Source organism: Rhodococcus sp. WWJCD1, assembly GCF_002258735.1.
In the GTDB taxonomy this organism is placed as follows: domain Bacteria; phylum Actinomycetota; class Actinomycetes; order Mycobacteriales; family Mycobacteriaceae; genus Rhodococcoides.
The window spans coordinates 1-115343 of sequence record NZ_NOXY01000003.1 but is presented as its reverse complement, the minus strand read 5'-3'; the positions used below and the strand labels follow the sequence as shown (position 1 = coordinate 115343).

Here is a 115343-nt window from a genome sequence, read left to right as displayed (position 1 = left end):
GCAAGCTCAGCGATTACATCAACGAGTCCCTCAAGGTCGAGGGCGACCTGCGCCGCGAGGTTCAGGCCGACATCCGTCGCAAGATCGAAATCGGCTGCTACCAGGGTCTTCGCCACCGTCGTGGTCTGCCCGTCCGTGGACAGCGCACCAAGACCAATGCGCGTACCCGTAAGGGACCCAAGCGCACCATTGCCGGCAAGAAGAAGGCGAAGTAATGCCCCCCAAAGCACGCGGTACCGGTCCGAAGAAGGCGCAGAAGACGCGTCGCAGGGACAAGAAGAACGTCCCGCACGGATCTGCGCACATCAAGAGCACGTTCAACAACACGATCGTGTCGATCACCGACCCCGCCGGAAACGTCATCTCATGGGCGTCCTCGGGACACGTGGGCTTCAAGGGCTCGCGCAAGTCGACTCCGTTCGCCGCACAGCTCGCAGCCGAGAACGCTGCGCGCAAGGCACAGGAGCACGGCGTCAAGAAGGTCGACGTGTTCGTCAAGGGTCCCGGCTCCGGCCGTGAGACCGCTATCCGCTCGCTTCAGGCCGCTGGCCTCGAAGTCGGCACCATCTCCGATGTCACCCCTCAGCCGCACAACGGCTGCCGTCCGCCCAAGCGGCGTCGGGTCTAGCGGGAAGGAAAGGTTTAGAAAATGGCACGTTATACCGGTCCTATCACCCGCAAGTCGCGTCGTCTGCGCGTCGACCTCGTCGGAGGCGACCAGGCATTCGAGCGTCGTCCCTACCCGCCGGGCCAGCACGGCCGCGCGCGGATCAAGGAGAGCGAGTACCTGCTCCAGCTGCAGGAGAAGCAGAAGGCTCGCTTCACCTACGGCGTCATGGAGAAGCAGTTCCGTCTGTACTACAAGGAAGCCAACAGGGCCGCCGGCAAGACCGGTGAGAACCTGCTGACCATCCTCGAGACTCGTCTCGACAACGTCGTCTACCGTGCAGGTCTCGCACGCACGCGTCGTCAGGCACGCCAGCTGGTCACCCACGGCCACTTCCTCGTGAACAACAAGCGAGTGGACATCCCCAGCTACCGCGTCTCGCAGTACGACATCATCGATGTCCGCGAGAAGTCCGCACAGACACTGCCGATCCAGATCGCCCGCGAGAGCTACGGCGATCGTCCGGTCGCACCGTGGCTGCAGGTCGTTCCCAACCGTCTTCGCATCCTGGTTCACCGGGTGCCGGAGCGCGCACAGATCGACGTGCCGCTCCAGGAGCAGCTCATCGTCGAGTACTACTCGAAGTAAGGCGCAGCACGCATGTGAGTCTCCTCGCGAGGCTCGCATGCGTCTTCGCCTCCACACGTGGGCGTCAAATAGCGGACGCCCGTACAGGAGGAACACACAATGCTCATTTCACAGCGCCCGACGCTGACCGAAGAGGTCATCGCCGACAACCGCTCGAAATTCGTCATCGAGCCGCTCGAGCCCGGCTTCGGTTACACACTCGGCAACTCGCTCCGCCGCACCCTGCTCTCGTCGATCCCCGGCGCTGCTGTCACCAGCATCCGTATCGACGGTGTTCTCCACGAATTCACCACGGTCCCCGGTGTGAAGGAAGATGTCACCGACATCATCCTGAACCTCAAGGGTCTCGTCGTGAGCTCCGAAGAAGACGAACCGGTCACCATGTACGTCCGCAAGCAGGGCCCCGGCGCTGTCACCGCAGGCGACATCGTTCCCCCGGCCGGCGTGACGGTGAACAACCCTGATCTGCACATTGCGACCCTGAACGACAAGGGCAAGTTGGAGATCGAGCTCGTCGTCGAGCGCGGTCGCGGCTACGTCCCCGCCGTTCAGAACAAGGCATCGGGTGCCGAGATCGGCCGTATTCCGGTCGACTCGATCTACTCGCCCGTGCTCAAGGTCACCTACAAGGTGGAGGCCACCCGCGTCGAACAGCGCACCGACTTCGATCGGCTCGTTCTCGACGTGGAAACCAAGAATTCCATCACCGCGCGGGACGCGCTCGCTTCGGCGGGCAAGACCCTGGTTGAGCTCTTCGGCCTCGCCCGTGAGCTGAACGTCGAAGCAGAAGGCATCGAGATCGGACCCTCGCCCGCCGAGGCCGATCACATCGCTTCCTTCGGACTCCCCATCGAGGATCTGGACCTCACCGTCCGTTCCTACAACTGCCTCAAGCGCGAAGGTGTTCACACCGTCGGTGAGCTGGTTGGTCGTACCGAGTCCGATCTGCTCGACATCCGTAACTTCGGGCAGAAGTCCATCGACGAGGTGAAGGTCAAGCTGCATTCGCTCGGCCTCTCCCTCAAGGACAGCCCCGCGTCGTTCGATCCGACCACCGTGCCTGGCTACGACGCCACCACGGGTACGTGGAGTGACACCGACGCCGGCTCCTTCAGCGACACCGAAGGTGCCGAGCAGGACTACGCCGAGACAGAACAGCTGTAATCAGCTCGCTGGAGCTCTTACTAGGAGATTCATCATGCCCAAGCCCACCAAGGGCCGCCGTCTCGGCGGGTCGGCGTCGCACCAGAAGGCCATCCTGGCCAACCTGGCGACGTCACTCTTCGAGCACGGCCGCATCACCACCACCGAGTCGAAGGCCAAGCGCCTTCGTCCCCACGCCGAGAAGCTCGTCACTCATGCCAAAAAGGGTGATCTGGCCCATCGTCGTGAGGTTCTCAAGACGATCAACAACAAAGATGTCGTGCACAAGCTCTTCGCCGAGATCGGGCCTTTCTTCGCCGATCGCGACGGTGGCTACACACGCATCATCAAGACCGTCCCCCGCAAGGGTGACAACTCGCCGATGGCCATCATCGAGCTCGTCAACGAGCAGACGGTGTCCAACGAAGCCGACCGCGCGCGCCGCGTGAAGGCATCGAAGGCTGCTCCCGCCGCAACCGAGGCTCCGGCCGAGGAAGCGACCGAAGAGAACGTCGTCGAGGCTGTCGAAGCCGACGCAACGGACTCCGAGGTAGCGAACGCCGACGCAGTCATCGATGGCATCGAGGACAACGACGCTCACGCGTCGGACGCCCCCGAGGCCGAGGAAGCAAAGAAGGACTAGTCCTTTTGAGCTCCGCGCACGATCGAAGCGGGCCCGCCATTCCCCCAGGGGAAGGCGGGCCCGCTTTGTCGGTACCCAGCAGAATTCGGCTCGACATCTCCTACGACGGCACGAACTTTTCCGGATGGGCGCGTCAACCGGGTATCCGCACGGTTTGCGGCGTGCTCGAACAAGCCTTTTCCACCGTGCTGCGGCAACCGATCGAGCTGACCGTCGCCGGCCGAACCGACGCTGGAGTACACGCAACCGGTCAGGTGGCACACTTCGATGCCGTCGACGTTCCGGATGATCACGACCGACTGATCCGGCGTATGGCCCGGTTTCTGCCCACCGACGTTCGGGTACGGGCAATCAGCACCGTCTCCCGCGATTTCGACGCCCGATTCTCGGCGTATCGCCGACATTACGAGTACCGATTCAGCACCGCGCTGTATGGAGTCGACCCCCTCGACGTCGCCGGCGTCGTGTCCTGGCCACGGCCCATCGATCTGGACGCAGTACGCGAAGCGTCGCAGGCATTGATCGGACTGCACGATTTCGCAGCGTTCTGCAAGAGGCGAGACGGTGCCACCACGGTGCGAGAACTGCAGCGCTTCGACTGGGAACGCGACGGTGATCGGCTCACCGCGTACGTCAGCGCCGACGCGTTCTGCTGGTCGATGGTGCGGAGCCTCGTCGGTGCAATGCAGGCTGTGGGGGAAGGACGTCGCAGTCCGGATTGGGCGCGGTCACTGCTGACGCGTCGCGAACGGTCCAGTGAGGTGACAGTGGCTCCGGCACATGGACTCTCGTTGGTCCGCGTCGACTATCCGCCGTCCGACATGCTCGCTGCACGAAACGCGGCCACCCGAGAGGTGCGAACTGCGATCTCGGCCGACGGATGCTGTGGGGGAGAGGGCTGACGAACCGCCGCCGGGGCTACTGTCGGAACGATGCAGCCGATACAACTAGCCATCGTCGTCGGTAGTGTCCGCGCCGGGCGCATCGGACCCACGGTCGCGGCCTGGGTCCGCAGCGTTGCCGCCGAGCGCGCGAGCATCGAGGTGGTCGACGTGGACCTGGCCGACTTCGAACTGCCCGGAAACTTGGTCCCGAACGACGACACCGAGCGTTTCACCGCAACGATCGGGGCATGCGATGCGTTCGTGTTCGTCACGCCCGAGTACAACCACGGCGTTCCCGGATCGTTGAAGACGGCGCTCGACACCGTGAAGTACGAGTGGCGCGCCAAGCCGGTCGGATTCGTGTCCTACGGAGGCCTCGGCGGCGGAATCAGAGCTACCGAACAACTACGACAGATCACTGCGGAACTGCACATGGTGTCCGTTCGAGACGCCGTATCGGTGCACCGTGTGCGCAAGCGGTTCGACGACGAGGGTGGTATCGACGACGCCGCTGCCGTCGATGCCCTGGGTCGACTGCTCGATCAAGTCGAATGGTGGGCCAGTGCGGTGGCCGGCGGACGGAAGCGAATCGACTATCCCGGCTGAGAATTGGTCAAGCACGCACGGCTGAGCGCAGACTTCGTGGCCGACCGATGAACGCCGTCTCCTGCGGGATCGTCACCAGTGTCAGTTCGACGTCTAGCGGTCCCGAGAGCACCCTGATCCGGTCGCCCGAGGCGTGCGGTTGAACTATCGACACGTCCCACTCCGGCCGTGGCAGTCCGCGCGCATGTTCGGTGCCGTCGTTGCGCGGTACGTGCTCGGTCAACGACATCACGGTCACACCCGAAAGTCGTTGCTGGTCAGTCGGTTCGGATCCGTCCGCGAAGTCGTTCAGGATCACGTCGTACGACGTCCGAGATCGGATGGTGTGGCCGTCGACAGACAGGCGGTCGAGGGCGCCTATCGCGTCGAGGAGCGATCGCCATGCGTGTGGGCGGTCGCTCCGAACGAGAACTCTGGCTCCCGTAGCGATGGCGCGGAACAGCAGTTGCTGAGCGAGGTAGAGTTCCCCGGCGATCCGCACTCGGGCCAGGCCCGGCCCGAACAATCGCACCGCGACACCGTGTCCGGCGGCGTCGGAACCCAGGAGCTGGCCACAACCGCTCACCGGAAGGTCCAAGTCGTCGAGGCTCGACATCTCGAGAGTTCTATTGGGGGACAAGGACTTCAGCCCGGGTACTGCCAGCGGTAGCTGTGCGAAGATTCCGTCTCGTTGACTTCCGCTCATCGAGGTCAATCCGCGGACCGACGGTTTCGCGACTCGGGCGCGGGCGGCGAATCTGCACGATCCACGGATGCGAAGCTTTCCGATGTCGCGGGTCGGCTGCAGGTGGAAGGTCATCGTCGTCCCCAGGGACGGCGTCGACCACAGAGTGGCGATGTCTTCGGCAGTGATTGCGCTGCAGTCCATTCCGAAGCCGACGCTGGACACACCCGGCAAGGGTGCCGTCGACCACGTCTGTGTCAGATCGTCGGTACTCACTCCCCGACAGAGGTGCAACACAGCCGATCGAAGTTCTGCGCTCGTGAGCAGGCGCGAGGACAGGCCATCGGCCTGAAGAGCACGCAGGACGCGCGTGGTCGCCACGACGGCGGTGCGCGCTGCCCCGGCCCGGCTTCCGCCTCTGACCTCGATAGCCCGAGCGTTGGACCGCACGTCGAGAGTGACTGCTACCCATACCGTCCGCATCGCCACAGCGGGTAGCGGACCGATGAGTCCCTCGTACACCTCGGTGGCAGAAGAACCGGGTGAGCTGCGAAATCCGAGTGCAGCGATGTCGATCGACGAGACGGCGATGTCGTGTTGCCGAAGACACGACGCCAGCGTCTCGATGGGGAGGGTGTACCGCGTGTCCGCGCTCGCCCTGCCGAGAACCGTCGTCGTGTGCGCGGGCGGGAGAATCTCGATGATGCAGCTGACCGTGTTGCGCTGCCAGTGGACACCGACAGCCTGGCCCGTCGTGTCGTGATGGGCGGTGGTCACACCCACCTCGGGAAAACGGTTCGCGAGGAACCGCCAGAGGACCCGGAACCAGTCGACGATCGGTCTGCGGCGAATGGTCACGAACGGAACGAGTGCCACCGCCGCAGCGGCGACCAGTGCCCACAATGGCCGCACCTGCCCTGCGAGCAACGCAAGACTTGTTGCCACTGCAGCGATCTCGGCCGTGATCACGCGTCGGAGCGTAGGCGCGGCGAAAGGCATCGCGGTTCGCCCGAGCCCGATCGAACCCGTACGTGCCATCCGAACCCTCCCCCCGAAGGTTGCCGTACCCATCGATCGCCGCCGAAGCGGTCGCCGAGGTGTGCGGACGAACTGTACTGTGTCGCGTGACTCGAATGGGGATCGGGTCCGATCGAATCCTGGGGAGGAACTGTGGCGTCGACGCCCACAACGAAGTGGCAGGTTGGCGGCTACCGCTTTCTGGTTCGCCGAATGGAACACGCGCTGATCAGGCGTGATGCCCGAATGTTGCACGATCCGATGAAGTCGCAGTCCCGTGCACTGCTGGTGGGCGTCGTGATCGCCTGTATCGGTTTGGCGGGATGCGCCGCGCTGGCTCTGTTTCGGCCGCAGGACAAGATCGGCGATGCGTCGATCGTGGTCGGTAAGGATTCGGCCGCCATGTTCGTGAAAGTGAACGACGTGTTCCACCCGGTGCTCAATCTCGCGTCGGCCAGACTGGTGGTCGGCAAGCCCGACGACCCGTTGACGGTCAAGGAATCCGAACTCGCCTCGAGGCCTCGCGGAGCGCTGGTGGGGATTCCTGGCGCTCCCTCGGCACTGCCGCACGACCCCGATGGTCGCGCCGAAGCATGGACTGTGTGCGACACACTCGATCCGATCGCAGGGGTCACCTCGACCACGGTCGTCGCGGGTGATCTCCGGTACGACGACAGCGCAGCGCCACTTGCCGATACCGAGGCATTCCTGTGGACTTCGAACGGAACGGCGTACCTCGTGCACGACGGAACGAAGTCGCCGGTCGATCTGGCCGACCGGGCAGTGATCCGTGCACTCGGGCTCGAGGATGCCACACCGTCACCGGTGAGTGCCGGTCTACTCAATTCGGTGCCGCAGTCGCCCGCTGTCGCGGCACCGTTCATTCCCCGCGCGGGAGAGGCTCCGCAGTTTCCGTTCGACGGTCGACCGATCGGTTCGGTCGTCAAGGTGGCCGGTCGCGACGTCCAGTACTACGTCGTACTCGAGGACGGTATTCAAGCGATCAGCGAAACGGCTGCCCTGCTCATCAAGTTCACCGACTCGCAAGGCAGTCCCGACATCGCAGCGGTCAACCCCGACGTTCTCCGAGATGCGCCGAAAACCTCGGTGGGGCTTTCGGTCTCGACGTTTCCGGCGACGACCCCCGTGATCGTCGACGCCGGTGAGCGACCTGTCAACTGTCTCACCTGGGAACCGCTCGAGGTGGCCGACGGTGGGCCGACGGCTCGGCTCGTGGAGTCCGCCGGTCGCGGGTTACCGCTCGAGTCCGGCGCACAACCGGTCACGCTGGCTCAGGCCGATGGTGGAGGTGACGCCGTGGATCAGGTCTATCTGGCACCCGGCAGTGGCGGGTTCGTCCGCGGCACGGGAATCTCGACGTCGAGTACCCGTCAGGACAGCGTCTTCTTCGTGGCAGACACCGGGGTTCGCTACGGCGTCGAGGGCAGTGAAGCCGCGTCGGCGCTGGGGTTCGGGCCACCCGCACCGGCGCCGTGGGCGATCCTGCACTTGCTCGGCAGCGGTCCCACTCTCGGGCGCGGTCAGGCTCTGACGATGCACGACGGGGTTGCTCCCGACCCACAGGCCGCCGCGCTACCGACGAAGTAGCGCAACTCGTTACGGCCGGCCCCGCCGACGCAAAGGTATCGACAGTGCGAGACCGAGCGCCAGAATCACCGCGACCAGTACCGAACCTGTCACCGCTGCATTTCGCGGACGATGATCCGGTGCAGGCGGTGGAAGCGGAGCGCGCATCGCGACGCTGTCCGCAAGCGCGGCACGAGGTGCAGGCGTCAGGAGATCGGTCACCGCGGCGAGTGGATCGACGACGCCGTGACCGACGAACGGGTTCCATCCCTCGGCCGGTGCGTGCGCCGTTCTCTCGATTCGGTCCACCACTTCCAGCGCCGTCAGCTCGGGCCGGTGGGCGCGCACCAGTGCTGCGACAGCAGCCACCAGCGGTGCCGCGAAACTGGTTCCCGTCATGGGGTTCACACCGTCGTTGCCCCGAGTGCCGTTCGCCAGTCCGCTGCCCGAAGGCGACAGTGAGGTCATGTTCGAGCCCGGCGCGGCGACGTCGACCCACGGACCCGCAAGACTGAACGAGGACGGCGTGCCATCCGACTCGACCGAACCGACGGTCAACACGTCTTCGAACCAGGCCGGGGTTGCGATGGTCGCGAAGCCGTCCCACGGATCTGCATCGGGCCGAAGCGGATCCGCGTGCGGATTCTGCACCTGGCAGGCCGTGCTGCCCAGATTTCCCGCTGCGGCAACGACGACGACATTTTTCTCACGGACGGCGTAGTGCACCGCGGCACCGAGGGGGCCGTCCGGCACACCGCCTCCCGCGGGTACGCAGGCCACCTCCGAGATGTTGATGACCGACGCGCCGGAGTCGACCGCGGTCCTGATGGCCATGGCCATCGTGCGCACGTTCCCGTACCCCGCGGCGTTCTCCGGCTCGGCGGCTTTGTCCTCCTCGGGTCGGTTGTCGACAATCTGAAAAACATTGCTGGACTGGCGGATCGAGAGTATGCGTGCATCCGGGGCGCCGCCGGCGAATCCACTGCCCGGCGCGGTGTTCGCGGCGATCAAACCGGCGACCATGGTGCCGTGCGCATCGCAATCGAACAATCCGTCACCTGCACTGACGTAATCGCCGCCCGGGCCCAGACCCGATAAACGCGGATGAGCGGTGACACCGGTATCGATGACAGCGACCACCTGACCGGCTCCGCGAGTGATGGGCCAAACCGACGCGAAGTCCAGCGCTTTCTGCGCGGTCGGAGCCTCCTGCGGGTCGGGTGTCTCGGACGGAAGAGCGCACGCATTCTTCTGTTCCGTGGGCTCGAGAGGAGCAGGGGGACTCGGTGCAGGTAACTGGGCGGGATCGATCAGCGGACGTTCGGCACGAGCGGGAGAGACCCCGAGAACGGCATTCGACAACACGGCGAGAGCAGTGAGCACCGCAACGACGATTGTGTGCCGCCTACCCGGCGTCACAGCCCGCGGACGACGCTGTACAACCCGCACACCCACACGGCGACCGGGATGACCAGGGCAATGACGGCATACTCGAGGAGCTCGGCCGATCGTCGCATCACCGGCGAGTACGTGCGTGTCGGCACGAATGCGCCGAAGATCGATGCCGTCACGGCTCCGGCCATTGCCACGCCGAACAAAGCGAGGGAGTATTCGGGCAACGCGATCACGGCACCGACGAGGAGCGATAACAAAATCGTCGTTCCGCCTGCGACAAGCGGAACAGCATGTACCACAACGGCATAGGTGCGACCTCGCAGTAGGAGAACGAGAGCGCACAGCGCCGCGAGCGCTACCGCAGGCCACTCGCCGCCGCCCCCTGTATCGTCGGCCGCCGCAGCGAGAACTCCTGCCACCACGGCGACCGTGAACGCCAGCAGCAGACCGGTCAGGTAACTCCGCGCTCGTGCTGCGGCTGCCTGCAGATCCTCGAACGACATCGCGTCGAGTTCGGCTTCCTCGACCGTGTCCAGCGGTGCGCCTGCCGTGGGAACCGGCGGAAGCGGCAACTTGGCCTGCATCATCGACACGCGCGCGGAGAGAGCAATTCCCGTGAGACCCGCCAGAGCCGCAGCGGTGCCGATCGCCGGTTGCGACATCGTCGTGAACAGCGTGCACACAGCCGCGAGGAACGTGAGCAACGCCAGCACGATCGCGGCGGTGAACAACGCGAAGCCGGTTCCACCGATCCGCAGGGACAACAGGGCCGTCGCGCCGGCCATGGCCGAGCCCAACATCAGCTGCGCCGCACCGAATTGTCCTGGCACCAGCAGAGTTCCGCCGGTGAACATCAGCGTGACGGCACACCCGCCGAACAGCACCGCGACCGCGTCCTGCCGATACAGCCGCCCCAGAATCACCCCCGCGATCGCGAAGAGGATCGAGGCAGTCACCGCAGCGACTCCCCCCACGATATCGCCCACATTCTCGGCTCCGTCGCGAATCGGCCCACGCAACACCGTCGCGCACGCCAACAACACCAACGATGCGGTGACGACCGAGCCCACGGTTCGCGCAGTGCGTGCAGTCCAGTGTGGGACGTCGTCACTGCCCGCTCTCGCAACGGAATACATGAGGTCGTCGAAGAGTGGAACCGGTGCAGGCCGCTCGGCGACGCCCAAGACGAGCAACTCGCCGTCGCGAACCGACAGTTCGGCGAAGGTCGCCGTCGGCGACAGCGGAGGCAACCCGATTCGAGCAAGCGTCCACGCCACGGGCACGCCCTCGGACTCAGGATCGACGTCGTACCCCGCCACCCCGGGTCGTTCCGCAGGCTGCACTCCCGCCACCCCGGGTCGTTCCGCAGGCTGCACTCCCGCCACCCCGGGTCGTTCCGCAGGCTGCACTCCAGCAATTCCGGGTCGTTCCGCGGGCTGCACCCCAGCGATCATGTCGATGATCCCCGGAACGAGCAGTGAGACCGGAACGTCCACCGGCAGCGCCATATCCACCTGGGTGGACCTGGCCAACACCGTCACCCGGCAGACGTCCTGCGCGAATACGGAATGCGTTCCCGATGGCCGACGGTGTGCTTCTGCTGCGGTGGTCGACGGCCCTGGGCCGACCGATGGACGGCTGTCGGCGCGTGTCATGAAGATCCCCCCCGGATGTGTACTGTTCGCGTGCAGATGCCCGCCCCACTGGGCATCTGCGTGCACACCTTACGACATCACGACGACTCGCAATCGTCCTTCACACCGCTCGCGGACACTCGCGCTCAGGCTGCGACGAGGTCGCTCACCTGTGCAAGCAACTCGAAGGAGCGAAGCCACGATGCTCGATCGGACACGCCGGAGGCGACGATCAGCTCGTCGGCACCCGTGTGCTCGGCGAATCGATCGAGGTAGTCCTTGACCATGTCCGGGGTACCGACGGCCGAATACTTGGTCATCTTCGCGATCTGTTGTCCTGCCGGCGCTTCGAGAACCATGTCGGCTTCTTCGTCGGTGAAGGTCCGGCCTCGGCCGAGCAGCAGGCTGACGCGGCTGCGCTTGGTGCGGAGGAATTGAGCCTGCGCGTCGGCGAGTGAATCCGCCGCGATCACGTTGACACCCACGATCAGGTGCGGCTCGGCCAGCTGTGCCGACGGCCGGAAGTCACGGCGATAGATCGCGACGGCCTGTTCGAGCGCATCGGGTGCGAAGTGCGAGGCGAAGGCGTAGGGCAGTCCGAGTGCTGCGGCGAGTTGAGCACCGAAGAGCGACGAGCCCAGGATGTAGAGCGGCACTTCGGTACCGGCACCCGGCGTTGCGTTCACCCCGGGGATCAACGACTCCGTCGACAGGTACCCCTGCAATTCCTGGACGTCCTGGGGAAATCGATCTGCGGACTCGGGATCGCGGCGCATTGCGCGCATCGTCACCTGGTCACTCCCAGGGGCGCGACCCAGGCCGAGGTCGATCCGGCCCGGATGCAGGGTCGCCAACGTGCCGAACTGCTCGGCGATGGTCAGCGGCGCGTGATTCGGGAGCATGATTCCGCCGGACCCGAGCCGGATCCGCTCGGTATGGGCAGCGACGTGGCCGATGAGCACCGACGTAGCGGACGACGCGATCGACTTCATGTTGTGGTGCTCGGCGTACCAGATGCGTCGATATCCCCAGTTCTCGGCGTGCTGAGCGAGCGTGACGCTGGCGTCGAAGCTGTCGCGGACTGATTCGCCCTCGCCCACATGTGCGAGATCGAGGATTGACAGGGGTACGGACACGGTGGGAGCCAGCCTTTCGTTCGTCGAGCGCACGGCAAGGGAGCCGCATTCATGTGTAACTGCGTCGGGCGGCGTTCTATTTCTCGCAGCCCCGCGCAGTACGACCCCGGCGGCGGCGCCGAGTAGGGCAGGCGCTCGAAGTGTGCGTGGACCGCCCGGTCTGCGATGCGTTAGCCTGTCGTCCACGTGGCCTCGGGGGGAGGTCGCAGCGAGGCAGTTGTGGGGGCGCAGCCGTGGGGGCGGACCGATGAGTACCGTGCGCTTCGTTCGCGGCGCGCGCAGGGCAGTGCCCCGGTCGCCGGGCGGTGAGGTCGATCTGCAGCCACCACCCGAGATTCCGCGCGCAGTTCCCGGCAATCTGCTGATGAAATTGATGCCGTTGGTGATGGTCGCGGCCATGGTCGGGATGGTCGCGCTGATGTTCACCTCCGGTGCGGCGGCCAACCCGATGATGTTGATGTTCCCGGCCATGATGTTGATGTCCATGGTGGGAATGCTTGCTGGCGGCGGCAAGTCCGGGGGAGCACGTACGGCCGAGGCGAACGAGGACCGCAAGGACTACCTGCGCTACCTCGATCAGCTGCGCCGCGACGTCGCCGAGACGGAGCGTGCGCAGCGCAGGGCCCTCGAATGGAGCCACCCGTCACCCGAGACCCTGTGGTCGGTCGCCGGAACCGAACGAATGTGGGAGCGACGACAGTCGGACCCCGATTTCGCTCATGTGCGAGTCGGCCGCGGTGATCAAAGATTGGCCACCCGTCTGGTACCGCCGGAGACAGGACCGGTGGAGGAGCTCGAGCCAGTGTCTGCGGTGTCGCTGCGCCGTTTCGTGCGGGCGCATTCGGTGGTGTCCGCGCTGCCGACGGCGGTGTCGCTGAGGGGGTTCGCTGCGCTGTCGATAGCAGGCGATCGCGACTGTGCGCGAGCGATGGTGCGCTCGATGTTGGCCTCCCTGTGCAGCTTTCACGGCCCCGATCATGTTGCGGTCGCGATCGTCTGCGGTCCGGACACCGTGGAGCAATGGGAGTGGACCAAGTGGCTTCCACACACGCAGCACGACGCTGTGCGTGACGTCGCAGGGTCGGCTCGGATGATCTTCGGGAGCTTTCTCGAACTCGAAAGTGCACTTGGCGATGTGCTCGCCTCACGAAATCGGTTCGCACGCGGAGCAGTTCCGGTCGCCGGCGTAGTTCAGCTGGTGATCGTGGTGGACGGCGGACTTCTCGACAACAGGTCGACCGACCTCACCGACACGGGCCTCGATTCCGTCACGATCATCGACTTGTCCGGTCTCTGTCCCAGACTCGCTGCATCGCGCGGTCTCCAGTTGTTCGCCGAGAACGGATCGATCGGTGCCGTGAGCGGGACAGCGGTCGAGGTTTTCGCCGTCGCGGACTCGATGAGTACCACTCAGGCGCACGCCGTTGCCCGACGCCTGTCGCCGTTTCGTGCTCCGTCCGCGTCGTCGGTCGTCGATGCCACCGGCGACGACGGAGTGCGAGTCTCGGGATGGAACAGTCTGGTCGGGATCGCCGATGTCGGTGCCCTCGATACCGACCGGGCCTGGACGATGCGTCGCGGCCGCGACAGACTGCGGGTGCCGATAGGTGTGGCACCCGACGGGAGTCCGGTGGAGATCGATCTGAAGGAGTCGGCCGAGAACGGGATGGGACCGCACGGATTGTGCATCGGTGCAACGGGTTCCGGAAAATCGGAGTTCCTCCGCACGCTGGTGCTCGGATTGGTGGCAACGCACTCGCCCGAACAACTGAACTTGGTGCTCGTCGACTTCAAGGGCGGCGCGACGTTCGCAGGCCTCGAGTCCGCACCGCACGTCGCCGCGGTGATCACCAACCTCTCGGAGGATCTGGCGTTGGTGGATCGAATGCGCGACGCGTTGGCCGGCGAGATGAATCGTCGCCAAGAGTTGTTGCGCTCAGCCGGAAACTTCGCGAACGTCTCGGACTACGAGAAGGCGCGCGCCGCGGGGGCGAACCTGGCACCGATGCCCGCTCTGTTCGTGGTGGTCGACGAATTCTCGGAGCTGCTCAGTCAGCAGCCGGAATTCGCCGAGTTGTTCGTGGCGATCGGTAGGCTCGGACGTTCATTGCATATGCATTTGCTCCTGGCCAGTCAGCGCCTCGAAGAGGGAAAACTGCGCGGGCTGGACAGTCACCTGTCGTACCGAATCGGATTGAAGACGTTCTCCGCGAACGAGTCTCGCTCGGTGCTCGGCGTTCCCGACGCTTACCACCTTCCCGCGCAACCCGGTGCGGGCTACCTCAAGTGCGATTCTGCCGAAATCGTCAGGTTCGCTGCAGCGTACGTCTCCGGCCCCTACGAGCCGCCACGGTCGAGTATCGGTGCGCGAGCTGTGCTGGGAGCCGACGTCAGGCCGAGGCCCTTCACTGCCTACGCGGTACCACTCGATTCCATCGATGCCGGCCGTATCGAGGCCGCGCAGGCTCCCGTGGACGAACCGGAGCCGGCCGAGTCCGAGAACACCGGTGCAACGGTGCTCGATGTGGTCGTCGGACGGATACGCGGGCGTGGGATGCCGGCTCACGAAGTGTGGTTGCCGCCGCTGGATGCTGCCCCCACGTTGATACAGCTGCTGCCCGAGTCGGTCCTGACCGAGCGCATCGATCCACGTTCGGGTCTACGTGCTCCGATCGGGATCATCGATCGACCGTTCGATCAGCGCCGCGATCTGCTGACTGTCGATCTCTCCGGTGCAGCAGGTCACGTCGCTATCGTCGGAGCTCCGCAATCGGGGAAGTCGACGGCTCTTCGGTCGCTGATTCTGGCGCTGGCCATGACGCATTCACCCGCGCAGATCCAGTTCTACTGCTTGGATTTCGGCGGCGGAACGTTGGCCGGTCTGGCCGATCTTCCGCACGTGGGATCGGTTGCCAACAGGCTCGACGTCGATCGGGTTCGGCGGACCGTGGCCGAAGTTGCGGGTGTAGTGCGGCAGCGGGAAAAGACCTTCCGTGATCGCGGAATCGACTCGATGGCGGAGTTCCGGCGTCGACGTGCGACGCAGCCCGTCGATCCCGATGATCGGTTCGGGGACGTCTTTCTCGTCATCGACGGGTGGCCGTCCATCAGATCCGACTTCGAGAGCCTCGAACAGTCGATCGCTACCTTGGCCACCCAGGGCCTTGCATTCGGTCTGCATCTGATCCTCACGGCGTCGCGATGGGCCGAAGTTCGGCCTGCGACAAAAGATCTGATCGGTACCCGATTGGAATTGCGCCTCGGCGATCCGTCGGATTCGGACATGGGCCGTGCGAAGGCGGCGAGTGTTCCGGAAGGTCGGCCCGGCCGGGGTATGACCAGGGAAGGACTGCACATGTCGATTGCGCTTCCTCGAGTGGACCAGCGGAGTTCCGTCGACGATCTGTCCCGCGCTGTCGGTGAATCGGTCGCGGCGATCTCCGCGGCGTCCACGGGAACCCCTGCGCCGCCGGTTCGGATGCTTCCGGAGTTGCTCGAACGGTCCGCAATCCTCGCTCAACTAGGCGATGCGTGGCCTCGAACACGCGGCGGCACTCCCGAACTCGGAGTTCCCATCGGGATCGACGAGGCCGAGTTGGCGCCGGTGGTACTCGATTTCGCGGAGAATCCGCACTTTCTGGTGTTCGGCGACAGCGAGTGCGGCAAGACGTCTCTGCTGCGCGGGATCTGTCGATCGCTCACCCTGGCCAATTCATCCGATCGGGTCAAGATCATCGTCGCGGACTACCGCCGAACTCTGCTCGGCACAGTCGATTCCGACCATCTGGCGGGCTACGCCGCCTCGCAGGCGACTCTGACGAGCATGATCGTCGACCTCGCCGGTCGCATGAGCGACCGCATGCCGGGTTCCGATGTGACCCAACAACAGCTTCGCGACCGGTCCTGGTGGGATGGTCCCGAGGTGTTCGTCCTCGTCGACGACTACGACCTGGTGGCCACGTCGTCGGGAAACCCTCTGGCTCCGTTGGTGGAACATCTTCCGCACGCACGAGACATCGGGCTTCACGTCATCGTGGCGCGCCGCTCGGGCGGCGCAGGCCGGGCACTGTTCGACCCGGTCATCGGGCGGCTACGCGATCTGGTGACACCGGGTCTGGTGATGAGCGGAAGCCGCGACGAGGGGAACCTGCTCGGGACAGTACGGCCCAGTGCCATGCCGCCCGGACGCGGCGTCTTCGTCGATCGCTCCGGTCAGGCTCTCGTCCAGCTCGGGCATTCCAGTTGACCGACTGGTGGCGCTATGCGGCAGTGCATCTGGGGTATGCCGAGGTCTCGGTCGTCGCCACGAGCGGCCCGCTCGAGGGACCGCGAGAGTGCGTCGGCTCGGCATTCGCCACGGTCGAAGGTGGCCGGCTCGTGTTCGGTCGTGCCGACACAGCAGGGGAGATACCGCCCGTGCTGTGTATCGACGACCCGTACATCGCGGTGGGAACCTCGGTGTGGAACCGGGGCGAAGTCCTGCACGGGATCGTATGGTCGGCACTGCAGAACGCCGGGGTGCACGACCGACTCGATGTACTCGAGATCGCGTATCCGTCGATCTGGGGCGACGAGCGCACGGGTTTCCTTCGCGCCACGTTCGCGGCGTCGGCGAACGAGGTGGTGCTCGTGGAGACGGCCGCGGCCGCGATCGAGTCGTCGGGTGAACGTGCGCCGTCCGCCGCGGTCGTCGTCGAAGTGGGTGCTCTCGATACGACCGTGCTCGTCATCGACCCGTCGGGGGCGCACGGCGGTGACACCGGTGCCGTCGTCCCCTTCGGTGCAGGCGACGACGATGCCTGGCGGCAAGCGGTCGGTGACTACGTTCGTTCGTCGGTCTCGCACTGCCCGGACGAGGTATTCGTGGTGGCATCGGCGAACGCTGGAGCCGACCTCGTCGTCGATCGCAGCAACAGGTGGCTGACCGGACTCGATATCGCCAGGTCGCTGTATCGACGGGCCGGCGCGGATCTCGAATCGGCACCGTCCGTCCGTGCCGCGACGACTCGGTCGGCAGCGTGGCTCGACGACGTCATCGTGCCGTCCCCTCGGCGAAATCCGGTGTCCTCTCGAATCGCAGTCGCGGTCGGAGTCGCGGTTGCCGTCGTATCGACATGTGCCGCGGTGTATTTCGTCTCCAGTTCGCCCGGGAGGGTCGAAACCCCAGCAGCACAGCCATTTTCGCCGATCGTGGCACCGAGCAGCAGTACGTCGGCGTCTGCCGTCGATACGGCACCGGCGACCACGTCGACCGATGTACCTCTGCCGGTTCGAAGGGTGACGTTCGTATCGGGACGGGCCTCGATGCGTCTGCCGGCCACCTGGACGAGGCTGGACGACCCGGACCGCATGGTGTTGATTCCGCCGGTACCTCCGGACCGACGCATCGTCGTCACGGTGGCCGACCTGACGCCGGGTTCGACGCAGGAACAGGTGGCGGCCGAGCTCCGGTCGGCCGTCGATGCCCGTGGCCCGGACTCCACAATCGGGTCGCTCGAACCTGTCCGTGATTTCGGTAGTCGGGTCGGGATCGCCTACACGGAGACGCCCATCGACGATTCGACGGTGCTCTGGCGGGTGTTCGTCGAGGCCGATCTGCAGGTCAGTATCGGTTGCCAGTTCGAGGGCGACGACTCGGCCGTGATCGACGCCGAATGCGACCTGGCCACCCAGAGCCTGGAGATCGTCCCGGCGTCGTGAGAGCCGACCACAGTTTTTCGAGTGCAGCCGGAACCGAATCGAGGGGTTGCTGCGTCCAAGGAGATGTAGGGGAGTGAGCAGGCCGGACAAGGCCTCTCGGTCGAACAGCACGTGTGCCGCGGGTGCACGTGATTCGAGTAACGAGTACTAGGAGTCGAAGTGGGATATCCAGGGGGACCGGAATCTACGGGTTCGTCGAACGGCGTCACAGTCACACCGCAGGAGCTCGTCGCTGCCGGAGCCACGATCGAGGGGCTGAGCGTCTCGATCAACGCTTCCAATTCAGCAGTCCGCTCCATCGTCGAACAGACCGCCGAGGCCTGGGTCGGCAAGGCAGGCAAGTCTTTTCAGGACGTCATGGCGCAGTGGGACACCAGCGCACAGAAGATGCGCAGCGCGCTGGAACAGATCTCAGCGGACATCAAGACCAACGGCCACGGCTACTCCGACGCCGACGACGACAACGTGTCGGCCGTCAACCAGGTGGCCGGGTCCCTGAACTCGGGCCTGTCCTCCTTCAAGTAACCCCTCGTATCCGGTGACCACGAGACAAACCACACGACCGAGCTCGACCAAGGAGACTGATTCGACATGAAATACGACTTCGCGCAGATCGCGGCGTTGACCGAGGCGATGAACAAGCAGGCGAACGTGACCAAGGACCTCCTCGGGGACGTGGACAGTACTGCGAAGCGGCTCTACGAATCGTGGGAGGGCGACGCGATGACGTCCTACTACGAGCTTCAGCGCCAGTGGAATTCCGCATCCGACGAGCTCAATCTCATTCTGTCGAGTCTCGTCGCGGCTGCCCGCACCGGTGGCGAGACCATGCACGGCGTCGAGATGGCCAACAAGGCGCGAATGGCTCGCTGATTTTCTCGGCTTGCGGGCGAGACATACTGCAAAATCTGCCCCGACCGAGAAAATTCGGTCGGGGCAGATGCCGTTTCTCGGCATCCGAGCCCACCTCGGGGGTCTACTGGTGTGGTGACGGATTTCGGAGCAGCACTCGGGGCCGAGCGGTCTCGTGCCGAGCATCGACTCGAGTCCTTGCGAGACGAACTGGCGTCGGTGATCGAAGGATCGCGGTGGACCACCGACGATGACGAACACGATCCGGAAGGGTCGACGATCGCGTTCGAGCGAGCGAAGATCGCGGCACTGATAGACGACACCGAGGCTGAGATGCGAGAGATCGACGCGGCGGATTCGCGGCTCGCCGCCGGGACGTACGGTATCTGCGAAAGGTGTGGGACCGAGATCCCGGCGATCAGGCTCGAGGCACTTCCGGCCGCCCGCCGGTGCGTGCAGTGCGTGCGCCTGCGCTGAGACGTTTTTGACCTGGGGGACCACTGCCGGTATCGTCTCCCGTTGGCGTGTATGGGCTCGCCGCGTGTTCTTGTGCGCATCGAGCTCTTGTCCTCGGGTCTCAACTGGCCGCCGAGGGCATCCACTCGTCTTGGCCAGCAGCGACATCATGAAGACAGGAATTTTCTGTGTCTACTTACGCCCCGAAGGCCGGGGACACCACCCGGACGTGGCATGTGATCGACGCCACGGACGTCGTGCTCGGACGCCTCGCCGTTCAGGCCGCGACTCTGCTCCGCGGTAAGCACAAGCCCACCTACGCACCCAACGTCGACGGTGGCGACTTCGTCGTCATCATCAACGCCGAGAAGGTTGCCATCAGCGGCAACAAGCTCGACGGCAAGTTCCACCACCACCACTCCGGCCACCCGGGCGGTCTGAAGTCGCGCTCCACCCGCCAGGTGCTCGAGAACAACCCCGATCGTCTCGTGGAGAAGGCCGTTGTCGGCATGATCCCCAAGAACAAGCTCGGTAATGCCATCGCGAGCAAGCTGAAGGTCTACGCGGGCCCCAACCACCCGCATGCCGCCCAGCAGCCCGTTCCGTTCGAGATCAAGCAGGTGTCCCAGTGACGGCGCCGGAGGGAAATGACGTGACGTCGCAGGAGAACATCGAAGAGATCGCCGCCGACGAGTTCGTGGCCGTCGAAGAGCCGGAGGTGACCGCGGACATCGAGGCCGCTGCTGCCGCCCCGGCCCCGATCGTGTTCGATCGTCCGATCCAGACCGTCGGTCGCCGTAAGGAAGCCGTCGCTCGTGTGCGGATGTCGTCCGGCACCGGTGGATTCAAACTCAACGGCCGCACCCTGGAGGATTACTTCCCCAACAAGGTGCACCAGCAGCTGATCAAGGCTCCTCTCGTGCTCGTCGATCGCGCGGAGTCCTTCGACATCGTTGCCCTGCTGCACGGCGGCGGCCCGTCGGGACAGGCAGGCGCACTGCGTCTGGCCATCTCGCGTGCGCTGATCGAGCTCACCCCCGATGATCGCCCGCCGCTCAAGGCAGCCGGCTTCCTCACCCGTGACGCCCGTGCAGTGGAGCGCAAGAAGTACGGCCTGAAGAAGGCCCGTAAGGCGTCGCAGTACTCCAAGCGCTGACGCGTCTTACCCGTTCCATCCTCGAGGGCAGGCTCCATCAGTATCGGATGCCTGCCCTCGAGGCATTTCTCACGACACACTCTCCGCTCGAAGGAGTTCTTGGTTCATGGCGCGATTGTTCGGTACCGACGGGGTTCGCGGACTGGCAGGCGGGCTTCTGACCGCAGAGCTGGCGTTGCAGATCGCGAGAGCAGCGGCCTCCGTATTGGCACCGAACGTCGACGGCGGCAGACGCGTGGCACTCGTGGGTCGTGACCCGCGCGTCAGTGGAGCGATGCTGGGTGCCGCCGTGTCGGCCGGACTGACCGCCTTGGGTGTCGACGTGATCGACGTCGGAGTGCTTCCCACACCGGCGCTTGCCTACCTGACCGCCGAATACGGCGCGGCGCTCGGTGTGATGATCTCGGCATCCCACAATGCGATGCCCGACAACGGAATCAAGATCTTTGCTGCGGGCGGACACAAGCTCGACGACGACGTGGAAGACCGCATCGAAGCCGCCCTCGATCCCGACGCGCGCTCCGAGAACAACGGACCTTTGTTCGACGCGACCGGTGCTGCGATCGGTCGAATCGATGTCGCCCAGGACCCGGCCACCCGGTACATCGAGCACCTCGCTGCGTCGGTCTCGCATCGACTCGACGGTGTCCGTGTCGTTGTCGACTGCTCGCACGGTGCCGCCTCGGTCGTCGGGCCCGAGATCTACCGACGGGCCGGCGCAACGGTGGTGGCGATCAACGCGGAACCCGACGGTATCAACATCAACGACGGGTGCGGATCGACGCACCTCGAGGGGTTGCAGAAGGCCGTCGTGGAGCACGGTGCCGACCTCGGTATCGCCCACGACGGAGATGCCGACCGCTGCCTGGCCGTGGACGCATCGGGCTCCGTGGTGGACGGTGACGCGATCATGGCCGTTCTGGCCATTGCCATGCGTGACGCGAATCAGTTGACCGACAACACGTTGGTTGCCACGGTCATGAGTAATCTCGGTCTGCACATTGCGATGCGTGAAGCCGGAATCTCGTTGCGCACCACGGCAGTCGGAGATCGCTACGTGCTCGAGGAACTGCGCCGTGGCGGATTCGCGCTGGGCGGCGAGCAGAGCGGTCACGTGGTGCTTCCCGCCGTCGGCACGACGGGCGACGGCATCGCGACTGCGCTGCGACTGATGGAACGGATGGCGCAGACCGGCAGCAGTCTCGCAGACCTGGCGTCGGTGATGCGTACCCTGCCGCAGGTGCTCATCAACGTGCGAGTGACGGACAAAGCGGCCGTGGCGTCGGCACCGTCGGTATCGGACGCGGTGGCCGTAGCCGAGCGCGAACTCGGCGAATCGGGCCGAGTTCTGTTGCGCCCCAGCGGTACCGAGCAGCTGGTGCGAGTGATGGTCGAGGCATCCGAGCTCGACGTCGCGACCCGGCTCGCCGAAGAGCTGGCGGGCCGGGTCGCGTCGGTCTGACGTCTCAGGCGGTGAGTTCGCGCAGCGCTGTCAACTGCGCGACGCGTCCGGCGGTGTTCTCGGCCAGCGGCGCGACGTTGAGAGTGGTGACACCTGCTTCGGCGAAGGCAGCGACCCGCTCCTTGACGTAGCTTTCCGGTCCGATGAGGTTCACTGCGCGAGCAAGCTCGTCGGGGACCGCAGCGGCCGCTTCTTCCTTCTTGCCGGCGAGATACAGATCCTGGATCTTCTCGGCCTCGGCCTCGTATCCGTAGCGCTGGGCCAGGGAGTTGTAGAAGTTCTTGCCCTTGGCACCCATGCCGCCGATGTAGAGCGCGAGATGTGGCTTGACCCAGGGCAGGTACTTTTCTGCGTCCTCGCCGATGGCCAGGGTGGGACTTGCGAACACCTGTAGTTCGCCGAGCGACGGGTCACGCTTGGCCTTGCCCGCAGCGAGCGAATCTCCCCAGACGTCGGCTGCCTTCTCGGGGAAGTAGAAGATGGGTTGCCAACCCTCGGCGATCTCGGCGGTGAGCTCGACGTTCTTGGGTCCCAGAGCGGCAATGACGACTGGAATGCGATCGCGGACAGGGTGATTGATGAGCTTGAGGGGTTTGCCCAGGCCGGTGCCCTGGTCGGCAGGCAGTGGAATCTGGTAGTGCTTGCCCTGATACTGGACCTTCTCGCGCCGCCAGACCTGGCGGCAGATCTCGATGACCTCGCGGGTTCGTGCGATCGGTGCGTCGTACTTGACGCCGTGGAAGCCTTCGACGACCTGCGGCCCGGATGCGCCGAGTCCGAGTACGAAGCGGCCCTCCGATACGTAGTCGAGACCGGCGGCGGTCATGGCGGTCAGTGACGGTGTCCTGGTGTAGATCTGGAAGATGCCGGACGCGATCTTGATCGTGCTCGTCTTGGCGGCGAGGAATCCGAGTTGACTGACGGCGTCGAACGAGTAGGCCTCGGGCACGAAGATGATGTCGAGACCTGCCTTCTCGAGCTCGGCGACCTCGGCAACCGTCTCGTTGAAACCACCGCTGTAGTTCAGCATCGTTCCGATGTGCATGGGACTCCTCGTTCGGTGAGCAGCTCGGGCAGCTACTTCAGGTACCTGTTACTGACATTTCACATCGGGACGTTACCGCTCGCTGGGGAACCGATGTGCGTCGGCGCACGTCATAGTGAGAAAGGGGCACATCGAGGGCGAGACGGGGACGTATGAGTGAGGGATTCTGGGTGGACGTGGTCCGCGTTCGCGGAGTTGCAGAAGCCTTGGCGGTATCGGCAGACGCACTCGGCAGTGCGGCGGATTCGGTGGCCGACGCGGGCTTCGGGGCGGCTGGTGCCGGACAGAACTACGGCGACCTCGGCGCTGCGTACACCCAAGCTCACCACGGCCTCGGCCAGGCCGTCGACTCGTGGAGATCCTCGGTCGAGGACGTCGCCAACGCCATCGTCACTGCCATGAACGACTACGAAGGCCAGGACGAGACGACGGCAGACGCGATCGAGTCGCCTCGATGACGTCACCTCCCGTCTCTCCGGAGCAGCACTCGTCGATAGACGAGATTCTCGATGCGAATGCGATAGGGCTGCTGCACTTCGAGCGCTTCCTGCCACTCGTCGCCCGGGTATCGAGCAGCGAAGAGTTTCCGAAGTACGAGCAAATATGTGCGCGGTACGACGAACAACGTGGCTTGAATCTCGGCGCGCTCGGCAACGATGCCGACGCGGTCGAAGCTATGTCTGCGGCACTCGGCGATCAGCTCGAGGAACACGTTCGATTGCGCCGGGTTCTCCAGATGCGATGGCACGGCGAGGCAGGCGACGCCGTGCAGATCTATCTCTCGGCCGAACAGCAGACAGCGACCGAGTTCCTGAAATCGATCGAGGACTCACACCAGACGATGTCCGCCGCCGTCGAAGTTCTTCGCGACGCAGTCACCGACAAGGCCGAACTGTTCGGAGGACTCGACATCGATGCGGTGGACGGTCGAACTGTCGACGAGATCGACGCGATCCTGCTTGCTTCGGGAATCGAATGCGTTCCGTTCGATCGAGAGTCGGTGTTTCCTCGGTTGGCGGCGGCATTCGAGGAACTGGCCGAGCGAGCTCGAAGTGCGGACGTATCGGACGAGTTCGCGGCCGAGGTGGGTGAACGCAGTAGGGAGTGGATCCACGAGGAGTTCGTCCCGAGGATGAAGACCACCTGTGATGCTGTGCTCGACGCATGCACATCGACGGACACCGCCGTTCGAGACAGTCTGGCGTTGCTGGTCGATGTTCTGGGCGACGTGCACGACCCGCCGTTCGGCGATCTCGACGAGCGGAGTTGGGCAATTGCACCCGGCGCAACGTCTGCCGAACCGTGGCAGGCAGCCGACGACTCGTCGGCAACGCCCCCGGCGACTGCATCTGCTCCTACGACACCGGCAGCCAGTGCGGCACAGTCGATCGCGGGTCCGGCGGTCGCAGCACCGGCAGTCGCGGCTCCGAACACCGGTCCATCCGTGGTAGCGGGAGGTACCGACTCGTCCGGTCCACGAACATCCGAAGAAGGGTCCGCTGCTCGAGCCGGCGAATCCTTGGACGGACTCGTGGATCGGGTGGTCGCCGAGATCGTGGATCGCGTCGACGAAGCGTTGAGCACTGCGATCCCAGATGACCGCAGCGCAGATGACGGTAGTGCTGATGACCGCAGTTCCGATGACCGTAGATCCAGCGACGTCACGGGTCCGTCCACTGCAGAACCGGACGGCGGATCAGCGGTGCAGGACGATCCTGCCGGCCCGCGAACGGAGTCGGTGCCATCGTCTCTGCCGGAGCAGTCGTTGCCGATCGACTCGCGCTCGCCCGCGTCCACCGACGAGCGCGGCCATCTCGAGGCCGAGCTCGATGGGCATCGCGCTCGCATCGCACTCTCAGAGGACGGTGCTGTGACGCTCCGACTCGAAACCCCGGGACTGGGGGTTCGCTCGTTCGAGTTGAGAATCGGCCCGTTCGGCCTGCCCGAGATCGTCGAGATACCCGGTGCTGCGGACAACGTGGATGCGAACCAGCCATCGATACCGGCAGCCACGCCGCCGTCGGAACCTGTGCCGACCTCCGAACCTGTGCCGACGACCGACTCCGGTCCTGCCGACACGACACCGACCGAGTCCGGTCCTGCCGACACGACACCGACCGAGTCCGGTCCTGTCGAGCCGGCACCCGCCGATTCGGTGCCGAGCCAGGGGTCCGATCCCATGTCGACGGATGCGCAGGCGCAGTGCCTTCCGGAATCGCCCACGGACGAGACCGTCCAGCAGGATGCAGACGAGGCCGGGAATGATCCGTCAGCCGCGCAGCATCCGGTGTCGGCAGATCTCCCGCGTCCTCCGGCCGAATCACACGATTCGAGCACCGGTGCCGGCTTGAGTGAAGCGGGAACACTGTGAGCGCCGCCGGCGGGTGGCGGCGTGAGCTGCATCGAATACGCGACGAGCACCGTGACGCGATGGCGCGCGCGGCCGAGGCGCTCAGGCGGGCTCAGACCCCCACCGCAGTCTCAGGCCGACACGACTCGCACACCGTTTCCCCCGTGGATCCGGAAACGGAGCCGACTCGTGGCTCGGTGCTGCAGCCGGCTCACCTGGACCGGCGAAAGTCCGTACCCCATGTCGAGACCGAACCCGAAGACCGGCCGCGATCCTGGCTGGTCTGACATCGGGCGACGTCGAGCAGAATCAACCTCGGCCGAGCAGAGCCTTGATCGACGCGGACGCCTTCGGCTTGGGCTGGGCGTCGAGTGGCGCGTGCGGATCGACCGCTCTGGTTCCGTCGATCTCACCCGCCGATCCGGCCAGCTCCTCGTAGTCGGAGTCGCCCGTGAGGTGGAACAGCAGAAATGCGGTCAGCACGGACCGGGTGCGCTGCTGGGTCTTGCGGTCGGAGCTGTTGATTCCCAGTGAGCGGAGCATTCGCCGGCCTTCGACGAATCCGTCTGCCGTCGAGCCGTCGATTCGGCGGAGGACGGATGGTCCGTACCAGGCCTGGGCGAGAGCCAATGAATTGTCGTTGAGCGAATCGGCGTTCGAGCTGTCGCCGACGACCAGTCCGGGCACTTCGAGGCCTGCGGCGGCGTCCTCGGACGACGGTGCCGTCGGTGCCGGGAAGAGTGCAGCGACTGCCTTGATGTCCGATCGCCGGGAGGCTGCGAGAACAGCGGTCCCGGCGCCCATCGCGTGGCCGGCTGTGGCGAGTTTCTCCGGATGCACGCTGATGTTGCCTGGACCCAGTCGCACACCGGTCATGATGTCGAGCACAGTGCCCAGGTCGGCGGCGAGTCCGCGGTGCGAGGGCACGAGGCCACGCTCGGTGTCGGGTGCCGCCACGACGATGCCCCAGGACGCCAAGTGCTTCAGTGTGTCGGTGTAGTGGCTGGGTCGGAGCATCCAGCCGTGTGCGAAGGCCACGCCGGGCAGGCCGAAGCCCTCGGCCGGGGTGTAGACGACGCCGGGTTGTCCGGCGAGGGCAAGGTTGCCTCGCAGCACCTTGTGCGGGCCACGCTTGGAGAGAGCAGATGCCAGCTTCTTCGGTTTCGCCACGAGAGATGACGCTACCGAACGCGGGCCGGTGAGGGGGACGGGGACACGTCGACCCGAGCGAATGGGTCGTGCGTGCCGTGCCGAGTACCCTGAACCACCATGTGCGGAATCGTGGGTTATGTCGGCCACCGCCCAGCTCTGGGTGTGGTGGTCGAAGCGCTTCGGCGTATGGAATATCGGGGCTACGACTCTGCGGGTATCGCAATTCTCGACGGAGCGGGAGCGACGGCAGTCGAACGCAAAGCGGGTCGGCTGGCGAATCTCGAAGCCGAATTGGACGACATCGGTACCGATACGTTCGTCGGTACCACCGGTATGGGACACACCCGGTGGGCGACGCACGGCCGTCCCACCGACCGCAACGCCCACCCCCACCGGGATGCGTCTGGCACCGTCGCGGTGGTGCACAACGGCATCATCGAGAACTTCGGTCCGCTTCGGGCCGAGTTGGAGGCTGCCGGGGTCGAGTTCTTGTCCGATACCGACACCGAGGTCGCAGTGCACCTCGTTTCGCGGGCCTACGCAGACGGTCCGACCGCGGGCAACTTCGTGGCCAGCGCGAAAGCTGTCCTGCGTCGACTCGAGGGTGCGTTCACCCTGGTGTTCACTCATTCCGATCACGCCGACACGATCGTTGCGGCACGCCGGTCCACGCCGCTGGTGTTGGGCGTGGGCGACGGCGAGATGTTCCTCGGGTCCGATGTCGCGGCGTTCATCGAGCACACGCGCGACGCCGTCGAGCTCGGCCAGGATCAGGTTGTCGTCATCACTGCAGACGGATACGACATCAGTGATTTCGAGGGCAACGAGGCGCAGGGGCGCCCGTTCCGAATCGACTGGGATCTGGCGGCCGCCGAGAAGGGCGGTCACGACTACTTCATGCTCAAGGAGATCCAGGAGCAGCCTGCCGCCGTGGCGGACACGTTGCTCGGCCACTTCGACAACGGTCGGATCGTGCTCGACGAACAGCGGTTGTCCGATCAGGAGCTGCGCGACGTCGACAAGGTGTTCGTCGTGGCCTGCGGCAGCGCATACCACTCGGGTCTGCTCGCCAAGTACGCGATCGAGCACTGGACCAGGCTGCCGGTCGAGGTGGAACTGGCCAGCGAATTCCGCTACCGCGACCCGGTCCTGGACCGATCGACTCTGGTCGTGGCCATCTCGCAGTCGGGCGAGACCGCAGACACCCTCGAAGCCGTGCGGCACGCCAAGGATCAGAAGGCGCGTGTCCTCGCCGTCTGCAACACCAATGGGTCACAGATTCCTCGTGAGGCCGACGCCGTCCTCTACACCCGGGCAGGCCCGGAGATCGGCGTCGCGTCGACCAAGGCATTCCTCGCTCAGGTGACCGCGAACTACCTGGTCGGCCTCGCTCTGGCACAGGCGCGCGGCACCAAGTACCCCGACGAGGTCGCCCGCGAATTCGCCGAACTCGAAGCCATGCCCGAGTTGGTGCAGCGAGTTCTAGAGACGGTCGAGCCGGTCCGGGCGCTCGCCCGAGAGCTGTCGACCGCGACGACCATTCTCTTCCTCGGTCGACACGTCGGGTACCCGGTTGCGCTCGAAGGCGCGCTCAAGCTCAAGGAGCTCGCGTACATGCACGCGGAAGGCTTTGCGGCGGGCGAGCTCAAGCACGGACCGATCGCTCTGATCGAAGACGGTGTCCCGGTGATCATCGTGATGCCCTCGCCCAAGGGCCGCGCGGTGCTGCACTCGAAGATGTTGAGCAACATTCGGGAAATCCAGGCGCGTGGTGCGCGGACCGTCGTCATCGCCGAGGAAGGCGACGAGGCAGTGCGGCCGTTCGCCGACAACTTGATCGAGATACCGGCCGCTTCTACGCTGTTGCAGCCGTTGCTGTCGACCATCCCACTGCAGGTGTTCGCTGCCGAGGTCGCCCAGGCGCGGGGCTACGACGTGGACAAGCCGCGCAATCTGGCCAAGTCCGTCACCGTCGAGTAGAGCCCGATCATCTGACGACCACTGCACCCTTCATCTGCGGATGGAGGGTGCAGTAGTAGCGGTAGGTGCCGGGCTCGTCGAAAGTCTGCACGTAGTCGCCGTATCCGAGCATGGGGCTGTGCAGGAGGGTCGAGGCCGTTCCGAGACCGACCACGTTGTGTCCGACGCCGCGATCGGCGAAATGCCACGCCACACTCTGGCCGACGTCGATCGTGACAGACGTAGGAGAGTAGGCCATTCCGGCCACCTGCACGGTGACGTCGGCGATCGATTCGTCCACCGTCAGCGTCGACGGGTCTTCGGTGCAGCCGGTCGCCCCGACAACGATCGGGAGCAGAACCGTGAGCGTGAACGCTGCCGTTCCACCGCCGCGAGATGTCATCTTTCGAGGCTAACCGCCTACGTCACGGTGCCTGATCGGGCGCACGTAGGCTCGAGGTTCACGCCAGCGGGTAACGAGAGGACCTCGGCATGCGCGCCTACTACACACCCGAGCAGATACGGAATGCGGAAGCGCCGCTGCTGAATTCCTTGCCGAACGGCGTTCTCATGCGTCGTGCCGCCTATGGCTTGGCCACTGTGGTGGCAGCCGAGCTCGCGGCGCGCACGGGCGGCGTCACGGGTCGGCGCGTGACGATTCTGGTGGGCACGGGTGACAACGGTGGCGACGGTCTGTGGGCCGGGGCCTATCTGCGTCGACGGGGCGTCTCGGTGTCCGCGCTGCTTCTCGATCCGGCACGTGCGCATGCCGAAGGGCTGGAGGCCCTGCGCTCGTCGGGCGGACGGGTGGTGACGCAGTGCGGACCGGCCGACGTCGTGATCGACGCCATCGTGGGGATTTCCGGTAGAGGTCCTTTGCGGCCCGACGCGGCTGCGGTCGTTGCGCAGATCACCGCACCGATCGTGTCGGTGGACGTACCCAGTGGTGTGGACGCCGAGACCGGTGCTGCGCCGGGTCCGGCGGTGACGGCCGATGTGACGGTGACTTTCGGCGCGCGCAAGCCCGTCCATGTTCTCGCCGTACCTCGTTGTGGCCGAGTCGAACTGGTCGATATCGGGCTGACGCTTCCGGCTCCGGTGATGGCGTCGTTCGAGCCGGCCGACGTCGGGAATGTCTGGCCGATCCCTACCGCCTCGGACGACAAATATTCGCAGGGCGTGGTGGGAATCCTGGCCGGCAGCGCGACATTCCCGGGTGCCGCCCTGCTCTGTGTCGGTGCGGCCGTCGCGGCCACCTCCGGAATGGTCCGCTACGTGGGAAGCGCGGGTGCAGAGGTCGTTTCGCATCATCCGGAGGTGGTCGCCGCCCCGGATCTCGACGCGGCCGGCAGAGTTCAGGCGTGGGTGGTCGGTCCAGGCTTCGGCACCGACGAGCCCTCGGCGGAGACAGTGCGCCGGGTGCTGGAATCGGATCTGCCGGTCGTCGTCGATGCGGATGCGCTGACGATCCTCGCAGGCAACGCACAGTGGGTGACCGGGCGCACCGCACCGACCCTGCTGACCCCGCACGCCGGAGAATTCGCACGCCTGACGGGGTCGGACCCGGGCCCCGACCGCGTGGGAGCGGTGCGCGATCTTGCCGCACGTTGGGGTGTGACCGTGCTGCTCAAGGGACGCGCAACGATCATCGCCGATGCCGACGGCACTACCTTCGTCAGCGACGCCGGGGGATCGGCCGCATCGACCGCCGGATCCGGCGACGTTCTCTCCGGCATCCTCGGGGCCTTGCTCGCGTCGGGAATGTCGCCCTCCACCGCGGCCGCCTGCGGGGCAAAGGTTCACGCGCTGGCCGCAGCCCGCGCGGCACATGGATCAGGCGGGGAGTTCGCGGCACCGGTGTCGGCGAGCCCGCTGTGCGCATCCATCTCGGACGCCATCCGCACCGTGCGCTCGCTCACAGACGGATCGAGATAGTTCCAGGTCCCACTCGGGGCACCGGGTGTGTCACGAGTTGTGCCACCCTGATCCGTCGTATTACCGGCTCGGATGGCACTATCGAATGTTGTGAGTATCGGCTGCGGTGACGAGAGGACAGGTTCGGGCGCGGTGGCGTCCGTCGACCTCGACGCAGTGGCCCACAACGTGCGCGTCTTGCAACAGTTCGCCGGCGACGCTGCCGTGATGGCGGTGCTCAAGGCCGACGGGTACAACCACGGTGCCATCGAGGTCGCACACGCCGCGGTGGCAGCAGGTGTGCAGGAGATCGGCGTCACCACGATCGGCGAGGCTCTCGAACTCCGGGCAGCGGGAATCCGCGTACCTGTGCTGGCATGGCTGCATCGAACGGATTCCGATTACGATGCCGCGATCACCGCACAGGTGGGGATCGGGGTGTCCACGGCAGCCCAGCTCGACGCCGTGGTGGCAGCAGCGCGCAGAGTCGGTCGCGCCGCAGACCTCTCGCTCAAGATCGATACCGGGCTCAATCGCAACGGGGTCGCGGAAGCAGATCTCGATGTCGTCCTCGACGCGACGGCGGCTGCCGTCGCGGAGGGGGCCGTGCACTTGGTCGGCATGTTCTCGCACCTGGCGTGCTCCGACGAACCGGAGCACCCGGCCAACGACGCCCAAGCTCAGCGGCTTCGCGACGCAGTGAGTCGCGCCACCCGGCGCGGAACGCCTCCTGCCGTCGTACATCTGTCCAACTCGGCGGCCACGTTGACCAGGCCCGATCTCTGTTTCGACATGGTCCGTCCGGGTATTGCTCTCTACGGTTTGTCGCCCGTGCCGCAGTTGGGAAAGTTCGGTTTGCGGCCGGTGATGACCCTGTCGGCGCAGGTGGCGAACATCAAGAAGGTGAGCAAAGGTGAATCGGTGTCGTACGGATACACCTGGACCGCTCAGACCGACACCGTGGTCGCGCTCATCGCTCTCGGATATGCCGACGGCGTCGTCCGCAGTCTCAGTGGGCGGTTCGACGTGACGATCGCAGGTCGGCGTTTCCCTTCGGTGGGACGAGTGTGCATGGACCAATTCGTCGTCGACCTCGGCGGCGACGGCTCGGGTGTCGCGGTAGGCGACGAGGCGTTACTCTTCGGGCCAGGGGACAGGGGAGAGTCGCACGCCCAGGATTGGGCAGATGCGCTCGACACAATCAGCTACGAGGTCGTCACCGGCATTCGTGGACGTGTTCGACGACAGTTCGTCGGCGCGCGCTCAGGGGAGGCGACGGAATAGATCATGCTCGGATTGCTGGAGAGTATTGCAATTGTGGTGCGCGAGACGGCGTTCCGATCGAACAAGGACCCGCTGGCCACCGAAAATCTCGATCTCATGGACGCGGACCGCGGCAGTATCGTCACCGCGGACGACGGTGTGCCACTGGCGGTGCGCGAAGTCGGCCCGACCGATGCCGAGCTGACCGTGATCTTCGTGCACGGCTACTGTCTGCGCACGTCGTCCTGGCATTTCCAACGTCGTGCACTCGAACAGCAATGGGGTTCGACGGTCCGCATGGTCTTCTACGACCAGCGCGGCCACGGTCGCTCGGGCGTGCCGAGCCCGGAGAGCTGCACGATCGGCCAGCTGGGCCTCGATCTGGACGCGGTGATTCGCTCGGTCGTGCCCAAAGGACGCATCGTCCTGGTCGGTCACTCGATGGGCGGTATGTCGATTCTGTCCATGGCACGGCAACGGTCGGATGTGCTGCGCCAGCGAGTCATAGGCGCGGTGCTGATCTCGACGACCGCTGCCGGTCTCGCGCAATCCGGGGTCGGTCGTAGTCTGCAGAACCCCGCGGTCGACGCGTTTCGCCTCGCGGTCCGCACCTCGCCCGGCTTCGTGCAGTTCGGCCGTGGTGCCGTGCGCGCACTCATCTCACCGATATTGCGTGCGGCGTCCTACGGAACCAGGGTTTCCCCGCGTTTGGTGGCATTCTCTCAATCGATGATCGACGACACCTCGGTTGTCACGATCGTCAATTTCCTCGAAACACTCGAGTTGCACGACGAGTCCGAGGCTCTCGTGGAATTCGAGAACATTCCGGTATCGGTGGTGTGTGGCGACGAGGACTGGATCATCCCGTTCGCCAGTTCCGAGGCGCTGGCGCAGGCCCTGCCACGTTCGGAGACGGTGCGCGTCCGACAGGGCGGCCATCTGGTTCAGCTCGAATTTCCCGAACAGGTCAACGGCGCGATTCTGCGCCTCGTGGCGCGAGCGTCGGAAGCCGCAGGCAAGAAGCGGCGGTGGGGCGTTGTCTGATGTGCTGTTGACACTGCCGGTGGATGCCGAGTTGGCCACTGCTGCAGACACTGCCGAGTTCGGCGCACGGTTGGCGAACGTTCTGGTTGCGGGTGATCTGGTGATTCTCGACGGTCCGTTGGGTGCAGGGAAGACCGCGATGACCAAAGGTATTGCCGCCGGTCTCGGCGTGCAGGGGCGGGTGACGTCACCGACCTTCGTCATTGCCCGTGAGCATCGGCCCGGGCCGCGGCCGCATGGTTTACCGCCGGTTGCGCTCGTGCACGTCGATGCCTACCGGCTCGGGATGACCGGACAATCGGCACTCGACGAACTCGATGCTCTGGACCTGGACACCGACCTCACCGATGCGGTGGTCGTGGTCGAGTGGGGGGAGGGTCTGGTCGAAAAACTGACGGACGGACACATCTCGGTTCGGTTGACGCGCGATCCGGAGTCGGATGTTCGACGCGTGACGGTGAGGCGCGTGACCACCCCGCCGGCTCCGGCTGAAGTTCGTTGATCGGGTACCGGGTGCGCGGCCGAATCTCCGTCGACGCGTAACCTGAACCCTCGTGCTTGTACTTGCCGTCGACACCTCGACCCCCGCCGTCACCGCAGGTGTGGTGCGCCTGACGGAGGCCGCCGGTGTTCCGGTCGAAACCCTCGCCACGCGGGTTCGGGTGGACGCGCGGTCGCACGCGGAGGTCCTGACGCCCAACATTCTCGAGTGCCTCACGGAGGCCCACATCACCGCGGCCGATCTCGATGCCGTCGTCGTCGGCGTCGGGCCCGGCCCCTACACCGGGTTGCGGGTGGGAATGGCGACAGCCGCGGCGTTCGGTGACGCGCTCGGGCTGCCGGTGTACGGCGTCTGCAGCCTCGACGCCATTGCGGCCGAGGTTGCCGAACCAGGGTCCTTGCTGGTGGTGACCGATGCGCGGCGTCGCGAAATCTATTGGGCCCGGTACGAAGCGGGGGTACGCACAGCGGGACCCGACGTTCTTTCACCCGCTGAACTCGACCGTCTCGGAGTGGATGCGGTCGCGGGCTCCGCTCCGCATGCCGCGCTGTTCGACCTTCCGATTCGCGACGTGCAGGCACCGTCACCGGCCGGTCTGATTCAGGTCGCGGCGGTCGATATCGCGAGTGGCGTCGTCCCGGGTCCGCTCGTTCCGCTGTATCTGCGCCGGCCCGATGCCAAGACGCTCGACGAGCGCGCCGCGGCGAAGGCCCGGCAATGACGGTAACGATCGAGCCCATGACGGTGCAGGACGCTCCTCGGTGCGCATACCTCGAGACCGTCCTCTTCGAGGGCGACGACCCGTGGTCCGAGGATGCATTCGTCGCGGAACTTGCAGCGCCGCACAATCATTACGTCACGGCGCGCGAAGGCCGCGAGGTGGTCGGCTATGCAGGCATCGCCCTTCTGGGGCAACCGAGCCGCGGTGCGTTCGTGGTCGGCGAGTCCGAGGTGCACACCATCGGCGTCGATCCTGCCCATCATCGCAGAGGGATCGGCGGACGACTGCTCGGCGAGTTGCTTCGAGCGGCCGACGAGCACGGTGGACCGGTCTTTCTCGAGGTCCGCACCGACAACGAGCCTGCTATCGAGTTGTACCGACGCGAGGGGTTCGAGATCGTGGGTACCAGGGCCAGGTACTACCAGCCGAGCGGAGCCGACGCCTTCACCATGCGTCGGCCGGAACGAACCGAAGGATCAGCCCGATGATCGTCATGGGTATCGAAAGTTCTTGCGACGAAACGGGAGTCGGGGTCGTCCGGTGGAACGCCGGGCAGTGCGAGCTGCTGGCGGACGAGGTTGCATCGAGCGTGGACGAGCACGCCCGTTATGGCGGAGTGGTGCCCGAGGTGGCGTCTCGGGCACACCTCGAAGCCATCGTGCCGACCATGCGACGAGCTCTGGCAGCGGCTGACATCGATCGTCCCGACGCCGTCGCGGTGACGATCGGGCCGGGATTGGCCGGGGCGCTGCTGGTCGGGGTCGCTGCTGCCAAGGCATACGCCGCAGCGTGGGGCGTGCCCTTCTATGCGGTGAACCATCTCGGTGGACACGTCGCGGTCGACACGCTCGAACACGGTCCGATGCCATCGTGTGTTGCGCTGTTGGTCTCCGGTGGGCACACTCATCTGCTGCACGTCGACGATCTGTCTCGGCCGATCGCCGAGCTCGGAACGACGGTCGACGACGCCGCTGGAGAGGCCTTCGACAAGGTCGCGCGACTACTCGGATTGGGCTACCCGGGCGGGCCTGCTCTCGATGCTGCTGCGCGCGAAGGTGATCCGTCCGCGATCGCGTTTCCCCGGGGAATGACCGGCCCCCGTGATGCCCGGTACGACTTCTCGTTCTCCGGCGTCAAGACTGCGGTCGCTCGATTCGTCGAGGCCAGGCAACGCGCCGGCGATCTTGTTCCGGTGGCCGACATCGCCGCATCGTTTCAGGAGTCCGTCGCCGACGTGTTGACCATGAAGGCGGTTCGTGCGGCAACCGACGTCGACGTCGACACGATCGTTCTCGGCGGGGGTGCCACGGCCAATTCGCGTATTCGGTCGTTGATCGAAAGTCGTTGTGCCGAGCAGGGTTTGACGCTGCGAATACCGAAGCCGCGGCTGTGCACGGACAACGGTGTCATGATTGCAGCCCTGGGTGCACATCTCGTCGCCGGCGGCGCTGCGCCGTCTGCGCTCACCGCAGTGACCGATCCCGGTCTGTCGGTTGCGACCAGTCAGGTTCCCGGCTGAACGTCCGGAACAGGCTCGGAGGTTCGCGGCGCAGCCGTGTCCTGTGATGTGCGGGGTTCGACGCTCAGGCCGGACACCGCAGGCGGTGGCGACCAGACGGTTGGCGGAGGCGTCAGTTCGGGAGTGGGATCGGAGCCGCGGACGACCGTCGTCGGAACCGCGATCGATTCGGTCGGTTCCACACCACTGGATTCCACACGGCTGGGTTCCACACTGCTCTGTGGCACCGCCTCGGCGGAGGGTTGCGGTGTCGGTCCGGGGCTGAGCTCGGTGGGGCCGGACGGCGTTGTCGTACCGGGGGTCTCGCCCGCATCGGGGTCGGTGGGCTCGACAGGTGCAGTGGTGGTCGGTGCGGGCGTCGTGGGCTCGGGGGTGACCGGTGTCGGCGGCACGACGGTGACACCGGTGCCTGCTCCGGGTGACGACGACTCCGGCGGCGGACCGACCGGCCATTCGATGCGCGGGAGGTCGGGAGCAGGTCGCAGCGTCGGCGTGGTGGTCGGTGCCGTGGACGTGGTGAGTCCGGACGACGAATCCGTCGACTCCACCGTGGTCGCTGCGGGACCGACGGGATCTCCCGAGCTGCGGGCGGAGGTCGACGTATCACCGGGCGAGTAACCCTCGGCCACGGGTCGTCCCGAGTCGCCGGAGCCGGCCACGGGGTTCGTCGCGCTGCCGGCAGGGGACACACTCGGGTCGTCTGCCGGGGTCATCGTCTGTAGGCCGTAGGCGAGCACCAATCCGCCCGCGACGACGGCGGCAGCTATCGCTCCCGAGTAGCGACTCATCCGGCCTGCGGTTCGGCGTGCAGCCGAGACCAGTGGGTAGTCGGTGTCGGTCACCGATGCGGCGACCGCGGCCGCTCCCACGGCGAGCACGGCGTCGGGCTCGGGGAGGCGAATGACGCGGGCATGGAACATGTCGGTGATGGACGAGGCCAGCAGTGGGATGTGGGCACCGCCGCCGATGAGCACGATGGCCTCGGGTTCGTGGGTGCTCTCGTCGAACACTCTGCGGACGAACAGGGCTGCTTCGCGCAGGAGCGGCGATGCAGCGGTCTCGAATTCACTGCGGCCGACGGTCAGCGGTACCCCGCTGTAGCGCTCGATCCGTACTTCGTCCTCGCAGGAGAGCTGTTCCTTGATCGATCGGTACCGTGCCGATCCGATTCCGCGGTCGTCGCGAATGTCGTCGCGGAGGTTGTCACGGGTCATGTCCTGGACGAGATTCTTGACGAGAGCGTCGAGTGCGTTGCCGCTGACGACGTCCGACCGGCCGTGCGCCGATACCGTTCCAGCCGTTCGGTCGGTGACGGTGACCGACAGGCCCGACGCGCCGAGATCGACCAGAGCGATCGTGTCGTAGCCGTCGATCAGGCCGGTGGTCGCCAGGTGCGCAACTGCCGCCGCGGATTCGGGCACGAGCCGAACGTCGCGGGTGGTGTGCGCCAACGCTGCGCGAATTGCCGCGGCGTGCTCTTCGGTGCGGTAGGTGACGGCGATGGCGTCGGGTGATCGATGTCCGGGAACCATCGATGCCATGAGCTCGATCGCAGAGGTGACGAGCTCACCCATATCGGTGTTCGCCTGGCGATCGGCCGATACCGTCCGATACTCGACCGTGCGACTGCCGTCGAAGTCGACAGTGACGAGGGCTGCGCACACGACCTCGGATCCGGTGGACACTCCCACTCCTACCCGCATGGTGCACCTCCCGCCCCTGTTTGCCTGTCCGCTTCGACTGCCTTGTGCCTCATGTCGCGACGCAGCTGTCGATCGTTATCGTTCGGACAGCCCCGTTATCGTAACGTTACTTCCGGTGTTTATGCGAGCGTTATATTCCGTGCGGTCGGTTATCGGGACGCTTTTCGGGGTGGTTCACCAGGCTTTTCAATGGACGAGGGCGCAGCCGGAAAAACACGGAAATCGGTAGCGGCATCGGCGTTTCGGGGCCTGATTTGCTGCGATTTGCGACTGATGGGGTCCGTGAAACTGTGCGTCGTCCGTAGCGGACGACCGTCCGGGCCCGGGCCGACTCGAATCTGGCGAACCCAGCCCTTGAGTGCTGGCACTCTCGTGTATAGAGTGCTAGTTGGCATCGAGCGAAGTCCCGGCACCCGCGACGACGGGAACGAGTTCGAGCCGTTTGTCAGGACCGCACGAGAAGTACTTACACACAGCTGTCCGGGGATCCGACCCCGGACGCGTACCCCATAACTTTGGAGGGCTCAACGTGGCGAGCGTGAAAATCAAGCCGCTCGAGGACAAGATCCTCGTCCAGGCCAACGAGGCCGAGACGACGACCGCCTCCGGTCTGGTCATCCCCGACACAGCCAAGGAGAAGCCTCAGGAAGGCACCGTCGTCGCCGTTGGCGAAGGCCGTGTCACCGAAAAGGGCAACCGCATCCCGGTCGACGTCAAAGAAGGTGACACCGTCATCTACAGCAAGTACGGCGGCACCGAGATCAAGTACGCCGGCGAGGAGTACCTGATTCTGTCGGCACGCGACGTGCTGGCAGTCATCGCCAAGTAGGCCACAACGCATCCCGCCCCGGAAGCCGATCTCGTGTCGGTGCCGGGGCGGTGTGCGTTCGATCGAGTTTCTTTACTCGAAGGAGTAACACCGAAACATGGCAAAGCAAATCCAATTCAACGAGGAAGCGCGCCGGTCACTCGAGCGCGGCGTCGACAAGCTTGCCGACGCAGTCAAGGTCACTCTCGGACCCCGAGGACGCCACGTCGTGCTGTCCAAGGCATTCGGCGGACCGACCGTCACCAACGACGGTGTGTCGATCGCTCGTGAGATCGATCTGGAAGATCCGTTCGAGAACTTGGGTGCTCAGCTGGTCAAGAGTGTCGCCACCAAGACCAACGACGTCGCAGGCGACGGAACCACCACTGCGACGGTTCTCGCGCAGGCTCTCGTGCGCGGCGGACTGAAGAACATCGCCGCCGGTGCGAACCCGATCGCACTCGGCGTCGGGATCTCCAAGGCTGCCGACAAGGTTGCCGAGGCGCTGCTCGCCGCCGCTACTCCGGTCGAGGGCAAGCAGGCCATCGCTCAGGTTGCCACCGTGTCCTCGCGTGACCCCGAGATCGGCGAGCTCGTCGGCGAGGCGCTCACCCGCGTCGGTGCCGACGGCGTGGTCACCGTCGAAGAGTCTTCGACTCTGCTCACGGAACTCTCGGTCACCGAGGGCGTTCAGTTCGACAAGGGCTACCTCTCGCCGTACTTCGTCACCGACGTCGACACGCAGGAAGCCGTACTCGAGGACGCGTACGTCTTGCTCTACCGCGAGAAGATCACCTCGCTTCCGGACTTCCTTCCCCTGCTGGAGAAGGTGGCCGAGAGCGGCAAGCCGTTGCTCATCCTCGCCGAGGACACCGAGGGCGAAGTTCTCTCGACGCTCGTCGTGAACTCGATCCGCAAGACCATCAAGGCCGTTGCCGTGAAGGCACCGTTCTTCGGTGATCGTCGCAAGGCATTCCTGGACGATCTCGCCGTCGTGACTGCGGGACAGGTCATCACTGCCGATGTCGGTCTGAGCCTGAAGGAGGCCGGCCTCGAGCTCCTCGGGCGCGCTCGTCGTGTTGTGGTCACCAAGGACGACACGACCATCGTCGACGGTGCGGGTTCCCAGGAAGACATCGATGCTCGCGTCGGCCAGTTGCGTCGTGAAATCGAGAACACCGAGTCCGAGTGGGATCGCGAGAAGCTCGAAGAGCGTCTGGCGAAGCTCTCGGGCGGCATCGCCGTCATCAAGGTCGGCGCAGCCACCGAGACCGAGCTCAAGGAACGCAAGTTCCGCGTCGACGACGCAGTGGCAGCAGCCAAGGCGGCCGTCGAAGAGGGCATCGTTCCCGGCGGTGGCTCCGCTCTGACGCAGGCAGCGTTGTCGCTGGCCGATGATCTGGGCCTGACCGGCGACGAAGCGACCGGAGTCGCCGTGGTGCGTACTGCGCTCAACGCGCCGCTGTTCTGGATCGCCACCAACGCCGGCATCGACGGTTCCGTCGTGGTCAGCAAGGTTGCCGAGCTGCCGAAGGGACACGGATTCAATGCCGCGACCCTGACGTACGGTGACCTGCTGGCAGACGGCGTTGTCGATCCGGTGAAGGTGACTCGTTCCGCTGTGGTCAATGCTGCATCGGTTGCTCGGATGATCCTGACGACCGAGAGCTCGATCGTGGAGAAGCCGGAGGAGGCCTCCGAGCCTGCTGCCGGGCACGGTCACGCTCACTGACGTTCGGTAGAACTACGACGAAGCCCCCAACCTCTATCGGGTTGGGGGCTTCGTCGTGTGTGCGTTCGTGAGTGTCGCGTCGACTAGACCGCGATACGGCGACGGTTGTGCCGGGCGTGCAGTTCTCGCTCGGTTTCGGACATTCCGCCCCAGATGCCGTACGGCTCACTGACGTTGAGAGCGTGCGTGCGGCACTGCGCGAGGACGGGGCAGCTGCGGCACATTTCCTTGGCGCGCATCTCGCGCTGTGCTCGTGCGCGGCCTCGCTCGCCGTCCGGGTGGAAGAACATGGACGAGTCGACCCCACGGCACAGGCCGTGCATCTGCCAATCCCAAATGTCGGCGTTCGGCCCAGGGAGGTGATTCGGCTGCGGCATGAAAACTCCTAGGGTGGTGTGGCTTCTCGGATTCGTGATCCGAATGCCGACAACGTTATGTGGGTCGACGAAATCCAGTCAATAGTTCTTCGTCGTGGGCAAATGCATAGTTATGGTGCCAAGAATTAACACGGGCGATATTTACTTGGACCTCACCGCGTGCGTGCCGCTCCTGTTGAAGAATCCGCGAACACGGGAGACGATAGGTAGAGCACGGCTCGGCATCGGTCCCGTCGACGCTGGGAATCAATGGCCGAAAGTGCGGCTTCGTGCGGTCGATTCTCCTGGCGTTCGTCCATGTTCTCGCTGTTCAGGGCCCTGCGAAGGCTCCAGGGGTTCGTTCGGTGCCGGCTGGTCGGCTCGGTGGGAGCGGCACTGCCCGCGGCGTGCGGTGTCGGCCTCTGGAACTTCGTGTTCAGGGCCGACCCGTCCGACAACGACCGCCGAGGTTTCCCGGCACGGTTCACCGTTTCGGTGCAGCGCTTAACCTATTCGCTACACAGCGTTCAGATTGCCGTTTCCTGAACGGTCTTATTTACATTGTTAATTCCTTGAAAACTGCAATTCGTGCACGGAATGGAGAGCCCGCATCCGGTGCTGAGATCGAGTACGAATTCTCGCCACACCGAGTGGTTCTCTGCGCAGCACAAAGGCCATACCCTTGCGTCGTGCCACCAGAGCAGATCTCGCGGTCAGCCGTGACGCCCTCCGACCTCCTCGACGTCGCTTTCGGTCCGGACCCCGGCCGTTTTCCGCTCCCTGCGGCGACCGGTCCCCGCGAGAGCTGGTACCGCAGTGTGGCGTTGGCCGGGCAAGGTCGATACGGCGCGGCGGACGTCGAGCTGCGGCGATACAGACCGGACAGCCTGGAACTCGAGTCGCTGCACGCGTCGACCAGAGCGTCATGGCTGCGTCAACTGGGTAGGCACGATCGGGCTCGTCGCTTCGACGGCAGAGCGGTGTTTCTCGTCGGTCTCGTGGGACCTTCGCGATCGAGGGACACGGTAGAAGCCCGCAGCGATGCGTTGATCGGCCTCGCCGCCGATGCGCTCGGCACGGGGCGGTTCGGGTTGGCGCAAACCCTTCTCGCGCGCAGCGAGGGGCATCGGCAGGGGCCGAACGGCGATCGGCTGTGGCGTCCGGCTCTGCGAGCTGCGTGGGTGTCTGCCGAACTGGCGATGGTGCGAGGCGATGGCCCGACGGCCGTCCGACACGCCGAATCCGCGCGAGCTCTCGCCAACGATGCCGATTCGTTACGCCACAGCATCAAGACGGACCTGGTCTTGGCGGCCGCACTGAGTTGCGTAGGGCAGACCACCCGCGCACACGATTCGGCGGTCCAGGTGGCCAGCGCTGCGGCGATGCACGGCCTGCTGCCCCTGTGCTGGGCCGCGACGATGCTCTGCGAAGGAACCGGAATCGCCGACGCGGAGATGATGACCTCTGCCGATCTCGCTTCGGCGATCGATCGTCTGGGTGGTTCGTCGATCGACTGACCAGGACCGCGGTCGAAGACGGACCGAGTGGTTCGGTTGGTTCGGGGTGGTGTCGCTATCCTTGGTCACGTTCCACCACCACGTGGAAGCGCTCCCAGGCGGGTGCGTACCTGTAACGCGGGGAAAATTGTCGACGATGAACACAGCGGGTGAGGAGTTGGACTCTTTCGTCGTTGCCGCAGCGCAAGGCGATCGACTGGCTCTGTCCCGGGTCTTGGAGTTCATCCGACCACTTGTCGTCCGGTATTGCCGGGCACGAGTCGGATCGGCTGAGCGCGGTCAGCTATCGGCCGACGATGTGGCGCAGGAGGTCTGTTTGGCAGTCATGACCGCCTTGCCGCGTTACCAGGACCAAGGTCGTCCGTTCATGGCATTCGTGTACGGCATCGCGGCTCACAAGGTCGCCGATGCCCATCGCAGCGCCTCGCGTAACAAATCGGACCCGGCCGCCGAAGTACCAGATGTCGTGTCGATGGAACACGGACCGGAGCAACGTGCTCTCGAATCCGAGTCGAGTCGTCAGATGACTGCACTGCTGGACACCTTGCCCGCCAAGCACCGAGAAATTCTGGTGCTCCGACTCATCGTCGGATTGTCGGCCGAGGAAACAGCTGCGGCAGTCGGCAGCACTGCAGGCGCTATCCGCGTGGCTCAGCACCGAGCTATCGCAAAACTGAAGAACGAAGTTGTGAGAGCAGGTGAAATGTATGGCTAGGGACATTGGTCACGGTGGCTCCGGTGAGACCCCGCGTCGCGGAATCTCGCGAATCGGTGAGCACGTGAACCCCACTGGACCGAAGCAGAACGATCCCTATGCCGACATCGGTGCAGACGGTGGTCCCGTGGACCTCGTCGCCGTACGTCGTGACGATGCGTTCATCGACGCGATCAGTGGTGACGGACCGATTGCTACCGATGACGCAGACGAGTATCAACTCGCCCTTCTACTCGCCAACTGGCGAGCAGACGTGGTGTCGCCGGCGATGCCCGCCGGCCCCTCCTTCGACGTGGTCGTGGCCTCGGTGGAACGCGAGAAGCTCGCCGCCGACATGGCGCGGAGGAGCTCGGCGAATCGTGGTGGACGGATGCGTTTGCTGCGTCCCATCGCCGGTGCCGCCGCAGCGATCGCCGTGGTGATGGGTGGCCTCGTGGTCATCTCCTACAACTCGACGCCGGACGATCCGCTGTGGAGCGTCAAGTCCGTCGTGTTCTCCGAGCAAGCCGATTCGACTGTGGCGCAGATCGATACCACGTCCAAGCTGCAGGAGGCCGAAACCCTCCTGTCGTCGGGTGATGCCGATGCCGCTCGGGCTCTGCTCGACGGTGCATCGAACCGCACCTCTGCTGTGCTCGACGATTCCCAGCGCGCCGAGCTGGACCAGTGGCTGGCGCGTCTGCTGCAGGAGTTGCAGGCATTGACCTTGCCTGCGCCGGTACCACCGGCACCCGTGCCGACCGTGCCTGCTCCTGCACCCAGCCCCGACCTCGTCGCTCCGCAGGCTCCGGTGGATCCGATCACGCCGGACACCAGCGCGGTACCGATCACACCGAGTCCGGAAACGACCACACCGAACAATCCGCCTGTCACGACGAGTCCGACTCCGACGACGACCGACGTCACACCGACGGTCCTTCTCGACCCGAATCAACCGACGGCTACCGCCGGTGGCAGTTCGTCCGAGAACCGCGATCGTATGTCGGTTCCGTCCGGCGGAAGCTGAGCGAAAACCGGACGGTACCATCCGTCCGGGCCAACGAAGAAGCCCGACACGATCATCGTGTCGGGCTTCTTCGTCTTGCGGAGGTCGGGCCGTAACTCAGCTGTCGAAACCGTCGCCGTGAAGGGCGTCGTTCATCGATGCATCCGCGAAACCGCGGCAGTAGTCCCAGGTGACGTACGCGTCGGGAACAGGGTCGTAGGCCGGCTCGTGCGGTCGTACGGTGCCGTCGACCAAGAGCTGCAACAGGTTCGCGCGGAGCATGTCCCAGTCGTGGTAGTGGTCCTGCTGGCAGTCCTCGCAGCACACGACCAGACCGCGGATGCCGCGATGGCCGAGCAGTGCTTCGTAGACAGCAAGGTCCGCCAGGTCTTCCTCGACGGCGAGTCGCTCCTGAGGGTCCAGGGGCTGGCCAGGCTCGATGGCGTCGAGGGCGGCCGACGGGTCGGCTGGGTCTCCGGCGAAGGGGTCCGGGGGTAAACCGGGAGGCAGTTGATCGCGCACGCCTCCACGGTACGCAGGACTGGTGGGTCTGCGCCAGCCGTTCGAAAGCGACATGCCGGACGTGAATGCCGCGCACTGGTGCCGAGGGCCGAGATTTCCGGGCCTCGGGCAGGCCGTAGTGGGAGGCATTCGCACTGGTTGTGCCCTAGCCGATACCATGGTTCACGGCGCTGAACAGATGAGTGCAAGTGCCGAAACTCCATCCGTTCTCCAATCCCGCATTGCGGTGCGCCTGCGAGCTCTCACCGGCCGCACGCCGCGCCGAAGTGCAACCAGGCTCTAGGGAGGGCCAGATTCGCATGAGTAGTCCCGGAGCCCACGTCCGCACAGGCGGCGACGATCCCACCAAGGTCGCGATGCTCGGCCTCACGTTCGACGACGTCCTGCTGCTGCCGGCCGCTTCGGATCTGATTCCCAGCTCGGTCGACACCTCCAGTCAGATCACCCGCGAGATCCGATTGCGGGTGCCGTTGGTCAGCTCCGCCATGGACACCGTCACCGAAGCGCGGATGGCGATCGCCATGGCCCGCGCCGGCGGCATGGGCGTGCTGCACCGCAACCTGTCGCTGCAGGATCAGGCGTCTCAGGTGGAAACCGTCAAGCGCTCCGAAGCGGGCATGGTCACCGATCCGGTCACGTGCAAGCCCACCGATTCGTTGGCCGAGGTCGACGCCATGTGCGCGCGCTTCCGCATCTCGGGATTGCCCGTCACCGACGAGACCGGCGCGCTCGTCGGCATCATCACCAACCGCGACATGCGCTTCGAGGTGGACCAGAACCGCCGCGTCGCCGATGTGATGACCAAGGCTCCGCTCATCACCGCGCAGGAGGGCGTCACCGCTGAGGCCGCCCTCGGCCTGCTGCGCCGCCACAAGATCGAGAAGCTTCCGATCGTAGACGGCAAAGGCGCACTGACCGGCCTCATCACGGTCAAGGACTTCGTCAAGACCGAGCAGCATCCCAACGCCACCAAGGACCGTGACGGCCGATTGCTCGTCGGTGCCGCGGTGGGCGTCGGACAGGACGCGTGGGCTCGTTCGATGGCCCTGACCGATGCCGGTGTCGACGTCGTCATCGTCGACACCGCGCACGGCCACAATTCGCAGGTGCTGGAGATGGTCAGCAAACTCAAGGCCGAGGTGGGCGATCGGGTTCAGGTCGTCGGCGGAAACGTCGCCACCCGTGCAGGTGCACTCGCTCTCGTCGAGGCCGGCGCGGATGCGGTCAAGGTCGGCGTCGGGCCGGGATCCATCTGCACCACCCGAGTGGTCGCAGGTGTCGGCGCTCCGCAGATCACCGCCATCCTCGAAGCCGTTGCCGCGTGCAAGCCGCACGGTGTGCCGGTCATCGCCGACGGCGGTATGCAGTTCTCCGGTGATATTGCGAAGGCACTCGCTGCAGGTGCATCGACCGCCATGCTCGGATCGTTGCTGGCCGGAACGGCCGAGTCCCCCGGAGAGCTGATTCTGGTGGGCGGCAAGCAGTTCAAGAGCTACCGCGGCATGGGTTCACTCGGTGCCATGCAGGGGCGTGGGGGAGCGAAGTCGTTCTCCAAGGACCGTTACTTCCAGGACGACGTGCTGGCCGAGGACAAGTTGGTGCCCGAGGGCATCGAAGGCCGTGTCCCGTATCGCGGACCGTTGAATCAGGTCATTCACCAGCTCACCGGTGGTCTGCGAGCTGCGATGGGCTACACCGGGTCCAACTCGATCGAAGACCTGCAGAAGGCTCAGTTCGTGCAGATCACCGCGGCCGGGCTCAAGGAGAGCCATCCGCACGACATCACGATGACCGCAGAGGCCCCGAACTACACCACCCGATAGTCGATTCGGCCTCACTCGGCCGACTCGATTCGCTCTCGAAGTAGAAAGGTGCGCGCGTGCGCGACCTCGTTGAAATCGGCATGGGCAGAGAAGCCCGCCGCACCTACCAGCTGGACGACGTGGACATCGTGCCGTCCCGTCGTACTCGGTCGTCGAAGGAGGTGTCTACGGCGTGGCAACTCGACGCGTACCGCTTCGACATCCCGGTGCTCGCCCATCCGACCGATGCCCTGGTCTCGCCCGCGTTCGCGATCGAGCTGGGTCGCCAGGGTGGACTCGGAGTCGTCAACGGTGAGGGCCTCTGGGCCCGCCATGCGGACGTACAGGCCAAGTTGGATCAGCTGATCCATATCGCCGAGACCGATCTCGATCCCGATGCGCCCATCGCATTTCTGCAGGAGTTGCATGCCGCGCCGCTGCAGCCCGATCTGCTGTCGGCCGCAGTCGGCCAGGTCCGCGATTCCGGGGTCACCGTGGCGGTGCGGGTGAGTCCGCAGAACGCACGTGCGTTGACACCCGCTCTGGTCGCCGCCGGCCTGGATCTGTTGGTCATCCAGGGCACCATCATCTCCGCCGAGCACGTGGCGCACGGCGACGAGGAGCCGCTCAACCTCAAGACGTTCATCGCCGAACTGGACGTCCCCGTCATCGCCGGTGGCGTCAGCGATCACCGCACTGCGCTGCACCTGATGCGCACGGGTGCGGCGGGTGTCATCGTCGGCTACGGCTCCGTCGAAGGCGGCACGACCACCGGTGAGGTGCTCGGCATCGGTGTTCCGATGGCCACCGCGATCGCCGACGCGGCAGCCGCGCGTCGGGACTACCTGGACGAGACCGGCGGGCGGTACGTGCACGTCATCGCCGACGGCGACATCACCACCTCCGGTGCGTTGGCCAAGGCCATCGCCTGCGGAGCCGACGCTGCGGTTCTGGGAGCCCCGTTGGCCGTCGCCGCGGAGGCTCCCGGTGGCGGCTGGTACTGGCCGTCGGCGGCGGCGCATCCGTCGATGCCGCGTGGTGCGTTGCTGCCGATGTCGGCGGGGGAGCGTCCGAGCCTCGATCAGGTGCTGCACGGGCCGTCGCGCGAGTCGTACGGCTCGATCAACCTGGTCGGCGGACTGCGTCGGTCGATGGCGAAGTCGGGATACTCCGATCTCAAGGAATTCCAGAAGGTGGGCCTGAACGTCAGGGCCTGATCAAGTCTTTTCCAGCAGGGCGCGCACTCCTTTCACACCGGGGTGCGCGCCCTTTCTGTTGCTTGTCGTCCACCTGAGCCGACCCTGAGTTGGTGATACCTCTCGTAACAGCTAGAATTGGTTGTGGCGGTAGTCACATGGGGGTGTGCATACTGTTCGACAGCAACGGATGTAGCGGAGGTCACCATGGGTTCAGCTGTTCGCGCCACGGATTACGACGTTCTGATCGTCGGTTCGGGCTTCGGCGGAAGTGTCACTGCGCTGAGGCTGGTGGAGAAGGGATACCGCGTCGGAATCCTGGAAGCCGGGCAACGCTTCGAGGACAAGGACTTCGCGAAGAACAGCTGGGATCTCAAGCGCTTCCTGTGGGCACCGAAGCTGGGCCTGTACGGAATCCAGCGCGTGCACCTGTTGCGCGATTGCCTCATCCTCGCCGGTGCCGGAGTGGGCGGTGGATCACTGAACTACGCGAACACCCTCTACAAGCCTCAGGCACCGTTCTTCGAGGACAAGCAGTGGGCGCACATCACCGACTGGAGCAGTGAGCTCTCTCCGTTCTACGACCAGGCCACCCGCATGCTCGGCGTGGTGCGCAATCCACACATGACCCCTGCTGACGAGGTGATGAAGTCGGTCGCCGAGGACATGGGTGTCGCCGACACTTTCATCCAGACACCGGTGGGCGTGTTCTTCGGTGACGAACCCGGCAAGACCGTTCCGGACCCGTACTTCGGTGGTGCCGGCCCCGAGCGCACCGGATGCATCGAATGCGGTGAGTGCATGACGGGGTGTCGCCACGGTGCCAAGAACACCCTGTTGAAGAACTACCTCGGCTTGGCCGAGCGCGCGGGAGCCGAGATCGTGCCGATGACGACGGTGTCCGGCCTTCGCCCCCGATCCGACGGCACCTGGGACGTCGACACCGAGCGCACCGGTGCTCGGCTCCGCAAGGGCAAGAAGACCTACAGCGCGGCCAATGTCGTGTTGGCCGCGGGCACCTGGGGCACCCAGAATCTGCTGCACAAGATGAAAGACACGGGCGCGCTGCCCAAACTGTCGGACACGCTCGGCGAACTGACTCGCACCAACTCCGAGTCGATCGTCGGAGCGGCCAAGCTGGCGGTCGATCCGAACATGGACCTGACGCGCGGAGTCGCTATCACGTCCTCGTTCCACCCCAGCCCCAACACGCACATCGAGCCGTGCCGCTACGGCAAGGGCTCGAACGCGATGGGCATGCTGCAGACCCTGATGACCGACGGCGGAGGCAAGATTCCGCGGTGGCTCAAGTTCGTGTTCGCGATGATCGCGCATCCGATTCAGTTCGTCCGTGTGGTCAACGTCCGGCACTGGAGCGAGCGCACCATCATCGCGCTGGTGATGCAGAACCTGGACAACTCGATCACCACGTTCACCAAGCGTGGGCCGTTCGGCCGCAAGATCTCCAGCAGGCAGGGCCACGGGGAGCCGAATCCGACGTGGATCCCCGAGGGCAACGACGCCACCCGGCGCATCGCCAAGAAGATCGGCGGCGTCGCAGGCGGCACCTGGGGAGAACTGTTCAACATCCCGCTCACCGCACACTTCCTCGGCGGCTGCGCCATCGCGTCGGATTCGGCGCACGGCGTCATCGATCCGTACCACCGCGTCCACGGATACCCGACGCTGAGCGTGGTGGACGGGGCGGCCGTGTCGGCAAACCTCGGGGTGAACCCGTCACTGACCATCAGCGCGCAGGCCGAGCGGTCCGCCGCACTGTGGCCGAACAAGGGCGAGCTGGATCTTCGTCCGGCACAGGGGCTTCCGTATCAGCGGCTCGATCCCATCGCCCCCAATTCGCCTGTCGTTCCGGTGGACGCTCCGGGTGGACTGAGATTGCCTATCGTCGAGATCAGGTCAGGCTCCGCGGCGCTGCACGTCGAGCATTCGGGTGTTGCGTAAGCACCACAGCGGTCCCACTAGACTGACCCGGTGACCGACTCCACTGCACACGATCCCGCACACGCACGCCCGGTTCTCGTCGTCGACTTCGGTGCCCAGTACGCGCAGTTGATCGCCCGCCGTGTGCGTGAGGCCAACGTGTACTCCGAGGTGATCTCGCATACCGCCACCGCCGAGGAGATCGCGGCAAAGGATCCGGTCGCGCTGGTGCTCTCCGGTGGACCGTCGAGCGTCTACGCCGACGGGGCACCCGAACTGGACTCGACGCTCCTCGACCTCGGCATCCCCGTGTTCGGAATCTGCTACGGATTCCAGGCCATGGCTCAGGCCCTCGGCGGAACCGTCGAGCACACCGGAACGCGGGAGTACGGTCGCACCCAGCTCAGCGTGGACGGCGGTCGTCTGCACGACGGTTTGCCTGCGACCCAGCCGGTGTGGATGAGCCACGGCGACGCGGTCACTGCGCCCCCGGAGGGCTTCACCGTCACTGCCACCAGCGCCGGGGCACCGGTTGCGGCCTTCGAGAACGAGGCCAAGCGGATGGCCGGAGTGCAGTATCACCCCGAGGTTCTGCACTCCCCGCACGGGCAGCAGGTACTGAGTCGGTTCCTGCACGAGACGGCAGGCATCGCTCCGGACTGGACAGCGGCCAATATCGCCGACGCTCTGATCGAGGCAGTTCAGGAGCAGGTCGGTCCTACGGGTAAGGCCATCTGTGGTCTGTCCGGAGGAGTCGACTCCGCGGTGGCGGCAGCTCTCGTGCAGCGCGCAATCGGCGACCGGTTGACCTGTGTTTTCGTCGACCATGGATTGCTGCGCGCCGGCGAGCGCGAGCAGGTTCAGCAGGATTTCGTGGCTGCCACCGGTGCCAAGCTCGTCACCGTCGATGCAGTCGACACCTTCCTCGGTGCGCTCGAGGGCGTCTCCGATCCGGAGGAGAAGCGCAAGATCATCGGCCGCGAGTTCATCCGTAGTTTCGAGGGTGCCGTCACCGAGGTGCTGGGTGAGAACGCCGAGCACGGTGACTCCGTCGAGTTCCTGGTGCAGGGCACGCTCTACCCGGATGTCGTGGAGTCCGGTGGTGGTTCGGGAACCGCCAACATCAAGAGCCATCACAATGTGGGCGGTTTGCCGGACGATCTGCAGTTCGCCCTGGTCGAGCCGTTGCGAGCGTTGTTCAAGGACGAGGTTCGTGCCGTCGGGCGTGAACTGGGACTGCCCGAGGACATCGTCGGAAGACAACCTTTCCCCGGACCCGGACTGGCCATTCGTATCGTCGGAGAGATCACTGCGGATCGGCTGGCCACATTGCGTCATGCGGATTCCATTGTCCGAGAAGAACTTACGGTTGCCGGCTTGGATCAGCAGATCTGGCAGTGCCCGGTGGTGCTGCTGGCGGACGTCCGCAGTGTCGGAGTGCAGGGCGACGGTCGCACCTACGGTCATCCGATCGTGCTGCGTCCGGTGTCGAGCGAGGACGCTATGACTGCGGACTGGACCCGACTGCCCTACGACGTGCTGGAAACGATTTCGACTCGGGTGACCAACGAGGTTCCGGAGGTCAACCGAGTCGTTCTCGACGTGACGAGCAAGCCGCCGGGCACCATCGAGTGGGAGTGAGCGCGTCAGCTTCTTCTGCTGGGGCCCAATAGAAGAGCGACTCCGACGGCGACCGCAGCGATCACGAAGACCCAGCGAAATTGCACGTCGCCCAGGGCAACGATCGCATCCTGTCCGATGATTGCTGCGACCGAGACGACCATGGCGGCCAGTCCGGCAAGCAACAGCAGCGCCGACGGTCCGCGGCGGTTCGAGTTCTGCGCCTCGGTGTCGGAATCGCTGTCGCCGTAGTCGTGGCCGATGCTGTCGGCGTTGTTCTTCTTCACTTCTGCACCTTCAATTCGCCGAATGCCACATCTCCCACAATCGTCAAGACTGGGTCATCGGGGCTCGTTGCCGGGCCGAACCGTGTTTCGGTGGGGCACGAACCCAGCGCCGCCTCGCACTCCACGGTGACGTTCATCGAATCGGGCACGGTGACCGTCGCATTGCCCAGCGCCACATCGATCTTCACCCTGTCGTTCTCGGTCAGGTCGAGGCCGGTGAGATCGAGATCTAGCTCACCGAGACCGACGTCGTACGTTGGAGCGAGGTCGGCAATGGTCAACGGAACGACCCGTTGGGTTCCCGACGCACCGTTGCCAAGGTCCACCGGCCCGACCGCCGATGCCAGGACGACGAATCCGGCCAGGGGTGCCGCGACCACCAACAGCCCGTAGCCCTTGCGGAGGAAGGCTCCGAGGATCAGCCCGGCCGAGATGATCGCCAACGCGACGGCTCCGACGCGTCCCGCTGTGGCCCAGTCCCCGCCGGACGCGGCTCCGACCGCGGCGGTGACGGCAGCTCCGAGCAGTGCAAGGCCGAGAAAGCTTGCTGTCCAACGTGATCGGTGCTTACGCTCGATCGCCGCCGGTGGGAATGCCGGTGCCGGTTCGGGGAGATCCCAGGCGAACGGAGCCACCCCGAGCGGATCCCACGACGGGGGAGTCACCGTCGGCGTTTCGGCCGGCCTCTGCTTGTTCAGATTCACGGTGTGGTCTGCACCGGAGTCTGCAGCATCGGAGCTATCGGCTGCTTTCGGCGTCGGAACGTAACTGGTCGGCAACGTCGTGTACGGGCTGTAGTGCTCCTGCTGAAACTGCGGCGGCCGATACTGCGCAGCCGTCCACTGCTCCGCTGACGTACTGTACGAGCCGAAAGGCTTGGGGGCGTAGTAGTTTCGGGAGAACTCTTCCGTCCGCATGTACGGCGGCGGCTCGGGGCAACGCTGATGCAGCAACCACAGGCCACCGAGCATGGCCAACAGCGAGATGAGCCCCGAACCTCCGAGCCCGACACCTACCGGGCCTATCGTCGACACCGCGATCACCAACGCCACCGCGACGACGACCATCTTGGTCGTCGAGTCGGAACTGGTGCCGCGGCCGACGAGTGACTCTGCGCCCGACGCAGTGTCACCGGCTCGGCTGAGTACCAACCACGCCGCCAGATACAGCACGATGCCGGTGCCGCCGAACAGGGTGGACACGACGAACGCGACCCGAATCAGAACAGGATCCACGTCGTAGCGATAGCCGATACCGGCCGCGACACCCGCCACATGTCCGCGTTGCGGCAATCGGTGCGGACGGGTTCGCCACATCTGCTGAATTTGATCCGAGACGGTCACGTTGCTCATGACAACCATCGTGGCGTCCCCGATCGAGAAACACATCAGGGATACCCCTGATATCGACCCCGAGCGTGATCGAACGTCGGCGAAGGCTCGAAACATCAGGGCGAACCCTGATGCGACAGTCGCCTCGTCCGTGTCAGGATCGATGCGTGCACCCTGTCGACAATCCACCCGTTGACGCCGCCCGCAACGCACCATCCGTAGCCGGCGACGCGCCGGTCGCCCCTGTCACCTCGATTCCCCCAGCTCCTGCTTTTCCTGTCGCTCCTGCACGCTCTGCTCCTGACCCTTATCGACGACGCGGCGGCGGACGCATCGTCGGCGGCGTCGCCGGGGGTCTGGCCGACCATCTCGGCGTCGACGTCTTCAAGATTCGGGTGGCGTTCGCGCTGCTCGCGGCCTCGGCCGGTGCCGGAATCGCCGCCTACGGCCTGATCTGGATGTTCACGCCCGCCGGCGACGACACGGCACACCCGAGTGCCGCCGAACGTCAGCGTGCGCTGGGGTTGGCTGCCATCGGTCTCGGCCTCGCGGTGGGGCTCGCCTGGCTCCTCAGTGGTACTGCCGCATCGGTCATCGTGCCGATCATCGTCGTGGTGGTCGGTGCAGCGCTGGTGTGGCGCGAGTTCGACGTCGAGGGTCCGCGCACGGCTTTGGGACTGCCCAAGCATCCGACCGTGCTGAGCTGGGCGCGGGTCGTCGGCGGAGCGACATTGATCGTCCTCGGGCTGGGGGTGGTGGTCCTTGCCCGCGTCGATTTGGCCGCACTGCGTTCGTCGCTGCTGGCGGTGGTGGTCACCCTCGTCGGCGTGGGCCTGTTGACGGTTCCCATCTGGCTGCGTACGTGGCGTGCGCTCGGTGCCGAGCGGTCTGCGCGTATACGTAACGACGAACGTGAGGAGATTGCCTCGCATTTGCACGACTCGGTGCTGCAGACACTCGCCTTGATCCAGAAGCAGTCCGATCGGCCGCAGGAGGTGATGCGGTTGGCGCGCGGGCAGGAGCGGGAGCTACGCAGATGGCTGTTCGACGGCGGCGACACCGACAACTCGAGCTTGGCCGACGCCCTGAAGACCATCTCCGGTGAGGTCGAGGATCAGCACGGTGTGACCGTCAGGCCCATCACCGTCGGAGACGTACATCTTCTGCCCGACGACGTCGAATCCGGCCTGTCCAGGGAAAGTTTCACCGCGCTTCTCGGTGCCACACGCGAGGCACTGGTCAACGCGGCCAAGCATTCCGGTGAGACCAACGTCGACCTGTTCGCCGAAACCGAAGCGGAGCAGGTCAGTATCTTCGTCCGCGACCGCGGAACCGGGTTCGACGAAACCGAGGTACCCGAGGACCGGCAGGGCCTGGCGAAGTCCATCAGGGGTCGTGTCGAGCGCCGCGGCGGCACCGTGCAGGTACGGTCGACCGTCGGCAAGGGCACCGAGGTACGCATCTTCATGCCCCGCAACGGCAGTACTGTGACCACTGAATCGCCCGAATCCAACCAGCAGGAGCAGCCGACGTGACCGACCCGTTTCGAGTTTTCCTGGTCGACGATCACGCGGTCTTCCGGTCGGGCGTGCGAGCCGAACTCGGCCGGGAGGCGGACATCGAGGTGGTCGGTGAAGCGGGAGGCGTCGCCGAGGCGGTATCGGGTATCGACTCGACGAAACCCGATGTGGTGTTGCTCGACGTGCACATGCCCGACGGCGGTGGCGTGGCCGTGCTGAATCGCATCGCCGAGGGGCCGGTGTGCCTGGCGCTGAGTGTGTCCGACGCGGCCGAGGACGTCATTGCCGTCATCCGCGCCGGGGCGAGGGGGTACGTGACCAAGACCATCTCCGGTGCGGAGCTCGCCGACGGTGTTCGACGCGTCGCCGGGGGAGACGCGGTTTTCAGCCCGCGTCTGGCAGGGTTCGTCCTCGATTCGTTCACCGGTCGTAGTGCTGCCCCGGAGCCCCCGCTGGATCCGGAACTGGATTCGCTGACGCCCCGTGAACTGGAGGTGCTGCGGTTGCTGGCGCGCGGATACACCTATCGCGAGATCGCCGAGGATCTGTTCATCTCCGTCAAGACCGTCGAGACTCATGCATCGAATGTTCTCCGAAAGACCCAGCAGTCCAACAGGAACGCACTCACGCGATGGGCGCACAAGCGTCGAATCGACTAACCGTCGGCGTCACGCTTGACCTTCGACCAACCCGAAGCCTCAGGATTTCACCATGACTGATTCGGACGAAGAATTCCTGACCATCGGTGTGTTCGCTCGCTCGAGCGGGCTGACCCCGAGTGCCCTGCGCTTCTACGACGACTGTGGATTGCTCGTCCCGGCGTCCATCGACTCGAAGTCCGGCTATCGCTACTACACTCGTGCACAGTCGAAGCGGGCCAACATCATTCGACAACTGCGCGAGATCGGGATGCCACTCGACAAGGTGACCGCCGCCCTCGACGGCAACGGAGCCGCGGCGGTCGAGATCGTGGATCGACACGTCGAGGAGCTTGCCGCGAATGCGCGCGCGGCAGCCGAGGCTGCGGTGTCGATCCGCCGGCTGTTCGACGAAAAGTACTGCACGGCAACGGTATCTGCCGCAGAATTTGCCTCCGCAGTGGAGCAGGTCTCGTCGGCAGCCGGGACGAGTGACGATTTCCCGGTGTTGCGAGGCGTCCTGATCGAGGTGGACGGCGGCACCGTCACTCTCACTGCGACGGATCGGTATCGACTCTCCACCCGCAGTCTCGTGGCGCAGTGTTCGGCAGGCACCCCGTGGTCTCGAATCGCAGCGGTCGGCTCACTCGGGACGGTGACCGCAACCGGCACCCTCGTGCTGACGGCAACCGACGACGCGATGGTGATCGACTCCAACGGTGCTCGGGCCGAGGTGGATCCGGTCGACGGCGAGTTCCCCGACTGGCGGGCGATCATGGACGGTTTGGCTCCGACCGTGACGAGGGTTGTACTTCGACGCGATTTCGTTCCGCTCGACGGCGGCACCATTCGCATGACCGCCGGGCCGGACGGCGTCTCGGTCGATGGCGTTCCGGTTCCCGCGCAGGTGACCGGATCGGAAAGCGTGGTGTTCTTCGACGCGGCCGTCCTGCAGGCGGCCGTCGCCTCGGCTGTCGGACCCGACCTGATGCTCGACATCGCTGCACCGGATCACCCGATGCTGGTGCGCTCCGCGCTCGACGGCGCTCTGACGACGCTGGTGATGCCGGTTCGTGGCTGATCGAGTGCTTCCTGTCGTCGAAAGTCGGCGAAGTGTCGACTTTCGATGACTGGGTACGAGCTCCCACACTCGATACCGTCGACGGTATGGACGACAAGATGCTCGGGGAGACGCCACCGGCGGTGCTGTGGTTCTCTCGTGGTGATCGAATTCTGCTGATCGCCGGGGCAATGCTGATGGGCGGACTGCTGGGATTCGCGGTGCCGTACGTGGCGGAGTGGGGAGCGTCGCTCACCTGGATACCGTTCCAGGGTCCGTTGGAGTTGATCGCGTCGTGGTCACAGTGGTGGGTGCGGTACGTCTGTATCGCGGTGGGGGTTCTGCTCGGGTTGGCGCTGGTGGCTGCCGCGTTCTACGACACTGCGCGGGTGGCGGTATCGGAGGTGCACGTACGCATCACAGAGAAGGGCGAGACCGCCACGGTGTCCAGATCGCAGGTGGGTACCGTGTTCGTCGACGGTAAGGACCTGGTGTTGCTCGACGCAGCCTCGCGTCAGTTGGTGCGAGTACCGAGCGAGGAGAAGCGTGAGGCGATCGAGGCGGCATTCGAGCAGCGGGGTTACTCGGTTGCGCCCGGTGATCCCTACGAGGATCTCTATCACCTGTGGGTGCCCGAGACGCCAGGCCTGGCACCGGAGGTGAATGCGGTGCTCAAAGCTCGGGACATGGCGCTGAAGAAGAAGGCGGGTTCCGATGCGCGCGAATTGCGTTCGGAGCTCGACAGACTCGGTGTAGTAGTGCGCGACAAGAAGACCAGTCAGTACTGGCGTCCCCTGGTTCGATCATGACGGTCGGATCATGACCCTGTTGCGAAAGCATCGAGACCGCGCATGGGACGTCGCCGCCATCGTGTTCGCCCTGTTGTTGGTGTTGTCGGTAGCCGCCGGAACCGAGGGGATGACCACCACCCGAACGGTCGTATCGATCGTCGTGGGGGTGCTCGGTGCCGTGTTGCTGTGGTGGCGTCGCCGGTGGCCGATCGAGATCGCGGTAGCGCTGGCCGTGTGCGCTGTTCTCACCGATGCAGTGGGCGGTGCCGAACTGGTGGCCGTCTTCACCGTGGCGTCCCGAAAGTCGTGGCGAGTCACCACTGCGGTGGTGGTTCTGCACCTGCTGGCATCGGTGATCTGGACGACCGTATGGGTCGAACAGTCGATTCTGTACATCGCGATGACCAGTCTTGCCTTTCTGAGCATCCCGGCGGCATGGGGCATCGTCGTCAAGTCGCGTCGCGAGGTGATCGATTCGCTACGTGAGCGGGCCGAGCGGGCCGAGTCGGAGTCGAACCTGCGGGCCGAGACCGTTCGCGGGCTCGAACGTGAGCGGATCGCGCGGGAGATGCACGACGCTCTTGCGCATCGGATCTCGTTGGTCAGTCTCCACGCGGGTGCGCTCGAGGTCCGGCCGGATGTCGGTGCGCGGGAAGTCGAAGCGCTCGCGTCGACCATCAGATCCAATGCGCACGGGGCCCTGGAGGATTTGCGGGAGATACTGGGAGTACTTCGATCGGGCGACGTGAACGTGCCGCGTCCACAACCGGGTGTAAACGATATTGCTGTGCTGATCGAGGATTCGGAGAAAGCCGGTACACAGGTGACGTTCGTCGACGAGATGCCTGTGAACCTCTCGCTGCCTGCCTCTGCCTCTCGCACCGTTCACCGTGTGATTCAGGAGGGCCTGACCAATGCCAGAAAGCATGCGCCGGGGTTGCCGGTGCGATGTGGAATTACCCAGGTCGACAACGAGATTCGAGTGTGGCTGGAAAACAGCATCGGCACAGGGGGATTCGCGACAGTACCGGGTTCTCGATCGGGAATGATCGGCCTCACCGAGCGAGTCGAGTTGGCGGGAGGGCGAATCGAGTACGGCATCGCCCGAAGCAGCGTCGGCGTGGTCTACCGTCTGGAAGCATGGCTACCGTGCCCGAACTGACCGATGGTCCCGAAGCGGGCAAGACACTCGAGGTGTTGCTGGTCGACGACGACGCGTTGGTCCGGGCCGGTTTGTCGCTCATTCTGAGTTCGGATCCGGGTATCGCAGTGGTCGGTGAGGCGTCCGACGGTCGCGGCGGTATCGAGGCAGTGCACGCGTTGTCTCCCGACGTGGTTCTGATGGATGTTCGGATGCCCGTCATGGACGGTCTGGCTGCCACCGAAATGCTTCGAGCAGAGGGTTTTTCAGGGGCAATCGTGGTATTGACCACGTTCGACACCGACGAATATCTGCTGCGTGCTCTGCGGGCGGGGGCCAACGGGTTCTTGCTCAAGGACACGCCACCGCGCGACATCATCGACGCGGTGCATCGCGTCGGAACCGGGGAGTCGATGTTGTCGCCGACGGCCGTCGGACGCTTGGTTGCCCACTGGCGCGAGCAGGACGCTCGATCACACGACTCCGCCACGGCGCGAGCGCGAGCGGTACTCGATTCTCTCACCGATCGAGAACGTGAGGTGGCAGTTGCCGTCGGATCGGGAAAGTCCAACGCGGAGATCAGCGCGGAGTTGTACATGAGTGTGGCAACGGTGAAGACCTACGTGTCACGGATCCTGACGAAGCTGGAGTGCAGCAACAGGGTTCAGATTGCGATCATCGTGCACGAGTCGCGTTGAGGGCTCGACTACAGCAGAAGGCCGATCACCAGAATCAGAACGATCACGACGGCGAGGATCAGTGCAGCGAGGATGACCGGCGACGGAATCGTCGTCCGATCGCCCACGGCATCTTCGATCCGCATCAGCACGTTCTCGATGGGGTTCTTCTTCTTGCGGGGTAGGTCGAACGGTGGGGGAGAGTAGGTGGAGGGAACCGGATTCGCTGGGCTTTCACCGGGTTGCACGGCGGGTAGGCCTGCGACGGTGCTGCCGAATTCTCGGGACGGACGGCGAGATTCGGACACCGGTGTCGAGCGCCTTGCCCATGCCGGAACTATGCCGTCAGCAGAGGTCAGGGGTACACCGCGTAGCTGAGCTATGGTGCCGCGCTTGCTGATCGCAGCGAGGATGATCTCGTCGCGGGCCTGCGCCATGGTGGGACGCCGAGCAGGATCGGGCTCGAGCATGTGCAGCAGCGGACCGGTGAGATCTCCGCTGCGGGTGGGAGAAATGATCTGCCCCTTGGCAACTCGGTGCAGCAGTGCGATCGAATCGTGATCGATGTCGAACGGAGGTTTGCCTTCGATGGCGGTGTACAGCGTTGCGCCGAGGGAGAACACGTCGCTGGCCGCGGTGGGATCCTGTCCGCGGGCAACCTCCGGGGCGAAATATGCAGGGGTGCCGGTGATCACGCTGTCGTCGGATTCCTCGACGTCCCCTTTGGCGCGGGAGATACCGAAATCACTGATCTTGACGATGCCCAGATCCTTGCCGCGATCGGCGATCAAGATGTTGCCCGGCTTGATGTCGCGGTGCACGATTCCTGCCTCGTGCGCCTCGGTCAGTGCGTCGGCGATCTGTGCCCCGATCTGAGCAACCTCGAAAGGCGGTAGCGAATCGGTAGTGCCGAGCGCCTGCGCGAGACTGCGCGAGGACAGGTATTCCATGACCAACCACGGCTCGCCGTCGACGAGAGCGACGTCGTGCATCGCGATGGCGTGGGGGCTGGACAGGCGAGCAGCGATGCGACCCTCACGCATGGCCCGATTGCGCACCTCGACGGCTTGCTCAGGGCTCAGCGTGGTGGTGGACGTGACCTGCTTGACGGCCACCTGGCGGTGCAGAAGTGTGTCGGTGGCGAGCCATACTGCGCCCATTCCGCCGCCCCCGAGTTTGCCGGCAAGGCGGTATCTTCCGGCCAGGAGGTAGTCGGGTCCGACTCCTCGTCGAACACGCTGCTGATCGGTCACGCCCACAGGTTAGTTGACGATGGCGGGGTGTGCCCGCAGCCGCAGAACGGAAGCCCCCACCAGCGGCTTCGGCACCACCTTGACGAGTTGCCGTCCGAGCGGCTTTACTGAGTGCAGATCGAAATTGTGTTCGAATACGCCACTTCCCGCGTTCGACGAACACCGATGTTTCGGCTCGATTTTCTACATCGCGAAGGGGAGTGACATGACTGTATCGGGAGCTTCTGTCACGCCGGATGTGCTCGACGGGTTGTCGCTGCCGGAGCGTGTCGCGTTGCTGCGTAGCCGGATGGCTGCCGTGCCGTCCCGGGGCGAAACGGCGTCGGTGCGCATCGAGAGTTCGGACCCCGACCCCGTTCGTTCCGATTTCGGCGAGGCCGAGCCGAAACGTGCGGTCCGTCAGCGGGCCGTTCTTCCGGTGCCCTCTGCACTGATCGACGTGCTGCCGCACGGTGGACTGGTGCGTGGAACGGTGGCCTCGGTGTCCGGTGCAGGCTCGCTGCTGATCGGTTTGGTGGCTGCAGTGACGGGTGCCGGTGGGCATGTCGCCGTCATCGGGCAGCCTCGTTTCGGAGTTCTCGCCGCGGTGGAGATGGGCGCACAGCTGAGCAAACTGGCTCTGATTCCCGATCCGGGCCCCGATCCGGTGGAAGTGGCGGCAATCCTGCTCGACGGCGTGGACCTCGTGGTGCTCGGTCTCGGTGGTCTGTCGGTATCGCCCACTCGGGCCAGAGCCGTGGTGGCCAGGGCACGGAGCAAGGGTTCGACGCTGCTGGTGACCGATGGACACTGGGACGGGGCAGAGCTACGACTGGACGCATCGGTGCACGGTTACGACGGTCTCGGTACGGGTCGGGAGCTGGGACGTGGCCGGCTCCGCGGTGTCCGATTGTCGGTGTGTGCGCGCGGCAAGGCGATGCGGCCCCGCACCGTTCGGCTCGACCTGCGTTCGGAGAACGGCCGCATCGAGTGGCATGCCGAGGAGCGCGAACAGAATCCATTGTCGATCGCGGTCTCGACATGAGCATCGATCGTTCCAGCCGTGTTCTCGCGCTGTGGTGTCCTGATTGGCCCGCTGTTGCAGCAGCTGCTCAGGCCGATCTGCCTGCGACGCATCCGGTGGTCGTCACCTCGGCCAATCGGGTCGTCGCGTGCTCGGCGACGGCACGTGCGTCGGGTATCAAACGCGGACTACGGCGTCGGGAAGCCCAGGCGCGGTGCCCGGATGTGCATGTCGCTCTCGCCGATACCGATCGTGATGCGCGACTGTTCGAGCCCGTGGTCTCTGCCGTCGCCGCCATCGCACCGGGAGTCGAAGTGCTGCGGCCGGGTCTGTTGGTTCTCGCCGCTCGCGGTGTCGGACGGTATTTCGGTACCGAGCATCGGGCTGCGGAACGGCTGATCGACCAGGCATCGGCTGCCGGTGTGGAATGCCAGATCGGTATCGCCGACGAGTTGTCCACTGCGGTCGTCGCCGCTCGGTATGCACAGGTGGTACCGCGCGGAGGTGGTGCCGGCTTTCTCGCTTCGTTACCGGTGGCAGAACTCTCGGCAGAACCGAGTATGTCCGCTGCCGATCGTGGTGAGTTGGTGGACCTGTTGCGACGCTTGGGTCTACGAACCATCGGCGACTTCGCCGCGCTGTCTCCGGGCGATGTCGCGTCGCGGTTCGGTACCGATGCGGTGTTGGCGCATCGCAGTGCTCGGGGCGAGCCCGAGCGTCCGCCCTCGGCCCGGGCGCTGCCGCCGGATCTCGATGTGGAGTATCGGTGCGATCCGCCGATCGATCGGGTCGACGCCGCTGCATTCGCCGGGCGCGGTCTTGCCGAACAGTTGCACACCAAGCTTGCTGCCGCTGCCGTTGCGTGTACTCGTCTGCTGGTGCATGCCAGTACCGGTAACGGTGAGAACCTGTCGCGGATCTGGCGCTGCGCGGAGCCGTTGACGCCGGAGGGAACAGCCGATCGCGTGCGGTGGCAACTGGACGGCTGGCTCACCGGGCGCAGCGAGAACAAGCCGACGTCCGCGATCACTGTCCTGAGGCTCGAACCGATCGAGGTGGTGGCAGCCGGTGAGCTGCAACTGGGGTTGTGGGGCAGTGTCGGCGACGAGGACGACAGAGCGCGTCGGGCATTGGTGCGCGTTCAGGGTCTGCTCGGTGGCGAATCGGTGCTGGGCGGTGTTCTCAGCGGTGGACGCGGGCCGGCCGAACGGATAACGCTGCGCCCACTCGGCGACGAGCTGGTACCGATGTCCGATCCATCCCATCCATGGCCAGGACGATTACCCGAGCCTGCTCCGGCGGCAGTGATAGAGACCCGTCCGATGGTGACGCTGATGAATCGGACGGGTACGGGAATCGGCGTCACCGACCGTGGTGTGTTCGACGCGCCACCGGCACGGTTGCGCTGGGGAACCAAGGAATGGGAACTGACGGGATTGGCCGGGCCGTGGCCGGTGGACGAGCGGTGGTGGGACAGTGGCAACGCATCGACGGGTCCGACAGCGCGGGCCCAGGTGGTGCTCGACGACGAAAGGGCCCTGCTGCTCGTGTTCGACGAAGGTCGGTGGCGGGTGGAGGGAATCTACGAATAGTGACACCGCTACATTCGAGTGAATGCAGATGATGTCGGAGACGGTCGACCTCGGTGGCGTCGATATCGCGTATCGCTCGTTCGTCCCGCAGGAACACCCCAACGCGGCACCGGTGCCGGTCATGCTGGTGCACGGGATGGGCGGGGACAGCGGAACCTGGGATCGCTTCGCCCGAGCACTGACAGCTCGAGGTCGCCGAGTGATCACCGTCGATCTGCGCGGGCACGGTAAGAGCGCCCACACACCCACGTACGAGTTCGACTCGTTCGGTGGCGATCTCCTTGCTCTGATCGATCACCTCGGGCTCACCGAAGTCGATCTCGTCGGGCATTCCCTCGGCGGATATGCGGTCTCGCTCGTCGCACAGCGTCGCCCGCCGCTCGTGCGCCGTCTGGTACTCGAGGAACTTCCGATACCGATTCGGCCGGGGGATGCCCCGCCGAGCCTCACCGGCAAGATGCCGTCGGTCACCGAGCTCTGGCACGCCGCAACCAGCGTTGTCCTACATCCCCGTGCAGTACTCGCGTTCGATCGGTCGATGACTGCCACTGCTCTCGAGCAGTTCCGTCGGCCGAATCCGCAGTGGTGGGAGTCGTTGGCCGACATCACTGCTCCGACGTTGGTGCTTCGCGGAGGTCCCGGCGGCATGGTCGATCCGGTTCGGCTCGACGCGATGGTCACCGAGATCTCGACCTGCCGCGTCGAAGCGTTTCGCACCGGACACAGCATCCATCGCGACGGTTACTCGGCGTTCGAGGCCACCGTTCTTCCGTTTCTGACGCAGTAATCTGCACTCATGTCCCTCAGCGTGCTCGATGGAAAGCTGTTGGCGTGGTCGTCACTGTTCGTCGTGTCGCAAGCCAACATCGCTCGGTTGCTCGGACCCGCGGCCCCGAAAGTACTCGAGGTGCAGACGGCCTGGTCCGCGCGGCGCTACCGGCAGATCCTCGCGAGCATGGACGAGACCGAGATCGCCAGATTCCGCAGCCACTACTTTCCCGACTTCGTGCATCCGGCGATCTATGCCATCGCACTCAGGGCCGGTGCACGCAGCCTGGCCGCGAAGACGCCGCTGAGCCCTGCGGCGACGACGGCATTGGCCGTCGCACCCGTGGCCTCCGCTGCCGGTGACTACATCGAGAACATCGTCGGACTGATGCTGGTGGACAACCGAGAACAGATCACCGACACCGTCGTTCGCGCCACCACCGTGGTCAGCACCGTCAAGTGGATACTGGCGATCGGCTCACTGGCGTACCTGAGTCAGGGATTTCTGCGAGTGTGGGCAAAGGCTCTGTTGCGCTGAACCTCGCGACAGCCTTACCCCTGTCATTCGACCAACTCCTCCCCGAGGGGAGTGCGTACGTACAGCACCGACCGTCCCTGTCTGACGCGTCGCACCACCGCCGCTTCGCGCAGAACACGAAGATGCTGGCTCGCCGCGCTGGGTGAGACACCAAGTGCGGCAGCGATTTCCCCGGTGGTGGTGGGCGCGTCGAGCAGAGTGAGAATCGTGGCACGGTGGGTGCCGAGAAGATTGGTCAGCGCTCGCTTCGGAGCTGTCCGTGCCATGTTCCACACTGCGCCGCGCCCGCGGGCTGGATACACCAGTGACGGAGCCCGCGTCGGGCTGATCTGAGTGATCGCACCGTGTACGAACACCGACGGAATCAGTGGAAGTCCACGTCCGTCGACGTCGACCCACACCTGGTCCTCGAGCCGATCGACCCACAGCACACCGTCGTCCCATCGAACTCGGGAATCGAGGTGCTCGAACATCTTTCGCGCCCCGAAGTGCGAGAGCTGTTGTGCTCGGTAGTCCACATCGCCGTCCAGTACCGCTCGGATCCGGGACCAGTCGGGTTCGAGGCACGTGGCCCAATACTGTGAGAGCGCCCGGACTGTACGGGTGCGCACCGCTCGGGCCGAACCGATGAGGACCGCAGGAATGTCAGCGGAGAAGGCGGCAGCGATATCGCGTCGCATCTCCGCTGCCGGTGTCGCCCCGACCACGGCGATCTCGTCGTCGAAGGCCGGGGATTCGGTGGGCGGACGGGGAGCGAGAAAGTCCGGGATCCTGCCCTCGGGAGAGACCAACGCCGTCAGCATCTCGGTGTCACACTGCTGCCATGCCGTCCGGACGCGTCGACGCCACGGCTCGTGCAGACGGTGCCGATTCGGCGAGGTCCAGGCGCGCAGGCTCAGGACCGTCTCGAACAGCGGCGAGACGGTCAACGAGGTGTCCGCCAGGTCGGCGGCCCGGAGATGAAGTGCGAGCATGTAGTCCCACACTAAATGGTGGCGACCGGCAACCGTGCTCGATGTACTGATCCACATGCCCATCGACTTCGAAGATCCAGCCAACGGCGACACCTATTCCGGCCGCGAGGCCGACCCTTCCTGGGGTGCCGCGATCACCGACATCGTCGATCCGGTCGGCGCGCACGTCATCGATCTCGGATGTGGCGGGGGTACCTATGCGCGTGCATGGCGCACGCTGGGAGCGCATGTCACAGCAGTCGATTCGAGTGCACCGATCCTGGAGTCCGCTCGCCGATCGTCGCCCGCGGACATTGCGTTCGAGTGTGCACCCGCCGAGCGCACCGGCCTACCCCACGGCCTGGCAGATATCGTGTTCGCTCGCGCTCTGGTCCATCATCTGCCCGATGCCTCCGCGGTGGCGGCCGAAGCGCTCCGGCTGCTGCGGCCGGGTGGTATCGCGATCGTCCAGGATCGGACGAGCGAGGACGCGACACTGACAGGATCGCCTACGAACCCGCGCGGATATCTCTTCGACGCGTTTCCCCGGTTGACGGAGGTCGAGGGCCGCCGCCGCCACGACGTCGACGACGTAGTGGCCGCATTCGCTGGGGCAGGATTCACCGATGTAGCCACGCAACCACTCTGGGAAACCCGTCGACGCTACGAGAATCGCGAGCAGTACCTGACAGAAATCGCCGGCAGAACCGGGCGCTCCATCCTGCACGAACTCTCCGACGTCGAACTCGCGGAGTTGGTCGAGTATCTACGCGGTCGCCTGGCCGCCGGTGAGTTGATCGAACGGGATCGTTGGACTCTCTGGACCGCCGTGGCCCCCTGATAGCCACTGCACTGAGTGTCCACTCTGTGCGACCACACACGGGATCGCGATCGCGAATGGAAATTGTGGACACTGGCGGTGCCTGGGACCACACACCTCACCAACTGGTGCCGGGAACCAATCTCCCGACACGCCGGACAACTTTGCCGATGCGTGCGGTCGGAGCTTTCGGATCGTAGGGGCGGACTCGATAGGGCACCGTCCCGTCCTCGATGGGTGTTGCCACCTCGCCCTTGGCCGCCGCGGATTCGGCGAACGTGCGGTAGTGCTGGTGCATCGTGCGGTCTTTACCCTTGGGGGCGAAGATGGCTCCGAATTGTCCGAGCGTTCCCAGCGGTGTGTCGATGCGTTTGGGCTTGTCGCTCAGCGCGCGGATCACCATCGCCCCTGCCTTTTCGGGTGAGAACACTGGGCCGACGTTCTTGTCGCCCGTCGGAGTGATCATCGGGGTGTCCACCAGGGGCATGTGGATGGTGGTGTAGGTGATTCCGTCCGAGAGTGTTTCTGCGGCAGCAACATCGGTGAAGCCGTCGAGCGCGGCCTTGCTGGCCACGTAGGCCGAGAATCGAGGAGGGTGTCCCAGGACCGCAGCGCTGGAGATATTGACGACGTGCCCGAACTGACGTTCGCGCATGTGTGGCAGCAACGCCAGTACCAATCGAATCGCCCCGAAGTAGTTGACGGCCATGGTGCGTTCGTAGTCGTGCAACCGATCGGTGGATCGATAGAGTGACCGGCGGATGGATCGACCGGCGCTGTTCACCAGCATGTCGACGTGACCGTGTTCGCTCAGAACGGTTTTCACGGTCTGATCCACCGATTCGCTGTCGGTGACATCGCACGGGTAGCCGTAGGCGGTGCCGCCCGATTCGCGGATGTGCTCGACCACCTCGTCGAGCTGATCCTGGCCGCGCGCGAGCAGAATGACCACCGCGCCCTTGCGGGCAGCCGCCTCGGCACTGGCTCGGCCGATGCCGGACGAGCCACCGGTGATGACGATGTGACGGCCGAACAACGGCCCGCGTGGGTCGTTTCGGCGGTTGCGCTTGGGATCGAAATTCTTCTGCCAGTACGTCCACACGCGATCTGCGTACGTACGCAGTGGCGGCGGCGTGATCGAGCTGCCCTGCAACGCTTTCTGCGTCGCTGCCGACTCGAACACCGTGGGCAGCGTCAGGTGATCGAGCATGACCGGTGGGACGCCGAGATCACGGAGGGCGGCATTGCGCTGCTTTCGTACCGCCCTGGACTTGGGGGAGACGACCGGAGCGACCAACGCTCCGGGTACGTCGACGATTCTCGCGCGAGATCCGGCAGCCGACGAGAACGCGGCATAGACCTCTGACATCGACTGAGGCGTCGGATTGACCAGATGGAACACGCTGCCGGGGGAGGTGTCTCGATGTACGAGCTCGACGATGGCGTCGGCGACGTAGTCGACCGGTACCAGGTTGGTAGCGCCCATCTTCGGCACCGTGATCGGTAGCACGGAGGGCAGCTTGGCCAGTTGTGCAAAGAATGGAAAGAAGTAGTACGGGCCGTCGATCTTGTCGATGGCTCCGGTCTCCGAATGCCCGATGATCGCGGCAGGCCGGTAGACCCGCCAGTCCGCGGTGCTGTCGCGTACCAATTTCTCGGATTCGAACTTGGTGCGGTGATAGGCCGTCGGGAACCTCTGGCCGAGGTCGAAATCGTTCTCGGAAAACGTTCCTCGGTGGTCTCCGGCAACGGCGATCGACGAGATGTGATGCAGCCGAGCGCCGGTCTTCTCGGCCAGGCCGATGACCGAGGAGGTTCCGGCGACATTGGTCGGTGCCTGCTCGTCGCCTGCGGTCAGGTCGTAGACGGCACCGAGATGGAGGATGTGGTCGATGTCGGACGGCACGTCGGAGAGTCCGAGTTCGGGCTCGGTGAGATCGCCGATCAACGGACGAATCCGGTCGCCGCCCTCGAGCTGCTGTGCATGTCGCTCGAGGCGAGCCACCGAGTTCGGACGCACCAGCACGTGGATCACGGCGTTCGCGTCGCGCTCCAGCAGTCGGGGTAGGACGTTCTTACCGAGAAACCCGGTACCGCCGGTCACGATGTAGTTCGCCATGCGAGCCGACCTTACTCCGAAGTAAGTTCCTGGGCTAGTGGCCTATACCGGCCTTGTCGTGCACTTTCTTCATCCATGCCGGAGCCCACCAATTGGCCTCACCCATGAGCTTGACCAAGGACGGAACCAGCAGCATGCGGATGATGGTGGCGTCGATGATCAGGGCGAGAATGACGCCGAAGCCGAGAAACTTCATGATCGACAGACCCGAGATGGTGAACGCTCCGGTGACCACGATCAGAATCAGCGCTGCGGCGGTGACGATACGTCCGGTGCGCTGAGCACCGAAGACAACGGCTTCTTCGGTGCTCGCTCCCGCCGCGCGAGCTTCGACCATGCGAGACATCAGGAACACTTCGTAGTCGGTCGACAAGCCGAAGATGACCGCGAGGATGAGGACCACGAACGTCGATTCGAGTGGTCCTTGAGTGACGCCGATCAGTCCTGCCCCGTGGCCTTCCTGAAACACCCACGTCAGGGCACCGAATGTCGCGCCCAAGCTCAGCCCTGCCATCAGTACGGCCTTGATCGGCAACACGATCGAGCCGAACGCCAGGAACAGCAGTACCAACGTCGAGACCACCATGATCGCGATCATCACCGGTAGCCACTTCGCAATGGCCGCATTTCCGTCGTCGATGTTCGCGCGACTGCCACCGACGAGGATCTCGGTCCCGTCCGGAGGGGTGATCGAGCGCAATGCAGACACTGAGTCGGATTGGGATTCGGCCTCGGTCAGTCCACCGGTCGGTTCACTGTAGGCCGCCTCGAGGGTCACGAAATCGTCTTTGGAACCGATGAATTCGGCGCGGGCGATACCGGGCGTGGATTCCACAGCCGAAGTCAGAGCCGCAATGGGTGCGCCCTGAGGCTTGACGCCGTCCAGGCCACGAAGAACGACGGTGGCACCGTCACCGGTCGACTCGAAGTCGGCACCGAGTGTCTCGAACGCCATGCGCGCAGGGTTGTCTTTCGGCAACGCCGTGTAGTCGACCTCGCCGAGCGAGACCTTGAGGATCGGGGTGGCGATGATCAGCAACCCCGCGACGATGACGGCTGCGACGATCCCCGGATGCTTCATCACACGGGTGACCACACCACCCCAGAACTTGTGTGCGCGTGCATCGCTGCGATCGGACGCGGTGCGTGACCAGGTCCAGGAATTGATTCGGGTGCCGAGAATTGCGAGCAGTGCCGGAACGACGGTCAGTGACAGGGCCGCGGCGCTCGCCACCGCGGCCATGGCACCGAATCCGAGGGACCGGATCACCGCTTGGGGGAAGACGAGCATGCCGGCGAACGCGCAGACCAACAGCAGTCCCGAGAAGACGACGGTCTTGCCTGCAGTGGCGACGGTGCGGACGGTCGCGTCGACCGACGTCGACCCGCTTCGCAATTCCTCGCGGAACCTGCTGACGATGAACAATCCGTAGTCGATGGCCAGGCCGAGCCCCAACAGAGACGCCACGTTGATCGAGAACGAACTTACTTCGGTGAACTCGGTGAGTACACGCAGGATCGCCAGGGAGCTGAGCACGCTCAGGATGCCGACGAACACCGGAACCGCCGCGGCGATCACGCCGCCGAAGATGAAGATCAGCAGCAGCAGTGTGATGGGAACAGCGATGAGCTCCGAGCGGACGAGGTCGCTTTCGAGGGTCTCACTGAGCGAAACTCCGACCACCGACGCTCCGGCGAACTGCGATTCGACGCCGGGCACTTCGAGCTGGGGCGGAAGTTCGCCGAAGGTATTGAACGTGACGCCCGAGTTGGCGCCGAGGGATACCGTCACCAGCGCCTTCGTTCGGTCCTTCGAGACCAGGAATTCTTTGCTGACCGGGTCTGCGGTCCAGTACGAATTCACGTTGCCGAGGGTGTATCGACCGGTGAACTCGTCGAGCGTCGCCTGTACTCGGGGCCCGATGTCGTCGATCGTTTCGCCGTCGGGTGCGGTGTAGATCGCCACGATATCCGGTGTCGGCTGACCGATGCCCTGCACCAGCCGCGCCACCTCGGACGACTCACTGCCGGCGTCGGCGTAGCCGCCCTCGCTCAGTTTCGAGAAGACGCTCAGTCCCAACACCCCGCCGACGGCGACGACGGCAACGACGACTGCCAGCACCCATCGTTTGTGCGATACGACGAACGAGGCCCAACGGGTCACGACGGTGCTCCGGCTCTGTGGAAGGGGTCAGTGGCGACTCGACTGTAGTTGATCGTGTCGGACCCTCGTGCTCTCATTAGAACAAGTGTTCGATGCAACGGCGATGTGGTGTGGGGAGGGCTCGATGGGATGGAACGACGGACCACCCACGTGGTCGGAGATGGAGCGCGTCCTGTCCGGACGTCCCAAGCCTGCGGCCGAGGGCGACGGCGGCGACAGCCCGGCGTGGTCGCGAAAGAGGGACGTCTACGACCGCACCATCGACAAGCCCGTGCTGTCCACGACGCCGTATGCAGAATTGCATGCGCACTCGGCGTTCAGCTTTCTCGACGGTGCCTCGCAGCCGGAGGAGATGGTCGAAGAAGCGGTACGCCTCGGCCTCGAATCCATCGCCATCACCGATCACGACGGTTTCTACGGAGTCGTTCGCTTCGCAGAGGCGGCCAGAGCTCTCGGCATCGGAACCGTGTTCGGTGCCGAACTATCGCTCGACAGCGACCGATCCAGGGCCGGAGCAACCGACCCCGACGGCACTCATCTGTTGGTGCTCGCCCGCGGTCAAGAGGGGTATCGACGGCTCTCGCGTCGGATCGCGGCCGCGCACCTGGCCGGTGGGGTCAAAGGCAAGCCGCAGTACGACATCGACGAGCTCACCGAAGCTGCAGGCGGGCACTGGCAGATTCTCACCGGTTGCCGGAAGGGTCATGTTCGGCAGGCACTCTCGCGCGGTGGTCCGGAGGCGGCCGAGGCCGCACTGCGCACTCTCGTCGACCGCTTCGGTCCCGACCGCGTGACCGTCGAACTCACCCGGCACGGAGTTGCCGACGACGACGAGCGCAACGATGCGCTCGCGGCACTGGCTCGCAAGTACAGCCTTCCGATGATCGCGACCACGGCCGCGCACTACGCGAGTCCGCGCAGCAGGAGGTTGGCCATGGCAATGGCTGCGGTACGTGCGCGCAGCAGCTTGGACGAGGCCGCCGGTTGGATGGCACCGACGGGCGGCGCACATCTTCGGTCCGGGGCGGAGATGGCCGAATTGTTCGAGCACTATCCGGGCGCGGTACGCGGTGCCGTCGAGCTCGGTCGTGAGTGCTCGTTCGATCTGAAACTGATCGCGCCACGCCTGCCGCCGTTCGAGGTGCCCGACGGTTACACCGAGATCAGTTATCTGCGGCGACTCACGTTCGAGGGCGCGGCCCGACGCTATGGCCCGCAATCGGCGAATCCGGCGGCGTATTCGCAGCTCGAATACGAACTCGACATCATCGAGCGGCTCGAGTTCCCCGGCTACTTTCTGGTGGTCCACGACATCGTCCATTTCTGCAAGACACACGACATCCTCTGTCAGGGAAGAGGTTCGGCAGCGAACTCTGCTGTCTGCTACGCCATCGGCATCACCAACGTCGACCCGGTAGCCAACAAGCTGCTGTTCGAGCGGTTCCTGGCACCCGAACGCGACGGCCCACCCGATATCGACATCGACATCGAATCGGATCGCCGCGAGGAGGCGATCCAGCACGTCTACGCCAAGTACGGCCGTACCCATGCCGCTCAGGTGGCCAACGTCATCACCTACCGCGGCAAGTCCTCGGTACGAGACATGGCCCGCGCACTCGGCTTCTCGCAGGGGCAACAGGACGCGTGGAGCAAGCAGATCACCCGCTGGTCCGGAATCGGTGATCAGGAAGGTGACGGTATTCCCGAGTCGGTTCTCCAACTCGCGCGGCAGATCGAGGGGTTCCCGCGGCACCTCGGCATTCACTCCGGCGGCATGGTGATCTGCGATCGGCCGATCGCAGATGTCTGCCCGGTGGAGTGGGCGACGATGGAGAATCGCAGTGTGCTGCAGTGGGACAAAGACGATTGTGCTGCAGTGGGTTTGGTGAAGTTCGACATGCTCGGGCTGGGCATGCTCTCGGCTCTGCACTACATGATGGACCTGATCGCCGAGCACAAGGGCATCGACATCGACCTCGCCTCGATCGACCTGTCCGAGCCCGAGGTGTACGAGATGCTTCAACGAGCCGATTCGGTGGGGGTGTTCCAGGTCGAATCCCGCGCGCAGATGGCCACTCTGCCGAGGCTCAAGCCACGTAACTTCTACGATCTGGTGGTCGAGGTCGCCCTGATCCGTCCCGGTCCGATCCAGGGTGGTTCGGTACACCCGTACATCAAGCGTCGCAACGGGTTGGAGCCGGTGATCTTCGAGCACCCGTCGCTCAAGAAGGCACTCGATCGAACTCTCGGAGTTCCGCTGTTCCAGGAACAGCTGATGCAGATGGCCATCGATGTCGCCGGTTTCAGTGCCGCCGACGCAGACCAATTGCGTCGTGCCATGGGATCGAAGCGATCACCGGAGAAGATGGAGCTGCTGCGCGGGCGGTTCTACGATGGAATGCGCGATCTGCACGGCATCACCGGTGAGGCTGCCGACCGCATCTACGAAAAGCTGTCGGCATTCGCCAATTTCGGCTTCCCCGAGAGTCATTCGCAGAGTTTTGCCTCGTTGGTCTTCTATTCGTCGTGGTTCAAGTTGCATCATCCTGCTGCCTTCTGTGCAGGCTTGTTGCGCGCGCAGCCGATGGGTTTCTACTCACCGCAGTCCTTGGTCGCCGATGCCAGGCGGCACGGCGTGCTGGTGCACGGTGCCGACGTGAACGCCAGTCTCGGTCATGCGAATCTCGAGGGAGGCGGCCTCGAGATTCGCATGGGGTTGGCCGATGTGAAGTTCATCGGTACCGCGCTGGCTCAGAAGATCGTCGATGCCCGGAACTCGCACGGGCCGTACGCCTCGTTCCCGGATCTGACCGGTCGTGTCGAACTGTCGGTTGCGCAGGCGGAAGCACTGGCCACGGCCGGCGCACTGGGGTGTTTCGGCATCACACGTCGAGAGGCGTTGTGGGCTGCCGGCGCGGCCGCGGGGGAGCGGCCTGGTCTTCTCCCCGGCATCGGCGCGTCGACGAAAGCGCCTGCGCTGCCGGGTATGACGGACCTCGATCTGGCGTCGGCCGATGTCTGGGCAACCGGGGTCTCGCCGAATTCCTACCCCACCCAATTCTTTCGAGATCGGCTCGAATCTCTCGGGGTGGTTCCTGCGAATCGGCTGCTGCAGATCCCCGATGGAGACCGAGTCCTCGTGGGTGGTGCGGTGACGCATCGCCAGCGTCCTGCCACGGCAGGAGGCGTCACGTTCATCAACCTCGAGGACGAAACCGGCATGGTCAACGTGGTGTGCTCGGTGGGATTGTGGGCCAAGTACCGCAAGTTGGCAATCACGGCTCCGGCGTTGCTCATTCGAGGCAAAGTGCAGAACGCGGAGGGCGCGGTGACCGTGGTGGCAGACCATCTGCAACTGATGGATCTGCGAGTCGCATCCAGGTCGAGGGACTTTCGTTGACCGGGCCGCACCTCTCGCGTGCACAATCGAGTGGTGAAGCTGCTGCTGATTGCCGACACTCATCTCCCGAAGCGTGCTCGCGACCTGCCCGACGAAGTGTGGTCGGCTGTCGACGACGCAGATGTCGTGATCCATGCCGGTGATTGGGTGGACCTCGCATCGTTCGAGGCACTGTCGCAGCGGTCGCGTTCTCTGGTCGCGTGCTGGGGGAACAACGACGGTGACGAGTTGCGGGCTCTGATGCCCGAGCGCGCCGACGTCTTGCTCGGCGGAGTTCGGTTCACCGTGGTGCACGAGACCGGTGCCGCGACGGGCCGTGAACGACGCATGGCGGCGGCATACCCGGAGACGGACGTCCTCGTGTTCGGGCACAGTCACATACCGTGGGACACCTTCGCGGACAACGGTCTACGGCTGCTCAACCCTGGATCTCCTACGGATCGGCGTCGGCAACCGTTCTGCACCTACATGACGGCCGTTGCCGAGAACGGGGCGCTCGACGAAGTCGAACTGCACCGCATCGCACCTCGTTAGTGGCAGCCGAGGCGTTCACATACCGCCGGCCACCCGAACGACGGTTCCGGTGGCGTACCGCGCATCGGCGGAGAGCAGCCACGACACCGCACCGGCAATCTCGTCCGGCACACCTGGGCGACCGAGGGGGATGTTCGACGCCATCTTCTGCGGCCGTTGTCGATCTCGGTGGAAGTCGGTTTCGATGATTCCGGGTGCCACTGCATTGACCCGAATATTTTGCGCGGCAACCTCTTTGGACAGACCCACGGTCAGTGTATCGACCGCAGCCTTGGCTGCCGCGTAGTGCACGTACATTCCGGGGCTACCGAGGGTGGCGGCAGCAGAGGACATGTTGACGATTGCTCCACCCGATTCGGCCATCGCTGCGATCGCATATTTGCAGCAGGTGATCACCCCGATCAAGTTGACATCGAGGTCTGCTCTGATGGTCTCGATGTCGTTGTCCACCAGCATCCCGACGGCGCGTGCCGAGCCCGCGTTGTTCACCAATCCGGTGAGGGTGCCGATCTCCGCGGCCGCGGCGAACAGGGCGGAGACCGCCTGCTCGTCGGTGGTGTCGGCGCATACCGCGACCACAGTTCGGCCGGATGTCGACAACTCGGTGGCGAGTCTCTCGGCAGCGACGGCATCGGAACGGTAGCCGATCACCACATCGTGCCCGTCGGCAGCCAACCGTCGGGACACGGCGGCACCGATCCCGCGGCTGCCACCGGTGACGATGGTCAAGGGAGCGCTCATCGTTCGACAATAGCCACCGTGGAGAGGGCACAATTGCGGAAGCACCAACCGCATTCGACGGAAGGAGGTCTGTGATGATCGATCGGCCGGAGTTGGCCGCTTTTCTTCGGCAGCGGCGTGAGTCGTTGCAGCCCGAGGACATCGGCCTTCCACGTGGACAGCGCAGGCGAACGCAGGGCCTTCGACGCGAGGAGGTCGCCGAACTGTGCCATATGTCGACCGACTACTACGCCCGGCTCGAACGTGGGTCCGGTCCGGCGCCGTCGGAGCAGATGATTGCGTCGATCGCGCAGGGTTTGCATCTGTCGCTGGGCGAGCGTGATCACGTGTTCCGCCTCGCCGGGCACGCTCCTCCTGTGCGCGGGATCTCGACCGACCACATCAGCCCAGGATTGCTGCGGATACTGGACCGACTGAACGACACCCCCGCCGAGATCGTGTCCGAGCTCGGTGAAACTCTGCGCCAGACGCCGCTGGGCGCGGCATTGACCGGCGATGCGTCGTTGCGCACCGGGCCGAACCGGAGTCTGGGATATCGCTGGTTCACCGACCCCGCTACCCAGCAGTCGTACCCGCCCGACGAGCGTGCCGTGCTGTCTCGGGTGTATGCGTCGGGGCTGCGCGAGATCGTCACTCTTCGCGGGCCGGACTCGACAGCAGCGCATCTGGCCGCCGAGCTGCACGAGGTCAGCGAGGAGTTCCGAACCCTGTGGGAGAAGCGCGAAGTGGGGGTGCATCCACCCGAGTCCAAGCGGTTCCTGCACCCGACGGTCGGCATGTTGCAACTGAACTGCCAGACCCTTCTCGACCCGGAGCAAGCGCATCGGCTGTTGGTGTACACGGCAGTACCCGGCAGCGAGAGCTACGCCAAATTGGAACTGCTCGCGGTGGTGGGAACACAGGTCCTGTCCTGACTCGGTGCAGGGTGTCGGAGTATCAGTGGATCGGGAAGTCCTGGATAAGCCCGAAACGGTAGTCGAACATGGGTTCTGCACGTCCGAGCCGGACGATCACAACACCCGAGGAGCTTGATATGGGCCGCATCGCAGATCTATCCATCCCCGACCTGAACGGCAAGCGCGCCGTCGTCACGGGAGCCAGTGACGGGATCGGCACGGTCATCGCGACGCGGCTCGCGCGCGCCGGAGCAGAGGTCGTCATGCCGGTGCGCTCTGCCGCCAAGGGGGAGCGCGCAGTCGAGTCGATCCGGGCTTCGGTACCCGGAGCGCAGGTCAGCACCCGCGAGTTGGACCTGTCGTCACTGAATTCGGTTGCAGCGTTGGCGAGCCAGCTCGTCTCCGAAGGACGGCCGATCGATGTGCTCGTCAACAATGCAGGAGTCATGCAGCCACCCGAGCGCCAAGTCACTCAGGACGGATTCGAGCTGCAGTTCGGAACCAACCACCTCGGTCATTTCGCACTCACCCTCGCTCTCCTGCCGCTTCTTCGTGCAGGCCGTGCTCGAGTCACCCATCAGACGAGCATCGCGGCGCGATCGGGGGCCATCAACTGGGACGACCTGAACTGGGAGCGTTCCTACGACGTCATGAAGGCATACAGTCAGTCGAAGCTCGCGGTGGCCTTGTTCGCCCGCGAACTCGACGCACGCAGCAGGGCCGGTGGGTGGGGAATCACCAGCAACATGGCCCATCCCGGAATTTCACCGACCAATCTGCTTGCGGCCCAACCAGGTCTGGGGCGTCCGAAAGATTCTGCGGGAAGACGGCTCATCGGTGGTCTTGCCCGCGTCGGCATCGCAGGAACAGTGGACAGCGCCGCGCAACCGGGCGTTATCGCCGCGGCGGGTACAGCCTCGCGCGGTGATCAGTTCGTCGGTCCCACCCGGTTGATCGGTGGACCGCCGGCCGAGGTCGGGCTGTGGAAGCCACTGCGCAACATGGACGACGCACGCCGGCTGTGGGAAGCGTCCGAAGAGCTGACCGGTGCGCGACTCTCGTCGTGAAGCGATCGACTTCGACTGCGTCGCATCGAGTGTCAGCGGGGTGTCGGCGCGGGTTCCCGGGCATGGTCGACCAAATCGTGCACCAACCCGATGATGACATCCATCTGAGCGATCACCTCGACGCGCAGACGATCCTGCTCTTCCTCGGGCATGTCCGGTGAGTCGGGCCGGTCGAGAGACATCAGTAGGTCGATGTTCGTCCGCAGTGCCGTCAACGGCTGCATCAGTTCGGCACCTGCATCGACGATCAACTGCCCTTGGCGTTCTCGCGATCGCGACAGCGCTGCCAACATTTCGTTGAAGCTGTTGGCGAGTGAGGCCAGTTCGTCGTCTCCGTTGACGTCGATCGGCTCGAAACTTCCAGTTCTGGCGACTCTTTCGGTGCCGGCACGGAGGCGTCGGACCGGTCGGAGTCCGGTTCGGGCAACAGCGGCACCGGCGACACCGGCCAGCGCTACGAGGAATGCCCCGACGATAACGAGTGCAAGTGTGAGCTTGGCGAGCAGTGGTGACGCTTCGCTGAGCGATTCGGCCACCATGATTGTTGCGCCTGAGTCGGTGCGTTGGGCCGAGAGGTAGTAGCCACGGACCTCACGCAGCGACCGATCGACGCTACCGTCGACGACAGATTTTTCAGGGCCGTCCAGGGTGCCGTCCGAGTTGATGAACGGTTCGCTACCGTTCGTCGACGTCACCAACGCGCCGTCGCTCGTCACCAGCGCTACTTTTACCTTGGTGCCCTCGGTGTCTTCGATGCCGAAGCCGAGCAAACCGGCAGGCAGGCCGGATGTCGCGCTGGCGATGATGGCGTCGCTGTTGCGGCCGACGCGGTCGATGATCTGCGAACGTAAGGCTTGCTCCGCAACGAGATAGATCGCCAGAGCACTCACGGCTACGGCGAGGGCCGCCACACTCATCGTCAACACTCGTATCCGGCCGTGCAGCGACAGCGCCCTCGGGCGAGCGGCCGCGCGCGAATTCCTCATTTTTCGAGTATGCCGGTCGGCGCGAGTCCACGACTCCGCAGACCAGTCCAGAGTGTCGGGGTGATGGAGCAGAGCGCGGTGGGTGAGGGGTTCGACGCAGTTGCTCAGGGTCGCCGGTCGGCGGGCGCGTTGCCTTCGTCCCATCGTTGCGCCCATTGCCATAGTGGTTCCAGTGCCGGCCCCAGCTCGTCGCCGAGTTCGGTCAGGCGATAGGTCCCATCCGAGTCTTTCAGTAGCACTCGCGCATCGACGAGCGTGCGCAGTCGGGTGGCGAGAACGCTGGACGAGATGTCGTCGGTGCGTCGCCTGAGTTCGAGGAACCCGAGCGGCCCGTCGCGTAGTTCCCACAAAATGCGCATGTTCCATCGCTGCCCCAGGAGATCGAGCACGGCCATCATCGATCGGCGGGGTGCGTTTGCCATTTCCATCGCGCTTCATCATAGTGGTTCGAAAATCGAAGCAGTTCGAAAATCGAAGCAGTTCGAAAATCGAAGCAGTTCGAAAATCGAAGCTCGAGGAGGATGTCGATGACCCGACGTATGGCAGGAAAGTCGGTGTTGATCACCGGCGCATCCCGTGGCATCGGAGCCGAAACCGCGGTGCAGCTGGGTGCGGAAGGTGCGATGGTTGCAGTGAACTACCGAGAGAAGAAGCGCAGGGCCGACGCCGTGGTGCGAACGATCGAGGAGGGTGGGGGGCGAGCTCTGGCTGTCGGAGCCGACGTCACCGATCCAGTCGCAATCGAGGCGATGCTCGACTCGGTTGTCACCGAGTTCGGCGCTCTCGATGTGCTGGTGCTCAGCGCATCCGGTGGACTCGAGCTCGGTGCCGATCCCGGCTACGCGATGAGCATCAACCGCGACGCCCAGGTTGCATTGGCTCGCGCGGCCACTGGTCGGATGAAGCCCGGCTCGCGCATCGTGTTCCTCACCAGTCATCAGGCGCATTTTCACGGCCGAAAGCCGGTGCCTGTCGAGTACGAGCCCATTGCCGCCAGCAAGCGTGCAGGAGAAGACGCCCTGCGCGACTCGATTCCCCACTTCGAGAGTCGAGGCATCGAATTGGTCGTCGTCTCGGGCGACATGATCGAGGGCACGATCGTCGTCACTCTGCTGGAACGCCGCAACCCCGACGCGGTGGCCGCTCGTACCGCACACGGTGCGCTTCCTACAGTCGCCGAATTCGCTACGGCTGTGGTGGCAGCATGCGCCGATCCGATCGAAAAATCAGGGTATGTCGTCTACGTCGGCGGAGCCGATTACCTCGAGCAGTAGCTGCGGGTAATCGGCTCCGTTCGACGACGGGAGATCGTGTCCCCGAAGATCAGCTACCGAGGACGCAGAACTGGCCGCTGGAAAGATTCAGAGCGAGAGACAGCGGGCCGACGCAATCGACACCCTGACCTTCGGATGTAGCACCGGATCCCCACCCGGCGACGGCAAGAGTCGTTTGGCCGGCGTCGGCCCACGAGTGTGCGATGCCCCCGCCGAGCGCGAGAGCGTAGGCCGTACCCGCATTCTTGCTGGCTCCGAGTGCGACGCCGTATCCGTTGGCGTAGGTGGTCGTTGCGCCTGGGCCGTCGTTGACGCTGACCGCGGTACCGCTGTCAGCAGCACCGGCGGTGGCCCGGCCGGTGCCCTCCGAGGTGGCGCCGCAGCTGGCGGTGCCGTCGACCTGGATGTCGTTGGCCGAGGGCGGAGACACGCAGTTGACGGGGGCAGCCGACGCGGTGCCGGCACCCACCAGCGCCGCGGCGGTCATTCCTGAGCCGAGGGCGAATATTGCTGCGGTGCGGGCAATTCGGCTACCGAACCGACTCGACGTGCGCGTGGTGGAGGAGGAGGACGAAGAACGGCGGGGATGGGAAACAGAGAACAACAGAAAGCTCCTTCACGAGCGAAACGGGTCGGTGCGGCACACGGTACCCCGCTCGAGTCGTTCACGGCAGCAACCTGCTCGGTTTGTGTAACGGTGCCGCCGACATCCGGGAATGAATCGTCGTGGAAGTCCGGTTTTGCGTACCCTTGCCGGAGCTGTCGTGGCCGCCGGTGGTGCGTTCGCGGCACTGTCCTTTGCTTCGGTCGATAAATCGAATTCTGTTCCTTCGCTTGATATTTCGGTGTTCGCATCAGGGTTGTCCGTCACGCCCGAGTCGGTACTCGGCGGGGCGGGGGCGCAAGCGCCGATGCCCGCCGATCGCAAGGAAATCGTTACCGACAGCTACCGCCCGCCGCTGTGGCGAAGACGCGTCGAACACTGCCGATCTCATCGAGACCGGATCGTCAGTGTCGAGCCGTGGGGGCACGTGTGACGGTTCGTTGTCACAGAAGAACGGTCTGCCCATTTATCGACGCTCACAATTGATTTCGCGTCCGAGGGAGGGGTGGCACGCCCGAACCGGTCCGGGCTTCGGCCTGACCTCGCGGCGTCAGGGACCGGTTGTACCGCCGTACGTAGCAATCTTGTATTCGGTTGCCACCAGCGAGAGCTGCAGTTCGCGGATGCGGCGTCGAACGGTGTCTCGATGCTCGACGAGCATGTCGAGTCGTTCCGGAACGGTGTGCTCTCCGCCGTCGACGAGCTCGACGTAGTGCTGCAAGTCGCGCATCGGCATTCCCGACAGCCGCATGCGGGTGAGAAACACGAGTCTACGAATGGCTACGTTGTCGTAGCTGCGATGGTCGAGCCCGTCGCGGGCCACCTCGATCAGACCGCACCGTTCGTAGTACCGAAGGGTGTGTGCGGAGATATCGAGCAACTCGGAAACCTCTGAGATGCCGAGTGGTTCGGAGAGCTCTCCGGGCTCGATCAGCTCGTGTACCAGTTCGACGGTCAGCGGTGCGTCCGAATCCGCCGCGCCTGCCAGCGCCCTGTTCATCAAGTCCGTCGTCGCCATGAGTACAGAAGATAGTCCGGCGAGCGGTGTCAGACCGGCCGGACAGATTCGGGAACACCCGGGAAATCCGCACCGGCACTCGCCTCGGCATGGGTCTCGAGTGAGGCGAGCTCCCGCCGGTAGGACTCGCGCAGCCGTCCGACGGCCTCGCGTCCCAGCGGAATACGAAGGGGAGCCGAGTCGGCCTCGACCAGGTCACGGATGATTCGCGCCGCGCGGTGAGGATCACCTTCCTGTCGTCCGTTCGCGGCGAGCATGTCGGTTCTCATCGCGCCGAGAGCGTCGGCGTACGCATCTGTGGACGCAGCGCGCTCGAGTACGTCGGCACTGTTGAAACCGGTCCGAAAGCGACTCGGCTCGACGATCAGAACTCGAATCCCGAACGGTGCGACCTCGCCGGCCAGTGCCTCCGACCAACCCTCCAGTGCAAATTTTCCAGCCGAGTAGGAACCGGCTCCAGGGAATGAGATGCGGCCGCCCTGGCTACTCATCTGCACGATCGTTCCTGCGCGACGCGCACGCATTCCCGGCAGTACGGCCCTGGTCAGGGCGGCGGGTCCGACGACATGCTGTTCGAGCATGTCGCGCAGTCGTGCGTCGTCGATTTCCTCGGCCGCACCGATCTGCCCGACGCCGCCGTTGTTGACGAGTACGTCGACCCGTCCGAATCGATCGATCGCCCTCTCGACGACGGTCGGCGCGGACTCGGTGTCTCGTACGTCGAAAGCTATGGGCAGTAGCGACTTCGGGTACTCGGCCATCAGGTCGCCGAGTCGTTCGGGGCGTCGCATGGCCGCGACGACGGTGTCGCCCGCTTCCAGGGCCGCTACGGTGAGCGCCCGTCCCAACCCGGACGATGCTCCGGTGACGAGCCAGGTACGTGGTGAATCGGTCCGTTGTGCTGCAGATGTCATGAAACGCACGCTAGGGGTTCGAGCGCACTCGAACGCAAACTCCTCAGACGCTGCCCTCGTACCCGTGTTGCCGCCATGCCTCGTACATCGTCACCGCCGCTGCGTTGGCGAGGTTGAGCGATCGACGGCCGGGAATCATCGGTATGCGAAGGCGGTCGCTCACGTGCGGGTCGTCGAGGACCTCGTCGGGGAGTCCTGTGGGTTCCGGTCCGAAGAGGAGAACATCGCCGGGCTCGTACGCAACGTCGGCGTACGAGCGTGTGGCGTGGGCGGTGTAGGCGAACACTCGCGTCGGTGCCAGAGCCGACCAGGCCGACTGCAGGTCTCGGTGCACGGTGACGGACGCCAGATCGTGGTAGTCCAAGCCGGCCCGTTTGAGCTTCGGCTCGGACATGTCGAAGCCGAGCGGACCCACCAGGTGCAGCTCGCATCCGGTGCCGGCGACCAGGCGAATTGCATTGCCGGTGTTCTGGGGGATTCGGGGCTCGAAGAACATCAGTCGAAACACCCGGTTCACTCTGCCACCACGAACCGGGGAAGTATGGGGCAGGTGGACGACGAGCAGATCATCGGTGAAGATTTTTCCGACACTCGATTGGACGGGCAGGAGTGGAACGGCAGGCAATTCGTCCGGTGCACCTTCCGCGATGCCGACATGAGTGGAGTGCGAACCGAGTCGGTCGTGTTCACCGAATGCGATTTCACCGGCACCGACCTGACCGAATCGATCCACACGAATTCTGCATTTCGATCGTGCACCTTCACTCGGACGAACTTGCAGCACAGCACATTTCGTCACTCGACCATGATGGGTTCGGTGTTCGTGGACAGTCGGATGCGGCCCGCGACCTACGACGAGGTCGATTTCACTCTCGCGGCGTTGGGGAACGTCGACCTGCGCGGTCTCGACCTCACGGGGTGTCGGATGCGGGAGGCGAACCTGGTGTCTGCAGATTTTCGGAAAGCAACAGTGCGCTCGGTCGACTTCGCTGGAGCCCGCACCGTCGACGCCAAGTTCGACGAGGCCGACCTGCGCGGAGCCGTCGCCGATCCGTCCCTGTGGGTGAGCGCGAGTGTGCGGGGTGCCAAGATCGAGCTGATGCAGGCCGTGGCATACGCCGGAGCGCACGGTCTCGTCGTGGAGGGTTGACGCGGTCTTCGGACCGGCGCGGCGCGGTCGACCTCGAGCCTGGAACAATGGCCGGGTGACTGCAACGATTCTCGATGGCAAAGCGACCCGTGACGAGATATTCGTCGATCTCACCGCCCGCGTGGCAGCGCTCCGTGAGAAAGGCATAACCCCAGGACTGGCTACTGTCCTGGTGGGAGACGACCCGGGTTCTGCGGCGTACGTCCGAGGCAAGCACAACGACTGCGCCAAGGTCGGGATCACCTCGATTCGTCGCGATCTGCCCGCGGACATCACCCAGTCGGATCTCGAAGCAGTGATCGACGAACTCAACGCCAACCCCGAGTGCACCGGATACATCGTGCAGCTGCCGCTGCCGAAGCATCTCGACGAGAATGCTGCTCTGGAGCGGATCGATCCGGACAAGGACGCCGACGGCCTACATCCGATCAACCTGGGCCGTTTGGTGCTCGGTAAGGACGCTGCGCTGCCGTGTACCCCTCGCGGGATCGTGCACCTGCTGCGTCGTTACGACGTGGCCCTCGACGGTGCGCACGCGGTGGTCATCGGCCGCGGCGTCACGGTCGGTCGGCCTATCGGGCTGTTGCTCACGAGACGGTCGGAGAACGCCACGGTGACGTTGTGCCACACAGGAACTCGCGATCTTGCCGCCGAGGTCTCCCGCGCCGACATCGTCGTTGCCGCCGCCGGAGTTCCGGGATTGATCACCGCGGACATGGTCAAGCCCGGTGCTGCCGTCCTCGATGTCGGTGTGACCCGCACCGAGGACGGATTACGCGGGGACGTCGCCGACGGTGTTGCCGAGGTAGCAGGTTTCCTCTCGCCCAACCCCGGTGGTGTCGGACCTCTGACGCGAGCCTTCCTGCTCACCAACGTCGTCGAGCGCGCCGAGCGCACCGCAGCTGAGAGCTGAGCGATCCGAGGATGAACGCCGCCGAGGATTCGCGAGCTGAATCCGACCATGGGATTCGTGCAGCGGTAGCACGTAACCTACCGATCGTTGCGGTGTCGGTCGTCGTGCTTGCCGCGCTCGTTCTGGTGCTGGCGGATCGCTGGCGGCGCGGCGCGTTCATCTTCGGATGTGCGGCGCTACTGGCCGCGGTGCTGCGATTGTGCCTGCCCGAATCTCGGGTCGGAACCCTGAGCGTGCGCAGTCGCGGATTCGACGTGCTCGCGTTGGGCTGCGTCGGCGGAGCGATCGTGTTCTTGTCGCTGTCGATCGACCCACTGGGCACCGACTGATACCAGGAGCGGACCCTGGGGGAGCGACCGGACCAGGGCCCGTCGGTGTCAGCGGCGTCCGAGGCGAGCGAGTTCCATCGTCTCGGCGAGCAGTTTCGCCACCGAGTCGGCTTCGGTGAGGAAGCCGTCGTGACCGTCGCGAGATTGGATCACTTCGAGTCCGCGGCACTGGGGGAGTTCGCGAGCGATCTCCTTCTGCAAGCGCAGTGGATACAGACGATCCGAATCGACGCCGCCGACGATGGTCGGAACCGGTACCGACGCAAGAGCTTCGGCTACACCGCCGCGGCCACGACCCACATCGTGACGGTTCATTGCCTCGGTGAGTAGGACATATGTCGCCGCGTCGAATCGATTGACCAGCTTTGCGGCCTGGTGCTCGAGGTAGCTCTGCACCGAGTAGCGACCGCCGGCCCACGGATCCTCGTCATTCTGCGCAGAGTTGCCGAACCGAATGTCGAGTTCGCTCTCGGTGCGATACGTCAGATGCGCGATGCGTCGTGCGATACCCAGTCCGGCCGTCGGAGATGTTCCGGTGGCGTGGTAGTTGCCGCCGAGCCAACCCGGATCCGCCTTGATCGCGGCGATCTGCGTTGTCTGCGTGCCGATCTGGTCGGCTGTTGCCCTGGCTCCGACTGCCAGAATCAGTGCCGCTGCCACTCGATCGGGGCGACTGACGATCCATTCGAGGGTGCGCATGCCGCCCATCGAACCGCCGACGACTGCGGCGAAGCGGTCGATGCCCAGGGCGTCGGCGACGGCTGCCTCGGCCGCGACCTGGTCGCGGATGGAGATCTCGGGGAACGTCGAACCGTACGGTGTGCCGTCGGGCGAGATGCTGCTCGGTCCGGTGGTGCCGCCGCACCCGCCGAGCACGTTGGTTGCCACTACGCACCACTCGTCGGTGTCGATAGGGCACCCGGGTCCGACCATTCCGTTCCACCAACCGGGCAGCGCATGATCTGCATCCGGCGGACCGGACACATGCGAATCGCCCGTCAGGGCGTGTTCGACGAGCACGACATTGCTGCGGTCGGTGGCGAGTTCGCCCCACCGCTGCACCGCCACGGTGACCTGGGGGATGCGAGCGCCGTTCTCGAGATCGAGACCGCCGATGTCGATGGTGCCCAGCCGCCCGTCCGGAGACGGAAGAACCGCCTCCGGACGAACGCCTGTGTCGCAGCTGTGACTCAAGATGCCGCCGCGCTGAAGCCGACCTCGAGATCGGCGATGATGTCGTCGATTCCTTCGATTCCCACGGCGAGACGAACCAGGCCCGGCGTCACGCCCGATGCCAACTGCTCGTCGGGAGTCAGCTGGGAATGGGTGGTGGACGCGGGATGGATGACGAGTGAGCGCACGTCTCCGATGTTAGCGACGTGACTGTGCAGTGTGAGCGCGTTGACGAACTTCTTGCCCGCGTCCACTCCGCCCTTCAACTCGAATGCGACGATCGCACCCTGCCCCTTGGGCAACAACTCCTGGCCGCGTCGGTACCACGGCGACGATTCGAGTCCGGCATAGTTGATCGAGACGACGTCGTCGCGGCCGGCGAGGAACTCCGCCACCTTCTGTGCGTTCGCCACGTGCCGCTCGATTCGGAGGCTCAACGTCTCGATACCTTGGCTGATGAGGAAGGCGTTGAACGGGGAGACCGCCGCACCGATGTCACGCAGCAACTGCACGCGTGCTTTCAATGCGAATGCAGGCGCGCCGAGATCGGCGAAGACCACACCGTGGTAGCTCGGATCCGCGGTGGTGAAGTTGGGGTGACGGCCCTGCGTCCAATCGAAGGTGCCACCGTCGACGATGACGCCCGCGATCGCCGTGCCGTGCCCGCCCAGGTACTTGGTCGCCGAATGCACGACGATGTCGGCACCGTGCTTCAACGGCTGCAGCAGGTACGGCGTCGCCACCGTGTTGTCCACGATCAACGGGATGCCGTTCTCGTGGGCCACCGCCGAGATGCCGGGGATATCGAGAATGTCGTTCTTCGGGTTGGAGATCGATTCGCCGTAGAACGCCTTGGTCGACGGCGTGATCGCGGCTCGCCACTGCTCGAGATCATCGGGATCGTCGACGAACGAGACGGTGATGCCCAGCTTGGGGAGCGTGTAGTGGAAGAGGTTGTACGTACCGCCGTACAGCCGCGGGCTCGAGACGATGTGGTCGCCTGCCTCCGCAAGATTGAGAATCGCGAACGTCTCGGCCGCCTGACCCGACGCGAGCAACAGTGCCGCGACGCCACCCTCGAGAGCGGCGATGCGCTGCTCCACGACGTCCTGGGTGGGGTTGATGATGCGGGTGTAGATGTTGCCCGGCTCTGCGAGTCCGAACAATGCGGCCGCGTGATCGGTGTTGTCGAACGTGTACGAGGTGGTCTGGTAGATCGGCAATGCGCGGGCGTTGGTAGCGCCGTCCGGGGTCTGACCCGAGTGGATCTGCTTGGTCTCGAAACTCCAGTTGGCCGCCGGGTCGGTGAACGGATCCTCGGTGGGTGCTCCGGTGGCGTCGACGATGTCGGGGGTCGAATCGGTCATGGCTGGTGATACTCCGTTTTCTGAGACGAGTCTGTCTAAGACGAATCGAATGTCGAATGATGCTCGAGAAGTCGAGCGTTACGGGGCGTATCGGTACAGCAACACATGAGAGAACCTCCTGACAGGCCTCGGCCCCAGGAGGCCGAAGATTCAGTGGGTCCGCTGCCTGCGGACCCGCGCTTGTCGATTCGGCACTCGGCGTGCCGAATCGGCCCGGTCGTTCACCCGGGGCACCCCACCGCGGTTGGAGGGTTGCCGGCCAGCAAGCCGGGGCTCGATGCTGGCACTCATGACCTGGCGAAGATCTTAGCGGGTGCGGACGTGTCGCAGGAACAAGGGCTCGGTGCGGCGGCCGGTGGGACTCGAGCAGATGCTCGGGTGAGGACAATCACCGCGCTGCGACTCGAAAACAGGTTGCCCGAGGGAAGACAATGGTCGGGTTGGCTGTTCTCTTACTCGGTTGCGCTCTGCTGAATCGATTCGGCCGGCCGCCGTTCCTGTTGCTCGATTCCCCGATCGAAACGAAGGTAGTACCGCTGTGACTGTCACCGATTCCGCTCTTTCCCGAGTCAGCGCTGTGCGCGGCAAGGTCTCGAGTGGTCTGAGTGTCAGTCATCGACCGCACTCGACCCGTCGCAGGCTCGCCATGTTGGCCCTGTCCATCGGCGGCTTCGGCATCGGCACCACGGAATTCGCGTCGATGGGATTGCTGCCGGACATCGCCACCACGATGGGGATCTCCGAGCCCTCCGCGGGCCACATGATCTCTGCCTACGCGCTCGGCGTGGTGGTCGGTGCGCCCACCATCGCTGCCCTGGCCGCGCGCGTTCCTCGGCGGATGTTGCTGCTGGTGTTGATGGTCGCCTTCACTCTGGGCAACCTCGGAACGGTGTTCGCACCCAGTTTCAACGAGCTCGTCGCCTCGCGATTCGTCGCGGGCCTGCCGCACGGTGCGTACTTCGGAGTGGCCGCCCTGGTGGCTGCCCATCTCGCCGAACCAGGTAAACGAGCCAAGGCCGTCGCGATGGTGATGATGGGTCTCTCGGTCGCCAACGTCGTCGGCGTACCGGTGGCAACCTGGATCGGGCAGGCGCTGGGTTGGCGCAGTGCGTTCGCTCTCGTGGCGGTCATCGGTGCCCTCACCGTCGCCGCGCTCGCTGTGTGGATGCCGCGACTCGACGCCATGCCGACCACCAGCCCCATCACCGAGCTCGGTGCACTGCGCCGCAGCCAGGTGTGGATGACCCTGTTCGTGGGCATCGTCGGATTCGGTGGCATGTTCGCGGTGTACACCTACATCGCGTCGACGTTGACCGATGTCGCCGGTCTCGCTCGCGCGCTCGTTCCGGTCGCCCTGATGATCTACGGACTCGGAATGGTCGCCGGCAACTACGCCGGTGGCTGGTTGGCAGACCGGTACCAGCTCAAGGGCACCTTCGTCGGGCTGGCCGCGACTGCAGTGTTCCTGGCGCTGTTCGTGGCAGCGGCACACAATCCGATCACTGCTCTGCTACTGGTGTTTCTGATCGGCGCATCCGGCTCCTCGGTGGTTCCCGGTCTGCAGACGAGGTTGATGGACGTGGCCGAGGACGCCCAGACGCTGGCCGCATCGCTGAACCACGCCGCATTCAACCTGGCAAACGCCATCGGTGCGGCAGTCGGTGGTGCCGTGATCGCCGCCGGCTTCGGCTACACGGCACCCGCCGCTGTCGGCTCCGGCCTGGCGGTGGCCGGTCTCGGTGTGCTGGCCACCGCCATGTGGATGGACAAGCGCGCGGCCGCACAGTAGGCGACCAGCACCTGTCAGCTGGTGATCGTCGCTGCCGTTCCGCCGAGTGCTTCGGTCAGCGCTGGGGTCAGCTTGTCGATGACGTACGGCAGGCTCAGCACGCTGGTGAAGTAGATCGCACCGGCCGTCACCCCGTCGGTGAAGACCAGGTTGCCGTCCTGCACCGGCTCCAGTGCGTTGTACACCGCTTCTTTCTCCAACTGGGCGCGGTCGCCGGGTCCTTCGGTTCCCCAGATCAACACGTCGGCGACGTTGAGTACAGACAGGTTCTCCAGCGGAATACTGGCCTGGGCGCTACCGTCGGCCGGAACGTACGCGTCGATGTCGTCGGGGATCGCGAAGCCGAGCTTGGTGAGAAAGTCTGTGCTAAGTCCGTCCTGGTACGCAATCGCCTTGCCCTCGTAGAATGCGTTCTGCAAGAAAATCGCCTTCTTGCCGGCGAACTCCGGGTGTGCGGCAGCGGCGTCCGCGAACTTCTGGTTCACTCCGTCGATCAACGCATCGACCTCGGTCTTCTGGCCCAGTGCGCGTCCGATCTTCTCGGCCTGGACGTCCCAGGGCTCGAAGTAGGCGGTCGATGCGTCGGACTGCGCGAGCGTCGGTGCGATGTCGCTGAGCGTGTCGTAGGTGTCCGCCGTCAGGCCGGCATTGGTGGCGATGATCAGATCGGGTTCGAGTGCGGCAATCTTCTCCGTCTCGAATCCATCGTCGTTCGAGAGCACTTCTGGTTGCGCGTCGCCGAGCGCTGCCTGCGCCCAGGGCCAGGTTGCGTACGGCTGATCGCCGTACCACTCCGTGACGCCGACGGGTATGACGCCGAGCGCCAGCACGGTGTCCTGCTCGGTGTACCCCGCCACGACGATGCGAGTGGGTTCCTCGGGAACGACGGTCTCACCGAACGCGTGCTCGATCGTGACCGGAAATGCGGACGAGTTGGACGAGGAGCCCGTGTCCGTCCCTCCGGCAGGCGACGCCTCGTCACTCGAGTTCGAGCAAGCACTGAGCAATCCTGCGGTGGTCAGCGCTATCGCGCACACCGCAAGAGTCGTACGTAGTGGTCGGAAGTGCATCGAGACGCCTTTCGGAAGGGTTGGCTAACAAACGGAAGGATAGCCGACCCTAAATCGGACGTGTGGCCGAGTTCGGGATCGACCCGACGGTCCGGCTCGAACCTTCACCGAACCTCCACATTTCCCGACGGACTCCTCCATCTGCGCCCTCTAGGGTCAGTTCTCATGAGCCGCACAGTTCTCGTCGTGGACGACGAGCCCACGATCTCCGAGGCCGTAGCGGCGCGACTCCGCGGCGAGGGGTACCAGGTCGTCACCGCAGCCGACGGCCCCGCCGCTGTCGAGGCCTGTGCGCGATTCGATCCCGACCTCGTGGTTCTCGACCTGATGCTGCCCGGTTTCGACGGGCTCGAGGTGTGCCGCCGCATTCAAGCGTCTCGGCCGGTGCCGGTGTTGATGCTGACGGCCAAGTCCGACGAGACCGACATGCTCGTCGGCCTGGGCGTCGGCGCGGACGACTATCTGGGCAAGCCGTTCAGCATGCGGGAGTTGGTCGCTCGCGTGCACGCGCTGATTCGCCGCGCCGAGCGATCGGCGACCGCCGAGCCCCACTCGGTTCGCATCGGCGACCTGCAGATCGATCACCGTGAACGTCGCGTGTCCAACGAATCCGGCGACATCCATTTGACCAGAACGGAATTCGACATCCTGGCTTATCTCGCTGCTCGTCCTCGTACCGCGGTCTCGCGAGAGACCCTGCTGTCGCAATTGTGGGGCTGGGACGATTCCGCGAGCAGCCGAACCGTCGACTCTCATGTGAAAGCATTGCGCCGCAAACTCGGTGGCGATCTCATTCGAACGGTGCACGGCGTCGGGTATGCCGTGGAGTCGCCGCGATGACGCGCATGCTGCCGCGCCCGCTTGATCCCTTGCGCTCGTTCAAGCTCAAGGTCTCGTTCGTCGTGGGCACTGTGTTGGTGTTGGCCAGTGTCGTCTTCTGGATCGGGGCGGGCTGGCAATTTCGCTACACACTGCTCGCGGCGCTCGTGGTCTCCTTGGCCGCAACACAATTCGTCGCTCACGGAATGACGTCGCCGCTGCGCGAGATGACCTCGGCGGCCAAGGCGATGGCGCGTGGCGACTACTCGAAACGCGTGCGGGCCACCTCGCGGGACGAGGTGGGAGAGCTCGCCACCGCATTCAACACCATGGCAGACGATCTGGAAGCCGCAGAGAAGTATCGCCGTGAACTGATCGGCAACGTCTCGCACGAGTTGAAGACGCCCATCGCTGCCCTGCAAGCCGTGCTCGAGAACATGGTCGACGGGGTGACCGACGCGAATCCCGCAACACTGTCGGTGGCGCTGAGCCAGACCGAGAGACTCGGCGATCTGGTCAGTGAACTGCTCGACCTGTCGCGGGTGGAGGGAGGTGTTCTCACCATTGCCCCGGAGGAGTTCGCGGTGCGGCAATTCCTCGAGGATGCGACCTCCGTTCACCGTGAACGAGTGTCGATCGTCGTCTCGCCCGCCGATTCGACCGTCGTGGCCGACCGATCTCGCATGACCCAGGTGATCACCAACCTCGTCGACAACGCCGTGCGGCATTCGCCCTCTTCGAGCACCGTGACGCTGCGGGCCCATCGAATCGTCGGAGCGTATGCATTCGACGTCATCGACCAGGGCCCCGGTATTGCGCTCGCCGATCGCCACGCGGTGTTCGATCGATTCACTCGCGGCGGATCCACCGACGGCGGAACAGGTCTCGGCCTCGGCATCGCCCGCTGGGCCACCGAACTGCACGGTGGAACCATCGAAGTTCTCGACCGCGAATTCGGCTGCCACATCAGAGTGGCCATCCCCGAGCACTGACTTTCTCGATCCATCCGAACCGCGACTGCTCGTCTCCGGACTACAGCCGCCGACCTTCCATGCCCGAAACACAGAAAAAGGGACGAGCCATGAGCACGATCGACATTCCGATTCATCCGAGAACGAAGCACGGGCGCTTTCCCTGGGGGCCGCGCACCTGGCCGGTGCTGCGGTATTCGCAGCCCCCTCGTGCGGCGCTCATCGGGTCGGCTCTTGCTGGACTGATCGGTGCAGTGACGTTGGTGGACAACACGTTCGGTGTGCTGATCGCTGCCGTGACCTTCGTGGTCGTTGTACTCGCAGCACGCAACGGCAGGCTATCGCGGTGGGAATGGGCCGGCGTGGCAGGAGTGCTGGCACTGGCGAGTGTGTCTGCACTGCGAGCGGCCGAGTGGATCGTGACGATGTCGACGACGCTTGCCATCGTGGTCGCAGTGGTGGTGCTCTCCCGTGCCTGGACGTGGACGGGAATCGCACTCGGCGCTCTCCTGCCGTTGTTTCTGCCGGTGCGAGTGGCTCGGTGGACCCGACGCGGAGCCGGTTCGATCGACCTGGAGGGGCCGCGGCCGGTGCGGATCGGCATGGTGGCCGTCGTGACCGTTGCGCTCTGCGTCGTGTTCGCGGCGTTGTTCGGTGCGGCCGACAAGCGGTTCGCGGATGCACTGGGCGCGGTGACGCCCGAGTTCGACGCCGCATCGATCGTCGGACGCACCCTCGTTTTCCTGCTCACCGCAGCGGGTGCGCTGGCCGTGTCGTACGTTGCACTGCACCCGCCTCGGTTCGATCGCCTCGCACCGTCGCCGCGTCGAACACTGCAGTTGTGGGAGTGGATGGTTCCCCTGGGGGCGGTGGTCGCGCTGTTCGTCGTGTTCGTCGGATTCCAGGTGCCGACGCTGTTCGGCGGCCAGGGGCACGTTCTGACCACCGAGGGTCTGACCAACGCCGAGTACGCGCGGCAGGGCTTCTGGCAGTTGCTCGCGGTGACGGTGCTGACTTTGCTCGTCATCGCGGTCACCGTGACCAAGGCCGAGCGCATCGCCCGACGCGACCGTATTGCGTTGCGTGCCCTGTTGGGCGCGCTCTGTGTCTTGTCGATGGTGATCGTGGCGTCGGCCCTGCATCGAATGTCGTTGTACGAGGAGCAGTACGGGTACACCACTCTGAGGTTGTTCGTCACGGCTGTCGAGTGGTGGCTGGGATCGGTGTTCGTGCTCCTGCTCGCCGCTGGTGTGCGGATGTCGGGTCGCTGGATTCCACGAGCAGTGGGCGCCGGGGCGGTACTCACCGTGCTCGCATTGGCGGCCCTGAATCCCGATGCATACATCGCGCGTCACAACGTGGAGCGATTCGAGCAGACCGGGCGTATCGATGTCGGCTACCTGAGTGGGTTGTCGTCCGACGCCGACGCGGAGCTCGATCGATTGCCTGATTTCACGCGAGCGTGTGTGCACGGCCGCGGCCTGGCGCGAGTGGGCAACACATGGCAACAGTGCACAGACCCGTCGGTATCTGTACCCTGAGCAACGACTCGGATCAGCGGCACACCAGGGAGGTGGGGGATGGGATACCAGAACTTCGTCGTCACCTCGCTGCTTCTTCTGTCGCTGCTGCTGACGACGCCGGCCGGAACAGCGGACGTTGCACTCGTTCTCGTTGCCGCACTGGCGGTCTTGATGGTGCTCGCGCACCGTGTCGATGTACTGACGCTCCTACGCCGGCTGCCGAACGTCGGACCCACTGCCGAGGAACGTCATCTACGAGGTGCGTTCCGACGTCAACACCGCCCGGATGCCCCGGGCCGTCCACAGCCACGAGCACCCGGTGCTCCGGTGGGGGCACTGTAGCTCGAAAGTTCCCCCACGCCTTCGCAATCCATTGTCCGCGAGGCTGTCACAAGGAACCGAAGATGCTCGGATTTCGATCACACGCATGTCGCTTGGCTGTTCGACGCCACGCAATCACACTCGTCGGCATCCTCTCCGTCCTGCTCGTCGTCTTCACCGTTGTCGATGCGCAACCCGCCGCCCAGATCGCGATGTTCGGTGCGTTGGTGGCCGCATCGCTGCTGACATTCGGCGCGCCGGTCGATCCTGGGGTGGTCGCACCACGGTCGACGTGCGCCGGAGCTGCGGACGGCCGACGTCTTCGAGGATCCTTCCGTAGGCAGGAGCACCCCGATACTCCCGGCCGCCCCATGCCGAGAGCGCCCGGTTCGGTCTTTCGACCGGACCGGTGGCTCGTATTCTGCTGAGTCACTGCGAGATCCGGTCGAGACGCCTTCCGACCGACTTTCTCTCACAGTGAGGTGCTCCACCATGCTCGATTTCGTCTACTATCCCGTCTCCGCAGTCCTCTGGTTCTGGCACCGAGTCTTCGGCTTCGTCCTCGGACCCGACAACGGCTTCGCCTGGGCATTGGCGGTGATCTTTCTCGTCTTCACTCTGCGAGCGGTGTTGATCAAGCCGTTCGTCAGCCAAATTCGTTCCCAGCTCCTCATGAAGCAGCTGAAGCCCCAGCTCGAGGCCATCCGGAAGAAGCACTCCGGGGACCGGGCTCGACTGGCCACCGAAACGCGGAAGCTGCAGCAGGAACACGGATTCAATCCCTTGATGGGATGTCTGCCTCTGCTTGCGCAGGGCCCAGTCTTCATCGGTTTGCTCCACGTGCTGCGCTCGTTCAACCGAACCGGTACCGGATTCGGGCACCTCGGTATGACGGCGCAGGAGAATGCGAATACCGCGAACTACGTCTTCAGTGCCGCCGATGTGCAGTCCTTTCTCGACGCACGGCTCTTCGGTGCGCCGATCTCCGCTGCCATCAACAGCTCTCGGGACGTGCTCGAAGCGTTCGGTCCGTTCGGGGGAGTGCCGTCGATCTGGAGCATCGCGTTCGTTGCGGTCCCGTTGATGATCGTCGCCGCGGTTGCCACCCACCTGAACTCCCGGGCATCGATTGCCCGCCAGGATGCAGCGGCAGCTGCCAATCCGCAGACGGCGATCATGAACAAGCTCACCCTCTGGGTGTTCCCGGCCGGTGTGCTCGTCGGCGGCCCGGTGTTGCCGGTCGCGGTGCTGCTGTACTGGGTCAGCAACAACATCTGGACGTATGCCCAACAGCACGTCGTCTACCGGCGGATCGACCGTGAACCGACAGTGGTGCCGGAGGTGACATCGGTGGTCACCGCTCCGAAGCCCGGGGCCAAGCCCAGGCGTCGGTAACGGGCCAGTGCCGCCGACAGAAGGCGACCTGCAGTCTGTCGGTGGTCTCCGCTACCGTCGTCGGCGTGCCGATCACAATTTCCACAGTCAACGTCAACGGAATACGCGCTGCTGTTCGCAAGGGCATGCTGCCGTGGTTGGAGGCCACCGATGCCGACGTCATCTGCCTGCAGGAGACTCGGGCCAACGACGGGGAACTGACCAAGGCGCTGGCTCCGGCTCTCGATGCGGGGTGGCACCTTGCGTCGGCCGAACCGTCGGCGAAGGGACGCAACGGCGTGGCGTTGCTGTCCAAGGCAGCGCCCGACGCGATTCGCACCGGCATCGGCGCTGCCGAGTTCGCCGACGCCGGTCGTTACATCGAAGGCGATTTCGGAGATGTCACCGTGGCGAGCCTGTACCTGCCGTCGGGCGAGGTGGGTACCGACCGCCAGGACGAGAAGGAACGCTTCATGGCCGCGTTCGCGAAGTACCTGAGCAAGTCGGCCAAGGCAGCGAAGACCGCCGACCGGGACGTGGTGGTGTGCGGCGACTGGAACATCGCCCATACCGAGGCCGACTTGAAGGCGTGGAAGACGAACCGCAAGAACTCGGGGTTCTTGCCGGAGGAACGTGAGTGGGTGTCGCGGTTGCTCGCCGAGAAGGCACCGTGGACCGATGTCGTCCGGGCGTTGCACCCGGAGGTCGAGGGTCCGTACAGCTGGTGGTCGTATCGCGGGAAGGCGTTCGACAACGACGCCGGTTGGCGCATCGACTACCAATTGGCCACGAGTGATCTGGCCGAGCGCGCCAAGGAAGCGATCACCGAGCGCGCCGAGGCCTACGACCAGCGATGGTCGGATCACGCACCGGTGACAGTGCGCTACCGCTAGAGCGGAGCCTGCGGAGTGACCCGTGTTGGCTAGGCGAGACCCAGGTGTCGATCGGTTCGTGAAAAGATTGCACCATGTCTTCTCCCGACTCCATCGACACTCCGCAGGGTCCGCGTCGGCGGGTGCTCTCCGGCATTCAACCGACGGCCGATTCGTTCCATCTCGGCAATTACCTGGGTGCGGTGCGGAACTGGGTGGAGTTGCAGGACGAGTTCGACGCGTTCTACTTCATCCCGGACCTGCATGCCATCACTGTTCCGCAGGATCCCAAGGAGTTGCGTCGTCGCACCAGAGTGGCCGCGGCGCAGTTGCTCGCGGTAGGTATCGATCCGGAGAAGTCGACGCTGTTCGTACAGAGTCAGGTGCCCGAGCACGCGCAGTTGGCGTGGGTCCTCAATTGCATCACCGGGTTCGGTGAAGCAGCGCGGATGACGCAGTTCAAGGACAAGTCTGCCAAGCAGGGGCGCGATCACACCAGCGTCGGTCTGTTCACCTATCCGATTCTGCAAGCCGCCGACATCCTGCTCTACCGTCCGAATCTGGTTCCGGTAGGCGAGGATCAGCGTCAACATCTCGAGTTGACTCGTGATCTGGCGCAGCGCTTCAACTCGAGGTTCAAGAAGACATTCGTCGTTCCCGACGCACACATCATCAAGGGCACCGCGAAGATATTCGACCTGCAGGATCCCACCGCGAAGATGAGTAAGTCCTCGTCGAATCCGGCGGGCATCGTCAACATCCTCGACGATCCGAAGGTGTCTGCGAAGAAGATTCGCTCGGCGGTGACGGACAACGAACGCGACATCGTGTTCGATACGGAGAACAAGGCCGGGGTCAGTAATCTGCTGGTCATCCAGTCTGCTCTCTCGGGTACGAGCATCGAGGATCTCGTGGCCGGCTACGCGGGCAAGGGATACGGAGACCTCAAGTCCGATACCGCCGAGGTACTGACCGAGTTCGTCGTTCCGCTGCGTGAGCGGATGGACGGGTTCATGGCCGACGTCGCCGAACTCGATCGCATCCTCGCGGCTGGGGCGGATCGAGCCAGAGAAGTGGCGAGTCGAACGCTCGCTCAGGTGTACGACCGGGTGGGTTTCCTGCCTCCCGGCGCATAGCATTTACGACACACCGGGTTTCGTTGCGCAGCGATGCGGCAACACCATCCGACAGCGGCCGACGACAGCGAGAAGGTGAGCGCGATGCCCGATTTCAAGGCCATGCTCGACGACCGGCGCGCCCGGTGGCCCTGGCTCGATCACACCGTCGTTGCGGCGCAGCGTTATCAAGGTCAGAAGGGTGACTACTACGCGGCCGGTATGACGTATTTCAGTGTGCTGGCGTTGTTTCCGCTGCTGATGGTCGCGTTTGCGGTCGCCGGCTTCGTGCTCGTGAACCAGCCCGAGTGGCTTGCCGAGATCCAGTCGCAGATCGCGGAGAACGTGCCGGGGAGCTTCGGCGAAACGATCAGTTCTCTGATCGAGACGGCCATCGAATCGCGCACGAGTGTCGGCATCATCGGTTTGCTCGGTGCCTTGTACGCCGGTCTCGGATGGATCGCCAACCTTCGTGAAGCGCTGACCGCCATGTGGGAGAGCCAGCACGAGCAGGGTGGCTTTCTGGCGACCAAGGCCAAGGACTTCGCTGCGTTGCTGGGGCTCGGGACCGCATTGGTTCTTTCGCTCGCCCTCTCGGCTCTGGCCGGCGGCGGCGTCATGCGCAGCATCCTCGAATGGGCGAATCTCGACTCCGTACCGGGAGTGGGAATTGCACTGCGCATATTCTCGGTGCTCCTCGCGCTGGCGGGCACCTGGGCCCTGTTCACTTGGGTGATCTCGCGCCTGCCGCGCGAACCGGTGTCGTGGCGTAGTGCAGCCAAGGGTGCTCTGCTGGCCGCAATCGGGTTCGAGATCTTCAAGCAGCTCGGTGCCCTCTATCTGGCGTCGGTGACCAGCGGTCCTGCAGGCGTCGTCTTCGGACCCATCATCGGTCTGTTGGTGTTCGTGTTCACGACTTCACGACTGGTGCTGTTCTCCACGTCGTTCGCTGCCACGACTCGTGAAAGCCTCGCCGAAGCCCACGTTCCGGCACCGGAACCGGCAGTGATCAACACGAGGGTCGAGGTCAGTGAAGGTCCTGGCGTGACCGGCGGGTTGGCGCTGGTGGGTGCGGGTGTTCTCGCCGCGGTCGGAGTCGCGGGACTGCGTAACCGGCGCCGCTGAATGCCTCGCGACGGCGCACGACCGAAGGTCTGATCAGCGGTTGCGGGAAAGTCTGCGCGCGCCCCACAGCAAGCCGATCACCACGATCGCACCGATGACACCGATCGAGATACGGACAACGGTGTCACCCTGGGCCTGCATCTCGGACTGGCGGGAGCCAGACCCCGATGCAGTCGCGGGTGGCTGAGCGAGAGTCGGCGTGGCCTCGCTCGCTCGTGTGCTGGTCACCGCCGCCGTCGACTGCGGTTCGACGAGATCACCGACGGTGTCGTTCGGATCCATGGCGAACCCGTAGTCCAGCAGCCGCGCCGCCTGCTCCCACGGACGTATCGGCAGCACATCGCCCTTCATGATCGTCACGACGAGCCGTCGGCCATTGCGTTCGGCCCCGGCGACGAAGGTCTGGCGGGCGTCATCGGTGTATCCGGTTTTTCCTCCGAGGGCACCCTCGTAGTTGTAGAGCAGCTGGTTGTCGTTGGAGAGTGCGAAACCGGGTCTGTCCTGATCTTCTGGGATCGCAGGATCTTTCGGGTAGCCCGGAAACTGCACGGTCTCCGTCGAAATCAGTTGGGCGAACGTCGGATTGCGCATCGCCTCGCGGAAGATCAGAGCAAGATCGTAGGCGGAACTCGCCATCCCGGGCCCATCGAGACCCGACGGCGTGGCCGTGCGCGTGTCGAGTGCGCCCAGTTCTGCCGCCTTGGCATTCATCTTGTCCACGGTGGCGGCATCCCCGCCCAGTTGAGTCGACAACGCGTGCGCCGCATCGTTTCCCGATGCCATCACCAAACCCTGCATCAATTGCAGATTGGTGTAGACGCCGTTCTTGCCGATGCCGACGGCGCTGCCCTCGGCTTCGGCATCCTCGGCGGTTGCGGTGATCTGTGTGCTCGGATTCAGCTCGTCCAGTGCGACAAGGGCCAGCAGGGTCTTGATCGTGCTGGCAGGTCGGTACCGTCCGTGTGGATCCTTGGCCGCAAGAACCGCCCCCGAGTCCATGTCCGCCACCACGAACCCGGTCGCGGAAATATCCGCCGGTAGTGGGGGAGCACCGTCCGGCAACACCACTCCGCACTCGGCGAGGCGATCGCCGCCGACCGCGTCGGCTGGGATCGGAAGTGGTTGCGGGGCAGTGCTTCCAGGGGCCGGTACCTCCGACAGGTCGATCGCCGGGGGAGGTGACGCGGCGTACGGGCAGCTGTCTGTGTCCGGCGTCGTGAACGGCGGTGTCGTCGTCGGAACCGGCGGTTCGGCGGCCGGCTGTGCCAGGGCAGGTCCGGCACCGATTCCGACGAGCGCAATCGATACAGCACACACAGCCGCAAAACTTCTGATCCTTTTCATCGCGAATCACCATAGGCGTTCCGCAGTCGGTCGACGCCGCGACTCACCGGCGAAGCGCTCTCGCGCGTCCGGTGGCGGTTCGGCGCCACTGTCCATCGCTGAATCGGCCGGCCCCGCTGATGGGTAGGCGTCCGCCGCCAGTATGAGAACTCGCTCATGTTGTGCTCCTTCGCTTCTCACGTTCGACAGCGATCGTTGAGTCATCACCGAAAAGGTGGCCTACAGAACTCGGATTCAAGGAGCAGCCATGAGAATGCCAGGAAAGTTCGTGATCGTCGGTGCAGCAGCCGTTGTACTCACCCTCGGAAGCGTCGGCGCACTCGCGATCGCCGACGACGACCCCACCCAGCAGCGTCCGTCCTCGATCTCGGTGGAACAGCGGCTGCCTGTGGCCGATCCGGCTCCAGTCCAGCCGGCGGCCCCAGCGCAGCAGCCGACACCCACACAGATCCCGGACGACCGCTTCGACGATGAGTGGGACGACCGTGACGACGACTGGGACGACCGCAACGACTGGGACGACCGCAACGACTGGGACGATCTGAACGACGACCTGGACGACCGTGACGACTGGGACGATCTGGACGACGACGATCCGGACAACGACGACCTGGACGACGACAACGACGACTGAGACTCTGGAGTGGCGTCGGCACCGGCCGACGCCACTTATGTCTCGGACAGTCGGTATCCCATTCCGCGGACGGTCTCGATTCGTGCGGCACCGAATTTCGCCCGAAGATAGCGGACGTAGACGTCGACGACATTGGAGCCCGGGTCGAAGTCGTAGCCCCACACCTGCGACAGGAGTTGCTCTCGCGAAAGGACCTGGCCGGGGTGGCGCATGAAGGTCTCGGCCAAGGCGAACTCACGGGCCGACAGGTCGACGGTTCGGTCTCCCACGACAGCTCGCCGGGTGCGCAGGTCGAGGGTGAGATCGGCGACCGTGAGCTGCGTGGTGTCGACGGTTCGTTTGGTGCCCAAGCGAACTCGGATACGGGCGAGCAGTTCCTCGAAGCGAAACGGCTTGGCCATGTAGTCGTCGGCACCGGTTTCGAGACCGGACACCACGTCCTGAACGCTGTCGCGGGCAGTCAACACGATGACCGGTATCTCGCACTGCTCTCCGCGGAGGCGGTGCAGGACCTCGAAGCCGTCCATGATCGGCAGACCGATGTCGAGCACCACCAGATCGAAGTCGCCGCTGCGGGCGTGTTCGTAGGCGGACCTGCCGTCGGATACCGTCGTCGTGCTGAATCCACTCGCTCTCAGCCCCTTGTGAACGAACGAGGCGATGCGGGGTTCGTCTTCGGCGATCAGGATGCGGGCCATGGTCGGTCCTTCTGCGGGGCAACGGAATCGATCAGTGGAATGGTGATAGTGAACGTGGCACCGTGGCCCGGTGCGCTGCCGACACTCACCCGTCCGCGGTGGGCTCGAGCAATTGCGGTGACGATGGACAATCCGAGCCCGGCCCCTTCGGTGCGTCTGGTTCCGTTGCGACCGCGGGCGAAGCGCTCGAAGATCCGTTCCTGCTCGTCGCGCTCGATCCCCGGGCCCGAGTCGGTGACCCAGAACCGGATGTCACCGTCGGACAGTTGCGATCCGATGCCGACGCGACTGCCGGGCATCGTGTGGTGAGTTGCGTTGTCCGCCAACGCCAGCAGAGCTTGAGTCAGGCGTTGTGCGTCGAGCGGAGCGTGGACGGTTGCGCTCGCCTCCAGCACCCATTCCCGGTCGGCGAGAGTGGTCACCTTGTCGAACACGCTTCGAGTGAGCGCATCGACATCGGTGACCACAGGCGTGACGAAGCTCGTCTGGTCGGCCCGGGTGAGCAGCAACAGGTCGGCGACGAGTCGGTTCATCCGGTCCAGTTCGTCGTCGACGAGCGCGACGGTGTCGCGAACATCGGCGGCGTCGCCGTGGTCGAGCACATCGAGATGACCGCGGACGATGGTGATGGGAGTGCGGAGTTCGTGGCCGGCGTCGTCGAGGAATCGGCGTTGACTCGCCGCGCCGGACTCGATTCGGTCGAGCATCGAGTTCAGTGTGTCGACCAGGGCTCCGATGTCGTCGCCTCGACCCGTCGTTCTCGCGTCGGTGATCCGACCGGACAGGTCGGTTTCGTTGATCGTTCTGGCGGTGGCGGTGATGTGTCTGATCGGGGACAGGATGCGACCCGCAACGAACCATGCGCCGATCGCCGCGAGAACCGAGGTGACGCCGCCGACGACGAGCATCAAGGTTGCGGTCTCGTCTGCCGAGGCACGTTCCTGATCGGCGAAGTAGGCGGCAACCACCACACCCGGCACCGGGTCGCCCGCCAATGAGACCGGCACAGCGAGGTACAGCACTTCGCCTGCCGCGCTCGAATAAGAGCCTTCGACCGGCGCGGTGACAGAGCCGACCTCAGCGGTGAAGCCGCCATCGTCGGACAGTGGTACCGGTGCCTGCTGCCTGCTCTGTACCGCGAATCGTCCGTCCACGTACCCCAGGAACTTCTCGTTGGGGCGAGCGAGGTTGTAGGTGATCACCACTCGGAGCACATCGTTGATGCCGTCGAACGGTTCGCCGGTTCCGGGATCGACGCCCGCATCGGTGAGGGTGGTGAACTCGGCGATCTCGGTGCGCAGCGATTCGCGCATGCGGTTGTCGGTCGCGCGGATCATCAGCAGCCAGGTGGTGACGGTGACGGCCGCCAGCGACACCAGCACGAGCAGCAGTACCCACGAGAAGATGCGGCTGCGGGCGCTCGTCGGGCGCAGTGCGTGCAGTCGGGTCCGCATCACGTGGTCGGTCTCGCAGTGGGGTCAGTCGTCGTCATCGTCATCCCAGTCGTCGTCGAAGTCATCGTCCCAGTCCGCGGGCGGCAATGGCGGCGGGGGCACGAATCCGTCCGGTGCCACCGGCTGCGGAACCACGGCGGTGGGAGCGGGATTCCCCGTCCCCGGTGCAGGGGTAACGGGTTGCGGGGTACCCGGGGCGGATTGCGCGGGTGCGGCGGGTGCGACGATGGGTGCGGGCAACGGGGTCTGCTCGCCCGTGGATCGCGTCGTCAGCAAGGCCGTGACGAGAACGGCGAGCGTGAGCAGTCCGAGGGCCGAGACGATGATGGTTCGCACACAACCGAGTCTGACGACGGCGGATTGTGGCTACGTGAATCGGAGATGAGAGTTCTCTCATGTGGTCCGAGGTCCGGTGGTGCGCACACCGGTTGTGTTGCCTGACGAATAATCGTCGAAGATGCGTGACGAGTACCAATCGTTTCTTACAGTGATCAGGTCGGCGGCTCGGATTCGTCGGTGTTCGAGAGCCGGTTGTTGGAAAGGGAAGTGCAATGAGGTTTCGGCAAAGGCGCGGGCAGATCGCGGTCGTCGCGGTCTGTGCGGTCGCGGCACTGACTGTCGCTGCCTGTTCGAGCACCGGTGGTGCTCCTCGATCGTCCGACGACGGAAACAATGCGGGCGTAGCCGACACGCCGGCGGCGACGATAGCGATGATCACGCACGAGGTTCCCGGCGACACCTTCTGGGATCTGGTGCGCAAGGGTGCCGAAGCCGCGGCAGCGAAGGACAACATCGAGCTGCGCTACTCCGCAGATCCCGAAGCGCCCAATCAGGCCAACCTCGTCCAGAGTGCGATCGATTCCAAGGTCGACGGCATCGCGGTCACGCTGGCCAAGCCCGACGCGATGGCCCCCGCCGTCGAGACGGCCACTGCCGCGGGCATTCCCGTGGTCGCGTTCAATTCCGGCTACGACTCCTGGAAGGACATGGGAGTCGGCCAGTACTTCGGTCAGGACGAGACCATCGCCGGCCAGGCGGCAGGAGCGCGTCTCACCACCGACGGTGCTCGAAAGACACTGTGCATCATCCAGGAGCAGGGTGCAGTGTCGCTCGAGGCTCGCTGCGCAGGCGTCAGGCAGGGCTTCACCGGAGGCACCACCGAGATCCTGAACGTCAACAGCAAGGACATGCCGTCCGTGGAGTCGACCATCACGGCCAAGCTGCAGCAGGATCCGACGATCGATCACATCATCGCCCTCGCCGCTCCGATCGCATTGACAGCTGTGCAGTCCACGGTCAACGCGGGCAGCGATGCCACGGTTGTCACGTTCGACACCAATGCCGCCTTGGTCGATGCGATCGAGTCCGGCGATGTGGCGTGGGCGATCGATCAGCAGCCGTACCTGCAGGGCTACCTGGCGATCGACTCGCTGTGGCTCTACCTCAACAACGGCAACACGATCGGCGGCGGCACCCCGGTGCTGACCGGACCCGCGTTCATCGATTCGACCAACATCGACGCGGTCGCCGAGTACGCGCGTAACGGCACACGCTGAGTGCATCGCCTCGGCGCGGAAGGAACATCATGCCCACACAGGCCGATCCGGCTCTGTCGAAACACACCGTGATCACGGACGAGCGCGTTACGAAGCAAAAGCCGTTGCAGCGCTTGCTGATCCGTCCGGAGGTCGGCGCCCTGTTCGGCGCGGTCGCCATCTTCGTCTTCTTCTGCATCGTGGCACCACCGTTTCGATCGCCCGAGGCTCTCGCGACCGTGCTGTATGCGTCTTCGACCATCGGCATCATGGCGATCGGGGTGTCGTTGTTGATGATCGGCGGCGAGTTCGACCTCTCCACCGGTGTTGCAGTGACCTTCTCGTCCATCATGGCGTCGATGTTGGCCTACAACCTGCATCTGAACGTGTGGGCCGGCTCTGCGTTGGCACTGCTCTTGGCGCTGTCGGTCGGCGTGTTCAACGGCTACCTGGTGATGCGGACCAAAATCCCGTCGTTCCTGATCACGCTGGCGTCGTTCTTGATGCTCACCGGCATCAATCTCGCCGTCACCAAACTCGTCACCGGACAGGTTGCCACCCCGTCGATCTCGGATATGGAGGGATTCGATTCGGCCAAAGCTGTGTTCTCGTCTTCGTTCTCGGTATTCGGAGTGTCGATCCGAATCACCGTCGTGTGGTGGATCGTGTTGACACTGGCGGCAACCTGGGTGTTGATGAGAACTCGTACCGGTAACTGGATTTTCGCCGTCGGCGGCAATCAGGAATCGGCGCGAGCCGTCGGGGTGCCGGTCACGAGGGTCAAGATCGGCTTGTTCATGTTCGTCGGCTTCTGCGCCTGGTTCGTCGGCATGCATCTGCTGTTCGCCTTCGACACCGTGCAGTCCGGTCAGGGCGTCGGCAACGAGTTTCTCTACATCATCGCCGCAGTCATCGGAGGGTGCTTGCTCACCGGCGGATACGGAACAGCCGTCGGCGCATTCATCGGCGCATTCATCTTCGGCATGACCAATCAGGGCATCGTCTATGCCGGGTGGAACCCCGACTGGTTCAAGTTCTTTCTCGGCGCGATGCTGCTGTTCGCCGTGATCGCCAACAACTCATTCCGCAACTTCGCGGCGAAAAGGTAATCGATGACTTACTCCGCGAACACGCCCCTCATCGAACTTCGGAACGTGGGCAAGAGTTACGGCAACGTCACTGCGTTGCAGGGAATCGATATGCGTGTCGGTGCCGGTGAGGTCACGTGCGTTCTGGGCGACAACGGTGCAGGCAAGTCCACCTTGATCAAGATCATGGCCGGCCTACATCAGCAGTCCGAGGGTCAGTTGCTCGTCGACGGCGAACCAGCGACCTTCGGATCGCCGAAAGACGCCCTGGACAAGGGGATTGCCACCGTCTATCAGGACCTCGCGGTGGTATCCCTGATGCCGGTGTGGCGCAACTTCTTTCTCGGTCAGGAGTTGCGTCGTGGCAAGGTCCTGAAATCACTCGACATCCACGCAATGCGCGCGACGACCATCGAGGAACTTCGCAAGATCGGCATCGATCTGCCCGACGTCGATGCTCCGATCGGCTCTCTCTCCGGTGGACAGCGACAGTGCGTGGCCATCGCCCGCGCCATCTTCTTCGGTGCGCGTGTGCTCATCCTCGACGAGCCGACGGCCGCGCTGGGCGTCAAGCAGTCGGGCATGGTTCTGCGTTACGTCTCTGCGGCCCGAGAGCAAGGCTTCGGCGTAGTCTTCATCACCCACAATCCACACCACGCGTACCTGGTCGGAAATCATTTCGTTCTGCTCAACCGTGGTCGCCAGACGCTCGACTGTGCTTACGACGACATCTCACTCGACGACCTCACCAGGGAAATGGCGGGCGGCGACGAACTGGCGACCCTCACCGACGAACTGCGCCGCTGACCTCTGACCGCTGCTTCGCATGAGTGAGAAGCGGGTGTGGCGGGTAGAAGATCGGTAGCGGTGCCCGACGGAGGCACCAGACGAAGGAGCCGAACATGAGTGAGCACGAGCCCCTCGGACCACTGTCGCCCGATTTTCTCGAATCCGATTTCTACGGATATCAGGGGATGCTCGACGACAACGAGATCGAGGTGGTACTGCGCGCCCGTCGGTTCCTGCAGGAGGAGGTCGCGCCGAGGGCGAACGAATTCTGGGAGAAGGCGAGCTCGCCGGTACATCTGTTGCCGCTGATCGCCGAGCTCGAGATCGCCGGTCTCGGTTACGAGTTCGACGATCGAAAGGCCTCGCGCAAGCTGCTCACGGGATGGCTGGAGATGGAGTTCGCACGAATCGATCCGTCCACGGGAACGATGTTCAGCGTGCACAGTTCGCTGGCGATGAGCAGTATCTCGATTCTCGGCTCCGAGGAGCAGCGCGCGCGGTGGTTGCCCGCCATGCGCCGGATGGAGACCATCGGCGCCTTCGGCCTGTCCGAGCCGCACGGCGGATCCGACGTCGCGGGCGGGCTGGAAACGACAGCCCGCCTCGAAGGCGATCACTGGGTCCTCAACGGTAGTAAGCGCTGGATCGGCAACGCCACCTTCGCAGACCTGACCATCGTCTTCGCCAAGGACGAGGCCGACGGCGAGGTCAAGGGCTTTGTGGTCGAAAAGCACTTCGAGGGATTCCGGGCCGAGAAGATCGAGGGCAAGTACTCGCTCCGCGCGGTGGAGAACGCGGACGTACATCTCGAGAACTGCCGAGTTCCGGTCGCCAACAAGCTCGCCGACGCCAACTCCTTCGCCGATACCGCGAAGGTGCTCCGCTTGACCCGTGGGGGAGTGGCGTTCCAGGCGGTGGGCGTCATGATGGGTGCATACGAGCGGGCAGTCGCGTACGCGCGTGAACGCGAGCAGTTCGGTTCTCCGATCGCCTCGTTCCAGCTGATCGCCGATCTCATTGCACGGATGACCGCCAACATCACCGCCTCGCTCGGTATGGCGATTCGTGTTTCGCAGCTGCAGGACAACGGCGTCCACTACGACGAGCATGCAGCGCTCGCGAAGACGTTCTGTACGACGCGGCTGCGCGAAGTGGTCAGTTGGGCCCGAGAGATCATGGGCGGCAACGGAATTCTGATCGAGCATGACGTCATCAGGTTCTTCGCCGATGCCGAGGCGCTGTACTCCTACGAGGGCACAGCGCAGATCAACAACCTGATCGTCGGCCGTGGTGTGACGGGCTTCAGCGCGTTCGTCTGACCCTGGAAACGGCAAGCGCCCCTTCGCATGTGCGAAGGGGCGCTTGCCGTCGGTCGATGTGCCTGTTAGCGAGCGAAGAGCAACGCGCGCTTGACTTCCTGAATCGCCTTGGTCACCTGGATGCCGCGGGGGCATGCGTCGGTGCAGTTGAAGGTGGTGCGGCAACGCCACACACCCTCGACGTCGTTGAGGATGTCCAGACGTTCGGTTGCACCCTCGTCACGGCTGTCGAAGATGAACCGGTGTGCATTGACGATCGCGGCAGGGCCGAAGTAGCTGCCGTCGCTCCAGAACACGGGGCACGAGGTCGTGCAGCACGCGCACAGGATGCACTTGGTGGTGTCGTCGAACCGGGCGCGGTCCGCGGCGGACTGGATCCGCTCACGAGTCGGCTCGTTACCGGTCGTCATCAGGAACGGCTTCACGGCGCGGAACGCGTCGAAGAACGGCTCCATGTCGACGATGAGGTCCTTCTCCACCGGCAAGCCCTTGATGGGCTCGATGGTGATGTTGAGCGTCTTCGACGAGTCCTTGGGGAGCATGTCGCGCATCAGCACCTTGCAGGCGAGACGGTTGACGCCGTTGATGCGCATCGCATCGCTGCCGCACACACCGTGTGCGCACGAACGCCGGAACGTCAGTGTGCCGTCCAGGTAGCCCTTGACGTACAGCAGCAGGTTGAGCAGACGGTCGGTTTCCAGGGTGGGCACCTGGAAGGTGTCCCATCGCTGTCCGTCTCCGCTTTCGGGGTTGAAGCGCGCGATCTTGAGGTTCACCATCACTGCGCCTTCGGGCACGGGTGGCAGATCGGACTCGGACTTCTTGTCCAGGGTAGGTGCGCTCATATCAGTACTTCCGCTCCATCGGCTCGTAGCGGGTTTGGATTACCGGCTTGTAATCCAGGCGAATCTCGGTGAGCAGACCTTCGCCCTCTTTGTAGGCCATGGTGTGCTTCATGTACTCGGCGTCGTTGCGCTCGGGGTAATCCTCGCGGGCGTGACCGCCACGAGATTCCTTGCGGTTGAGAGCTCCGACGACCGTGACCTCGGCCATTTCGAGAAGGAAGCCGAGCTCGATGGCTTCGAGCAGGTCGCTGTTGTAGCGCTTGCCCTTGTCCTCGACGGTGATCTTGTTGTACCGCTCCTTGAGGGCGCGGACATCCTTGAGCGCCGTCTCGAGTCGCTCCTCGGTACGGAACACCGAAGCGTTGTTGTCCATCGACTGCTGCATCTCGGTACGGATGTCGGCTGCGCGCTCGTGACCGTGGTCCGACAGGATGAGCTCGAGCCAGTCCTGCACCATCTTGGCCGGCTCCTCCGGGAGCGGAGTGAAGTCGACGGAGTTGGCGTACTCGGCCGCGGCGATGCCGGCACGACGTCCGAAGACGTTGATGTCGAGCAACGAGTTGGTGCCGAGGCGGTTGGCTCCGTGTACGGAGACGCAGGCGCATTCACCGGCGGCGTACAGACCGGGAACGATGTCGGTGTTGTTGCGCAGAACCTCACCGTGGATCTTGGTGGGGATACCGCCCATGACGTAGTGGCACGTCGGGTAGACGGGCACCGGCTCCTTGACGGGGTCGACGCCGAGGTACGTGCGCGAGAACTCCATGATGTCGGGGAGCTTCTCGTCGAGTACTTCCTCGGGGATGTGCGTGACGTCGATGTAGACGTAGTCCTTGTTGGGGCCACCGCCGCGTCCTTCGAGTACCTCGAGCACCATCGAGCGAGCAACGATGTCGCGGGGCGCGAGGTCCTTGATGGTCGGTGCGTAGCGCTCCATGAAGCGCTCACCCGACTCGTTGCGAAGGATGCCGCCCTCGCCTCGGACCGCCTCGGAGATGAGGATGCCCAGGCCTGCGAGACCTGTCGGGTGGAACTGGTGGAACTCCATGTCCTCCAAGGGAAGACCCTTGCGGAACACGATGCTCATGCCGTCACCGGTGAGGGTGTGGGCGTTGGACGTGGTCTTGTAGATCCGGCCCGAACCGCCCGTGGCGAAGATGATCGACTTCGCGTGGAAGATGTGCAGCTCGCCGGTGGAGAGCTCGTAGGCGATGATGCCGGTTGCGACGGGGCCGTCGTCGGTTTCGGTCAGGCACAGATCCAGCGCATAGAACTCGTTGTAGAACTCGACGTCGTGCTTGACGCAGTTCTGGTAGAGCGTCTGCAGAATCATGTGGCCGGTGCGGTCGGCTGCGTAGCACGCACGACGAACCGGTGCCTTGCCGTGGTCGCGGGTGTGGCCGCCGAAGCGACGCTGATCGATCTTGCCCTCGGGCGTCCGGTTGAACGGAAGACCCATCTTCTCGAGGTCGAGAACGGCGTCGATTGCTTCCTTCGCCATGATCTCCACGGCGTCCTGGTCGGCGAGGTAGTCGCCACCCTTGACGGTGTCGAACGTGTGCCATTCCCAGTTGTCTTCCTCCACGTTCGCCAGAGCTGCGCACATGCCGCCCTGGGCTGCACCGGTGTGCGAACGAGTGGGGTAGAGCTTGGTCAGTACGGCGGTGCGAGCGCGGGGTCCGGCTTCGATCGCAGCACGCATACCGGCACCGCCTGCGCCGACGATCAGTACGTCGTAACGATGTTCCTGCATGTAAGCGTCAGTGTCCTTAGCTCGCCGAGATGTTGGGATCGAACGTGAAGATGACGTAGGTGCCGACGCCCATGATCAGGATCATCGACAGCACCAGCAACGTGGTCAGCCAGAATCGCGTCGAATCCTTGCGGGAGTAGTCCGCGATGATCGTGCGCAGGCCGTTGCCGCCGTGGAGCTGAGCGAGCCACAGCATCGTCAGGTCCCAGAACTGCCAGAACGGGCTGGCCCAGCGACCGGCCACGAAGGCGAAGTTGATGCGGTGCACACCGTCGTCGAGCATCAGCATGATGAACATGTGTCCCAGCACCAGCACGACGAGTGCCAGGCCCGAGAAGCGCATGAACAGCCACGCGTAGAGCTCGAAGTTGCCCTTGCTCTGCCGACGCGGTGAACGGGGGTTGGCCAAGCTGGCCGGACGGTCGTAGTTCGTGCCGAGGACCTTCGCCTCGGGACCCTGCGTCGACATCAGTGACCACCCGCCGTGAACATGTTGTAGAAGATTCGTCCCGCGCCGGGGATCATGACGACGAGCCAGACGACTGCGATGATCCACAGCATCGGCTTCTGGTACTGCGGTCCCTTGGACCAGAAATCGACCAGCATGACCCGGATGCCGTTCAGCGCGTGATACAGCACTGCGGCAACGAGGCCGAGTTCCATCAGGCCGACGAGCGGAGTCTTGTAGGTCTCGATGATGGCGTCGTACGTTTCGGGGTTGACCCGAACCATCGCCGTGTCGAGGACGTGGACGAACAAGAAGAAGAACGTCAACACGCCAGTGATGCGGTGCAGAACCCAGGACCACATGCCCGGGTCCCCGCGGTACAGAGACCGCTTGCGCTCCTTGACCGGAGCGACTTCCGTCGTGCTACTCATCGAGTGCAATGCCTCCAACGTCGTTGGTGGACGCTTCGAGCCCGGTGGCCGGTCTTGTCCTGGCTCGATTTGTCGCGATTCGGCCCTAGTGCTGGTTGTACTAGCCGCTTACTCGAAACTGTAAACCCATTCGAAACACGGAACTAATTCGACTCGAGGTTCGTACGGTGCCGAAATTCGGTGTTAGGTTTGCCTTCCCAATTCACAATCCAACTTCGGGGCAGATCTCTGCATCAATTCAGACGGCGTGATTGGATGGGTAACCATGGACGAAATCGACTGGAATACGTTGCGCGACAATGCTCATGAGGCAATGCGACATGCCTACGCCCCGTACTCGAACTTTCCGGTCGGTGCGGCCGCTCTGGTGGACGACAATCGAATAGTCACCGGGTGCAATGTGGAAAATGTCTCATACGGTTTGGGGCTCTGCGCCGAATGCGGGTTGGTCTCGAACCTGCACTCGAGCGGCGGCGGCATACTCGTGGCGTTCTCCTGCTGCGATTCTCGGCGTGAGATCCTGATGCCGTGCGGGCGATGCCGGCAGTTGCTGTTCGAGTTCGGCGGCCCGGATCTGCTCGTCGACACCACCTCGGGACCGCGTCGACTGGCAGAGTTGCTCCCGGATGCATTCGGACCCGACAACCTCGACGAAGGACGCGTGAACAACCATGCCTGACGCCGTATCGATCATCAGCGCCAAGCGCGACGGTCGCGTTCTCGACGACGAGCAGATCGAGTGGGTGATTGCCGAGTTCACTCGCGGAACCGTCGCGCCGGAACAGATGTCGGCACTGGCGATGGCAATTCTGTTGCGCGGATTGTCCCGTCGGGAACTGAGTACGTGGACCGGCGCGATGATCGCCTCGGGCACACGCATGGATTTCTCGGCACTGCCGCTACCCACCGTCGACAAGCACTCGACCGGCGGTGTCGGAGACAAGATCACGCTGCCGTTGGCTCCCCTCGTCGCTGCGTGCGGGGCAGCGGTGCCGCAACTGTCGGGGCGCGGCCTTGGACACACCGGCGGAACGCTCGACAAGCTCGAGTCCATCCCCGGGTGGCGAGCCGACCTCAGCGGCGAGGAGATGCAGCGCATTCTGGCCGATCCGTTGGTGGGTGCGGTCGTCTGCGCCGCCGGTGCCGATCTGGCTCCGGCCGACAAGAAGCTCTACGCGTTGCGCGACGTGACCGGAACCGTCGAGTCGATTCCGCTGATCGCCAGCTCGATCATGAGCAAGAAGATCGCCGAGGGCACCGGCGCACTCGTATTGGACGTGAAGGTCGGCGCCGGCGCGTTCATGAAGAACATCGACGATGCGCGCGAACTCGCGACCGCGATGGTCGAGCTCGGAACCGATGCGGGTGTGCGCACTCTGGCGGTGCTGACGGCGATGGACACCCCGCTCGGGCTCACCGCAGGCAATGCGCTCGAAGTGCAGGAGTCGGTCGAGGTGCTCGCCGGAGGCGGCCCGACCGACATCGTGGAGCTGACGATCACGCTGGCACGCACCATGCTCGCCGCGGCCGGGATCGAGGGCACCGATCCGGCCGACAAGCTCGCCGACGGGTCCGCCATGGACCGGTGGAAGACGATGATCGCGGCACAGGGCGGCGATCCCGACGCCGCGCTGCCCGTCGCCCGGGAGAGCCAGGAATTCACTGCGACACAGGACGGCGTCGTCACCGGGTTGGACGCGATGGGCGTCGGACTCGCTGCGTGGCGGCTGGGGGCAGGCCGAGAACGTCAGGGTGAGCCGGTGCAGAGCGCGGCCGGTGTGCGGCTGCACGCCAAGCCGGGGGATCGGGTGCGGGCCGGGGATCGGCTCGCAACCCTGTACACCGACACTCCCGAGCGTTTCGAGTACGCGCAGCAAGCACTCGTCGGGAGCTGGGAAATCGGTGCAACGGCTGTCGAGCCGAGCCCTCTCGTCATCGACCGCATCGGTCGGTAACGAGCTCGGTCGGTAGCAGTCTCGGTCAGATCAGGTTCCCCGCCTCGGTCAACACGCTGCGCAGAATCTGTTCCATCTCGTCGAACTCCTTCTGACCACAGATGAGTGGCGGAGCCAGCTGCACTACCGGATCGCCCCGATCGTCGGCGCGGCAGTACAGCCCTGCGTCGAACAGAGCCGTGGACAGGAACCCGCGGAGGATGCGTTCTGCTTCGGCATCGCTGAACGTTTCCTTCGTGGCTTTGTCCTTGACCAGTTCGATGCCGTAGAAGAACCCTTCGCCGCGCACGTCCCCGACGATAGGCAGATCGTGCAGTTTCTCGAGCGTCGCGCGAAACGCCGGTGCCTTGTCTGCGACATGCGCGTTGATCCCCTCGCGCTCGAAGATGTCGAGATTGGCCATGGCGACCGCAGCGGAGACGGGGTGGCCGCCGAAGGTGTAGCCGTGGGCGAAGCTGGACGTGCCGTCGTCGAACGGCTCGAACAGTCTGTCGGAGGCGATCATTGCGCCGATCGGGGAGTAGCCCGAGGTCAATCCCTTGGCGCAGGTGATGATGTCGGGAACGTATCCGAAGTCGTTGCAGGCGAACATCGATCCGATCCGTCCGAACGCACAGATCACCTCGTCCGAGACCAGGAGGACGTCGTAGCGGTCGCAGATCTCGCGGACCCGCTCGAAGTATCCGGGCGGGGGAGGGAAGCAACCTCCGGCATTCTGGACCGGCTCGAGGAATACCGCGGCCACCGAATCGGGGCCCTCGAATTCGATGGCCTCGGCGATCCGATCCGCAGCCCAGATTCCGAACGCCTTCGGGTCGGTATCCAGGGGAGCGGGAGCGCGGTAGATGTTGGTGTTCGGGACTCGGAACGCGCCCGGCGTCAACGGCTCGAAAGGCTCTTTGAGCGCGGGGATTCCGGTGATCGCGAGCGCACCCTGTGGGGTGCCGTGATAGGCGATGGCCCGCGAGATCACCTTGTGCTTGCCGGGCTTGCCGACCTTCTTGAAGTACTGCTTGGCCAGCTTCCACGCGCTCTCGACGGCCTCGCCGCCACCGGTGGTGAAGAAGACCCGGTTCAGGTCGCCGGGGGCGTAGCCGGCGAGGCGCTCGGCAAGTTCGATGGCTTGTTCGGTGACGTACGACCACAGCGGGAAGAAGGCCAATTCCTTTGCCTGCTTGGCCGCCGCCTCGGCCAATTCCTCGCGGCCGTGCCCCACCTGAACCACGAACAGGCCCGACAGTCCGTCGATGTAACTCTTGCCGTTCGAGTCCCAGATGGTCGAACCTTCGCCGCGGGTGATGATCGGAGGTGTGACCCCGGCACCGTGGCGGGTGAAGTGGCCCCACAGGTGCTTGGCTGCGGAGGCGTCGAGTTCGGCTGTCGTTCGTGTCATCGTGTTCCCCAATTGTATTGCTGCTTGACGAGTTTGAGATAGACCAGGGTCTCGGTACTGGTGACACCGTCCAGACTGCGGATCTGCTTGTTGAGAATCTGCAGAAGCTGTTCGTCGTCCTCGCACACCACTTCCACGACGACGTCGAACGACCCTGCGGTCAGGACGACGTAGTCGATCGCGTCGATGGCCGACAGTTCCTCGGACAGCGCATAACTGTCTCCGGTGCACTTGATGCCGATCATGGCCTGCCGTTTGAATCCGACCTGTACCGGATCGGTCACCGCGACGATCTGCATGACGCCGGAGTCCGTCAGCCGCTGAACACGTTGGCGGACAGCAGCTTCCGAGAGACCGACTGCTTTGCCGATCGCGGCGTACGAGCGTCGCCCGTCCTCCTGGAGTTGTTCGATGATCGCCTTGGAGACGTCGTCGAGTGCGATGGGTGGCTGCTCGGGCATGCGTCGATCTTGTCATTGTCGCGGTGGTGAACACAACCCTTCGACGATGAAATGCGTATCAATTGTCGATTCGGACGACAGAATCAGTTGTCACGAGGCGTGAAATGGAGAGAATCAGTAGCTTCGGCGGTACTGTGCAGGTATGGCGAACATTCCTGGTTGTTGGATCGACGGACGCGCGATGGACGGTAGTGGTCAGCGATATGCCGTCGACGATCCCGCAACGGGGTCGGTCTTGGCCGAGGTCGGGCTGGCGACGGCAGACGACGTCGATTCGGCACTCGCACATGCTCGGTCGGCATTTTCGGAATGGTCCGGCGCAACGCCCGCTGAGCGCAGCGCGGTCCTGACGGAGTTGGCTCGGCTGGTTGCCGCCGATGCCGAGAACTTCGCGGCCGAGGAAGTGGCGCAGACGGGCAAGACCGTGCGGCTGGCAACGGAGTTCGACGTGCCGGGCAGCATCGACAACATCGAATTCTTCGCCGGAGCGGCACGGCACCTCGACGGCAAGGCCACTGCGGAGTACTCGGGCGAGCACACCTCGTCGATTCGCCGCGACGCCGTCGGAGTCGTCGGGTCGATCACCCCGTGGAACTATCCGATGCAGATGGCGGTGTGGAAGGCGATTCCGGCTCTCGCGGCCGGGTGCGCCATCGTGCTCAAGCCCAGCGAACTCACTCCGCTGACCACACTGCGTCTGGCGCGCTTGGCCACCGAGGCGGGAGTTCCCGACGGCGTGTTCAACGTCGTCACCGGAACCGGAGAAGATGCCGGGGTCGCGTTGTCCTCGCACGAGGGCCTCGATCTGATGACCTTCACCGGTTCGACCCCCGTCGGCAGGCGAGTCATGGCGCAGGCCGCCGTTCACGGCACTCGGGTGCAGCTCGAACTGGGCGGCAAGGCACCGCTGGTGGTGTTCGACGACGCGGATCTCGATGCCGCCATTCACGGTGCCGTCGCCGGATCTCTGATCAACGGCGGCCAGGACTGCACGGCGGCCACCCGCGCCATCGTCGCCGAATCCCTCTACGACGACTTCGTTGCTGGAGTGGCCGAGTTGATGGGACGCGTCGTGATGGGACACCCGACCGATCCGGCTACCGACATGGGTTCGTTGATCTCGATCGCTCATCGCGATCGTGTTGCGGCCATGGTGAATCGAGCTCGCGACACCGGAGCCAGGATCGTCACCGGTGGCCGCATTCCTGAGGGCAGGGGTGCGTTCTACCCACCGACATTGGTCGCCGATGTCGGCGAGCAGGACGAAATCTATCGCGACGAGGTGTTCGGCCCGGTGCTCACGGTGTCCAAGCATCATGGCGACGACGATGCGATCCGGCGCGCCAACGACACTGCGTTCGGACTCGCCGCCTCCGCGTGGACCCGAGACGTGTACCGCGCAGGACGAGCGACGCGCGAGATCGCGGCCGGCTGTGTGTGGATCAACGATCACATTCCGATCATCAGCGAGATGCCACACGGAGGATTCGGAGCTTCGGGCTTCGGCAAGGACATGTCGAGCTATTCGCTGGACGAGTACCTCACCGTCAAACACGTCATGACCGACATCACCGGTGTGGCTCGAAAGGCTTGGCATCGAACGGTGTTCGCGTCGGCCGATCCCGAAGCACAGGAGGACGCCCGATGAGCGCATCATGGGCAACCGAACCCACCGACCGCGGCGTGGCGATGGTGGCGGGCGCGGCACCGGAGTCCTATTGGCTCGACCGTCCCGAACGGCCCGCTCCGCGCAGTCGGCACACCGGCTCTGCAACAGCAGATCTGGTGATAGTCGGCGGCGGATTCACCGGCCTGTGGGCGGCGGTGCATGCGGCAGAGGAGAACCCGAACCGGTCGATCGTGCTGCTCGAAGGCGACCGCATCGCCGAGGGTGCAACCGGTCGCAACGGCGGCTTCTGCGCGGCCAGCCTGACGCACGGACTGAGCAACGGGCTCGACCGGTATGCCGACGAACTCCCCGAGTTGCTGCGGATGGGCACGGAGACGCTCGACGCGATCTGCGCGACTGCGGAGAAGTACGGAATAGACGCCGACATCGAACGCACCGGCGAGCTCGACATCGCCAATTTCGACTGGCAGGTGGACGACCTGCGCGAGCTCGGTGACGAGGGTGCACGCCTGTCGCAGCCGATGGAATACCTCGACGCCGCTGCAGTGCAGTCCAGGATCACCTCACCGATGGCGCGCGGTGCACTGTTCGACCCCGATGTCGCGATGATCGACCCGGCCAAACTGGCCTGGGGCCTGGCCGACGCGGCCGAGTCGCTCGGTGTACACATTCACGAGAACACCCAGGCACTGTCGATCGACAAGTCCGGCAACGGTATTCGGGTGAAGACGGGCTACGGAACCATCGAGGCGGGCAAGGTACTGTTGGCCACCTCGGCATCGAAGTCGTTGCGACGAAAGCTCCGTCACTGGATCGTGCCCGTGTGGGACTACGTCATCATGACCGAGCCGCTGAGTCCGTCTCAGCTCGCCGACATCGGCTGGTCCGGCCGCGAAGGATTGGCCGACTCCGGCAACCGATTCCACTACTTCCGGTTGACGGCGGACGATCGCATCCTGTTCGGCGGGTGGGACGCGCACTACTTCTACGGTAGCGACACCGACCCTCGCCGAACCCAGCATCCCGAAGAGTTCGCATTGCTCGCCGAACACCTGCTGCAGATGTTCCCCGGCCTCGAAGGAATCCGCGCCACCCACGCCTGGGGCGGATCGATCGACACGTGCTCGCGGTTCAGTGCGTTCTGGGATCTCGGCATGAACGGACGGGTGGCGACGGTGGCCGGGTTCACCGGACTCGGCGTCGGCGCGTCCCACTTCGGAGCCCGCACCGCGCTCGACCTACTCGACGGCAAGGACACCGAACGAACGCGACTGAAGATGGTGCGCAGCATGCCGCTGCCGTTTCCGCCCGAGCCCGTCAGATCCCTCGGCATCAACATCACCCGCGCGGCATTCGCCCGAGCCGACCGCAACGGCGGAAAGCGCGGCCTGTGGCTCAAGGGAATGGACGCGCTGGGTCTGGGCTTCGACAGCTGAGGGAGCGGCTGCGCCGCACGTGCGCGGAAACTCGTACTCTGCTACGAAGTTTCGCTCACATGCGGCGAAGCCGCTCTCATATGGAGGTCGGCCTGTCAACGACGGCATGGTGAAGCGGTGGCACGCACCGTCGTGTGTGCCACCGCTTCCTGTCGCCGGGATGGTGATCGATGC

General features: G+C 64.7%; 109 protein-coding genes and 1 riboswitch (1 of these 110 running past the window's edge). Of the genes, 73 read left to right on the top strand and 36 right to left on the bottom strand.

Annotated elements, in window-relative coordinates:
• The 7 genes from rpsM to CH286_RS00840 all read left to right on the top strand — a co-directional run.
• Nucleotides 1–215, top strand: the 3' portion of a protein-coding gene (rpsM, locus tag CH286_RS00870) for a 30S ribosomal protein S13 (RefSeq protein WP_008718227.1). It extends 160 nt beyond the left edge of the window; the window shows 215 of its 375 coding nt (coding positions 161–375); the start codon falls outside the window, past its left edge; its stop codon occupies nt 213–215.
• Nucleotides 215–628 (top strand): 30S ribosomal protein S11, encoded by a 414-nt coding sequence (gene rpsK, locus CH286_RS00865; RefSeq protein ID WP_027496331.1) that lies wholly within the window; start codon nt 215–217, stop codon nt 626–628. The genes rpsM and rpsK overlap by 1 nt, the downstream gene beginning before the upstream one ends.
• A gap of 21 nt (nt 629–649) precedes the next feature.
• The gene (rpsD, locus tag CH286_RS00860; protein ID WP_008718223.1) at nt 650–1255 is read left to right on the top strand and encodes a 30S ribosomal protein S4; all 606 of its coding nucleotides are present in this window, start codon (nt 650–652) and stop codon (nt 1253–1255) included.
• Nucleotides 1256–1354: 99 nt separating this feature from the next.
• Complete coding sequence (locus tag CH286_RS00855) at nt 1355–2419, top strand: DNA-directed RNA polymerase subunit alpha (RefSeq protein WP_032376654.1); 1065 nt, start codon at nt 1355–1357, stop codon at nt 2417–2419.
• Nucleotides 2420–2453: 34 nt separating this feature from the next.
• A complete protein-coding gene (rplQ, locus tag CH286_RS00850) occupies nt 2454–3041 on the top strand; it encodes a 50S ribosomal protein L17 (RefSeq protein ID WP_032404669.1) in 588 nt (195 codons plus the stop codon).
• A 5-nt stretch (nt 3042–3046) separates the two neighbouring features.
• Nucleotides 3047–3943 (top strand): tRNA pseudouridine(38-40) synthase TruA, encoded by an 897-nt coding sequence (gene truA, locus CH286_RS00845; protein WP_094608073.1) that lies wholly within the window; start codon nt 3047–3049, stop codon nt 3941–3943.
• A 30-nt stretch (nt 3944–3973) separates the two neighbouring features.
• Nucleotides 3974–4531: an NADPH-dependent FMN reductase gene (locus CH286_RS00840; protein WP_094608072.1), complete on the top strand. Its 558-nt coding sequence runs from the start codon at nt 3974–3976 to the stop codon at nt 4529–4531.
• A gap of 7 nt (nt 4532–4538) precedes the next feature.
• Here the strand turns inward: CH286_RS00840 and eccE are convergent, their stop codons facing one another.
• Nucleotides 4539–6233 (bottom strand): type VII secretion protein EccE, encoded by a 1695-nt coding sequence (eccE, locus tag CH286_RS00835; protein WP_176458090.1) that lies wholly within the window; start codon nt 6231–6233, stop codon nt 4539–4541.
• A gap of 132 nt (nt 6234–6365) precedes the next feature.
• On the opposite strand from eccE, the gene eccB reads away from it, so the two are divergent.
• Nucleotides 6366–7820, top strand: a complete 1455-nt coding sequence (eccB, locus tag CH286_RS00830; protein WP_032404672.1) for a type VII secretion protein EccB — start codon at nt 6366–6368, stop codon at nt 7818–7820.
• Between the two features lie 9 nt (nt 7821–7829).
• On the opposite strand, the gene mycP is transcribed toward eccB, so the two are convergent.
• The 3 genes from mycP to CH286_RS00815 all read right to left on the bottom strand — a co-directional run bounded on the left by mycP (nt 7830) and on the right by CH286_RS00815 (nt 11964).
• Nucleotides 7830–9182, bottom strand: coding sequence for a type VII secretion-associated serine protease mycosin (mycP, locus tag CH286_RS00825; RefSeq protein WP_255182529.1), 1353 nt, complete (start codon nt 9180–9182; stop codon nt 7830–7832).
• Between the two features lie 32 nt (nt 9183–9214).
• Nucleotides 9215–10849 carry a type VII secretion integral membrane protein EccD gene (gene eccD, locus CH286_RS00820; protein WP_141215762.1) on the bottom strand — a complete coding sequence of 545 codons (1635 nt, stop codon included), beginning with the start codon at nt 10847–10849 and terminating at the stop codon, nt 9215–9217.
• Between the two features lie 125 nt (nt 10850–10974).
• Nucleotides 10975–11964 (bottom strand): LLM class flavin-dependent oxidoreductase, encoded by a 990-nt coding sequence (locus tag CH286_RS00815; protein WP_094608114.1) that lies wholly within the window; start codon nt 11962–11964, stop codon nt 10975–10977.
• 247 nt (nt 11965–12211) lie between these two features.
• On the opposite strand from CH286_RS00815, the gene eccCa reads away from it, so the two are divergent.
• The 8 genes from eccCa to glmM all read left to right on the top strand — a co-directional run bounded on the left by eccCa (nt 12212) and on the right by glmM (nt 21590).
• A complete protein-coding gene (gene eccCa, locus CH286_RS00810; RefSeq protein ID WP_094608069.1) occupies nt 12212–16210 on the top strand; it encodes a type VII secretion protein EccCa in 3999 nt (1332 codons plus the stop codon).
• Nucleotides 16207–17664, top strand: coding sequence for a type VII secretion-associated protein (locus CH286_RS00805; RefSeq protein ID WP_094608068.1), 1458 nt, complete (start codon nt 16207–16209; stop codon nt 17662–17664). The genes eccCa and CH286_RS00805 overlap by 4 nt, the downstream gene beginning before the upstream one ends.
• Before the next feature lie 159 nt (nt 17665–17823).
• The gene (locus CH286_RS00800; RefSeq protein WP_032376662.1) at nt 17824–18189 is read left to right on the top strand and encodes a WXG100 family type VII secretion target; all 366 of its coding nucleotides are present in this window, start codon (nt 17824–17826) and stop codon (nt 18187–18189) included.
• Between the two features lie 66 nt (nt 18190–18255).
• Nucleotides 18256–18537 (top strand): WXG100 family type VII secretion target, encoded by a 282-nt coding sequence (locus CH286_RS00795; protein WP_032376663.1) that lies wholly within the window; start codon nt 18256–18258, stop codon nt 18535–18537.
• 114 nt (nt 18538–18651) lie between these two features.
• Nucleotides 18652–18993 carry a TraR/DksA C4-type zinc finger protein gene (locus CH286_RS00790; RefSeq protein ID WP_094608113.1) on the top strand — a complete coding sequence of 114 codons (342 nt, stop codon included), beginning with the start codon at nt 18652–18654 and terminating at the stop codon, nt 18991–18993.
• A 167-nt stretch (nt 18994–19160) separates the two neighbouring features.
• The gene (gene rplM, locus CH286_RS00785; RefSeq protein ID WP_027496344.1) at nt 19161–19604 is read left to right on the top strand and encodes a 50S ribosomal protein L13; all 444 of its coding nucleotides are present in this window, start codon (nt 19161–19163) and stop codon (nt 19602–19604) included.
• The gene (gene rpsI, locus CH286_RS00780) at nt 19601–20128 is read left to right on the top strand and encodes a 30S ribosomal protein S9 (RefSeq protein WP_032376665.1); all 528 of its coding nucleotides are present in this window, start codon (nt 19601–19603) and stop codon (nt 20126–20128) included. Before rplM ends, rpsI begins: the two co-directional genes overlap by 4 nt.
• A gap of 106 nt (nt 20129–20234) precedes the next feature.
• Nucleotides 20235–21590 carry a phosphoglucosamine mutase gene (gene glmM, locus CH286_RS00775; protein ID WP_094608067.1) on the top strand — a complete coding sequence of 452 codons (1356 nt, stop codon included), beginning with the start codon at nt 20235–20237 and terminating at the stop codon, nt 21588–21590.
• A gap of 4 nt (nt 21591–21594) precedes the next feature.
• Here the strand turns inward: glmM and CH286_RS00770 are convergent, their stop codons facing one another.
• Nucleotides 21595–22635: an LLM class F420-dependent oxidoreductase gene (locus tag CH286_RS00770; RefSeq protein WP_032404679.1), complete on the bottom strand. Its 1041-nt coding sequence runs from the start codon at nt 22633–22635 to the stop codon at nt 21595–21597.
• Between the two features lie 152 nt (nt 22636–22787).
• Between CH286_RS00770 and CH286_RS00765 the strand changes: the two genes are divergently transcribed.
• Both CH286_RS00765 and CH286_RS00760 read left to right on the top strand, forming a co-directional pair.
• A complete protein-coding gene (locus CH286_RS00765; RefSeq protein WP_094608066.1) occupies nt 22788–23093 on the top strand; it encodes a type VII secretion target in 306 nt (101 codons plus the stop codon).
• Nucleotides 23090–25006: a hypothetical protein gene (locus CH286_RS00760; RefSeq protein ID WP_094608065.1), complete on the top strand. Its 1917-nt coding sequence runs from the start codon at nt 23090–23092 to the stop codon at nt 25004–25006. Before CH286_RS00765 ends, CH286_RS00760 begins: the two co-directional genes overlap by 4 nt.
• Nucleotides 25007–25294: 288 nt before the next feature.
• Here CH286_RS00760 and CH286_RS00750 read toward each other — a convergent pair whose 3' ends face one another.
• Entirely contained in the window at nt 25295–26155 is an 861-nt protein-coding gene (locus tag CH286_RS00750; RefSeq protein ID WP_094608063.1) for a dienelactone hydrolase family protein, read from the bottom strand.
• 99 nt (nt 26156–26254) lie between these two features.
• Between CH286_RS00750 and glmS the strand changes: the two genes are divergently transcribed.
• Nucleotides 26255–28117 carry a glutamine--fructose-6-phosphate transaminase (isomerizing) gene (gene glmS, locus CH286_RS00745; protein ID WP_032404684.1) on the top strand — a complete coding sequence of 621 codons (1863 nt, stop codon included), beginning with the start codon at nt 26255–26257 and terminating at the stop codon, nt 28115–28117.
• A gap of 7 nt (nt 28118–28124) precedes the next feature.
• On the opposite strand, the gene CH286_RS00740 is transcribed toward glmS, so the two are convergent.
• Nucleotides 28125–28499, bottom strand: coding sequence for a plastocyanin/azurin family copper-binding protein (locus CH286_RS00740; RefSeq protein WP_052057961.1), 375 nt, complete (start codon nt 28497–28499; stop codon nt 28125–28127).
• A gap of 89 nt (nt 28500–28588) precedes the next feature.
• Here CH286_RS00740 and CH286_RS00735 point away from each other — a divergent pair, with 89 nt between their 5' ends.
• From CH286_RS00735 to tsaD, 7 genes are all read left to right on the top strand, one after another.
• Nucleotides 28589–30031, top strand: a complete 1443-nt coding sequence (locus CH286_RS00735) for a bifunctional ADP-dependent NAD(P)H-hydrate dehydratase/NAD(P)H-hydrate epimerase (RefSeq protein WP_032404685.1) — start codon at nt 28589–28591, stop codon at nt 30029–30031.
• 72 nt (nt 30032–30103) lie between these two features.
• Entirely contained in the window at nt 30104–31294 is a 1191-nt protein-coding gene (gene alr / locus CH286_RS00730; protein ID WP_094608062.1) for an alanine racemase, read from the top strand.
• A gap of 3 nt (nt 31295–31297) precedes the next feature.
• The gene (locus CH286_RS00725) at nt 31298–32317 is read left to right on the top strand and encodes an alpha/beta fold hydrolase (RefSeq protein WP_032404686.1); all 1020 of its coding nucleotides are present in this window, start codon (nt 31298–31300) and stop codon (nt 32315–32317) included.
• On the top strand, nt 32310–32819 hold the full coding sequence (tsaE, locus tag CH286_RS00720; RefSeq protein ID WP_032404687.1) for a tRNA (adenosine(37)-N6)-threonylcarbamoyltransferase complex ATPase subunit type 1 TsaE: 510 nt from the start codon (nt 32310–32312) through the stop codon (nt 32817–32819). The genes CH286_RS00725 and tsaE overlap by 8 nt, the downstream gene beginning before the upstream one ends.
• A gap of 52 nt (nt 32820–32871) precedes the next feature.
• Nucleotides 32872–33540, top strand: a complete 669-nt coding sequence (tsaB, locus tag CH286_RS00715; protein WP_032404688.1) for a tRNA (adenosine(37)-N6)-threonylcarbamoyltransferase complex dimerization subunit type 1 TsaB — start codon at nt 32872–32874, stop codon at nt 33538–33540.
• Nucleotides 33537–34028 carry a ribosomal protein S18-alanine N-acetyltransferase gene (gene rimI / locus CH286_RS00710; RefSeq protein ID WP_032404689.1) on the top strand — a complete coding sequence of 164 codons (492 nt, stop codon included), beginning with the start codon at nt 33537–33539 and terminating at the stop codon, nt 34026–34028. Before tsaB ends, rimI begins: the two co-directional genes overlap by 4 nt.
• Nucleotides 34025–35059 carry a tRNA (adenosine(37)-N6)-threonylcarbamoyltransferase complex transferase subunit TsaD gene (gene tsaD, locus CH286_RS00705; RefSeq protein WP_094608061.1) on the top strand — a complete coding sequence of 345 codons (1035 nt, stop codon included), beginning with the start codon at nt 34025–34027 and terminating at the stop codon, nt 35057–35059. Before rimI ends, tsaD begins: the two co-directional genes overlap by 4 nt.
• Here the strand turns inward: tsaD and CH286_RS00700 are convergent.
• Complete coding sequence (locus CH286_RS00700) at nt 35044–36762, bottom strand: Hsp70 family protein (protein WP_052077836.1); 1719 nt, start codon at nt 36760–36762, stop codon at nt 35044–35046. The two genes, tsaD and CH286_RS00700, sit on opposite strands and share 16 nt — an antisense overlap.
• A 529-nt stretch (nt 36763–37291) precedes the next feature.
• On the opposite strand from CH286_RS00700, the gene groES reads away from it, so the two are divergent.
• Both groES and groL read left to right on the top strand, forming a co-directional pair.
• Nucleotides 37292–37591, top strand: coding sequence for a co-chaperone GroES (groES, locus tag CH286_RS00695; RefSeq protein ID WP_008718149.1), 300 nt, complete (start codon nt 37292–37294; stop codon nt 37589–37591).
• 97 nt (nt 37592–37688) lie between these two features.
• Complete coding sequence (groL, locus tag CH286_RS00690; protein ID WP_032404691.1) at nt 37689–39302, top strand: chaperonin GroEL; 1614 nt, start codon at nt 37689–37691, stop codon at nt 39300–39302.
• An 83-nt stretch (nt 39303–39385) separates the two neighbouring features.
• On the opposite strand, the gene CH286_RS00685 is transcribed toward groL, so the two are convergent.
• The gene (locus tag CH286_RS00685) at nt 39386–39679 is read right to left on the bottom strand and encodes a WhiB family transcriptional regulator (RefSeq protein WP_027496361.1); all 294 of its coding nucleotides are present in this window, start codon (nt 39677–39679) and stop codon (nt 39386–39388) included.
• 668 nt (nt 39680–40347) lie between these two features.
• Between CH286_RS00685 and CH286_RS00675 the strand changes: the two genes are divergently transcribed.
• The 3 genes from CH286_RS00675 (at nt 40348) to CH286_RS00665 (ending at nt 42896) form a co-directional block, all read left to right on the top strand.
• Nucleotides 40348–41175 carry a hypothetical protein gene (locus CH286_RS00675; protein WP_141215761.1) on the top strand — a complete coding sequence of 276 codons (828 nt, stop codon included), beginning with the start codon at nt 40348–40350 and terminating at the stop codon, nt 41173–41175.
• Between the two features lie 136 nt (nt 41176–41311).
• Nucleotides 41312–41890 carry a sigma-70 family RNA polymerase sigma factor gene (locus CH286_RS00670; protein WP_032376740.1) on the top strand — a complete coding sequence of 193 codons (579 nt, stop codon included), beginning with the start codon at nt 41312–41314 and terminating at the stop codon, nt 41888–41890.
• Nucleotides 41883–42896, top strand: coding sequence for an anti-sigma-D factor RsdA (locus CH286_RS00665; RefSeq protein ID WP_094608058.1), 1014 nt, complete (start codon nt 41883–41885; stop codon nt 42894–42896). The genes CH286_RS00670 and CH286_RS00665 overlap by 8 nt, the downstream gene beginning before the upstream one ends.
• 96 nt (nt 42897–42992) lie before the next feature.
• Here the strand turns inward: CH286_RS00665 and CH286_RS00660 are convergent, their stop codons facing one another.
• Nucleotides 42993–43397: a DUF5319 domain-containing protein gene (locus CH286_RS00660; RefSeq protein WP_032378069.1), complete on the bottom strand. Its 405-nt coding sequence runs from the start codon at nt 43395–43397 to the stop codon at nt 42993–42995.
• A 299-nt stretch (nt 43398–43696) separates the two neighbouring features.
• On the opposite strand from CH286_RS00660, the gene guaB reads away from it, so the two are divergent.
• The 4 genes from guaB to guaA all read left to right on the top strand — a co-directional run bounded on the left by guaB (nt 43697) and on the right by guaA (nt 49977).
• A complete protein-coding gene (gene guaB, locus CH286_RS00655) occupies nt 43697–45220 on the top strand; it encodes an IMP dehydrogenase (protein ID WP_032376741.1) in 1524 nt (507 codons plus the stop codon).
• A 56-nt stretch (nt 45221–45276) separates the two neighbouring features.
• The gene (locus CH286_RS00650; RefSeq protein ID WP_032376742.1) at nt 45277–46416 is read left to right on the top strand and encodes a GuaB3 family IMP dehydrogenase-related protein; all 1140 of its coding nucleotides are present in this window, start codon (nt 45277–45279) and stop codon (nt 46414–46416) included.
• 186 nt (nt 46417–46602) lie between these two features.
• A complete protein-coding gene (locus tag CH286_RS00645; protein ID WP_032376743.1) occupies nt 46603–48357 on the top strand; it encodes an FAD-dependent oxidoreductase in 1755 nt (584 codons plus the stop codon).
• Nucleotides 48358–48387: 30 nt separating this feature from the next.
• Nucleotides 48388–49977, top strand: coding sequence for a glutamine-hydrolyzing GMP synthase (gene guaA / locus CH286_RS00640; RefSeq protein ID WP_094608057.1), 1590 nt, complete (start codon nt 48388–48390; stop codon nt 49975–49977).
• Nucleotides 49978–49982: 5 nt separating this feature from the next.
• Here the strand turns inward: guaA and CH286_RS00635 are convergent, their stop codons facing one another.
• Together CH286_RS00635 and CH286_RS00630 are read right to left on the bottom strand one after the other, a co-directional pair.
• Nucleotides 49983–50243: a hypothetical protein gene (locus CH286_RS00635; RefSeq protein ID WP_230592599.1), complete on the bottom strand. Its 261-nt coding sequence runs from the start codon at nt 50241–50243 to the stop codon at nt 49983–49985.
• The gene (locus tag CH286_RS00630; RefSeq protein ID WP_255182527.1) at nt 50240–51595 is read right to left on the bottom strand and encodes a PspC domain-containing protein; all 1356 of its coding nucleotides are present in this window, start codon (nt 51593–51595) and stop codon (nt 50240–50242) included. The genes CH286_RS00635 and CH286_RS00630 overlap by 4 nt, the downstream gene beginning before the upstream one ends.
• A 146-nt stretch (nt 51596–51741) precedes the next feature.
• Between CH286_RS00630 and CH286_RS00625 the strand changes: the two genes are divergently transcribed.
• From CH286_RS00625 to CH286_RS00600, 6 genes are read left to right on the top strand one after another with little or no spacing between them, the layout of a single operon-like run.
• A complete protein-coding gene (locus tag CH286_RS00625) occupies nt 51742–53109 on the top strand; it encodes a sensor histidine kinase (RefSeq protein ID WP_441347098.1) in 1368 nt (455 codons plus the stop codon).
• Complete coding sequence (locus CH286_RS00620; RefSeq protein WP_032404695.1) at nt 53106–53753, top strand: response regulator; 648 nt, start codon at nt 53106–53108, stop codon at nt 53751–53753. The genes CH286_RS00625 and CH286_RS00620 overlap by 4 nt, the downstream gene beginning before the upstream one ends.
• Nucleotides 53754–53805: 52 nt before the next feature.
• On the top strand, nt 53806–54813 hold the full coding sequence (locus CH286_RS00615; RefSeq protein WP_094608055.1) for a MerR family transcriptional regulator: 1008 nt from the start codon (nt 53806–53808) through the stop codon (nt 54811–54813).
• Nucleotides 54814–54845: 32 nt separating this feature from the next.
• Nucleotides 54846–55601 carry a YqeB family protein gene (locus tag CH286_RS00610; protein WP_094608054.1) on the top strand — a complete coding sequence of 252 codons (756 nt, stop codon included), beginning with the start codon at nt 54846–54848 and terminating at the stop codon, nt 55599–55601.
• 10 nt (nt 55602–55611) lie between these two features.
• On the top strand, nt 55612–56745 hold the full coding sequence (locus CH286_RS00605; RefSeq protein WP_094608053.1) for a sensor histidine kinase: 1134 nt from the start codon (nt 55612–55614) through the stop codon (nt 56743–56745).
• Nucleotides 56724–57422, top strand: a complete 699-nt coding sequence (locus tag CH286_RS00600; RefSeq protein WP_052077838.1) for a response regulator — start codon at nt 56724–56726, stop codon at nt 57420–57422. Before CH286_RS00605 ends, CH286_RS00600 begins: the two co-directional genes overlap by 22 nt.
• Before the next feature lie 8 nt (nt 57423–57430).
• Here the strand turns inward: CH286_RS00600 and CH286_RS00595 are convergent, their stop codons facing one another.
• A complete protein-coding gene (locus CH286_RS00595) occupies nt 57431–58654 on the bottom strand; it encodes a serine/threonine-protein kinase (protein ID WP_230592600.1) in 1224 nt (407 codons plus the stop codon).
• 205 nt (nt 58655–58859) lie between these two features.
• Between CH286_RS00595 and CH286_RS00590 the strand changes: the two genes are divergently transcribed.
• The 4 genes from CH286_RS00590 to CH286_RS00575 are packed head-to-tail and all read left to right on the top strand — an operon-like array spanning nt 58860 to nt 62555.
• Nucleotides 58860–59678, top strand: a complete 819-nt coding sequence (locus CH286_RS00590) for a hypothetical protein (protein WP_032404699.1) — start codon at nt 58860–58862, stop codon at nt 59676–59678.
• Nucleotides 59675–61249, top strand: coding sequence for a DNA polymerase Y family protein (locus tag CH286_RS00585; RefSeq protein WP_094608052.1), 1575 nt, complete (start codon nt 59675–59677; stop codon nt 61247–61249). The genes CH286_RS00590 and CH286_RS00585 overlap by 4 nt, the downstream gene beginning before the upstream one ends.
• A 22-nt stretch (nt 61250–61271) precedes the next feature.
• A complete protein-coding gene (locus CH286_RS00580) occupies nt 61272–62036 on the top strand; it encodes an alpha/beta fold hydrolase (RefSeq protein WP_032404701.1) in 765 nt (254 codons plus the stop codon).
• A gap of 9 nt (nt 62037–62045) precedes the next feature.
• Nucleotides 62046–62555, top strand: a complete 510-nt coding sequence (locus CH286_RS00575) for a hypothetical protein (protein WP_032404702.1) — start codon at nt 62046–62048, stop codon at nt 62553–62555.
• 23 nt (nt 62556–62578) lie between these two features.
• Here CH286_RS00575 and CH286_RS00570 read toward each other — a convergent pair whose 3' ends face one another.
• Nucleotides 62579–63529: an ArsR/SmtB family transcription factor gene (locus tag CH286_RS00570; RefSeq protein WP_176458089.1), complete on the bottom strand. Its 951-nt coding sequence runs from the start codon at nt 63527–63529 to the stop codon at nt 62579–62581.
• A gap of 55 nt (nt 63530–63584) precedes the next feature.
• Here CH286_RS00570 and CH286_RS00565 point away from each other — a divergent pair, with 55 nt between their 5' ends.
• The gene (locus CH286_RS00565) at nt 63585–64349 is read left to right on the top strand and encodes a class I SAM-dependent methyltransferase (RefSeq protein WP_032404703.1); all 765 of its coding nucleotides are present in this window, start codon (nt 63585–63587) and stop codon (nt 64347–64349) included.
• Nucleotides 64350–64446: 97 nt separating this feature from the next.
• Here CH286_RS00565 and CH286_RS00560 read toward each other — a convergent pair whose 3' ends face one another.
• Nucleotides 64447–66447 carry an SDR family oxidoreductase gene (locus CH286_RS00560; protein ID WP_094608050.1) on the bottom strand — a complete coding sequence of 667 codons (2001 nt, stop codon included), beginning with the start codon at nt 66445–66447 and terminating at the stop codon, nt 64447–64449.
• Between the two features lie 34 nt (nt 66448–66481).
• The gene (locus CH286_RS00555; RefSeq protein ID WP_094608049.1) at nt 66482–68611 is read right to left on the bottom strand and encodes an MMPL family transporter; all 2130 of its coding nucleotides are present in this window, start codon (nt 68609–68611) and stop codon (nt 66482–66484) included.
• 124 nt (nt 68612–68735) lie between these two features.
• On the opposite strand from CH286_RS00555, the gene CH286_RS00550 reads away from it, so the two are divergent.
• Complete coding sequence (locus CH286_RS00550; RefSeq protein ID WP_094608048.1) at nt 68736–72011, top strand: error-prone DNA polymerase; 3276 nt, start codon at nt 68736–68738, stop codon at nt 72009–72011.
• A 33-nt stretch (nt 72012–72044) separates the two neighbouring features.
• Complete coding sequence (locus CH286_RS00545; RefSeq protein ID WP_037147969.1) at nt 72045–72545, top strand: metallophosphoesterase family protein; 501 nt, start codon at nt 72045–72047, stop codon at nt 72543–72545.
• A 15-nt stretch (nt 72546–72560) separates the two neighbouring features.
• Here the strand turns inward: CH286_RS00545 and CH286_RS00540 are convergent, their stop codons facing one another.
• The gene (locus tag CH286_RS00540) at nt 72561–73286 is read right to left on the bottom strand and encodes an SDR family NAD(P)-dependent oxidoreductase (RefSeq protein WP_037147874.1); all 726 of its coding nucleotides are present in this window, start codon (nt 73284–73286) and stop codon (nt 72561–72563) included.
• A gap of 74 nt (nt 73287–73360) precedes the next feature.
• Here CH286_RS00540 and CH286_RS00535 point away from each other — a divergent pair, with 74 nt between their 5' ends.
• On the top strand, nt 73361–74200 hold the full coding sequence (locus CH286_RS00535; RefSeq protein ID WP_032404708.1) for a helix-turn-helix transcriptional regulator: 840 nt from the start codon (nt 73361–73363) through the stop codon (nt 74198–74200).
• A gap of 119 nt (nt 74201–74319) precedes the next feature.
• Nucleotides 74320–75249 carry an SDR family oxidoreductase gene (locus CH286_RS00530; protein WP_094608047.1) on the top strand — a complete coding sequence of 310 codons (930 nt, stop codon included), beginning with the start codon at nt 74320–74322 and terminating at the stop codon, nt 75247–75249.
• A gap of 32 nt (nt 75250–75281) precedes the next feature.
• On the opposite strand, the gene CH286_RS00525 is transcribed toward CH286_RS00530, so the two are convergent.
• Both CH286_RS00525 and CH286_RS00520 read right to left on the bottom strand, forming a co-directional pair.
• Nucleotides 75282–76235, bottom strand: a complete 954-nt coding sequence (locus tag CH286_RS00525) for a HAMP domain-containing protein (RefSeq protein ID WP_032404710.1) — start codon at nt 76233–76235, stop codon at nt 75282–75284.
• 104 nt (nt 76236–76339) lie between these two features.
• Entirely contained in the window at nt 76340–76663 is a 324-nt protein-coding gene (locus CH286_RS00520; protein WP_032376810.1) for a winged helix-turn-helix transcriptional regulator, read from the bottom strand.
• 99 nt (nt 76664–76762) lie between these two features.
• Between CH286_RS00520 and CH286_RS00515 the strand changes: the two genes are divergently transcribed.
• Nucleotides 76763–77509, top strand: a complete 747-nt coding sequence (locus tag CH286_RS00515; RefSeq protein WP_217902894.1) for an SDR family oxidoreductase — start codon at nt 76763–76765, stop codon at nt 77507–77509.
• 49 nt (nt 77510–77558) lie between these two features.
• Here the strand turns inward: CH286_RS00515 and CH286_RS00510 are convergent, their stop codons facing one another.
• From CH286_RS00510 to CH286_RS00490, 4 genes are all read right to left on the bottom strand, one after another.
• Nucleotides 77559–78113 (bottom strand): DUF6764 family protein, encoded by a 555-nt coding sequence (locus CH286_RS00510; RefSeq protein ID WP_032404713.1) that lies wholly within the window; start codon nt 78111–78113, stop codon nt 77559–77561.
• A 550-nt stretch (nt 78114–78663) separates the two neighbouring features.
• Nucleotides 78664–79131, bottom strand: a complete 468-nt coding sequence (locus tag CH286_RS00500) for a MerR family transcriptional regulator (RefSeq protein ID WP_094608045.1) — start codon at nt 79129–79131, stop codon at nt 78664–78666.
• Between the two features lie 29 nt (nt 79132–79160).
• Complete coding sequence (locus CH286_RS00495; RefSeq protein ID WP_094608044.1) at nt 79161–80045, bottom strand: SDR family oxidoreductase; 885 nt, start codon at nt 80043–80045, stop codon at nt 79161–79163.
• Nucleotides 80046–80088: 43 nt separating this feature from the next.
• Entirely contained in the window at nt 80089–80553 is a 465-nt protein-coding gene (locus tag CH286_RS00490; protein ID WP_176458088.1) for a tRNA (cytidine(34)-2'-O)-methyltransferase, read from the bottom strand.
• Between the two features lie 33 nt (nt 80554–80586).
• Here CH286_RS00490 and CH286_RS00485 point away from each other — a divergent pair, with 33 nt between their 5' ends.
• The 3 genes from CH286_RS00485 to CH286_RS00475 are packed head-to-tail and all read left to right on the top strand — an operon-like array spanning nt 80587 to nt 82437.
• Entirely contained in the window at nt 80587–81195 is a 609-nt protein-coding gene (locus CH286_RS00485; RefSeq protein ID WP_037147888.1) for a pentapeptide repeat-containing protein, read from the top strand.
• 55 nt (nt 81196–81250) lie between these two features.
• Nucleotides 81251–82108 carry a bifunctional methylenetetrahydrofolate dehydrogenase/methenyltetrahydrofolate cyclohydrolase gene (locus CH286_RS00480; protein ID WP_032404718.1) on the top strand — a complete coding sequence of 286 codons (858 nt, stop codon included), beginning with the start codon at nt 81251–81253 and terminating at the stop codon, nt 82106–82108.
• Nucleotides 82109–82119: 11 nt separating this feature from the next.
• A complete protein-coding gene (locus CH286_RS00475; RefSeq protein WP_176458087.1) occupies nt 82120–82437 on the top strand; it encodes a DUF3017 domain-containing protein in 318 nt (105 codons plus the stop codon).
• Between the two features lie 48 nt (nt 82438–82485).
• On the opposite strand, the gene metX is transcribed toward CH286_RS00475, so the two are convergent.
• Together metX and CH286_RS00465 are read right to left on the bottom strand one after the other, a co-directional pair.
• The gene (metX, locus tag CH286_RS00470; protein ID WP_094608042.1) at nt 82486–83631 is read right to left on the bottom strand and encodes a homoserine O-acetyltransferase MetX; all 1146 of its coding nucleotides are present in this window, start codon (nt 83629–83631) and stop codon (nt 82486–82488) included.
• Nucleotides 83628–84977, bottom strand: a complete 1350-nt coding sequence (locus CH286_RS00465; RefSeq protein WP_080734248.1) for a bifunctional o-acetylhomoserine/o-acetylserine sulfhydrylase — start codon at nt 84975–84977, stop codon at nt 83628–83630. The genes metX and CH286_RS00465 overlap by 4 nt, the downstream gene beginning before the upstream one ends.
• Nucleotides 84978–85148: 171 nt before the next feature.
• Nucleotides 85149–85272, bottom strand: a riboswitch (SAM riboswitch).
• A gap of 351 nt (nt 85273–85623) precedes the next feature.
• Between CH286_RS00465 and CH286_RS00460 the strand changes: the two genes are divergently transcribed.
• Nucleotides 85624–86766: an MFS transporter gene (locus CH286_RS00460; protein WP_032405038.1), complete on the top strand. Its 1143-nt coding sequence runs from the start codon at nt 85624–85626 to the stop codon at nt 86764–86766.
• Nucleotides 86767–86780: 14 nt separating this feature from the next.
• Here CH286_RS00460 and CH286_RS00455 read toward each other — a convergent pair whose 3' ends face one another.
• Entirely contained in the window at nt 86781–87836 is a 1056-nt protein-coding gene (locus CH286_RS00455) for an ABC transporter substrate-binding protein (protein ID WP_094608041.1), read from the bottom strand.
• Between the two features lie 165 nt (nt 87837–88001).
• On the opposite strand from CH286_RS00455, the gene CH286_RS00450 reads away from it, so the two are divergent.
• The 9 genes from CH286_RS00450 to yhjD all read left to right on the top strand — a co-directional run bounded on the left by CH286_RS00450 (nt 88002) and on the right by yhjD (nt 95956).
• The gene (locus tag CH286_RS00450) at nt 88002–88676 is read left to right on the top strand and encodes a response regulator transcription factor (RefSeq protein ID WP_094608040.1); all 675 of its coding nucleotides are present in this window, start codon (nt 88002–88004) and stop codon (nt 88674–88676) included.
• Entirely contained in the window at nt 88673–89647 is a 975-nt protein-coding gene (locus tag CH286_RS00445) for a HAMP domain-containing sensor histidine kinase (RefSeq protein WP_094608039.1), read from the top strand. The genes CH286_RS00450 and CH286_RS00445 overlap by 4 nt, the downstream gene beginning before the upstream one ends.
• 89 nt (nt 89648–89736) lie before the next feature.
• Nucleotides 89737–91167 (top strand): DUF4153 domain-containing protein, encoded by a 1431-nt coding sequence (locus CH286_RS00440; protein ID WP_094608038.1) that lies wholly within the window; start codon nt 89737–89739, stop codon nt 91165–91167.
• A gap of 39 nt (nt 91168–91206) precedes the next feature.
• Nucleotides 91207–91491, top strand: a complete 285-nt coding sequence (locus tag CH286_RS00435) for a DUF6412 domain-containing protein (RefSeq protein WP_052057980.1) — start codon at nt 91207–91209, stop codon at nt 91489–91491.
• A gap of 92 nt (nt 91492–91583) precedes the next feature.
• Entirely contained in the window at nt 91584–91898 is a 315-nt protein-coding gene (locus CH286_RS00430; RefSeq protein WP_094608037.1) for a DUF6412 domain-containing protein, read from the top strand.
• A gap of 64 nt (nt 91899–91962) precedes the next feature.
• Nucleotides 91963–92865 carry a membrane protein insertase YidC gene (yidC, locus tag CH286_RS00425; RefSeq protein WP_094608036.1) on the top strand — a complete coding sequence of 301 codons (903 nt, stop codon included), beginning with the start codon at nt 91963–91965 and terminating at the stop codon, nt 92863–92865.
• A 65-nt stretch (nt 92866–92930) separates the two neighbouring features.
• The gene (locus tag CH286_RS00420) at nt 92931–93737 is read left to right on the top strand and encodes an exodeoxyribonuclease III (protein ID WP_094608110.1); all 807 of its coding nucleotides are present in this window, start codon (nt 92931–92933) and stop codon (nt 93735–93737) included.
• Between the two features lie 74 nt (nt 93738–93811).
• The gene (gene trpS, locus CH286_RS00415; RefSeq protein ID WP_094608035.1) at nt 93812–94852 is read left to right on the top strand and encodes a tryptophan--tRNA ligase; all 1041 of its coding nucleotides are present in this window, start codon (nt 93812–93814) and stop codon (nt 94850–94852) included.
• An 84-nt stretch (nt 94853–94936) separates the two neighbouring features.
• Nucleotides 94937–95956: an inner membrane protein YhjD gene (gene yhjD, locus CH286_RS00410; RefSeq protein ID WP_037147980.1), complete on the top strand. Its 1020-nt coding sequence runs from the start codon at nt 94937–94939 to the stop codon at nt 95954–95956.
• A gap of 33 nt (nt 95957–95989) precedes the next feature.
• On the opposite strand, the gene CH286_RS00405 is transcribed toward yhjD, so the two are convergent.
• Nucleotides 95990–97300, bottom strand: coding sequence for a D-alanyl-D-alanine carboxypeptidase family protein (locus CH286_RS00405; RefSeq protein WP_094608034.1), 1311 nt, complete (start codon nt 97298–97300; stop codon nt 95990–95992).
• Nucleotides 97301–97547: 247 nt separating this feature from the next.
• Here CH286_RS00405 and CH286_RS00400 point away from each other — a divergent pair, with 247 nt between their 5' ends.
• Nucleotides 97548–97934: a hypothetical protein gene (locus tag CH286_RS00400; RefSeq protein ID WP_094608108.1), complete on the top strand. Its 387-nt coding sequence runs from the start codon at nt 97548–97550 to the stop codon at nt 97932–97934.
• A gap of 35 nt (nt 97935–97969) precedes the next feature.
• On the opposite strand, the gene CH286_RS00395 is transcribed toward CH286_RS00400, so the two are convergent.
• Genes CH286_RS00395 through CH286_RS00385 form a run of 3 tightly spaced genes read right to left on the bottom strand, consistent with a single transcriptional unit; the run spans nt 97970 to nt 100422 of the window.
• A complete protein-coding gene (locus tag CH286_RS00395) occupies nt 97970–98632 on the bottom strand; it encodes a response regulator transcription factor (protein WP_032404727.1) in 663 nt (220 codons plus the stop codon).
• Nucleotides 98617–100086, bottom strand: coding sequence for a sensor histidine kinase (locus CH286_RS00390; protein WP_094608033.1), 1470 nt, complete (start codon nt 100084–100086; stop codon nt 98617–98619). The genes CH286_RS00395 and CH286_RS00390 overlap by 16 nt, the downstream gene beginning before the upstream one ends.
• 24 nt (nt 100087–100110) lie before the next feature.
• A complete protein-coding gene (locus CH286_RS00385) occupies nt 100111–100422 on the bottom strand; it encodes a hypothetical protein (RefSeq protein ID WP_094608032.1) in 312 nt (103 codons plus the stop codon).
• Between the two features lie 215 nt (nt 100423–100637).
• On the opposite strand from CH286_RS00385, the gene CH286_RS00380 reads away from it, so the two are divergent.
• The 4 genes from CH286_RS00380 to CH286_RS00365 all read left to right on the top strand — a co-directional run bounded on the left by CH286_RS00380 (nt 100638) and on the right by CH286_RS00365 (nt 104817).
• Complete coding sequence (locus CH286_RS00380; RefSeq protein WP_094608031.1) at nt 100638–101642, top strand: substrate-binding domain-containing protein; 1005 nt, start codon at nt 100638–100640, stop codon at nt 101640–101642.
• 29 nt (nt 101643–101671) lie between these two features.
• Nucleotides 101672–102730 (top strand): ABC transporter permease, encoded by a 1059-nt coding sequence (locus CH286_RS00375; RefSeq protein ID WP_032404730.1) that lies wholly within the window; start codon nt 101672–101674, stop codon nt 102728–102730.
• Between the two features lie 3 nt (nt 102731–102733).
• The gene (locus CH286_RS00370) at nt 102734–103516 is read left to right on the top strand and encodes an ATP-binding cassette domain-containing protein (RefSeq protein ID WP_094608030.1); all 783 of its coding nucleotides are present in this window, start codon (nt 102734–102736) and stop codon (nt 103514–103516) included.
• A 95-nt stretch (nt 103517–103611) separates the two neighbouring features.
• A complete protein-coding gene (locus tag CH286_RS00365) occupies nt 103612–104817 on the top strand; it encodes an acyl-CoA dehydrogenase family protein (RefSeq protein ID WP_094608029.1) in 1206 nt (401 codons plus the stop codon).
• Between the two features lie 65 nt (nt 104818–104882).
• Here CH286_RS00365 and CH286_RS00360 read toward each other — a convergent pair whose 3' ends face one another.
• The 4 genes from CH286_RS00360 to sdhC are packed head-to-tail and all read right to left on the bottom strand — an operon-like array spanning nt 104883 to nt 108225.
• Complete coding sequence (locus CH286_RS00360; protein ID WP_037147905.1) at nt 104883–105662, bottom strand: succinate dehydrogenase iron-sulfur subunit; 780 nt, start codon at nt 105660–105662, stop codon at nt 104883–104885.
• Between the two features lies 1 nt (nt 105663).
• The gene (gene sdhA, locus CH286_RS00355; RefSeq protein ID WP_032376833.1) at nt 105664–107415 is read right to left on the bottom strand and encodes a succinate dehydrogenase flavoprotein subunit; all 1752 of its coding nucleotides are present in this window, start codon (nt 107413–107415) and stop codon (nt 105664–105666) included.
• A gap of 16 nt (nt 107416–107431) precedes the next feature.
• On the bottom strand, nt 107432–107884 hold the full coding sequence (locus tag CH286_RS00350; protein WP_027496419.1) for a succinate dehydrogenase hydrophobic membrane anchor subunit: 453 nt from the start codon (nt 107882–107884) through the stop codon (nt 107432–107434).
• Complete coding sequence (gene sdhC, locus CH286_RS00345) at nt 107884–108225, bottom strand: succinate dehydrogenase, cytochrome b556 subunit (RefSeq protein WP_441347100.1); 342 nt, start codon at nt 108223–108225, stop codon at nt 107884–107886. The genes CH286_RS00350 and sdhC overlap by 1 nt, the downstream gene beginning before the upstream one ends.
• Before the next feature lie 334 nt (nt 108226–108559).
• Between sdhC and CH286_RS00340 the strand changes: the two genes are divergently transcribed.
• Nucleotides 108560–108973: a cytidine deaminase gene (locus CH286_RS00340; protein ID WP_094608027.1), complete on the top strand. Its 414-nt coding sequence runs from the start codon at nt 108560–108562 to the stop codon at nt 108971–108973.
• Nucleotides 108966–110249 carry a thymidine phosphorylase gene (locus CH286_RS00335; protein WP_094608026.1) on the top strand — a complete coding sequence of 428 codons (1284 nt, stop codon included), beginning with the start codon at nt 108966–108968 and terminating at the stop codon, nt 110247–110249. Before CH286_RS00340 ends, CH286_RS00335 begins: the two co-directional genes overlap by 8 nt.
• A 25-nt stretch (nt 110250–110274) precedes the next feature.
• On the opposite strand, the gene CH286_RS00330 is transcribed toward CH286_RS00335, so the two are convergent.
• Nucleotides 110275–111642 (bottom strand): aspartate aminotransferase family protein, encoded by a 1368-nt coding sequence (locus CH286_RS00330; protein ID WP_094608025.1) that lies wholly within the window; start codon nt 111640–111642, stop codon nt 110275–110277.
• On the bottom strand, nt 111639–112103 hold the full coding sequence (locus CH286_RS00325; protein ID WP_032376836.1) for an Lrp/AsnC family transcriptional regulator: 465 nt from the start codon (nt 112101–112103) through the stop codon (nt 111639–111641). The genes CH286_RS00330 and CH286_RS00325 overlap by 4 nt, the downstream gene beginning before the upstream one ends.
• A gap of 142 nt (nt 112104–112245) precedes the next feature.
• Here CH286_RS00325 and CH286_RS00320 point away from each other — a divergent pair, with 142 nt between their 5' ends.
• Both CH286_RS00320 and CH286_RS00315 read left to right on the top strand, forming a co-directional pair.
• Nucleotides 112246–113751, top strand: a complete 1506-nt coding sequence (locus CH286_RS00320) for a gamma-aminobutyraldehyde dehydrogenase (RefSeq protein WP_094608024.1) — start codon at nt 112246–112248, stop codon at nt 113749–113751.
• A complete protein-coding gene (locus CH286_RS00315; protein ID WP_094608023.1) occupies nt 113748–115169 on the top strand; it encodes an NAD(P)/FAD-dependent oxidoreductase in 1422 nt (473 codons plus the stop codon). Before CH286_RS00320 ends, CH286_RS00315 begins: the two co-directional genes overlap by 4 nt.
• Nucleotides 115170–115343: the final 174 nt, after the last annotated feature.

Coding starts and splice junctions, on each gene's coding strand:
- rpsK (WP_027496331.1), top strand. CDS start 215: ATGCCCCCCAAAGCACGCGGTACCGGTCCGAAGAAGGCGCAGAAGACG.
- rpsD (WP_008718223.1), top strand. CDS start 650: ATGGCACGTTATACCGGTCCTATCACCCGCAAGTCGCGTCGTCTGCGC.
- CH286_RS00855 (WP_032376654.1), top strand. CDS start 1,355: ATGCTCATTTCACAGCGCCCGACGCTGACCGAAGAGGTCATCGCCGAC.
- rplQ (WP_032404669.1), top strand. CDS start 2,454: ATGCCCAAGCCCACCAAGGGCCGCCGTCTCGGCGGGTCGGCGTCGCAC.
- CH286_RS00840 (WP_094608072.1), top strand. CDS start 3,974: ATGCAGCCGATACAACTAGCCATCGTCGTCGGTAGTGTCCGCGCCGGG.
- eccE (WP_176458090.1), bottom strand. CDS start 6,233: ATGGCACGTACGGGTTCGATCGGGCTCGGGCGAACCGCGATGCCTTTC.
- eccD (WP_141215762.1), bottom strand. CDS start 10,849: ATGACACGCGCCGACAGCCGTCCATCGGTCGGCCCAGGGCCGTCGACC.
- eccCa (WP_094608069.1), top strand. CDS start 12,212: ATGAGTACCGTGCGCTTCGTTCGCGGCGCGCGCAGGGCAGTGCCCCGG.
- CH286_RS00795 (WP_032376663.1), top strand. CDS start 18,256: ATGAAATACGACTTCGCGCAGATCGCGGCGTTGACCGAGGCGATGAAC.
- glmM (WP_094608067.1), top strand. CDS start 20,235: ATGGCGCGATTGTTCGGTACCGACGGGGTTCGCGGACTGGCAGGCGGG.
- CH286_RS00770 (WP_032404679.1), bottom strand. CDS start 22,635: ATGCACATCGGAACGATGCTGAACTACAGCGGTGGTTTCAACGAGACG.
- CH286_RS00765 (WP_094608066.1), top strand. CDS start 22,788: ATGAGTGAGGGATTCTGGGTGGACGTGGTCCGCGTTCGCGGAGTTGCA.
- CH286_RS00760 (WP_094608065.1), top strand. CDS start 23,090: ATGACGTCACCTCCCGTCTCTCCGGAGCAGCACTCGTCGATAGACGAG.
- glmS (WP_032404684.1), top strand. CDS start 26,255: ATGTGCGGAATCGTGGGTTATGTCGGCCACCGCCCAGCTCTGGGTGTG.
- CH286_RS00740 (WP_052057961.1), bottom strand. CDS start 28,499: ATGACATCTCGCGGCGGTGGAACGGCAGCGTTCACGCTCACGGTTCTG.
- CH286_RS00735 (WP_032404685.1), top strand. CDS start 28,589: ATGCGCGCCTACTACACACCCGAGCAGATACGGAATGCGGAAGCGCCG.
- alr (WP_094608062.1), top strand. CDS start 30,104: ATGGCACTATCGAATGTTGTGAGTATCGGCTGCGGTGACGAGAGGACA.
- CH286_RS00725 (WP_032404686.1), top strand. CDS start 31,298: ATGCTCGGATTGCTGGAGAGTATTGCAATTGTGGTGCGCGAGACGGCG.
- rimI (WP_032404689.1), top strand. CDS start 33,537: ATGACGGTAACGATCGAGCCCATGACGGTGCAGGACGCTCCTCGGTGC.
- tsaD (WP_094608061.1), top strand. CDS start 34,025: ATGATCGTCATGGGTATCGAAAGTTCTTGCGACGAAACGGGAGTCGGG.
- CH286_RS00700 (WP_052077836.1), bottom strand. CDS start 36,762: ATGCGGGTAGGAGTGGGAGTGTCCACCGGATCCGAGGTCGTGTGCGCA.
- groL (WP_032404691.1), top strand. CDS start 37,689: ATGGCAAAGCAAATCCAATTCAACGAGGAAGCGCGCCGGTCACTCGAG.
- CH286_RS00685 (WP_027496361.1), bottom strand. CDS start 39,679: ATGCCGCAGCCGAATCACCTCCCTGGGCCGAACGCCGACATTTGGGAT.
- CH286_RS00670 (WP_032376740.1), top strand. CDS start 41,312: ATGAACACAGCGGGTGAGGAGTTGGACTCTTTCGTCGTTGCCGCAGCG.
- CH286_RS00665 (WP_094608058.1), top strand. CDS start 41,883: ATGGCTAGGGACATTGGTCACGGTGGCTCCGGTGAGACCCCGCGTCGC.
- guaB (WP_032376741.1), top strand. CDS start 43,697: ATGAGTAGTCCCGGAGCCCACGTCCGCACAGGCGGCGACGATCCCACC.
- CH286_RS00645 (WP_032376743.1), top strand. CDS start 46,603: ATGGGTTCAGCTGTTCGCGCCACGGATTACGACGTTCTGATCGTCGGT.
- CH286_RS00630 (WP_255182527.1), bottom strand. CDS start 51,595: ATGAGCAACGTGACCGTCTCGGATCAAATTCAGCAGATGTGGCGAACC.
- CH286_RS00615 (WP_094608055.1), top strand. CDS start 53,806: ATGACTGATTCGGACGAAGAATTCCTGACCATCGGTGTGTTCGCTCGC.
- CH286_RS00605 (WP_094608053.1), top strand. CDS start 55,612: ATGACCCTGTTGCGAAAGCATCGAGACCGCGCATGGGACGTCGCCGCC.
- CH286_RS00600 (WP_052077838.1), top strand. CDS start 56,724: ATGGCTACCGTGCCCGAACTGACCGATGGTCCCGAAGCGGGCAAGACA.
- CH286_RS00590 (WP_032404699.1), top strand. CDS start 58,860: ATGACTGTATCGGGAGCTTCTGTCACGCCGGATGTGCTCGACGGGTTG.
- CH286_RS00585 (WP_094608052.1), top strand. CDS start 59,675: ATGAGCATCGATCGTTCCAGCCGTGTTCTCGCGCTGTGGTGTCCTGAT.
- CH286_RS00580 (WP_032404701.1), top strand. CDS start 61,272: ATGCAGATGATGTCGGAGACGGTCGACCTCGGTGGCGTCGATATCGCG.
- CH286_RS00575 (WP_032404702.1), top strand. CDS start 62,046: ATGTCCCTCAGCGTGCTCGATGGAAAGCTGTTGGCGTGGTCGTCACTG.
- CH286_RS00570 (WP_176458089.1), bottom strand. CDS start 63,529: ATGCTCGCACTTCATCTCCGGGCCGCCGACCTGGCGGACACCTCGTTG.
- CH286_RS00565 (WP_032404703.1), top strand. CDS start 63,585: ATGCCCATCGACTTCGAAGATCCAGCCAACGGCGACACCTATTCCGGC.
- CH286_RS00560 (WP_094608050.1), bottom strand. CDS start 66,447: ATGGCGAACTACATCGTGACCGGCGGTACCGGGTTTCTCGGTAAGAAC.
- CH286_RS00550 (WP_094608048.1), top strand. CDS start 68,736: ATGGGATGGAACGACGGACCACCCACGTGGTCGGAGATGGAGCGCGTC.
- CH286_RS00540 (WP_037147874.1), bottom strand. CDS start 73,286: ATGAGCGCTCCCTTGACCATCGTCACCGGTGGCAGCCGCGGGATCGGT.
- CH286_RS00535 (WP_032404708.1), top strand. CDS start 73,361: ATGATCGATCGGCCGGAGTTGGCCGCTTTTCTTCGGCAGCGGCGTGAG.
- CH286_RS00530 (WP_094608047.1), top strand. CDS start 74,320: ATGGGCCGCATCGCAGATCTATCCATCCCCGACCTGAACGGCAAGCGC.
- CH286_RS00525 (WP_032404710.1), bottom strand. CDS start 76,235: ATGAGGAATTCGCGCGCGGCCGCTCGCCCGAGGGCGCTGTCGCTGCAC.
- CH286_RS00520 (WP_032376810.1), bottom strand. CDS start 76,663: ATGGAAATGGCAAACGCACCCCGCCGATCGATGATGGCCGTGCTCGAT.
- CH286_RS00515 (WP_217902894.1), top strand. CDS start 76,763: ATGACCCGACGTATGGCAGGAAAGTCGGTGTTGATCACCGGCGCATCC.
- CH286_RS00500 (WP_094608045.1), bottom strand. CDS start 79,131: ATGGCGACGACGGACTTGATGAACAGGGCGCTGGCAGGCGCGGCGGAT.
- CH286_RS00495 (WP_094608044.1), bottom strand. CDS start 80,045: ATGACATCTGCAGCACAACGGACCGATTCACCACGTACCTGGCTCGTC.
- CH286_RS00485 (WP_037147888.1), top strand. CDS start 80,587: ATGGGGCAGGTGGACGACGAGCAGATCATCGGTGAAGATTTTTCCGAC.
- CH286_RS00475 (WP_176458087.1), top strand. CDS start 82,120: ATGAACGCCGCCGAGGATTCGCGAGCTGAATCCGACCATGGGATTCGT.
- CH286_RS00465 (WP_080734248.1), bottom strand. CDS start 84,977: ATGACCGATTCGACCCCCGACATCGTCGACGCCACCGGAGCACCCACC.
- CH286_RS00460 (WP_032405038.1), top strand. CDS start 85,624: ATGTTGGCCCTGTCCATCGGCGGCTTCGGCATCGGCACCACGGAATTC.
- CH286_RS00455 (WP_094608041.1), bottom strand. CDS start 87,836: ATGCACTTCCGACCACTACGTACGACTCTTGCGGTGTGCGCGATAGCG.
- CH286_RS00450 (WP_094608040.1), top strand. CDS start 88,002: ATGAGCCGCACAGTTCTCGTCGTGGACGACGAGCCCACGATCTCCGAG.
- CH286_RS00445 (WP_094608039.1), top strand. CDS start 88,673: ATGACGCGCATGCTGCCGCGCCCGCTTGATCCCTTGCGCTCGTTCAAG.
- CH286_RS00440 (WP_094608038.1), top strand. CDS start 89,737: ATGAGCACGATCGACATTCCGATTCATCCGAGAACGAAGCACGGGCGC.
- CH286_RS00435 (WP_052057980.1), top strand. CDS start 91,207: ATGGGATACCAGAACTTCGTCGTCACCTCGCTGCTTCTTCTGTCGCTG.
- yidC (WP_094608036.1), top strand. CDS start 91,963: ATGCTCGATTTCGTCTACTATCCCGTCTCCGCAGTCCTCTGGTTCTGG.
- trpS (WP_094608035.1), top strand. CDS start 93,812: ATGTCTTCTCCCGACTCCATCGACACTCCGCAGGGTCCGCGTCGGCGG.
- yhjD (WP_037147980.1), top strand. CDS start 94,937: ATGCCCGATTTCAAGGCCATGCTCGACGACCGGCGCGCCCGGTGGCCC.
- CH286_RS00405 (WP_094608034.1), bottom strand. CDS start 97,300: ATGAAAAGGATCAGAAGTTTTGCGGCTGTGTGTGCTGTATCGATTGCG.
- CH286_RS00400 (WP_094608108.1), top strand. CDS start 97,548: ATGAGAATGCCAGGAAAGTTCGTGATCGTCGGTGCAGCAGCCGTTGTA.
- CH286_RS00395 (WP_032404727.1), bottom strand. CDS start 98,632: ATGGCCCGCATCCTGATCGCCGAAGACGAACCCCGCATCGCCTCGTTC.
- CH286_RS00390 (WP_094608033.1), bottom strand. CDS start 100,086: ATGCGGACCCGACTGCACGCACTGCGCCCGACGAGCGCCCGCAGCCGC.
- CH286_RS00380 (WP_094608031.1), top strand. CDS start 100,638: ATGAGGTTTCGGCAAAGGCGCGGGCAGATCGCGGTCGTCGCGGTCTGT.
- CH286_RS00375 (WP_032404730.1), top strand. CDS start 101,672: ATGCCCACACAGGCCGATCCGGCTCTGTCGAAACACACCGTGATCACG.
- CH286_RS00370 (WP_094608030.1), top strand. CDS start 102,734: ATGACTTACTCCGCGAACACGCCCCTCATCGAACTTCGGAACGTGGGC.
- CH286_RS00365 (WP_094608029.1), top strand. CDS start 103,612: ATGAGTGAGCACGAGCCCCTCGGACCACTGTCGCCCGATTTTCTCGAA.
- CH286_RS00360 (WP_037147905.1), bottom strand. CDS start 105,662: ATGAGCGCACCTACCCTGGACAAGAAGTCCGAGTCCGATCTGCCACCC.
- sdhA (WP_032376833.1), bottom strand. CDS start 107,415: ATGCAGGAACATCGTTACGACGTACTGATCGTCGGCGCAGGCGGTGCC.
- CH286_RS00350 (WP_027496419.1), bottom strand. CDS start 107,884: ATGTCGACGCAGGGTCCCGAGGCGAAGGTCCTCGGCACGAACTACGAC.
- sdhC (WP_441347100.1), bottom strand. CDS start 108,225: ATGTGGTCCTGGGTTCTGCACCGCATCACTGGCGTGTTGACGTTCTTC.
- CH286_RS00340 (WP_094608027.1), top strand. CDS start 108,560: ATGGACGAAATCGACTGGAATACGTTGCGCGACAATGCTCATGAGGCA.
- CH286_RS00335 (WP_094608026.1), top strand. CDS start 108,966: ATGCCTGACGCCGTATCGATCATCAGCGCCAAGCGCGACGGTCGCGTT.
- CH286_RS00330 (WP_094608025.1), bottom strand. CDS start 111,642: ATGACACGAACGACAGCCGAACTCGACGCCTCCGCAGCCAAGCACCTG.
- CH286_RS00325 (WP_032376836.1), bottom strand. CDS start 112,103: ATGCCCGAGCAGCCACCCATCGCACTCGACGACGTCTCCAAGGCGATC.
- CH286_RS00320 (WP_094608024.1), top strand. CDS start 112,246: ATGGCGAACATTCCTGGTTGTTGGATCGACGGACGCGCGATGGACGGT.
- CH286_RS00315 (WP_094608023.1), top strand. CDS start 113,748: ATGAGCGCATCATGGGCAACCGAACCCACCGACCGCGGCGTGGCGATG.